The following is a 115,343-nucleotide window of genomic DNA, read 5'->3' as shown; positions in this document are numbered from 1 at the left end:
GCGCGGCTTCGCACCGCATGGCCACTGGCGCACGCTGACCTTCCTTGGCGCACTGCGTTGCGACCAACTCACCGCGCCTTGCGTGTTCGATAGCCAATCAACGGCGACAGCTTCCGTGCCTATGTCGAGCAGCAGCTCGTGCCGGTGCTGAAGCCAGGCGACATCGTCGTCATGGAAAATCTGGGCAGCAATAAATTGGCGGCCGTGCGCCGGCTGATCCGAAACGCCGGCGCCAGGCTGTGGTACTGCCCCGTATTCGCCGGATCTCAATCCGATCGAGCAGGTTTCCGCCAAGATCAAGCACTGGATGCGTGTCGCCCAGAAACGCACCGTCGATGAAACCTGGCGCCACATCGGTCACCTCGTCGGCACCTTCACTCAGCGAATGCAGCAAATACGTTGCCAACGCAGGATATGGTTCCATCAAAACCGTGAAATGCTCTAGCTATCGCACTTCAAACAAGTGCCAACTTACACCATTTGGCTCATCGCAGTTTGGTGATTGATAGAAAGGGCGCTTTGTGACGGCGCTAGGTAACGACCTGGACTTGCTGCAGAGGCATACAGTGAGGGGGGTGCATTGACGCCGACAATTTGCGCTGAGTTCAAGGTTCATTTGTTTCGCGCTCGATATCCTCTGCCGAGGCATATCCGCGTTCCTTCAGAAGCCGAGCAATTCGGTTGAGTTCAGCCAACCGGTCCGCAATTATGCCTTTGGCCCGCTGGAAACATCCGTCCATGATCTTCGCAACCATTTGGCGGAGCAGGGGATCAATTTGCAGTCGCGCCAGCACTTCGTCGGGGCGTCTGGACGAGAGGTAGACGAGGCTCGCCCCCAGTCCGAGTGAGATCTCCATCGTCGCCGCAATCAGCGTTGCTTGGTGGAGATCGGAGTCATCCCCGCCACCGCCTCCATCGGCATGGTCACCGAAAATAACCTCTTCGGCCGCGATGCCCGCAAGCAGGATCGCAATCTGAGCGGAATACGCAGCTTTTCCCAGGTTTCGTCCTGGAATTTGCCGCATGGTCGTCCTGCCACCAGAACCGTCCATTCCCACTTCCCGGAAGACCTGACTTTCGATCAGCCGGTTTCCCGCCTGGCTTCCGAGATAGTGGCCAACGATTGCGTGGCCCGCCTCGTGTACACAGGATTCATAAAAAGCCTCGTCGGATTGCACGATCCGGGCGGGAAGGCCGTGCAGCAGGTCGCTAAAATTCATGGGACGACGTTCCGAGCGGGCCTTTCGCCTCGCGTCCCGTACGACCTGTTCGATCACGGCTCCGGAGGCACCTTCAAGCCGGGAAGCAATGTCAGCCAGGTCGGCAGAGACGATGTCGTCTCCTAAGTGGTGACGCAGAATCCCAACGCGAGCGTCGAGATCAGGCAGGGGGATTCTGACGTGCTTTCCCAATCGGCCCGGCCGAAGAATTGCCTTGTCGATCTTGTCCGGTAAGTTGGTGGCGCCAACGACCACCACGCCTTCTCGGCCCTCTACGCCATCGAGACATTCCAGGAAGGCGTTGATCACCTCCCGCGTATACTGCTCGTTCTTTCCATCGAGAATTTCGCGATCACCGAAGGAGTCGAGCTCGTCGATGAACAGGATACTTGGGGTATCCTGCATGGCGTGGCTAAAGGCTTGCCTCATGGCCTTCAGAAGGTCGTTGAGGTACCCCTTGGCCTGCCATCGTGCGAGCGAATGAATGTGGATCGGAACCTTGCAGGTTTCGGCTAGTGCCTGCGCGAAGGTCGTCTTGCCCGTTCCCGTTGGTCCGCTGACGAGAACGCCTCGATCTACATCGGCCCATGCCAATTGTCCGGCCTGGTATTCATTCAGGTCTTTAGCGAGTTCGCGCCCCCAGATGGCGGCTTCGCCAAACCCGTGGAGATCGTCGAGGCTTGGCATCGTCGTCACGGAGGAAGGCTTGCGACGGCTCCTTCCGAGCTGTTCCGTCTTGACTTGCCTTAAGCTCCGTACGATGTGGCGCGTGCTCCGTCCTGGCTTAATCAGGATGCTCAGCAACGAGAGCGGTTCTCCAACCGCGGTTGCGAGAACTTCGTCAGGGACGCCGCGGATTCCAGCCGCGCGGGACGCAGCCTTAAGTGCCGACAGGTCGGCGAATGGAAGCGGGACGATACCATCGGCTGCGAGGCGGAAAGGCAGCGGAAAAGCATCGGCACTGTAAGCGAAGCCAATGACGTGATCGCTGGATGCCAAGGTCTTGCCGAGTTCCTTATCGCGGGTGCGTCGGACGGTAGCCTCACTATCCCAATGCAGGATTTCGGGTCTGATGACCCGCTTCGATCGAACCTGGTTTCGATGAAGCGTCCGACCTGCCTCGACGAATGATTCGGCATCAGCCGGGTTGTTCAGGATAAATCCGACTGCGCTGGGGCACCCCGACAAGACATGATGAAGGTTGTTGTGCCGCAGGGCTCGAACGAGAAGATGCCGTGCGACCGCCAAGCCAACGTCTGTCGGACGGCGGCTTGTGGTCACGAGCGGTCTCGAAAGGTTTCTCAAATTCATTGATGGCTCCATTCGGAGGCGAACTCTGGCGAGGACTAGCCGCACTCAGTGGAGGCTTGGATCGACGAATGGGGTACCCAGCCTGTAGAGACGAGAGAACGTCCTGGCGTAGCCCAGCTCCGGTGAGATCACCCACAGCGACGAGGTGTAACTATGCTTGTCATCGCTGATGATAGGATGGCCGTTCACAATGCCCGTCAGGCACAAATCGAGACGCTGTGCCATTTCCCAGTTGTTCAGGACCGGAGCTTTGGCAATCCTCGCAGGGCTGGGATGGTCTCCGCGCCTGATACGCTCCAGGTCTTCCGACAGACGACGCAGGCGGTCGATATCCGATCGAAGCTCGGGAACGGGAATGCGGCCAGTGACCATGTACGACATGACGTGCTCCATTGCATCTGGACGCACTGCGTACGCCCGGTGAAAATAGACGGGGAGGGGGAAGGATCAGCCGCGGAAGCGGAAGATTGCGGTGTCGGGCTCGATGCCAGCGTCGTCGAGTTCGATTTCGATGAAGCGTTGCAGGGCCAGCGCAGCGGTGATTGCTATGGCGTCGTGCCCGCTGCTGATGGTTTGCAGGCAGCTTGACAGAGGTGAGGAGCCGCTTTCCTCGAGCAAGGTGATGATGATGCGAACGCGACCCCCTAAGGAAATTCGATAGGCCGCATATTGGAGAAGGTCACGGGCGTGATCGAGCCGGATATCGCCACGCAGATCGGCTTCTTGATACGTCTCGTAGTGGTAGCCGAGCACTTGAGCGGCTTCGCGGACCCATTCCGGAGGCGTCCGTTTCCCCAAGACAGGAACGGCATCAACGAGACGGGTCCCAATTGCCCGGTTTACTGCAAAATCCGGAAAGTGGTGCCGATCGCGTCGGCTCAGGACCATCGGCAAGCAGGTCCCTGAAATCACCGACGGATCGATCTCGAGCAGGCAGCCGACATCGCGCGCCACCTGTATCCGGAACATCGGAAGGCAGACGCAGCGAACGGTGTTCTTCGGCGGGAAGAAGAGGGCGGAGGCCATGTCGCGGATGCTCGCCAGCATCTTCGCGACGGAGTCCTGCTGATCATCGGAACGCTGTGGTTTGGACATGAATACGCTAGTCCCAAAGCGGATTGGGCGGCATCTGCCCGTGGACCGGCGGTCCCATGCTCCAGCGTTGAAACGCTCCGATGCAACCCCGTCCTCCCGGAACAAGGGTGCATTGGCGCAAGCCGACGCGGCAGCGCCCAGCCGATGTTCCGGCAACACTCCGAGGGAGCCCAGGGGAGGAAGCGTGACGATCAGAGGTCATCGGCGTCCTCCGTCAGCATGGTCATGCACCTGTCGGCGCGAACGGCCACCGCTGCTGCAAACGCGCGGCAGCGCTCGATCAGTTGCGGATCCCGCCAGATGGGACGTTCATCCAGGAGGGCGGTCAGAGAGGCTGCGTCAAGAAAGGGGACGTCGACAACGATGTCCGCCGGCTCACCCGGAATGAGATCGCGCTCCGGATCGCAATCGCGCAGCATGCCGCCTAGCAATGCCATCTGGCGGACTCGCTCGCTTTCCGGAGCAATGGTCGCCAGCAGCGTTGCCACCGGGGTGTTCCGGTAACGCTGTGTGTCGCGAATATAGCTGATGCTGCGGACGGCCCAATCGATCTCGGGCACCGACGCCCGAGCCGGCACAAGGATCACCGCGGCATCGCGGATCGCCGCTGCATTCAGGGCGCGCTCGTGGCAGCAAAGGTCCACCACGACGTCCCCATCACTGCCGATCTCCGCCGTCGCTCTCTCCATCAAGGCCATCGTGAATCGAGCGTCAGCGCCGTGAATCGTCGTCACTAGGCCGGCAGTTAGATCAGCCGGAAGTTGATAGGGTGCCGGCAGCATTAAATCGCAGCAAGGCAGTGGCAGTGTCGTCTCGATCGGGTCGATCGTCGAGACAGAGCCCTCGTAGGTCTGCCGCACAAGCATCGTCGGGTGGGCTTGAAGGTGCAGTCCGTAAGCCAGGAGCGCCGCGGTCAAGGTGCGGCCCGAGCCCCCATTGAATCCGCCAACAAGATAAATTCGCAACACCATCAGAGTATCCTCACGCCGCACGACGGTTAGGAACGCTCGCGCGCATCGTCGCTGCGTCGGGGGTGGCGTCATACGCGGCGCGGAGCTTCGTCGTTGCCCGCGAGAGGCGGGAGTACACCGTGCCAAGTTGTACGCCGAGCCGTTCTGCAATTTCCTCCAGGGGCAGTCCCTCGATCCGTGCCAGCCGAATGATTTCCTGGTCCGCCACGGACAAAGTGCGCAGCGCAACCATTACATCCTCAACTTCGAGCGTTAGTTCCTGCGTTGCGGCGACGGGAAACTCGATCATTTCGGCCTCGTCACTGCTCGCCGTCTCCGTTAGCGATCGCGACGTCGGATTGCGGCGCTGGCGTCGACGCGCGTTGCGAATGTGGTTGTGTAGGATCGCAATCAGCCATCCAGAAAGGCCGTAATCTTCGAAGCGGTCCGCATTCTGTAAGGCAGTGACCAGCGTATCCTGGACAAAATCTTCGGGCGATCCGATGTCGGTCCGCTTGCCGATCAGAAGCGCCGCATGCCGCAGCAATTCAGGGCGCATGGCGATGACGCGGTCCACGAATTGGTCGGCGAGCTTGTAAGACATCGATTGTTCCTCTCGTGACGAGGGCAACCTGGCAGGATCCGTCCGGCTTGTCTAGGATCTTTGTCCTATTTTGTGGACTGGAGCTCTGTTCTTCTGAACTGGTCCTCAATCTTGGCCTGTCGCCGTATTCCTTGCTCTTGCTCGCGCTAATAACCCGACCTCGCCAGCGGCTGTTTCACCGACAGGATCGTGAAATTTCCAGGTGCCGGCGTGACGAAGCCTGTACTGCGTTGCTGCCCTTGCGGCTGCAGTGAGTTTGGGCGATTCACGCGTCAACGGCGTTTGAAGATGTAATGGGGGGAATCACGCTCGTTGAGATTGCCCAATGGTGTGCTGCGTCAAGTGCCGTTTGAGCTGAAAGCCCCATCCATCGGCGCAGCGCTCGATGAGCTGATCGATCCGGTGGCGGGTGGCATCGCGATCGAAGCCTTGTTCGACCAGGCCGTTCGTCACCGTCTCGCACCACGCGGCAAGCTTGCGTTCCTGGCCATCCTTCAGCCCCTCGCTGATCAGGAGATACAGCGCCAGGCGCGCGACATCGTCCCGGGTCGGTTTCCGAAGCGCCTTCTGCTGCTCGCGGTAGGCGCGCTGGTAGTCTGCCTGATGAATGCGGCGTGTTCTGGTCGATCTACTCATCTCAACTCCTCACGATTTGCGGTGCCGGTGGTCGTGCCCCTTTCTCCAGACGCACTTCCAGCCTTTCCAGTCTGAACCATGGCGTTGCAAGGGACAAATCTCGCCGGTGAACGCCCCTGCGGCCGAGCACGATCAATGCAATTGCTTTCGGAGGTCAGCGGCGCCTCGCATGATGGAATTCAAACGTGACAAGCTGCTTTTGCAGCAATGCCTCGGCGGTCGATTCATAAAGTCAGCGGTCCTGACTTGCGATCTATCTCTACGAATGGCGCAAGTCCCCGCCAAGGACCCAGGCCTCTGCAAAAGGCGCTTCATCATAGCAAGTCGCGAACACAGCTCATGAATCAAAAACATCGAGATCTGCAACGCGATCTTCGATTCTAGTAACGCCAACTTCGAGTTTTTGAATCGGAAATCTCGAACTTTGAATCGAAAATGCGCAACTGCTTACGCGTTGCCGGGGCCTGCAAACGGTGTCCTTGCAACCGCGTCTAGGTTGTCGACGGCGCATGCTGATGTGCAGAAAGCGGAAGCAGTGCTGAGGCGGCTGCACTGCCGGTTTTCCATTCACTCTCGTCCGTTCGGGTGGTCGAACTTAGCGATCGGTCAACGCCGTTGACAGTTGCAACGCCAGCTTCGGCAATTGAATCGAAAGCCTAGAAGTTCGAATCGTCGTCCATTGAAATTGAATCAGGGATCTCGAGATCTGAATCGGGATACCGCAACTGTTGGCGCGTTGCGGGTAACTGATCTTACGCGGTTCATGCCGGTTGAAGGAGCCGCAGAGTCCAATTCAATTCAGATGTGCAACTCATCCTGATGACGAGTGACGCGTTAGCTCAAGGGATGGTCACCAATGTGGTTAGTATTGGTACCTCTAACGTCGTTTTATGTTGTAACGCCGTTTTCGAACTTTGAATCGGAAATCTTGAAGTTCGAATCGCGTGCATTGAACTTTGCAACGGAAGTCTTGAGATTCGAAACGTTTGTTTCGAGGCTTGAATCGGAATTGCGCAACTGCTTTCGAGTTGCTCACGACGCACAATCTGTAGGAGGCGCGTTATTCGTTGTGTTTGATCGAGCGGCGAGACGCTCTAAAGGCGTGGTCGGGTTCCCTCGTGTGGGCCGAGAGGCTTGGGCTCCTCGGCGTTTTCGAGGAGAGGGAGCCCACCTACGATTGGCAGTGGACCGCGCAGCTCAGGCTCGAATGGCCTTGGAGGCCGTCGAGCAATCCCGTTTGATCGTTCGAGATTGAGGGGCAGGTCTTAAGCGGCATCGTTGAATGACGAGCAGAGCCGGTGCCGACCTTTCGCGGGCTAGAAGACTGTCCTGCACCTCAACGGGGCTAGCAAGGGCGTCCCTCGGGCGCAGAATTCGAAGGGGACTTCTGACGGAAGCGATCGAACAGTCCCAACACCTCGTCCGCGTAGAATAGGCGGTTGCGTTTCACGTCTTGTGGCACCGTCAGCAGACCTTCATCCGCCAATGTTCGTGCCGCGCCATTCGCCGCGGCGAAACTGACACCGAGGTCATTCTGGGCATCGTTGATGGTGAACACGGGCCTGATCATCGCGTACGCAATCATCCGGTGCACGACGCTATCGGAACGGACCCTTGCGAAGCGCGCTCTCCAATCCTTCTCGATCGATTGCAGCCGATCGAGACGGTTTATGTTGGCTGATGCCGTCGTGCGGATGAATGCAAGCATCTGCCTTGAATAGTTAGCCGTCTTGCCGGTGATGCGGGCGTCCTTGAGGACGCCGATGTAGAGGCCCTTGTTCTCGTGAACGGCTTCGCCCAAGAACGTGCAGGCGGTGCTCGTCTGGCCTTTGCGCCTCATCAGGATCGGGACAAGGAGGCGCCCGATGCGCCCGTTGCCGTCGGTCATTGGGTGGATGTGCTCGAACATCCAGTGAGAGAGAACCTGTCGTAGAAGTTCTGGCGTCGCCGGTGCCGTCGCGAGCGTGAAGTCGCGCCATTCACGGAGCGCTGTTTGGATGGAGGCCGGGCTGGTGTAACCGAACATCCCGCCAGGAAAGTCGGGATCACCCGTGTAGTTCGGAAGTGCCTTGAAATGCCCGGCACCGCCGGCAAGCATCCTGTTGCGGTGGTTTTCGAAAAGGCGCCGGTGGAGGAGGAGCACGAGGTCTTCCGGCGTCGTCCAGGCGAGGTCCTCGTTCAAGCCATCGGCACAGGCGGCGACGATGGTGGCGTCATCGACATCCGGCGCCGTTCGCAACGCGCTCTCGTACTCGAGAAGGTCGGTGAAGGTGGTGGTCGATCCCTCCGCCCCAGAGGAATGGACGGCATCGAGCCGCGCGAAAAGCCGACCGACAGCGCTGTGCCGGTCCCATTCCGTGAGACGCCGGTCAAACTCTCTGACCGCGGCATTCGCTGCTTCCAGGACGTCGTGGACGTCCTCCAGAGGCGGGAAGGGAGGCATGGCCGGTCGAAATAGCCGGCGGCCGTGTTCGTCCAGTTCGTAGATCCCCAAATCCATAACGGCAACCGACTTATTTTAGGTTTATAGGCTATCCTATAATAATCGCCATTATCATTATTGGATAGAGGAGGCGGCCTATGATTCCGAGAGCAAGCGGCACGTCGCTGCGGAGTCGGCCTCCGAGCGGGCCGTCTGCAACAAAAAAGTTGTTGCAGCATTGTTGCAGGTTGAAACGCACTTTCGCTTTATGGTTGCAAAAAATGCGTTCGCCCGTCAACAGATTTTGCCAAATACAATCAAAGGTTTGTGGCGGAAGGGGTGGGATTCGAACCCACGGTACCCTTGCGGGCACGCCGGTTTTCAAGACCGGTTCCTTAAACCACTCGGACACCCTTCCATCCAATTGAAATTGTTTAGCTATTGTTGCGAAGCAGAATGGCAAAAATGGCCGTTTGCTACCGCTTTGCTACCCAATGCCTTTGGTTCGCTTGTTTATGGCGTCACGCAGCGCATCGTCAACCCGCACCACAGCGTCGGCCTGCATTCCGGGCAGAACATGGGAATACAGGTCCAGCGTGATTCCCACCTTGGAGTGACCTAGGCGCTCGCTGGCGATCTTCGGATGAACGCCGCTTGCCAGCATATGGGTGGCGTGAGCGTGCCGCAGGTCATGGAACCTGATGCGGGGCAGGGCAGTTTGGCCGAGCAGGCGTACCCATTCATGGGTGATGCTCGTCGGCTTCAACGGGTGGGCGTCCGCTTGTGCAACCACAAAGGAGTCATCGGATAGGCGGACGCCGAGCCTTAAAAGCTCTTGGGCCTGCCGTGCGCGGTGCGCCTTCAATTCATCGATCATTGTTGACGACAGCGCCACAGTGCGCGCCCTGCCGCTCTTGGGTTCCTTGTAGCGGACGCCGTCTTTGGTTTCCTCGGCACTCTCGACAACCGCGATCTGACCGGCTGTGACATCGACGTTGCGCCAACGCAGGGCGGCTATTTCGCCGCGGCGCAGTCCGCATAGCACCGCCAGCAGGGCGGGCACCAACATCCGCGTGTTGCGCAGGGCGTCTATGAGCTCGGCCGTCTGCGGCAAATCAAACGTATGCATCGAGACCCGCTCGACCTTGGGAGGGTCGACGGCATCGCAGGGATTCCGATTGAGCAGTTCCCATTTCACAGCCTGCCCAAGAGCCTGTTTAAGAACCCGGTGCATGTGATGCACGGTGCGAGGCGAAAGACCGCCCTTGCCGTCCCGGCGCCCGCTGGCGAGGGCGGTTGAGTAGGATGCTGCGATCTGCGCAGGCCGCAGTTTGCTCAAGACGATACCACCGAGCAGCGGCGCGATGTTCTTGCGTGCCAGGTCGGCGTAGCGTTCATGGGACCGGGGAGAGACGTGCGCCTTGATGTGGTGGATCCAGCGATCCAGGAACGCCGCAAGCGTCGTCTTGTCCGGCTCTAGGTAGGTGCCGCCCTTCATCGCCGAGATCAGGCGCGCGCACTCGACTTGTGCCTGCCGTTTGGTGCCGGTGAAGCTATGCCATTTGCGGCGACGCTTACCAGACGCTGGATCCGGCGCGTCAAGAATGATGGCCCAATGGCCGGGCGAGCGTTCGCGGATCGAACCTTTCATGACTGCCCCTCCGGCTTACTGACAGCGGCGTGTCGGCGCACCATTTCGTCAAATTCTTCGTCGGTCGGTGGATCTACTTCTCCGTCCGCGGACGCTTTGAAGCCAACTTTCAAACTACCTTTTACATCCCTAGAAATCGTGAGCGTCTGGTTTAGTCCGGAATCGGCAAAGGCTCGGATTGCCGGTGTGACTTCCCGCAGCAAGCCTGCCATCTGTGGACCGTAGGCGAGTGTCAGAACTTCGGTGAGCAGATCCTGCTTTTCGAATGATCGCTCTATGCGGCGGATGATCTCCGCATTCATCGAATCCCCTGACTCGTCAGCCGCCTTTTCCAACCGACGGCGTAGCCGTTCGGAAAATCTCAGTTTCAATTGAACGATGTCTGATGGCTTTTTCATCCTATGTTCCTGTTGGTGGCGTTTCGTCCACACAGGACTAGCAAAAATTGAGTGGGGTCACAAGTGCCCCCATTGACTAAACAGGCCAACACCGTAGATATAAGCCGTGGGGTCTGAGTTGGCCCCACTCAAGGAAAGGCTAGTCTATGGCAGAGACCGCGACTTCCAACGCAGATGATCGTCTTGTTTACGAGGTTCCGGAGGCCGGAGCGTTGCTTGGTCTGAGCCGCAACGGTTCATACGAAGCGGCTAAGAGGGGCGACATCCCCACAATCCGAATTGGAAAGCTGCTTCGGGTGCCGAAGCACGCACTGCACGCTTTGCTTGCTCGGGCCGGCGCGGCCGAGTAGGCGGCCGGGCCGATGAGCATGAACTACGGCATCGTTCGACCATCGTTCTGGACCGGCGCGACAGGGCGCGCCCTGCGGCAGGACGTCGATGCGCAGGTGGTGGCGATGTACCTGATGACGTCGCCGCACGCGAACATCATCGGCGTGTTTCGATGCCCCGTCGAGTTCATCAAGATCGAGACTGGAAGGACCATCGAAGGGGCTTCGAAGGGGCTTACCAAGCTCTGCGAACTCGATTTCTGCACCGTCGACCCGGAGACCGAAACGGTGTGGGTGCATGAAATGGCCCGGTACCAGATCGGGGACGCTCTGAAGGGTGGCGACAAGCGTATCAAGCACGTCGCCAGGTTCTTCAACGAAATCGAAAATCCCCATATTAAGCGGGCGTTTTTTGAAAAGTACGGCTCCGCTTATCACCTGCAGGAACCGCCGATTTCGGAGCCGACAGCAAGCCCCTTCAAAGGGGCATCGAAGGGGGATCGAAGCCCCATCGAAGCCACTGTCACTGTCACTGACACAGTCACTTCCGTTCCTTCGGAACGGGCGCCGGTGGCGCCGCCTGACCCGGAAAAGGAACTGTTCGATCGAGGCAAGCAGGTTCTCGGCAAGAGTGCTGGTGGTCAGATCGTCAAACTGAAAAACGCCAAGGGCGGCAACGTCGCGTTGGCCCGCGCCGCAATCGAGCAGGCGTCGACGAAACAAAATCCCGCCGAATACATCGCGGCGGTGATTCGCGGTGGCGTGGGTCCGCCTGCGTTCGGCGAACGGCAGACCAACGGATTTGTCGCAGTCATGGAAGAACGATCGAGGGAACAGCAGCATGGGCAATCAGGTTTCGGCAGCATCATCGACGTCACTCCAAATCAGCCCAGCGGATCGGGCGGCCCTGGCACTCGCCCGCAACTCCTTGGTCGGGGATGAACTTGCGCAACCGCTTCCTGTCGATCTGCGGCAGCGCTTGAACCTGTTTCTAGTCGCCACCGACGATCGCACTAAGCCGGCCACCGCGCATCAGATTGAGACCGAGATCGCAGTCCTGATGATGGCGTTCTACTCGGCACGGACTACGTCGAAGTCCGAAGCGGCAGCGATGATGCGGGTCTACAGCGAGGTGCTGATTGATCTGCCACTCTGGGCGATTCGGGACGGCTTCGCGAAAATCAAGGCTGGCGAGGTCGAAGGCGCCAGCCTGGATTTTCCACCTGCAGCGCCGCGGCTACGCCAGGTGGTTGTTGAGACGATGCAGTCTCTGCTGATGGACCGTCACAACATCCGCAAGCTGCTGGTGGCTCCCGTGGCACCGCCGGAAAATCCAGAAATGGCTGACCGCGTGAGCCGTGTAATTCGTGAAGGCTACCAGAAGCTGTCGGCCCATCTGCACGAATACAACGATTTGGAGCGGAGACCAGATGTTCCGGCGGGATCGGAGCGCAGAGCACCGACGTTCGATCAGCTTCGGGAGATCTACAAAACCAGAAGCCTGCCCGGTGCTAACCGCGAGGTAACATCAGCATGACGGACGATCATGTCTATCCGGACGCTCCCGGCTTCAAGGCGCTCGGGCCGTCTCAAGACGCCGCGGTGGCGATCGCGCCCCGTGCGCCTCGCATCCGCGCCGTGGTGTTTGAGGAGATCGCGAAGCATCCGGCCGGTGTTACCGCCGACGAGATCGCGGCCGCGCTCGGCATGTCGGTGCTGACCGTTCGCCCCCGGGTTTCAGAATTGCGCCGGCTTGGCGAGATCAGCGCAACCGGCGACCGCCGTTGCAACGCCAGCGGCATGACCGCCAGCACCTGGCGGGTGGCGCCGCCACTTCCCCGCGACCCCGGCCTGAAAGGTGGCGCATGATCAGCGGCAAGTCATGCACCCGCAACGGCCAATTTCGAACGGTGTCCCGCAGATGACGGGCGGCGCGATGAAAGTTTGGTCTGACGCCGATATGTATGCGACCGCGGATGCGATCGCGACGCTGGGCGAGGGCAATCTTCTGCATCTGCTGAAGCCGCCCCTGATTGGGCTGCAAACGCTGCTCGGTCGGGCGAGTCGCAATGCTGACTTGATGCGTCGCATCCGGCTTGCCAAGAGCGTCCGCAAGCAGCGTCTGTCAGAGCAAGCTGATGATCGATACGCCGCGGCGCTTATCGACGTGTTGCCGTTGATCCGCAGCGGCGCGACGGTGGCGGATGCCTGCCGAAATAATCCGCACTCTCCCGATCCCACCGTCATTTTTGGGCTTCTGAAAAAGCGCCCCGAACTGAAGCTGAAGCTCGATCAGGCCGTTGCAGATCGGGAAGCCATGAAAGTCGCAAATCGGCTCCCGCCGCTGAGCGATGACCAGATCGAACGCATCATGGCAGCCGTGAGCAATGGAGCTTTGATCAAGGAAGCGTTCGCTGCCACGTCGAACCGATCAAGTTCTGAGTTGCGCGTCTTCCTGCGATCCCGCCCGGATCTCAAGGCGCGATTGAACACGGCGGTAGCTGAGCGGGAGGCGAGCAATCGGGCGCGCGGCCGGCAGGCGGTTGTCGAAAAGCGCACCTGGTCCGATGCCGATTACGACGCGGCGCTCGATGCTATTCGCAATCACCGGGGCCGCTCCATCCATGACGTCTTGGGCAACAATCTGCCGACCTACAATGGAATCTGGGATCGTTCCCGCCGCAGCGTCGGATTTGCCGAGCGCTTCCGCGATGCGATCGGCGAGCAGATGGCATGGCGTCGAACCACATATGCAAAGCAGCCAAAGCGAATCTACCAACAAGAGACGTTGCGTCGCGGGCTCAATGAAAACGAGCTTTATCGAGAGGCGAGCAAGCTGTTCCACCGCGGGATGGATCCCGACTTGCGCGACGATTTGATCTCGAACGTCGTGACCGCGGTTTTGGCTGGTGAGTTACCTCGCGACGAACTGGCTGTCCGCGGCGCTGCGGTCGGCTGGCATCATCATCGGAAATTGAATGGCCGGCAAATGGATACGCTGGACCGGCCGGCTTACGACAACGCGAAAATATCGCTTCTCGACACAATTACGGGCGATCAGTGGTCATTCGAGGGGGCGATATGAGTTACGTCGGGCAAATGGTCCGCGCGGGCGGCGGCGCGCCGATGAAGGTCGTGGATATTTCCAACGACATCGCCGAGTGCGTGTGGATCGATGGAAACGGCGTGATCCGGCGGCGCTTCCATGAGATCGACCACCTCACGCCGTTCTGGATGTCGCTCGGGCCGAAGAGCCTTTGGCCGGATATGTCGCAAATCGACCTGATCGAAATCGAGAAAGAGGAGCGGGCGGCCGCGGCGCAGAAGAAGGCGCAGCGCGACGCTGCAAAGAAAGCGAAGAAGTCGAACAAGCTCAAGCGCAAGGTGTCGGCATGAACGGGGAAAACGGGTGGGTCAACCCTACGGTTATGGTCACCGACAAGTCGTGGCGCGATCAGAAGCTTTGGGGCGCCAAAGCCATTGCAGATTTTGCCGAGGTCAGCGTTGATACTGTGTATCGGTGGGAGCAGCTGCCAGACTGTCCGGTCAGCAAGCCGGGTGGGCGTTACTTCGCGCTCCGCACGGCCTTGTCGCGGTGGATGTTGAGCAAGGCTGCAAGGTCTTGCGAGAATGTGCCAGATATCTCCCGATCATGCGGGGTAGACCGTTCCGGTGGTTCGGCCGCATAGACTGATAATGCGGTTATGGCCAAGGCGAGCACTTGAGACCAAGGCGTCGCTGGCAAATCCGGATCCCGAGTTGCTCAGCATCTTCGGGGCAGGTTTGCCGGGCGCGATTACGCGCGCTCAGGCCCTCGACGTTCCGGTGGTCAGCACCGCGATCCGGACGCTCAGCGAAGCCGCGGCGACGCTCAGTATCAAGGTTGTCCGGGTCAACGACGATGGCACCGAAACCGACGACGCCAAGCATCCCGTCGCCAAGCTGCTGCAGGATCAGGTCAACGATTGGACCAGCGCCTTCGAACTGGTCCGCGACCTAGTGGTGCAGGCGCTGACCTGCGACGCGGGCGGCATTGCCTGGATCAACCGCGTGGACGGCAGGCCGCACGAAATCATCCTGTACCAGCCGGGCAAGATTTCTGTTTCTTATGCCGACACTGGCGAGCCGAGCTATCGTATCGATAGCCGTCCGCTGGACGCTGCCGACGTCATCCATTTGCGGTCACCGTTCAGCCGATGCCCGCTGACCATGGCGATGCGCGCAATCTCGGTGGCGTGGCATTTGGAAAACCACGCGCTCAACCTCTTCAAAAAGGGCGCCCGGCCGGGCGGTGTCATCAAGTTCAAGAAAACCCTTGGCGACGAGGGGCTGAAGAAGATGAAGGCCGGCTGGCGCGCGGCGTTCTCCGGTTCGGACAATTCCGGCGAGACGGCCGTTCTGTGGGACGATGCAGATTTCCAGCAGCTGACGCTCAACAGCACCGACAGCCAATTTCTCGAAAACAGGAAATTCCAAATCCTGGAGATCTGCCGGGCTTTTCGCATCCCGCCGGGCATGGCCTATGAGCTGGACCGCGTCACCTACAACAATGGGGAGCAACAGGGGCAGGAGTTCCTAAGCTACAGCCTGGAGCCGTGGTTGCACGCGCTGGAAAACTGTTTCCGCCGGGCGCTGTTCTCCACAGACGAACGGGCTTCGTATCGCGTCGTTTTCGACCGTGACGACCTGACCCGCGCCAGCCTGACCGAGCGCGCCGCGGCGATCAACAGCTTGCGGGCGTCGAAGGTGCTCAACGCCAACGAGGGCCGGTCATGGATCGGGCTGCAGCCCTACGATGGCGGCGACGTCTACGAGAACACCAACATCAGCACCGACACCCCGGCGGCGGACGGTTCGAACCAGCGCGCGGACAAGACCCCACCGAAACAGAAACTGCAGGCGGCAGCATGAGCAACGCTCTGGATCGGGCATATTTCACGACCAAGATCATTGCCGACGATGCCGGCGTGGTCTCCTGTCTTGCGTGGCCCTATGGCAAGCCTGACCGTGTCGGCGACGTGATCGAGAAGGGCGCGTTCGGAGACATCGATCTGCCGCTGCCGATGCTGGCCTTCCACGACATGAAAAGCCCGATCGGCGCGTGGAGCCAGGCCACCGACAAGGCGGACGGCCTGCATCTCTCCGGCAAGATCCTCGTCGGAAAGGTCGCCATGGCAACCGAATGCCATGAGCTGGTCATGTCCGGTGGCATCCGCGCCGTCTCTGTCGGCTTCATCACCAAGAAAGCGAAACCCCGCAAGGGCGGTGGCCGCACCATCAGCGAAGCCGAGTTGATCGAGTGCAGCATGGTCCCGGTGGGAATGCATCCCGGCGCGCGCCTTACCAGCGCGAAGTCGGTCATCGAGGCGCTGGCAATCGCCCAGGCCATCAACCGCGCCACGGCGGCGCTCACGGCAGGAACATCGAAATGAAGAACGTTGCTAAGAACACGCTGCTTGGCAGCGTTGCTCTCGATCTCACCATCAAGGAAGGTGATGAATCCGATCCGGCCTCGATCATCACCAAGGCGCTGGGCGACTTTTCGACCGAGTTCGAAAAGAAGTTCGACGATCGGTTCAAGGCGTTGGAAACCAAGGCGCCGGCTACCGATCCGAAGCTGACCGAGCGGCTGGACAAGATCGAGGCCAAGGTCAACCGCCCCGGCGCCACGGACAAGACCAAGGACGAACAGGCCGAATCCGAAAAGAAGGCCTTCCATTCGTATTTGCGCCAGGGCGATCGGGCCGACCCGGTCGAACTCAAGACCCTGATCGTCTCCAGCGATCCGCAGGGCGGCTATCTGGCGCCGACCGAATTGTCGACCGAGTTCATCCGCGACTTGGTCGAATATTCGCCGATCCGCGGCCTCGCCACGGTGCGTAGCACCACGTCGCCGGCTGTGGCGTATCCGAAGCGCATCGGCACCACGAACGGCAAGTGGAAGGGCGAGCTCCAGGCGCAGGAGGGTTCGGAGCCGAGCTTCGGTCAGGTCGAGATCCCGGTTCGCGAGATCAACACCTTCGTCGACATCTCGAACCAGCTGCTCGCGGACAGTGCGGGCGTTGCCGAGGCTGAAGTTCGCATGGCGCTCTCCGAAGACTTCGGACAGAAGGAAGGCTCCGCCTTCGTCAAGGGCTCCGGACCGCTGATGCCCGAGGGCTTGCTGACCAACGGCGACGTCGTTTCTGTCCCGACCGGCAGCGCGGCGACGCTCGGCACCGCCCCCGCCGACCTGCTGATCAACGTGTTCTACTCGCTGCAGGCCGCCTATCGGCAGCGCGGCACCTGGTTGATGGCCGGATCGACGCTCGCCGCGATCCGCAAGCTGAAGGATGGCCAGGGCAACTTCCTGTGGCAGCCATCGCTGCAGCTTGGGCAGCCGGAAAGCATCTTGGGCCGTCCGGTGGTCGAAGTCCCGGACATGGATGCCATCGGCGCCGGGGCAACGCCTATTGCTTTTGGCGATATCGCGACCTCTTACAGGATCATCGATCGCCTGGCGCTCAGCATCCTGGTCAATCCCTACCTGCTCGCCACCAACGGCATCACCCGCATTCACGCCACCCGGCGCGTCGGCGGCGCGGTCATTCGGCCCGCGGCGCTCAAGAAGATCACCTGCGCCGTTAGCTAGAAGGAACAGCACCATGCGCGATCTTGCTTCAAACATCGGCGTCGTCCTGGCGCTGTCTCCCGCGGTGCAGGCCGCGACCATCAAGGGCAACGCGGTCGATCTGCAGGACTATGAAGGCGCGGCCCTGGTTCTCAACAGCGGCGCGATCGTCGGCGCCGGCAGCTTCGCCGCTAAGCTGCAGGCATCCGACACCACCGCGGACGGCGACTTCACCGACGTTCCGGCCGATCTGCTGGTCGGGGTGTTGCCGGCGGCGCTGGCGGCCGATGCCACGGTCAAGCAAAGCTACATCGGACATAAGCGCTATGTCCGGGTGGTGGTGACCAAGAACAGCGGCACGTCCGTCGCGGTCGGCGCGGTGTTCGTGCTGGGCAACGCCCGCAATCGTCCGGTGGCTTGATCCATGGTGAGCAAGCTTTCCGAGTTCTCGACGAACACCAGCAGCTTCGGCGCCAAGGGGTTGGCTATCGCCAAGTCTGACAGCGCGGATATTGCTGGTGGTCCGGTCAAAGCGATCACCGTCACCGCTGCGGGGAGCCTGTCCTTCATCCCGCCCGGCAACGCCGACAACGATCCGATCAGCTATGCCGACGTGCCGGTTGGCTTCATCCCGCCCTACCAAGTTCGTCGGGTGAAGAGCACCGGCACCACCGCCACCGTGCGGACAATCGAGGACTAGCAACCATGCCGATGCGCGCGCCATCCATCCGTGGTTGCTGCGGGCGTCGGCTTCCGTCTGATGTGCTGTGCCCATGTCAGGCCAAGCGCGCAGCCGAGCGCAAGGCCAAGCACGATGCGGTCAGGCCCTCCGCTTCCGCCCGCGGCTATGACGGGAAGTGGCGGACCGAAAGCCGCGCATTCATCGCCGAGCATCCGCGGTGCACGCGCGTTGTGGATGGCAAGCCATGCGGCAAGCCGGCCACGCTGGTGCATCACATCGTTCGGCACGGTGGCGACATGAAACTGTTTTGGTCCCGATCCAATTGGGCGCCACGCTGCACCGAATGCCACAGCAGCGCCGAACAGTCAGGCGAGGCGCGGCAGGCCGGGGGGTGGTCGACGTCTTCGCGGAATCGCCAGGGACCGGCGCATTCTCAGTCCCGCAAGAGATCCCCGAATTGAGGTTTTTTAGATGGCGATCGTCACCCTGGAAGAGGTCAAGGCCCAGCTGAATCAGACGCTGGACGTCGACGACGAACTGATCGAGCGCAAGATCTGCGCCGCGCAGTGCCATATCGAACAGTTGCTCGGCTTCAAGATCTCCGATCAGTACACGCCGACGAAGATTCCGGCGCCGCTGAAGGAATGCGTCTGCCAGCTGGCGGCACATTGGTACGAAAACCGCGAGGCGGTGCTGGTGGGCGTCACTGCGCAGTCGCTGCCGATCGGCGTGTCCGACATTGTGAACGAATACCGAAACTGGAGCTGGGCGGGCTGAGCCATGCGTTCCGGCAACCTCGACAGTGTGATTGAGATCCAGCGTTTCACCGTCACGGGTGATGACGGCATGGGCAATGAAATCCAGGAATGGGTGACACTCGCCACGCTGCGCGCTCAGCTGATCCAGGCCGGCACCGAGGAGTTCATTCGCAACTACGGCACCAGCCAGGACACCGTCATCGTGTTTCGGTCGCGCTACCTGGCGGGCGTCACCAACGTCGATCGCGTGGTCTATGACGGCCTCGTTTACGACATCAAGGAGACCAAGGAGATCGGCCGCGCGCGGGGCCTGGAGATCAGGACGATTTCGCAAGGGCAGGTGGCCTGATGCGCGGCACGAAACCGACGCTGGTGGTCGACAACGGCACGGTGCTGCGGGACATCAAGGCGCCGTCGTGGATGTCGAAGGACGCCAAGGCCGAATGGCGGCGCGTGTTCCCGGTCATCCGCAAGCGTCGCATTTTGACGGTTGCCGATCTTGGTTCGCTCGAGAATTATTGCGTGGCGCTCGGCACCGTCCGGGAGATGGAACGCACGCTGCAAGCCGAAGGCCATGTGTTCTCCGCCGAGTCCGGTCCGAAGCGACACCCGGCTGTTGCTATCCAATCAGACGCTATGACGCGTGCGCTGCGCCTTGCCTCAGAGCTCGGTCTCACACCTGTCAGCCGATCGCGGCCGGCAGTGCGGAAAGATGATGATGACGAAGACGTATCCCCGTTGGATTTTTGACGGCAGCGAAATCGCTGATCCGCTCGGTCACGGTGAAAGAGCCGTGCAGTTCTTGCGCGCGCTACGTCATCCCAAGAGTACGCTGCCGAAGCGAGCCTTTCGGCTGGATGAATGGCAGGAGCGCATCATCCGCCGCATCTATGGACCCCGCAATGAAGACGGCACCCGCGTCGTCAAGACAGTTGTATTGGTAATTGCTCGCGGTAATCGCAAGACGTCATTGGCCGGCGCGCTGTCGCTGCTGCACACCATCGGCCCGGAGCGGGTGCCGGGCGGCGAAAACATCCTCGCGGCATCCGACCGCAAACAGGCCGGCTATGGCTTCCGCGAGGCCGCCGGCATCGTGCGGGAAGACAAGCGCCTGGTCGCGGCGACGCGGATTTACGACGCGCACAATTCGGTGAAAACCATCCACTTCATCCGGGACGGTTCGTTCCTCGAGGCGATCAGCGGCGACGCTGGCACGCAGCACGGCCGAACGCCAGCCTTCGTGTTTGCCGACGAATTGCACATCTGGAAAAACGCCGAACTCTGGAAAGCACTGAAGTCGGCGATGGTGAAGTCGCAGGGCTCGCTGTTGGTGGTGGCGACGACCAGTGGCCGCGGCCAAGAGAATATCGCCTTCGAGATCGTCGATCGCGCGCGCAAAGTCGCAAGCGGCGAGATTATTGACCCGACCATGCTGCCGATCTTGTTCGAAACCCCGGCGGACGCCGACTGGAAGGATGAATCGCTTTGGTACGCGGCGAACCCCGGTTTGTCGCTCGGCTACCAGGACATTGAGGGTCTGCGCCAGCTGGCGCGTGAGGGCGAAACCAGCATCACCGCCCGCGAAACGTTCCGGCAGTACAATCTGAACGTCTGGCTGGATCACAGCACCGACCCGTTCATCGACATGGCGATCTATGACCGGGGCGGCGGCGTGCTGCCGGACGGCCTGGACGGCCTGCCGTGCTGGATCGGCGTCGACATGTCGACCACCACCGACTTAACCGCGGTGGTGGCGTGCATCCGCAAGGATGACGATTTCGTGGTGCTGCCGCATTTCTTCTGCCCCGGCGACAACCTGCGGGCGCGCGCCGATCGTGATGGCGTGCCCTATCCGGCCTGGGCAGAGCAGGGGTTTCTCACGCCGACACCGGGCAACGTGATTGACTACAGCGCCGTTGAGGCCTGCATTCGTGGCCTCAATGAGCGGTTCGACGTGCGGGAGATCGGCTTCGATCCAGCCTATGCGCAGGCGGTGATGGGGCCGCTGACCGATGATGGCCTGCCGACCGCGACAATCCGGCAGGGATGGGTGACGCAATCACCGGCGCTGAACGAGCTGGAGCGCGTCATTCTTGCCGGCAAGCTCCTGCACGGTGGCCACCCGGTGCTGCGGTGGTGCTTCGACAACGTGGCCATCCACACCGACAGTGCGGGAAACAGAACTATGCACAAAGGCAAATCGCGCGATCGCATCGACGGCGCGGTGGCGACATGGATGGTAGTTTCGCGCGCTGCGGCTTCGGAGACGCGGTCGTTCTACGATTCCGATGCCTTCACCGAGGATATGGCGAGCTTCTAGGGGGCGGGTTGCGCGTTCATGTATTGAAGGCGAGAGAAATGCGATTTGCAACGTGGACATTGAAAGGCGTGTAAGACCTTCACTGGGCGTATCTGCACTTCCTCCAGTAAGCAGTTCGGACAGAAGGGTAGCCCGCCGGTTGGCTTGCCCTCTACCGCCTCGTAGCTAAATCCGTGTACCTCTATCATCGGCTTGGCCAGGGCAGTGCGTTTCTTCAGTTCGGCTATCTCACGGTCCTTTTCATGGATTTCCTGCTGGGCATCCGCCAGCGCCATCTTTACCTCGGCGAGGTTGACATAGAGGGACGCGATCTTTGCCCTGAGTTCGCCCTCGCCGAGGCTTCGGTCAACATCGTTCAACTGTTTGACGATGTTCAGAGCGGCAGCCGCCGAAGCCAATGCGCCCGCGATATCCATTCTGTCCTCCTGTGTGCCCGGCTTGAGAAGAGATCGCTGGTCACCGTCGATTAGTAGAGATTAAATTTTTGCGCCTTGAATATGAGAGATCTCTCGAATCGACACGCTAACCAAAGTAATGATCAGAAACCAAACAGCCAAAGTGAAGAGAGCTGCGATTGCCAAGGCAAGCGCGTTCCAGAGTTTGGAACGCTTCGCTCTTTGAGGGAAGGGGTTAACGATCCAATCGTGCGCATAGCTTGCTGCAGAGAAGCACACCGCCCCAAGGCTGATGTTACTGATTAGAGTGACTGCCCAATTGTCCGCACGTTCGGCAAAGATGCCAAGTAGCGCAACAACGCCGATATTGCGGACCAGTTCGAGCCACCATTTGCAGAGCGATCGCATCCGTTGCGATACGGAGCGGTCAGAGGACTCTACGAACCAGTCCTTGAAATAGACTTTGTCCTCTGGTGTTGACATCATCAATATCTGATCGTCACGCTTCCGGGCGCGTCATCCTCACGGTCACGGTAGTGGACCGTGATTGCTGATAGAAGGCCATCGGAAATCACGGACTGTATCGAGTCAACATGAATGCGTGGCTCATAGGTCGAGAGCGCCTTTTTTGCTGCGGCCTCGATGGCGTCGGAGTCGTAGCCACGACGGGGTTTTCCGGATTCTTCCAAAACCTCGAATCCAACGTCTCTCCGCATAACTCTCGTTCCCAGCGGTGTGGTCAAAAGAACTCCGATCGACTGAATAATGTGCTGAGTGCGATCGATGACTTTTCCGGTGTTGCTGTCGATGCCAACCATGTCGGGACTCACTTATCCTTGAAGATGAATTACTATATATGGGCTTGGATATTGTTAACCACTGACCATCGCCATGAAGTCGGTTTCTCCGACGATCCTCATTGCGTGTCCCCTGGTGATCATCTCCTCCGCCTTACGGTGCTTCGAGCTTTTCTCTTGCCCGCGGGTGAAGCGCAGATCCTGATCGCCGACGACGAGAATTGTGACCTTCCTCGATATGCTGTCCACCACGTCGCAACCGGCTGCAGCGGCAGCGCGGGCAGCCTCAGCACGGTGGATCTGCAGCGCGCCCGTGAAAAGGATGGTTTCGCCCGCAAGCGGTCCGGTAGCCGCGCCTGATTGAGCGCACTTCGTCGCATAGCTCGGCTTCGTCCGCCGTAACGGCTTGCTGGTTGCGGTCGATTCATAGCCGAGTTCATCGACCCATTGCTGCAGCGTGACGCCACCGTCGCTCATCGCCCTAAGCAACACGAGGCCTGCGGCCCGGGCATCCTCCGCCGCGTCGTGGTGTTTGAACTGGATGCCGAATGCTCGGGCGAGATTGGCTAAGCCGTAGCCCCCGTCGTCTCGAAACCCGGTCCACGTTCGGCGAGCAACCTGTAGGCTGTCGAGCCAAGTACATGGCAAGCCGCCCGTGCCGTATTTGCCAGCGGCGCGGGTAAGTGCAGTCCGATCGAACGGGCTGTGATGAACAATGGCCGTGTCCTGAAGCGCGGCGCTAATGACGGGAAAGACCCGCGCCATCGTCGGCTTTCCCGCGACGTCTTCAGGGCGGATTCCATGGATGCCGATATTGACCGGATCAAAATCGTCTTCCGGGTCGACCAAAATCGTCAGCGACTTGAAGACCTCGCCAGCTCGGAAATGCACGAGTCCGATAGAGCATATGCTGCCGAAGTCGGCATTCGCCGTCTCGACGTCCAGCGCGATGAAGTCCGTAACTTCGGACATCCGATATCCCCAATGCCATGGCATTGATTCCGCAACCAGAGCGGGCGCGCAAGAGAGAGGGTAATCGACTTTCGGCGCGGTGGTGCCGCCGTGTTCTGCCGCGGCCCATTTTCGGTGCAGACTGCACCGAAATTCCGTCGGTAATCTTGATCCACTCCGCGATCTGTTAGTCACGCTCAAGTTTCGTCACGCCGCCGGCGTCATCTCGATCGGCCGCGGGGCCGCCATGGTGCCGCCAGGCATGGAATCAGAGGCGGTGCATTACCAGCGCGACGCGGCGGTGGTGCTGCTGAGCTTCGACCAAATCGGGTGTTGGCGCAAACTGGCGCAACTTGCTCCACTTTCCGCAGCAAAGGGTGTTCGAGTCTGGAACACCTTGGCGCCGTGAGGTTTCGCGTCAACTTGACGCGAAAGGCGGGCAACTTGCCCACGTTTCTGGCGGCAAGGGCAAGGTGTTGCAACCTGCAACACCTTTGCGAGGTGGTGATTCCCACCGGGTTTCGCCACAAGTTGTGGCAAAACCGATGTCACCGCCATCACGGGTTTCGCGCATTTTTGAGCGAAAGTTCTGGTTGTGGCGTTAAGTCATTGATTTTAAACGGCACGAAATTGAGCCGGCCCAATGGATGGGCGCACACTGCCCACCCTCAAGAGGGGCCGCAGATTACGCGTGCCAAGGTCGGATCGCATCCGACCGTAACGGTCACCGTAACGGTGGACGTAACGTTTCGTCACAGCGTTACGCGCGAGCGGCTAGAGCAGGTTCACGTAGCGCTCGCCGGTCTTTTCCGATTCGCACACCAGCGCGCAACTCGGGTGCTCGGGATTGAATATGCGCTCTTTTACAAGCCAGAACTCGCGCCGCTCCGGATCGCTGAAGTCGGGCTTCTCGTCGCGGTGAAGCAGCGCGATGCCGGGATCTAGGATTCGGTCGCCGACCATGGGCACCGAACCGCCGAAATCGGCAGGCGTGTAGGTCTCCCCCTCGCGCTCGATCTGGCCGCTGCGGTTGATGAAGCAAATTGAGATCAAGAGTTCTTTTTCGGACATGGCCAATGCCTGTGCTGATTCGCGTTTCATCATCAGGATTGCATGTCGGTCGGTGGATGGTGGCCATCCGCGCCGTTGTCCCGGCTATTCACAGGCAACCCGCTGAGGTTGTCGGGGTACGTGCGGTGTGCGTACCCTTTTGGATTTACTTTCGTCGATCGGGGTTATTGCACAAGTTGTGCAGAAACCAACGCGCGCCGAAGCGCCCCGCGAAGGGGTGGATTTTTTTACAGATCGGTGGGAAGGTATTCGCGGAGCCTGAGAACTCCCGAAGCGGTCCCTTGCCGGGGATTGCGCTTCATCCGCGATAGGCGGGCCAAGAGCCTTGCCGGGCTCACAAACCCGCTGAAATCAAGACGCGCCCATTTGCCGTGGGCTGCGACCGGCTAAGTATGCCGGGAGTGCCACGGCTATGCAAGACCCTTCGGGGAAAGGCCATGGCGCACGTTCTCGCGGACGTGTTCTCAGACTCCCGGCGCCAGCCTGTCGCTGGCAACCGGCCCTGAGAAGCCGTCAATCGCGAGTATATCCCAAATGAAACGCACCAAAGCAGCTCGGAAACGGGCCACCGCGCCTCAGCAGGCGCCTCTATACGTTCGAACCGACGTCACCCCGGAAACCCTGTTTCAGGCAATCGGGCGCCTCCGCAGGGAGGCCGAAGACGAGATCGAGCGCCTTCTGACGTTCCTCGATTCGATCGAGCCGGATCCGGACCTGGAGCCAACAATGGGCGTCGTCCGGGACGGCCACGGCGACGAATGCGAGCCGCCCGAGAATGAGCCCGATCTCGGCTGGACGGACGTCGAGTCGCGCTGCGGTCGATATGCCAATGTAGGGACGGCGTGGGACGTCGATCGCGAGGCAGAGCCGGAGCACAACGAGGATGGCGGCGACCTGGAGCCGACGCTAGGCTTCTCCGAGCCGGTGATGACCGGCGACGAATCGCCGGGCTTCACCTGGCCATATCGCTCACGGGACGGCGAACAGCACGAAACGACGTCCGGCAGCGCCGACGACCGGGAAGGCGACGAGAGCGACCTGGAGCCGTCGCTCTGCGGCGTGACGGCGTCGGCAGTGCCGACGCCAGGCGCTGAGGATGCCGAGGAGGACCATGACGACGAGGACGGCGGCGACGCCGAGCCCTCGCTGGGCCGACCGGAGGAGGTCAACCAAGACGTCAACGCCGGTGCCGGCGATGACCGCGAGCAAGCCCGCGAGCCCGACGCCGCGTCCGTCGAGGTCCGGCGCCGTCAGTACCGCCACGCGCGGTTCAGCAACGTTCGGCCGCTCGGGCCGGTGGTGGTGCTGTCATGAAGACGCCCGCAGAACTCCTCAGCGATATCGCAGAGGCGATCGACGCCATGGAAGATGAATACTGCGCGATCTTCCAGCTTTCGTCGTTGCTACTCAACGTCAAGATCGAGGCCGTCTCAGGCGATGCCGTCGATGGCTTCCAGCGTGTTCTGTTCAGCATGGTCGACCACGCCAGGGCGATTAGGACCAGGCACGAGCAAGCGAGCGAGATCGTGCGGAAACTTCGCAACCCATGAGGCAATCGGCCCAGCCTCATCTGGCAACGTTGCCAGATGAGGCTGGGCGACTGAGAGAACAGCCGGCGAACAGATTGCTACCATTTTGCAACCCAACTCGGTAGCAGACGACGACATAGGGCGGGATCAACAGGTCTCGCCCTATACGTTTTTCCTTATGAAATGGGACTTTATGGGAAAGAACGAGACGGGAACGGACGCTCGTTAGCGAATTTCAAGACCGGTGCCTTAAACCGCTCGGCCACCCTTCCCAACCCGTGAGGTCAAGCCGATATCGGACCCCGGCCGGCTTGGCAAGGCGGTTGGACGGCGGCGTCGCTCGCGAACCAGTGTGCGCCGCCGATCAGTCGATCTGGTCGGCGGCCGCTGCGATCACCGCGAAACGGTCCGAGAGTTCGACCAGGGCGACCTTATGAATCGTCGCGGCCGGCACCACGCCGCCTTGGCCGTCCGGCAGATCGCGGCTGGCGCAGGCGTCCGGCACCACGGTGACCCGATAGCCGAGGTCGAGCGCCGCACGCGCCGTGGAGGAGACGCACATATGCGTCATGAACCCGGCCAGCAGCAATTGCTTGCGCCCGGTGGCGGTCACCAGCGCGTGCAGCTCGGTCGCGGCGAAGCCATTCGGCAAGGTCTTCTCGACCACGGTCTCGGCGCCGATCGGCGCCACCGCGTCCACCAGCTGACCGCGCGGCGCGGCGCGGTCGAACAGGCTGCCGGCCTTGCCCTGATGCGCGACGTGAAACACCGGCGTGCCGGCGGCGCGCGCCGCCTGCAACAGCCGCGCGGCTGCGGCGACCGCGGCCTCGGCGCCAGCGACCGCGATCGGACCTTCGAGATATTCGTTCTGGATGTCGATCAGCAGCAGCGCCGCGTCGCGCAGCTTGGCCGGGGTGAGATCGGCGCCGGCGAGTTGCAGCAGGGTCTTGGCGGTGGACATGGCGGGCTCCATCGAAGTTCGAAGGCGGGCGAAGCGGCAAGCGCGGGCGCACAGACCTTGCGCAGAGTTTCGCCGGTTTTTCCAGTCGCGCGGCCGGTGCTGGGAGCGGCTCCGGGCCGCACGGCCGCCGCGCTCGGGCTGCCGGCGCCACGTTGACTCCCCGGCGCTTTCGGCGTGAGCTGCCGACACCCTCTCGTCAACGGAGCGAAGTGATGCTGCGTCAAGCCTGTGTGATGCTGTTGGTGCTGGCGGGCGCCGCCGCGCTGCCGCTCGAGGCGGCCTCGGCGGGCGGTGCGCCACGCAAGGGGGTGCCGCGCGACGGGTTCTACGGCGTCTATGGGCCGTACTACGCGGGCGCCTTCCGCTACAACACCGGCCCGGATTTCAGCGCCGGCGATTGCTACCCGCTGCGGCAGCGCATCATGACGCGGGCCGGCTGGCAGATTCGCCGGATCCAGATCTGCGGTTAGTTCGCGCCGCCGCGGCGGCACGAACTGATCAGCAGGTAGCGACGCGGCCCGTCGTCGCGCCAAGGCGCCACGACGACTGTTTGCTGCAGCCGCGCGCTGTCACCTTGGCGCCAAGCGAATCGCATCTGATGGTTGCGCTCCGCAGCCCGTTCCCGGCGGACTGATCGCGTTCAGTATTTTTGCAGAAAACGCTTTCGAGTCACGCCGGGACTGATACGCTGGCTGTGCGGGCAGGCTTTGGCAACTTGCGAAGGTATGGAGGTAGAGATGCGATCTTCCACGATGATACTTCTTTCAGCAGCGGTTGCAGTGGTGCTGTTTCTGGCGGCCGGCGGCCGCAACGAAGCAGCGCAAGGCGATCGAACTGAGACCTCGCTGACGCCCGCCCCCGCCGTCGTGGTCAGCCCGATCCGTGCGATCACCTCGGAGTCCTGCGCCTCCGACGGCTGTCCGGCCACCTGCGGCTCCAACGAGGCGCTGGTGTCGGCGATTTGCGTCGGCGTCACCGGCGCGAAATTCTCCGAAGCGATCCGGGTCGAGGAGGGCGTGATGACCGCCACCTGCGGCTCGAGCGCGAACAATATCGTGGTGCTTTGTGCGCGCAAATAGCAGCGCGTGTTCTTGAGTACGGTGGCGGCCCGACGGCCGGCCACCGGAGGAAAGGTCAGTCATATGAACTCTTGGATTGCTGCATTCACGGCTGCGGTCGTATTCATCATCGGCTTTGCGGCCGGTCCGCAATGGTCGATCCTGTTCCTGGCGGTGCTCGGCCTGGCGCTGTTTCTGCTCTGGGCCAACGAGCTCGGCTTCAAAGGCGCGCTGGCGCGGCTGGGACTGGATCGCCTGCAGCCGCCGGTGTGGAAGCGGGAGAACTGGGTGCAGTTCGAGACCGCGCTGCTCGACCGCGACAAGCTGGTGAAGGCCTACACCGTGGCGCTCGGGCTGGTGGCGTTGAAGCTGATGCTGCCGGCCAATCAGGGCATCGTGGTGTTGGCGGCGCTGGTGCTGGCGGGCTGGTATGTCTTCAAGATCTATGAAGCCAACCGCTACCGCGACCAGGCCGACACCGCCAAGTTCAACTAGGCTGACCTCATCCGCCACCCGGGTGCGGGCGCGCCAGCTGCGCGTTCGCACGCGGGGAGGCGCGGCGATTGGAACCAAGCGCCGAGCTGCGGCTAGGTAAGGGCGCGGGGCCGATCGGCCGCGCGCTGTCTTGAGCCTGGAGGTCGGTCGTGGATGAGTTGGCGAATTCCGCGGCGCCGAAGCGCCTGGCGGTGCTCGGTGCGCCGGTCGATCTCGGCGCCTCGCAACCCGGCACGCTGATGGGACCGGCGGCGCTGCGCACCGCGGGGCTGGTGCCGATGCTCGCCGCGCTGGGCTTTGCGGTCGAGGACCACGGCGATCTTCTGCCGACGCCGCCGATGGACGACCCGGCCGAGACCTTGCCGGACAATGCAAAACAATATCGCGAGATCCAGGGCTGGGTCCGCGCGCTGAGCGGGCGCGCCTACACGCTGGCGCGGTCCGGCGCGATTCCGATTTTCCTCGGCGGCGACCACACGTTGTCGATGGGCTCGGTCAACGGCGTCGCCCGGCATTGGCAGGAGCAGGGCCGCGAGCTGTTCCTGCTCTGGCTCGACGCCCATGCCGACTACAACACGCCCGAAACCACCATCACCGGCAACATGCACGGCATGTCGGCGGGGTTTCTGTGCGGCGAGGCCGGGCTCGACCGGCTGCTCGGCGACGAGCCGCGCGCCTCGCTCGATCCCAGCCGGCTCGAATTGTTCGGCATCCGCTCGATCGACCGGCTGGAAAAGCAGTTGGTGCGGAGCCGCAAGGTCAACATCGTCGACATGCGGCAGATCGACGAATTCGGCGTCGGCGTGCTGATGCGAAGCTTCATCGAGCGGGTGCAGGCGCGAGGCGGCGTGCTGCACGTCTCGTTCGACGTCGACTTCCTCGATCCGGAGCTGGCGCCCGGCGTCGGCACCACGGTGCCGGGCGGCGCCACCTATCGCGAGGCGCATCTGGTGATGGAGCTGCTGCACGACGCCGGCATCGTGCGCTCGGTCGATATCGTCGAGCTCAATCCGTTTCTCGACGTGCGCGGGCAAACCGCGCGCAGCGCCATCGAACTGATCGGCAGCCTGTTCGGCCAGCAGATCACCGACCGGCCGACGCCGAGCAATGCGGTGCCGCGCGAGTCGTGAACGCGACGGCCCGCGCCAGGACTCAGGTGGAATGGTTGCCGAGCAGGCGGCGGATGATTTCGGCCTGGCTCAACGCTTGGCGCCGGGCCTCGTCGGCGGCCATGCGGTCGCGGGCGTTCTCTTCGATCAGCAGTTCGATCAGCGCGAGCCGGCTCTGTTCGTCATCGGCTTGCGCCAGCAGGGCGCGGTAACGCTCGATGTCGAACTCAGCCTCGTCGTCACCCATCACGCACGCCCGTTACGAATCCAAAGACGGATCGTATCGCCGGAGCGGCCCGCGCGAAAGCGGGAGGCGGGCGACATCCACAGTCGCGGCGGCGCGCCTGCTAATCCGGGCGATGGTCGGGCAGGTCGACGCTGCCGTGACGCCAGGCGAGCTCGCCCGTCTTGCGCCGCGGCCGCGAGGTCGGCGGACGCCGCAGCAGGCGCGCCGCGGTATGGATGACGCGCGGGCGTACCCGGGCGGCGTCGATCAGGTAACGGCTCGCCAGCACCACGCCGACCACGCTGCCGCCGATCGCCGCCGCCAGCAGCAGCGCCCGCAGAGCCATCTGAAATAAGTCCAGGGCCTCGATCATCGTCGTCGCCTTTCGCCAGAAGAAAAGCCAAGCGATGGCCAGGAGAATGGTTCCGAGTGTCGACGCCACCATACAACCTGTTGACCGACTCCGGTCAAAGCGAGCAATTCAGTACACGCACCGCGATGGCGCTCCGCAGCATGGCCGAGCTCGCGATGGCCGTGCTAAGGGCTGTTGAAATGAACAAGATCACCTGGGCCGAGATCGGCCATGTGACCGAACCCGGTCAATATCGCTACCGATTTGGTTTCGTCGTCATCACCGGCAAGGATATCGCGATCTGGCAGCGGTATCCCAATGCAGCGTTTACCGTGATCGAGCCCTCGGTCTATGCGGAGCAGCGCATCTTCAAGCTCGGCGCCGTGGACTTGCGCGACGCGGCCGCGCGCGACGACGACTATTAGCCGGGCTATTGCGGGTCGATCCGCACCATCGCGGTGCCGCTGCTGATCATGTCGAGTTCGCGGGCCGCCGCGGTCGAGACGTCGATGATTCGCCCGCGGCCGAACGGGCCGCGATCGTTGACCCGCACCACCACCGAGCGTCCGTTGCCGATATGGGTGACCAGCACCTTGGTGCCGAACGGCAGCGTGCGATGTGCCGCGGTGAAGCCCTGCGCGTTCGACACTTCGCCGCTGGCGGTGCGGCCGCCGCCATAATACGCCGCCCGGCCGGTCTCAGCCGCGGCAGGCGCCGCCGTCGCGGCGACAAACGCCGCGCCAACAAGGGCCGCAAAGATCGTGTCTGACTGGGGCATCGGAACTTTGCGGTCGTTGGCGGATCAAACCTCGCAGCGTCGCTGCGGGCCATGCGCGTCGGCGGCCTCGTGGCTGCACCAGACCCGCTGAGGCTGGCCAAATTGCGGCGGCCGGGTTGGAATGGCTTGTGCATAACCATTCGGGTGCAGAAGCGTCCGGATGCGCGGGCGTGATGCTGGTCGGACGCGCGGCCGAGCCGGGACCGCGCCGGGATGGGGAGACCGTCATGCAGATGTCGCTGCTGTCATGCGATCGATCGGCCGGGGCGCCGGCGCCGGCGCGCCGCCGCTCCTGGCGGGGCGGCCTTGCGGCATTGCTCGGTCTCGGCCTGGCGGGAGGCCCCGCGCCGTCGCTGGCGCGCGATCTCGGGCAATGGGAGGGCAGCGATCCGCAGCTGCGCGAATGGTATCGCTCGCTGATGCAGCCGGATTTCCCGACCGTGTCGTGTTGTGGCGAGGCCGACGCCTATTGGGCGGATTCCTATGAAATCCAGGACGGCCAATACGTCGCCATCATCACCGATCCGCGGCCTGACGCGCCGCTGCGTCGGCCGCATCTGGAGATCGGCACCCGAATCCTGGTTCCCAACCACAAGCTGAAATGGGACGGCGGCAATCCGACCGGCCACGGCATCATCTTCCTGGGCGGTCCGGGCTTCGTGTTCTGTTATCTGCCGCCCGGCGGGGTGTGACGCGCGACGACGGTTTTGTGTGGTGACGCCGGGCGATCTGGGCTAGGATGGCCGGGTCGAAAGACGATGGCGCTGAAACTCAACGCGGACTGCGGGCAGACCCGGGGGCAGTACCCGGCGCCTCCACCCGAGCAGCTCCGATGCGAGGTCTCATCCGGTGAGATCTCATTCCGTGACACGGACATTTATTCCGTCGACGGATAGTGTCGAGCTGCTCCGGCGGGGGCGAAACAGGATCGATGGCCGCGAAGAAGTGTTGAATTGTTCCCGGCATGATACCGCCGTTATCGGGTCAAAACCTAAATGCAAACGATAACGTTCGCATGAACGAAGTGCGCCTCGCGGCGTAACCGTTCGGGGTAGGTCCACCTAGCAACAGAACGGCCATGGCCGCGTCGTCCTTAACCGGGCGGCGCGGCTTTTTCGTTGCTGCGATGCGGTTACCGCGCTGCAGTTTGCGCTGGATCAATGGCTGTTAGTTGCGATCAGTAAACAGTGCGTGCTGCGAGCGACAAGCAACTGGCGCGACGCAGCAATTGTCACTGCATGTTCACGCCGCGGCAGCAAATCTGATAGCGCCGAAATCCATCCTCCTATAAGAAAAACTTTGACGGTACAGAAGATAATGAAATTCTGGTATTTCACCGATCCAGTCCATATCCATCCGCAGTAACGATGACCAGATCGGTCGACGCTTGCACTGCCGTACCCCGAGGACATGACCATGCAACAAGGCCTGACGCTGTCGCGCCACACGAGCGAGTATGCAGGGACGGACAAGCTGCGACTCGCCGTAGCCGCGGCGATCGACGCCATCGCCGGCGCGTCGATCGAAATCTCCGAACTGATCGGTCGCGGCCCGCTCGCCGGCATCACCGGCGAAGCGCAGGGCTCCTCCAACGCCGACGGCGACGTGCAGAAGGACCTCGACGTCCGCTGCGACGAGATGATCATTGCCGGGCTGAAGAAGATCCCGTTTGCGGCGCTGGCCTCCGAAGAATCCGAGACGCTGGTGCTCGGCGATCCCGACGCGCCGATCTCGGTGGCGTTCGATCCGCTCGACGGCTCCTCCAACATCGACACCAACATGACGGTCGGCACCATCTTCTCGATCGTGCCGAACAAGCCCGGCGAGCCGCCGTTCAGCGCGCCCGGTCACTGCCAGCTCGCCGCCGGCTTCGTGGTGTACGGGCCGCAGACCTCGCTGGTGCTGTCGGTCGGCAACGGCGTCGACATCTTCACGCTGGATCGCCGCGACCGCACCTACAAGTGCATCCGCGAGCAGGTGCAGATCCCCGAACACACCGCCGAATTCGCCATCAACGCCTCCAACCATCGGCACTGGGAGCAGCCGGTGCGCGACTTCGTCGAGGAATGTCTCGCCGGCGCCGACGGCCCGCGCAGCAAGGACTTCAACATGCGCTGGATCGGCTCGTTGGTGGCCGAGGCCTATCGCATCCTGACCCGCGGCGGCGTGTTCCTGTATCCGGGCGACTCCCGGCCGGGCTACGGCGACGGCCGGCTGCGGCTGCTCTACGAATGCCATCCGATGGCGTACATCATCGAGCAGGCCGGCGGCGGCGCTTCGACCGGCCGCGAGCGGGTGCTCGACCTTGCCGCCAAATCGATCCACCAGCGCGCGCCGCTGATCATGGGATCGGTCGACAAGGTGCAGCGCATCGAAGTGCTGCACAACGATCCCGCCGCCGCCAACATCACCGCGCCGCTGTTCGGGCATCGCGGTCTGTTCCGAGTTTGAGAGAGTCGGAGTTCAAAACAACAAAATGTCACGCAAGCATCCGATCATTTCCATCACCGGCTCCTCCGGCGCCGGCACCACCTCGGTCAAGCGTACCTTCGAGCAGATCTTCCGCCGCGAGAACGTCAACGCCGCCTACATCGAGGGCGACGCCTTCCATCGCTACAACCGGGTCGACATGCGCACCCGGATGGCCGAGGAGGCGGCGCTCGGCAACAAGCACTTCAGCCACTTCAGCCCGGACACCAACCTGTTCGAAGAGCTGGAGACCACGTTCCGTGACTACGCCGCAACCGGCACCGGCAAGACCCGCTACTACGTCCACGACGACAAGGAAGCCGCGATCCACGGCGTCGCGCCGGGCAACTTCACCGACTGGCAGACGCTGCCCGAGGGCTCCGACCTGTTGTTCTACGAAGGCCTGCACGGCGCGGTGATGACCGAGAAGGTCAACGTCGCGCAGCACGCCGACCTCAAGATCGGCGTCGTCCCGGTGATCAATCTGGAATGGATCCAGAAACTGCACCGCGACCGCAGCGACCGCGGCTACTCCACCGAGGCGGTGACCGACACCATCCTGCGCCGGATGCCGGACTACGTGCACTACATCGTGCCGCAATTCGGCGAGACCGACATCAACTTCCAGCGCGTGCCGACCGTCGACACCTCGAACCCGTTCATCGCCCGTTGGATTCCGACGCCCGACGAATCCATGGTGGTGATCCGCTTCAAGAGCCCGCGCGGCATCGACTTCGCCTATCTGCTGTCGATGATCCAGGGCAGCTTCATGTCGCGCGCCAATTCGATCGTGATCCACGGCTCCAAGCTCGACCTCGCGATGCAGCTGATCCTGACGCCGTTGATCATGCAGCTGATCGAACGCAAGCGCGGCGCCAAGTAGCCTTACCTCATCCAGTCCGCGGGCGTTCGCGTCCGCATCTTCTCACCAGCTCAGCCACCCCGGAGGCTTTCTTGAATATTGCGACGCATGCCACGCCGATCCACCAAGACGTCTCGCACCGCGAGATGGCGAATGCGATCCGTTTCCTGGCGATCGACGCGGTCGAAAAGGCCAAGTCGGGACATCCCGGCATGCCGATGGGCATGGCGGATGTCGCAACCGTCTTGTTCTCGCGGTTCCTGAAGTTCGACGCCGCCGATCCGGCCTGGCCGGATCGCGACCGCTTCGTGCTGTCGGCCGGCCACGGCTCGATGCTGCTCTACGCGCTGCTCTATCTCACCGGCAACAGCGACGTCACGATCGACGAGATCAAGGCGTTCCGGCAGTGGGGATCGAAGACCCCGGGGCATCCGGAATACGGCCACACCAAGGGTGTCGAGACCACCACCGGGCCGCTCGGGCAGGGCCTCGCCACCGCGGTCGGCATGGCCTTGGCCGAGCGGATGATGAACGCCCGGTTCGGCGACGACGTGGTCGACCACTATACTTACGTGATCGCCGGCGACGGCTGCCTGATGGAAGGCGTCAGCCACGAGGCGATCTCGCTCGCCGGTCACCTCAAGCTCAACAAGCTGATCGTGCTGTTCGACGACAACCAGATCTCGATCGACGGCGCCACCTCGCTGTCGTGCTCGGACGACCAAGTCGCGCGCTTTGCCGCCTCCGGCTGGGCCGCGACCCGCGTCGACGGTCATGACCCGGAGGCCGTTGCGGCTGCGATCGAGCAGGCGAAGTCGAGCGATCGACCGACGCTGATCGCCTGCCGCACCGTGATCGGCTTCGGCTCGCCCGGCCGCGCCGGCTCGGAGAAGGCCCACGGCGCGCCGCTCGGCGCCGAGGAAATCGAAAAGACCCGCGCCGCGCTGGAATGGCCGCACGCGCCGTTCGAGATCCCGGAATCGATCCTGAAATCGTGGCGCGAGATCGGCAAGCGCGGCGAGGCGGCGCACACCGCCTGGAGCGAGCGCTTCGCCGGCCGCGACGCAACGCTGCGGACCGCGTTCGACGACGCGCTGCAGGGCAAGTTGTCCGCCTCTTACGAGGGCGCGATCAAGGCGCTGGTGGAAAAATTCTCCACCGAGCGGCCGAACATTGCGACCCGGCAGGCCTCGCAGCTCACCATCGACACCATCGTGGCGGCGTCGCCGAACATCCTCGGCGGCTCGGCTGATTTGACCCATTCCAATCTCACCCACGCCAAGGGCACCGCGTCGGTGACGCCGGAGGACTTCGCCGGCAGCTACATCCACTACGGCATCCGCGAGCACGGCATGGCGGCGGCGATGAACGGCATCGCGTTGCATGGCGGCTTCATCCCGTTCGGCGGCACATTCCTGTCGTTCGCCGACTACAGCCGCGGCGCGATCCGGCTCGGCGCCTTGATGGGCGTCCGCGTCATCCACGTCATGACCCACGACTCGATCGGGCTCGGCGAAGACGGCCCGACCCACCAGCCGGTGGAACAGGTCGCATCATTGCGCGCGATCCCCAACCTGTTGGTGTTCCGCCCGGCGGATGCGGTGGAAACCGCCGAGGCCTGGGACTGCGCGCTGAAGGAGGCGCACCGGCCCTCGCTGCTGGCGCTGTCGCGCCAGGCGCTGCCGACCGCGCGCTCGGGCCTCAGCGAAACCAACCAGACGGCGCGTGGCGCTTACCTCGTGGTCGATCCCGGCGCCAAGCGTGACGTCACGCTGATCGCTACCGGCTCCGAAGTCGCCATTGCCACCGACGCCGCCAAGCAGCTCGGCGAGGCCGGCATCAAGGCCGCGGTGGTCTCGGCGCCGTGCTTTGAACTGTTCGCCGAACAGCCGGAAGCCTATCGCGACGCCATCCTCGGAACCGCGCCGCGGGTCGGCGTCGAGGCGGCGATCGCCGCGGACTGGTATCGCTGGATCGGCGAGAAGGGTGAATTCGTCGGCATGACCGGGTTCGGCGCTTCTGCACCGGCAAGCGTGCTATACCGTGAGTTCGGCATCACCGCCGATGCGGTGGCCAACGCGGCGCAGCGCGCAATCGCGCGCGTGCAACACTGACATCAAGCGTCCACGGGACCAGGAGGAATTATGGCGCGCATCACTTTGAGGCAATTGCTGGATCACGCGGCCGAGCAGGGCTACGGGGTGCCGGCATTCAACATCAACAATATGGAGCAGGGGCTGGCGATCATGGAGGCGGCCTCGGCGGTCGAGGCGCCGGTGATCATCCAGGCGTCGCGCGGTGCCCGGGCCTATGCCAACGACATCGTGCTGGCCAAGCTGATCGACGGCCTCGCGGAAATGTATCCCGACATCCCGCTGTGCATGCATCAGGACCACGGCAACGACGAAGCCACCTGCGCCACCGCGATCCGCTACGGCTTCACCTCGGTGATGATGGACGGCTCCTTGAAGGCCGACGCCAAGACCGCCGCGGATTATGACTACAACGTCGCCATCACCCGCCGCGTCACCGATTTCGCGCATTGGGTCGGTGCCTCGGTGGAAGGCGAACTCGGCGTGCTGGGCTCCTTGGAGCACGGCGGCGGCGAGCAGGAAGACGGCCACGGCGTCGAGGGCAAGGTCAGCCGCGAGCAGCTTCTGACCGATCCCGACCAGGCGGTCGATTTCGTCCGCGCCACCAAGGTCGACGCTTTGGCGATCGCGATGGGCACCTCGCACGGCGCCTACAAGTTCTCCCGCAAGCCCGACGGCGACGTGCTCGCCATGAAGGTGGTCGAGGAAATCCACCGCCGGCTGCCGAACACGCATCTCGTGATGCACGGCTCCTCCTCGGTGCCGCAGGATCTGCAGGACCTCTTCAACGAATACGGCGGCGCGATGCCGCAGACGTTTGGTGTTCCGGTCGAGGAGATCGTCCGCGGCATCAAGCACGGCGTCCGCAAGGTCAACATCGACACCGACTGCCGTCTCGCCATGACCGGCGTGTTCCGCAAGATCGCGACCCAGAACAAGGCCGAGTTCGATCCGCGCAAGTTCCTCAAGCCCGCGATGGATGCGATGCGCGACGTCTGCAAGCTGCGCTTCGAGCAGTTCGGCACCGCGGGCCAGGCCGGCAAGATCAAGGTGATCCCGCTGTCCGAAATGGCCAAGCGCTACAAGTCGGGCGCGCTCGATCCGCACATCGGCTCGGTCGCCCGCGCCGCCGAGTAAACCCGCCTCACCAGCAAATCATTCCGTCCGGCGCGCTGCGGCGCGCCGGCCCCCCGACATTAGGAGACCATGATGGATCAGTCGAACCGTTACGCCAACCTCAACCTGACCGAGAAGGACCTGATCGCGGGCGGACGGCACGTGCTGTGCGCCTACATCATGAAGCCGAAGGCCGGGTTCGGAAACTTTCTGCAGACCGCGGCGCATTTCGCCGCGGAATCCTCCACCGGCACCAACGTTGAAGTTTCCACCACCGACGACTTCACCCGCGGCGTCGACGCGCTGGTCTATGAGATCGACGAAGCCCAGCAGCTGATGAAGATCGCCTATCCGATCGAATTGTTCGACCGCAACATCATCGACGGCCGCGCCATGATCGCCTCGTTCCTGACGCTGACGATCGGCAACAACCAGGGCATGGGCGACGTCGAATACGCCAAGATGCACGACTTCTACGTGCCGCCGGCCTATCTCAAGCTGTTCGACGGCCCGTCCACCACGATCAAGGATCTGTGGCGGGTGCTGGGACGTCCCGTCGTCGACGGCGGCTTCATCGTCGGCACCATCATCAAGCCGAAGCTCGGGCTGCGGCCGCAGCCGTTCGCCAATGCCTGCTACGATTTCTGGCTCGGCGGCGACTTCATCAAGAACGACGAACCGCAGGGCAACCAGGTGTTCGCGCCGTTCAAGGAGACCGTGCGCCTGGTCAATGACGCGATGCGACGGGCGCAGGACGAAACCGGCCAGGCCAAGCTGTTCTCGTTCAACATCACCGCCGACGATCATCACGAGATGGTCGCGCGCGGCGAATACATTCTGGAGACCTTCGCGGAGAACGCCGACCACATCGCGTTCCTGGTCGACGGCTACGTCGCCGGCCCCGCCGCGATCACCACCGCGCGGCGTACCTTCCCGAAGCAGTATCTGCACTATCATCGCGCCGGCCATGGCGCGGTGACCTCGCCGCAGTCAAAGCGCGGCTACACCGCCTTCGTGCTGTCGAAGATGGCGCGGCTGCAGGGCGCGTCGGGCATCCACACCGGCACCATGGGCTACGGCAAGATGGAAGGCGAAGCCGCCGACCGTGCCATGGCCTATATGATCACCGAGGATTCTGCGTTCGGGCCGTATTTCCGTCAGGAATGGCTCGGCATGAACCCGACCACGCCGATCATCTCCGGCGGCATGAACGCGCTGCGGATGCCGGGCTTCTTCAAGAACCTCGGCCATTCCAACCTGATCATGACCGCGGGCGGCGGCGCCTTCGGCCATCTCGACGGCGGCGCGGCCGGTGCCAAGTCGCTGCGGCAGGCCGAGCAATGCTGGAAGGAGGGCGCCGATCCGGTGGCCTTCGCCAAGGAGCACCGCGAATTCGCCCGCGCCTTCGAAAGCTTCCCGCACGACGCCGACGCGCTGTATCCGAACTGGCGCGGCCAGCTCGGGCTCGCCGCCTGATCGCGTTCGCTTGGTTAGTTAGCCGATGGCCGCGCAGCGATGCGCGGCCATCGTCATGTCATAGCTCTTTCGTCGTGAGGTTCGGCCGATGATGTCCGCGATCATTTTCGACGTCGACGGCACGCTGGCGGAAACCGAGGAGCAGCATCGGCTGGCGTTCAACGCCGCGTTCGAGCAGGCCGGGCTGACGTGGCGCTGGGACGCGGCGCTGTATCGCGACTTGCTGCAGGTCACCGGCGGCAAGGAACGGCTCTTGCATTTCATCGCCACCCGGGCGCCGATGCCGCAGGCCGAGGCGGAAGCGCTGGCGCCCAAGCTGCACGCCGCCAAGACCAGGATCTACACCGAGGCGGTCGCCGCCGGCGCGATCCCGTTGCGCCCCGGCATTGCGCCGTTCGTCGAGGCGGCGGCCGCGGCCGGGCTGACGCTGGCGATCGCCACCACCACCAGCCTGCCCAACATCACCACGCTGCTCGCCAGCGCCTTCGGGGCGCGCTGGGAGCGACTGTTTGCGGTGATCGCCGCCGGCGACATGGTGCCGCACAAGAAGCCGGCGCCGGACGTCTATCAGCTCGCGCTGGAAAAACTCGGCCTGCCGGCGGAGGCTTGCGTCGCGATCGAGGATTCCCGCAATGGCGTGGCGTCGGCGCGCGGCGCCGGGCTCAAGGTGATCGCGGTGCGCAGCCTCTACACCAGCGGCGACGATCTGGCGGGCGCTACCCGGGTGCTGCCTGACTGTCTCGGACTCGACCTGGCGCTGCTGGCAGAAATCGACCGGGCAGGCGGCCCGTCGACCTGAGCTGCAACCGTTTGCGCCTAAAATACCGCCGCAAAATCGCGTAAGCTCGCTGAACGTTGGAGGCCGAATCATCAGGCGGGCCTCGCCGCGCGACCGCCGAAGAACGCGACTGCCGAAGAACATGAATACGCCGAGCAATCCCCCCGAGATTGATCCCGTCCCGGTCCGCCACCGCATGCTGGAGCGCATCGCGCATGTGGCGCTGGAGGTTGGACGCATCCTCAGCCAGAATGGCGCATCGGTGCGCGTCGCCCACGAGGGTGCGCGGATGATCGCGGAGGGGCTGGGCGTCGAGGTGCTCGGCACGCGCTCCGGCTACGCATCGTTCGAGATTACCGTCGGCACCGGCCGCAACACCATCACAAGAATGATCCAGATCGGCCCGCACGGCGTCAACCACCGGCTCGATTTCGCGGTCCGCGACCTGGCGCTGCGGGCTTCTACCGGCGGGATGACGCCCGAACAGATCGAGAGCGAACTGGCCAGGCTGCAGCGCGAGACGCCGCGGCATCCGCCATGGCTGGTGGCGCTGGCGACCGGGGCCGCCTGCGCGGCGTTCGGCCGGCTGCTCGGCGCCGACTGGCCGAGCTTCGTGCCGATGCTCGTCGCCGCCGGCTTGGGGCAGGGGGTGCGCCACCTGCTGATTCAGCGCGGCATCAACGTGTTCGTCATCGCGGCGATCATCGGCTGTATCGCGGCCACCATCGGTGGGCTCGGCGCGCGGCTCTGCGGCAGCGGCACCATTGAACTCGCGATGATGGCGTCGATCCTGCTGTTGGTGCCCGGGGTGCCGTCGACCAATGCCCAGACCGACATCATGGACGGCTATCCGACCATGGGCAGCGCGCGGGCGGTGTGGGTGATCATGATCATGGTGTTCGCGGTGACCGGCTTGTGGATCGCCGAATCGCTCTTGAGGATCCACGCGTGATCGACGCTGCTGTCGCCGCCGTGCTCGCGATGCTGCCTTATCTCGGCCACCAGGCGCTGTTCGGCGCGATCGCCGCGGCGGGATTCGGCGTGCTGTTCAATTTCGGCGGCCGCGCGCTGATCTGGTGCGCGGTGGCCGGCGCGTTGGCGCTTGCGGTGCGGACCTTCGGCCAGCAGTGCGGCGGCAGCCTCGAGGCGGCGAGTTTTCTGGCGGCGGCCGTCACCTCCTGCGCGGCGATTCTGTCGCGGCGCTGGCTCGGCGTCGCCTGCCACGCCATCGCGCTGGCCGGCTGCATCCCGATGGTGCCGGGCGCGTTCTTCGGTCAAGCCTTGCTCGGCTTCATGTGGGTGGCAGGTGCCTCGACCGACCACACCGTGCCGGCGATCGTCGGCTCGGTGCAGGCGTTTGTGCGGGTGATCTCGACGGTCGGCGCGATCGGCGCCGGCCTGACGATTCCGGCCTATCTGCTGCGCAGCCGGCAGTTCTGAACGGCGCAGGCGCGGCTTTAGCGGCGGAGGCGGGCGGGGCTCTTCGGCATTGTGGCTGGGCTGGTCGGAGCGCTGGCCCATCGCGGTGCGTGCGAGGTAGCTGAAGCAATCCAGCAATGGCGGAGACGGAGTCCGCCAAGAAATGAGAGAAATGACCATTTTATCGACATCGAAAACCTGCCGGTCGAGGTGAGCCATCGTTCTGCGTCACGTGCGGCGTGACGTCGAGGGCGCTCTGGCTTTCTGGTGTGTTGCTCAATCTGATCGTGGCATTGTCTTAAAAACGTAATCTCCGACCAATAAGCGTTGCATCGTCACCAGCCAGTGCGACTAGCTTCGATGCAGAGCAAATGGACTGCCAGCAGATAGTTTGCCGGGTGCATCTCGAAGTTGCTTCTGCCTCGGAATGGGCGGGATTGTCGCTTCAGCGATCTGAATTCGCCTTGCAACATGAGAAAACCTGTCGGCATCGACGTTTGGGTGGTGTGATAGCGTGGGTGTTCGGTGCGTTGTTGATGGGAGTTGTTTGCGAGTCCGAAGCCGCGGAACGCGCGGCGGGCGACGCCAGGATCTCGTTTTCCATTCCTGCCCAACCGCTGATCTCGGCCATCAGTCGTTACGGCGACGCGACTGGCAGCGAGGCGCTCTATGATGCGAGCCTCGCGACCGGACGGTTCTCGAACAATGTGCACGGGATGATGACGCCCTCGGAGGGGTTGGAAAGGCTTTTGATCGGCACGGGTCTTTTCGCTCGGTTCGTTTCGGAGCGAAGATTTGTGGTCGCAGCATCTGCAGCCGAACCTGGTCCCGACAACGAACGCAACTTGCCGCCGGCGTTTCTGCGTTACTACGGCCTTGTTCAGCAGGGCTTGCTCGACACACTCTGCCGGACGGCCGGCGCCCGTCCTGGACATTATCGTATCATCATTGCCTTCTGGATTACGCAGACCGGCGACATTGAGCAGATTCGACGGGTCGGCACGGTCGGTTCGGCGGACGCGGACCAACGGATGGATGCGGCCCTGCGCGGCGTCAGGTTGAGTGAGCCCCCACCCGCCGGTTTCATGCAGCCGGTCCGCATCTTGATCTCGCCTGAAGCGTCCCCGGGAGTGTCTGCCTGTGCAAGAGCTGACGCTCGCCTCGGGTCCGGTGGTGCACCGCGATGAACGACAGCCCGCTGGCCGTGATCCGCTCCCTGTTCGTTGAACGTTACGACAACCTGAAAGCCCGCGTCGCAAAGCGTCTTGGCTCGTTCGATCTCGCGGGCGATGCAATGCATGACGCTTGGTTGCGCCTTGCCGGCGCCGACGCTGTTAGCTCTGTCCATAATCCCGACAGCTACCTGTATCGCGTCGTCCTGAATGTCGCGGAAGATCGTCGCCGACGGGAACGGCGTCATCGTCACGCGGTCGAGATCGACGCCGCCATGGATGTGCCGGATGAGACTGCCTCGCCGGAAGAGGTTCTGCTGGCGCAGTCGGACCTCGAGGTGTTCCGCACCATCATCGCGGAGCTTCCGGAACGCCGTCGCACCATCTTTCTCGCCGCCCGGTTCGGCAATATTCCCCGACAGGAAATCGCGGACCGTCTTGGCATCTCGCGGCGCTCCGTCGCCCGGGAGATTATGTTGGCCCATATGCATTGTATGGCCCGGCGTAATGAATTTAGAGAGTGAAGTTGCATTTTCGCTTGCCGAGAAACGTCTTGCTATCGGAAGCGATTGAAATTGCCGGGCGGCGTCCCGGTGATGTCGCCTGGGGCCGCAAATCAAAATGACAAAGGACAATTCTCGCGGAACGGGCCTAGGCCCTATCGAGAGCCAAGCCGTCGGGTGGGCGCAGAAACTCGCTTCCGGAGAAGCTACGGCGGGGGACATCGAGGCCGCAAGACGCTGGCGGGCGCTTGATCCGGCGCATGATGTTGCATTCGTTGCGGCGGAGCGGGTTTGGCGCGACATCGGGGCCGCGCGGACAGTCCTGCATGATCCGAAGGTCGATTACGCGATGGCGCTCGATGCACTCGGACGACGGCGCAGGTCGGTGAGCCGTCGCATCGTATTGGGCGGGGCGGCGGCGACAGTTGCTGCCGTGGCAACATATGGAATGTCCAATCCTCCGCTCGGACTGTGGCCGTCGCTGTCTCAGCTGAACGCCGATTTCCGCACCGCCACGGGCGAGCAACGCAATGTCAGTTTCGCAGGCGATATCGCGATCAATCTGAATACCCAGACGAGCCTTGCGATCCGTCCGGCGATCGCCGCCGAGGAACGGATCGAATTGATCACGGGTGAGGCGGCGTTCGAGACGACGCAGCGCGGCACGCGGATCCTCGCGGTATTGGCGGCAGGCGGGAAAGCGTTTACCGAGGCCGGGCGTTTCGATGTTCGATATGTGACGGATGCGGATCGCTCGCCGGTCACTGTGACGTGTTTCGATGGCCGTGTTGGTGTCGCGCAAGGCAGCGCCACCGCCGAGTTGCGGAGCGGGCAACGCATCCGGTACACGGCAGCCGGGATCAGCGAGATCGCCACGGTCGATCCGATAGCGGAATCGAACTGGCAACGCGGCATCGTCGAGTTCCGGAACACGCCGATCGCCGAGGTCGTCGACGAGATCAATCGGTATCGTCCGGGTCGGATTGTTCTGATGAGCGCTAAGCTGGCCCAGAAGCAGATCAATGGTCGCTTCCGGATCGGGGAAATGGATGAGGTTCTGCTGCAATTGCAGCAGGCCGTCGATGCCAATGTTCGGCATCTTCCGGGAGGGGTGGTCCTGTTGAGCTGACCGGCTCAGCCAAGAAAGATCAAAAAAAACCCTCCGGATCGTGGCTCAACGCGGCCCGAGATTTCGTCCTGCAATTGAAAGGGATCTTCCGACACGGTCGCGACTGCCCGCGGTCGTGTTCGGAGCCCTATCGTTGCCCGAAGGAATTCTCCGATGAATCATCGCGTTGCCGCGGCTTCCTTGGTCTCTGTAAGTCGCTCGGCCCACCGTATGGTGCTGCTGGCGGGCGTCAGCGCTGTGGCTTTGACATCGGCTGCGCCGCAAACCGCTTATGCTCGCCCCCTGACCGGCGGCACCTCCGTAGTATCGGCGCCGAACATCGCCTCGGACGCAGCGGCACAAGCCGCACAGCAGGCCGCGGGTGCGGCGCGGCAGACCAAGGACTCGCTGACGCGCGCCGCGCGCGCGGTGCAGGACATGCAGGCTGTGCAGGCGGCGGCGCGGGCTGCGGCGGCCGCGCGGCAGACCTCGGCGACGGCGCCCGTCAACGTGCCGAACGGGCTTGCGATCGGCGGCCTCGATCCGAATCTGGCGGCGGGCTGGAGCGGCGCCAATGGGCCGACCCAGGGCGTCGATGCGTCGGGCCAGACCCAGGTCGGCATCCGCCAGACCTCGGCGCAGGCGATTCTGAACTGGACCACGTTCAACGTCGGGGCCCGCACCACGCTGACCTTCGACCAGCAGGGCAACGCCAATTGGGTCGCGCTCAACCGCGTCACGGCCGCCACCGCGCCGAGCCAGATCCTCGGCAACATCAAGGCCGACGGCCAGGTCTATGTCATCAACCAGAGCGGCATCATCTTCGGCGGCAACAGCCAGATCAATGTCGGCGCGCTGATCGCCTCGACCGCCAATATCAGCGACAGCGAGTTCAGCACCAACGGGATCTATTCGACGCAAGCCAACAACAGTTACAAGCCGAGCTTCACCGCGGCCGGCGGCAAGGTGGTGGTCGAGGCCGGCGCCTTGATATCGACGTCTGCGCCCGCTTCGGTGACCTCGGGCGGCGGCTACGTCTTGCTGATCGGCAGCGAGGTCAGCAATGCCGGCAGTATCTCCACGCCGAAAGGCCAGACCATGCTGGCGGCGGGTGATAGTTTCATTTTGCGCAAGGGCTACGGCACCGACGCCAACCAGTTCTCGACCACCAATGGCAACGAAATCGCCACGGTGATCGCTGCCGGCAGCGCCGCCGGCCGCGTGACCAATACCGGCATCGTGCTGTCGCAGCAGGGCGACATCACATTGGCTGGCCGGGTTGTGATGCAGGACGGCGTGCTGCTCTCCACGACGTCGGTGAACCAGCGCGGCACCATCCATCTGTTGAACGCGGCCAGCGATGCCGGCGGCAGCGTGACGATGACGGGCAAGAGTCTCAGCTGGATCCTGCCGGAACTGGATTCCAACGATACCGCGCTCAATGCCCAGCGCGATGCGCTGATTGCCGCCTCGGGACTGAACCCGCTGGCCGCGCAGTTCAACAATCTGTCGCCGCTGACGGATCGTCGTGACCAGTCGCGCGTCGAGATCGTCACCGGCGGTCTGGTCAACTTCCAGAACGGTTCGCTCACGGTGGCGCAGGGCGGCCAGGTTGCCGTCAGCGCCGGCACCCGCGTCTTCGCCGAGGCCGGCTCGATGATCGATGTTTCAGGCGTGCAGGGCGCCGTGCGGCCGATGTCGGCGAACCAAGTGCAGGTCAATGTCCAGGGCAGCGAGCTCAGGGACGCGCCTCTCAATCGCGACAACGCCGCCTTGCTCAACAAGAATGTCTGGATCGACGTTCGCGATCTCGTTCTGGTGCCAGCAGGGACCGGCGGCTATGGCTCCGACCGATACTACACCAAGGGCGGATTGCTCGAAGTCGGCGGCTATCTCGCCAATACCGCGCATACGATCGGCGAATGGACGGCGGTGGGCGGCACCATCACGCTGTCGGCGCCGCAAGTCGTCGCGCAGCAGGGCGCTACCTTCGATATCTCCGGCGGTTCGGTCAGCTATCAAGCCGGCTGGATTCTTTCGACCGTGCTGATCGGTAGCGACGGTCGCAGGTATACATTCGACAATGCGCCGGCCGATATGAAGTTCGTTGCGGCCGGCGGCGGCTTTGTGCGCACGCATAATATCCAGGGCCAGGTGGTCGATTCGCTGACCGAAGTGTGGACCAGCGTGCTTAGTCGCGGCACCATCGCGCACTATGAGGCCGGCTACACCGTCGGCCGCGATGCCGGTCGTCTCAATCTATCGACGCCGACGGCCATCTTCGAGGCGGACATCATCGCCGACGTCGTCGTCGGCGAGCGCCAGGGCAGCGCGCGCGCCGCAGGCGTCACCGACGGCTACAAGCAGGTGCAGAACGCCGCGCCGCTGCAAGGCACGCTCGGCCTCGGCCGCTACGACGCGACGGCAAATCAGGTTGCCGCCTACGGCTCGGACGTCCGCTTCGGCGATGTGGCTGATATCAGCGCCGGCCTGTCCGCCACCAACCTGCTGCCGTCGGTCCGCACCAACACCGCCTGGTTCGACGCCGACCGCATCAATGACGCGCAGCTCGGCGGGCTCGATATCGGCACCTCCGGCAGCATCACGATCGATCGCGCGATCACACTCGCCGATGGCGGCAAGATCAACCTCAACGCGGCGGTGGTCGACATCAAGGCCGATGTCACCGCGCGCGGCGGCTCGATCGTGGTCGACAACGTTCTGGCGGGCGCCGCTGCCGGCGGCCGCGGCGCCTATGCGGTGTTGCTGAAGGATGGCCTGTCTTCCATCACCCTGTATGACGGCGCGACGCTCGATCTGCGCGGGCTGTGGGTGAACGCGGCGCAAGATGACGCCGACGAACCGCAGCAGGCCTTCATCAACGGCGGTTCGGTCACGCTGCGCTCGACCCATGACGTGACGTTGCGGGAAGGCAGCGTCATCGACGTCTCGTCGGGCGCGGCGATCCTCACCACCGGCAAGACCAAAGGCAGCCGCGGCGGCGATGTGACGCTGATCGCCGACCAGCAGAATTCCACCGTGACGGCTGACGGCCTGTTGACCCTCGATGGCACGATCCGCGCCTATGGCGTCAGCGGCGGCGGCACGCTGAAGATCGAATCCGGCACGGCGATCGCCATCGGCGGCAAGGTGCTGGCGACCGACGGCGTGCTCGGCGCCGGCGAGACGGCGCCGGCCGATCTGGTGTTGCTGGAGGACTATCAGGTCAAGGCCGGCGAGGTGCTGCCGGCGAGCTATTCCTATCAGGCCACTGTGTTCATGCCCGGCGATACATTGACCGCCGATGCGCGCATCCAATACGTGACGCTGGCGGCGGACTGGACGCCACCGGCGCCAAATCTAACCTTTTACAGTTACACAATCAAAACGGGCGCGGACCAAAAAGGCCCATCTTACAACATCTACAGTGCCAACGCCGTGACTCTCCGGGCGGGGACGATCGTCAGCATCTCTGCAAACAATATGCGCTATTTGGCGGGCTACACCCTGACGGCCGCGTTTGGGGATGGCCTGCCGTCGGCTGCCCCGTTCACCAAGACAGCGGCGGCCGGGACGCCAGCGCCGGCAGACGGCACGATTGCGGCCGGAACGCTGATCGCTGCGGGCTCGGTGCTGCAGCGCGCGGCGGCTGTCAAAGAGATCCTGCAGGTCGATGCGTCGCTCTTCCAGTCGGGGTTCTCCAGTTACGACATCAATGGCCGGCAGGGTGTCGCGGTCGCGGCCGGCGCCCAGCTCGATGTGGCGATGCCGGTCTATCGCTTGACGGACGTCGCGTTCTCGATCGCCACCGGCGAAAACCCCTCGCTCGCCCTGAGCGTTTGGACTCCGCCCGAATGGATCGAAGACGCCCGCAACAGCAGCCTGACCCAGCGCGGCGGCGCCAGCCTGATCCTGCGCTCCAATGTCGGCGAGGGGACCCTGACGACGGCGAGCGGCCCGATCACCATTCAGACCGGCGCGTCGATCCGCGTCGATGCCGGCCAGTCGATCAGCCTGCAAGGTACTAACTTCACCATCGACGGCACGCTGACCGCGCCGGGCGGCACCATCAGCCTGACCCAGGCCTCGCCGAGCCTCAATCAGGGGACCGGCGACAACAAACCCGGCCTCATCTGGATCGGCGAACACGCCGTGCTCGATGTCGCGGCCCGCGCGGTCACGGCGACCAATGCGCGCGGCGAGACCTATGGCGTGGTCGGCAATGGCGGCTCGATCCTGATCGGCGGCGCGGTGGATTGGGAGACGACCGGAGAATCCTCGACGTTGAATGCCTTCGTGGTGATCCGGCCCGGCGCGCTGCTCGATGCCTCCGGCGCCAGCGCGGTGCTCGACATTGCCGGATCCGGGCTGGCGAAGACCAGCACGCCGCTCGAGGTTGCCAGCAATGGCGGTAGCATCGTCATCAAATCCAGCAACGGCATCTATCTCGACGGCACGCTGCGCGCGGCAGCCGGTGGCGCGAACGCCGCCGGCGGGACGCTGGCGCTGGCGCTGGAGGCGCCGAACTATTTGCGCTCATCGACATCCGGCGATGTGCTGCGGCATCGCGAATTCGTCATCGCCGACATCCAGGGCGACAGCGCCATCGCCGATGCCGACACGATGGCGGAGGCCAAGGCCGGTCTGGTCACCGGCACCGCGCGGCTCGGCGTCGATCGCATCGAGGCCGGTGGCTTCGGCACGTTGTCGCTGCTGTCGGATGGCCTGATCTCGTTCGACGGCAGCGTCACGCTCGCCATGAGCCAGAGCCTGAGCCTCTATGCCGGCGCCTTCGCGCTCGGCGCCAATGCCGCCGCGGATTCGCGGGTATCGCTGGCGGGGCCTTATCTGCGGCTGGCCGGCGTGACCCGCATCGCCAAAGATCTGTACACGTTGCCCGCGGTGCGCTGGGACGAGGGCTATGGCACACCGTCGCAACAGTCGAGCAGCGCGGTCTTCTCCGTCGCCGCGGATCTGCTCGATATCCGCGATCGCGTGGTGTTCGGCATCCACCAGTCCATCAACACCCAGGCCGAGACCTACACCCTCGATCGCCGCGGCTTCGCACTGGTCGATCTTCTGAGCCGCGGCGATGTCCGCATGCTCGGTGGAACCGGGACGAAGGGTGCCCAGTTGCAGACGCCGGGCAATATCACCGTGACGGCCGCGCAGATCTATCCGGCGACCAAGACCACCGGGTCGATCACCGCCGGTTACATCGCCGGCAGCGACGCTCTGCTTCTCGCCGGCAGCGTGCTGACTATTCTGCGCTACGGCGACACCGATCCCGACGTGCCGTATTCCGCCTTCGGCCTCCTCACTTTGGCCGCCGATACGATCAACCAGGGCGGCGTGGTGCGCGCGCCATTCGGTCGAATCGTGCTCGGCGGCGTCTCAAGCGGTGGCGATCCGCGATCGGATGCGATCCATCTGCTGGCGGGCAGCATCACCTCGGTCAGTGGCGCCGGGCTGGTGATGCCCTATGGCGGCACGGCCGATGGCACCAGCTACACCTATAATGGCGCGCCGGTCGCGGCGACCAGTCCGACCATAACCCTCAACGGCCTGCATATCGACGCCGATGCCGGTTCGCTGATCGACCTGTCGGGCGGCGGCGAACTGACCGGCGCCGGCTTCGTCTCGGGGCGCGGCGGCTCGGTGAACATCCTGACCACGCCGCTGGTCAATGCCAATCCCGGTTACAGCTACAGCGCGAAGGGCAATCAGGTCTACGCGATCGTGCCGAGCAGCTCCGTCGCCTATGCGCCGGTGGTGCAGGAAGCGGGCTTCGGCCTGCCGGCGGTGGGCAGCCAGATCACCATTCCCGAGGGCGTGCCGGGTCTTGCCGCCGGCACCTATACCTTGATGCCCGCGACCTATGCGCTGCTGTCGGGCGCCTATCGCGTGGAGCTGGGAAGTACCGTCAGTCCCGCCGTCACCGGCGTCGCCACGACCGGCAGCGGCTCGTACATCGTCAGCGCCTATCTCAGCGTCGCCAATACCGCGATCCGCTCATCGCTGCCGAACCGGGTCATCATCACGGCGGCGGATCAGGTCCGGTCGCACTCGTCCTTCAACGAGACCACCTATAACGCCTACGTGCTGGCAAACGCCGCGACCAACAGCGTCGCGCGCGGCTGGATGACGGTCGATGCGGGCGGGCTGAACATGGTGCTCGCCAAGGCGGGCGTCGGCGATGATCGCATGCAATTGCTGTTCGATGGCGCGCTGCGCATCCGGGCCGAGGCCGGCAGCGATGGCTACAGCGGGGCTGTCTCGATCACCGGCATCAACGAAATCCTCGCGACCGGCCAGGGAGCCACCGCCGGCATGGTGGCGGCCTCGGTCTCCGCCGACGAGATCAGCAAGCTCGACGCGCCGCGTCTGATCCTGAACGGAGGCTATTTTGGCGATATCGTGCTGCGCAGCGGCGCCCGTCTGTCGGCGGCCGAGATCGTCTTCAACTCGAGAGGAAGGTCGTGGCGCCAGGAGAGGGGCGCCATCACGATCGAGGAAGGCGCGACGATCAGCACCATCGGTCGCGGATCGACGGGCGCCGACACGAGTGCTCCTTACCTTGTGGACGCCGGCACGCTGATCGTGTCCAATGGCGTGATCACGTTGCTGCGGGACGGAACGGATGCGGCCGACGTCGATATCACCATCGGCGCCTGCGTCACCGCCAACTGCAACCTGACGACGACGATCGCCTCCGAAGGCACCATCGGCGTGATGACGTCGGGCGCCGTCTCCTTCGCCGACAACGTCTCCTACGGCACCCGAAATCTCGTGCTGGGCCTGTCGGCGATCAATCTCGGCTCCGATGCCAGCATTGCCACCGCCGCCGCCGCCGGTCGTCTGCCGACCGGGCTGACCCTCAACCAGGCCGTGTTGGCGCGATTGCTGGCGGGCAACACCGCGATCGGCGCGCCGGCGCTGGAGACGCTGGCGCTCAGTGCGCGTGACGCGGTCAACGTGTTCGGCGACGTCACGCTCGACGCATCGACACTGGACCGTCTGGTGCTTGCGACGCCGGCGATCTACGGCTACGGCGCGGCCGGCGACACCGCCACGATCCGCGCCGGCGAATTCGTCTGGACCGGCTCGTCCCTGGCGCCCGGCGCGGCGATGGCCGATAGGCTCGGCGACAGCGCGCTCAACATCGTGGCGAACCGGGTCGTGTTCGGCTACGGCCTCAACACCCAACCCAGCACCACGACCGTCGATAATCGCATCGCGCTCGGCTTCGCCAATGTCAACATTACGGCCACCGAGTATGTCACCTCGACCAACAAGAGCACGCTCGGTGTCTATGCCCGGCAGGGGGCCTACGACGCGGTGAGCGGCTATCAATACAGCGGCGGCAACCTCACGATCACCGCGCCGCTGGTCACCGGCGCGGCCAGCTCGGTCAACACCATCACCGCCGGCGGCGATATCCGCATCGTCGGGTCGGGTGGCGCAGCGGGGAGCGTCGATGCGCTCGGCGCGACGCTGAAGCTGACCGGCGCCAATGTCTTCGTCGATAGCAGCGTGGTGCTGCCGTCGGGGCGGCTGGAGCTGACCGCGGCGGGCGACATCGTGCTCGGCGACAATTCACGGCTCGATCTGTCGGGCCGCGCGGTAAAATTCTTCGACGTCACCAAATACAGCTGGGGCGGCGATCTGGTCATGACCAGCCGCGCCGGCGACATCCGCCAGGCGGCGGGATCGGTGATCGATCTGTCGGCGCAATACAATAGCGGAGGAACCGCGACGGTCACGGCGCTCGGCGCAAGTGCCGGCCATGTCGCTCTCGCCGGCAGTTTCCGCGGCGGCGCGACCGGCATTTACGATGCTGGCGGAACCTATGTGCCCTACGATGCGGCCGAGCTTGGCGTCTATGCGCAGACGCTGGCCGATTTCGCGGGGTTGAATGCAAGGCTCAATGCCGGCGAACTGTTCGGCGCACGTCGCTTCCAGATCAAGCAGGGCAGCCTCGTGATTGGCGACGAAGTGAAAGCGCGCGAGGTCGAGATCACGCTCGACGGCGGCAGCCTCACCGTCAACGGCACCATCGATGCCAGTGGCTTCCAGGTCGGCACCATCCGGCTGGCGGCGATGGACGACCTGACCATCAACGGCATGCTCGACGCCCACGGCACAGGGATGCGCTTCGACAGCTATGGCGCGATCATCGAATCGCCGAACCGCGCCATCGTCGATCTGACGACGCGGTACGGCACGCTGACGATCGGCGGCAATGCGGAGATCGATCTGCGCGCCGGCACCAATGAGGCGTTCGGCGCAGGCGCCCATCTCAACGACGGCGTGGCGCGCGGCACGCTGACGCTCAACGCGCCGCGCCTCGGCGGCACCGGCGTTGCCGCCGGCACGCGCGGCGTCGACGGCGCCAATGACGTCGCCGTCAATGTCCAGGGCACGCCGCTGATCCGGGGCGCCAAGACCATCGCGGTCAATGCGTTCCGCATCTATGACGATGCGCCGCTGGCCGCCGCGCCCGACGTCACCGGCTACAAGCCGCAGGAGATCACGCAGGACTATCTCAAGGATCTCGACATCGACAGCGTTGCCTTCATCAATGCGGCTCTTGCCAACACGTCCCTGAGCGCCAGGCTCGCAGGTCTCGGCAGCTATCACCTACGGCCCGGCGTCGATATCGTCAGCAAGGTCAGCGCCGACAATCCGAACGGCGACCTGACGGTGGCGGGCGATCTCGACCTGTCGGGCTATCGCTACGGGCCGAATACCGATCGCAACGTGAATTCGGCGACCTACGGTTTCGGCGAGCCCGGCGCCTTCAACATCCGCGCCGTCGGCAATCTCAATATCCACGGCAGCATCAATGACGGCTTTGCGCCGCCGCCGTCGACGCCCGACGACGTCAAGGGCTGGCTGCTCGAGCAGGGCGTGGCGCCCTATGGCGGCGATCTGGTGCTGGCCACCGCGGTCACGCTCGAGACCGGAACGGAGTTCAAGGCCGGCGTCACGCTGAATTACGACCTTCCGGCCTATTTCGGTACCGAGAGGACCGGTCCGACCTCGCTGCCATCCGGCGCGGTGCTGCCGGTGCGCGCGACCCTGGCAAGTTCGCTGGCATTGTCGGCGGGCACCGTGGTGCAGGCGACCATCTATAAAGCGGACGGCTCGGTGGCCTACGCGGCCGGCACGGTGCTGCCGAATGCGGTGACGCTCACCGCCGGCATGCAGCTCGGCGCCGGCACGGTGCTGAAGAGCGCCGCCAGCTTCGCGGCGCTGGTCTGGCCGAAGGGCGTGCCGCTGCCGGTGGACATGACCTCCACGGCGCAGATGACGCTCGCGGCCGGGTCGCTGATCCCGGCCCAGACCAACGTCAAGCTCGTCGGCGGCCAGGCGGTGGATCTGCGCGGGACGACCGGCGGCATCCAGGGCCGCAACTGGGCGCTCGCCTCGATGCTGGCCGCCGGGGCGAGCTCGTCGGACGTCACACTGGTGGCCGGCGCCGATCTCGGCTCGGCCAATGTGCGGGCGCGCAACGCCCTTCGCAAGGGCGACATCATTCTGGCCGACACCCACTACGTCTCGCGGTACGCCTCGGGCGGCGATGTCCTCAATCTGAGTCAATCCGGAGCGGAGGCTCTTTGCGCGGCGGTCGTCTGTGACGACTACGGTTATACCGTGAACGACATGATCGGAAAGTCGGAGGCCGAAGTCCTTGCGCTCTTATACGTTACAACATGGGAGGAACTCGCATACTCCGGGTTGCCGGGCGATTTCTGGGATCCCTCGCTCGGCAATATCGAACTGGGCCTGACCCAGAAGGGACTCGATGCCCTGATGGTCCTCTTTGGCGGTTACCTTCCAGACGGTATCACCGATCCATCCGCGCTGCTCCACAAGACCCGGCTCGAGGTGGCCGCGCTCTACGGCGTCCCCGGTTACAGCTGGGACGATATGATCGGCCAGTATCCGTCCAATTTCGCGGATCCTGCGCAAAACAACCTCGGCCCGATCAGCCTGCCGGCAACCACCACGGTGGTGGCGCCCTCGTTCAGCGTGGTCCGCACCGGCACCGGCGACCTGTCGCTGTTGGCCGCCGGCAGCATCAAGATGCAATCGCTCTATGGCGTCTACACCGCCGGTACAGCAACCACGGTCGATGCGAGCTACACGCTCGCCCGCACGGTCACGACCGATGGCACGGTGCTCGGCAGCGGCAATACCGATTACGAAGCCGCGCTGGCGTCGTATCAGGCGTGGTACCCGGATCACGGCGGCAACGTCCTGATCGCGGCGGGCGGCGATCTCGTTGGCGACATCTACGGTCAGTCCTACCGGGCAAGCCCGTCGAGCGTGCTGACCGGCAACTGGCTGTGGCGCCAGGGCAGCGGCACCGCGGCGGTCGATGAGACGATTGCGACCTCGTGGTGGATCAATTTCGGCACCTACGTGCCGAAACAAACCAACAGCACTAAGTACGACATCCCCGATCTCGTCGGCTTCACCGGCATCGGCGCACTCGGCGGCGGCAATATCACCATCCGCGTCGACGGCAATGCCGGCGCGATCACGCAGCGCAGCACCGCAGGCGGCGTGACCAGCGGCGTCGATCGCAGCCAGGGTCTGGTGGTTGCCGTCGGCAGCACCGGCCGGGTCGGCGCCGACGGATCGCTCACCTTGACGGGCGGCGGCGATATCGACATGCAAATTGCCGGCGCGCTCAATCCGAATCTCGCCATCACCGACAACGTCGCAAGCCAGAAGCAGGCCCTCGGCGGTTCGCTGATCAACCTGCGCGGCACGCTCGCCGTGACCGCGGCGTCGATCGGCGGCATTGATCTGATCTACGGATTGCGGGACAGCTACGATACCCGCGGCGCCGATCCCTATGCGGCGACGTGGTCCGAGGCGACATCCGGGATCACGGTGGTGCCCGGCGATGCCACAGTCTACCTGCAAACCCTGGGCGATCTCGTGCTCGGCGGCGCCGGCGATGCCGGTCGGTCGGTGACGCCGAGCAGTTCCGCCTTCTCGGTCGGCGGCATCGACTACGCCAGCGGCGGCGGAAGCTGGTTCACGCTGTGGACCGATCACACCGCGATCAATCTGGTCTCCGCCGGCGGCAATCTCACGCCCACCACCTCGACGGGCACCGAGGTGGAGCACTATAGTGGCTCTGCCAATCAAAACAGCGACCAGAACAGCACCGACGGATGGTTTACCTATCCATCGATCCTGCGGGCGGCAGCGCTCGGCGGCAGTATCTATTACGGACGCGACGCCTTGCCGTTCGTATACTCCGGCGTCACGGTCACGCTGGCGCCCTCGGCCACCGGCTCGCTGGAGATGCTGGCCTATGATTCGATCTATGCCGGGCACTATGCGTTCAGCCTGTCCGGCACCGGCACGGCATTGCCGACGCCGTTCAATCCGGCCTTCGCAGGCTACCCAACGGGCGGTGCTATCAAAGTCATCGTGACCAACGCGTCGCCAAACGGTATCCGCGATCAAAGCAGCGGCAACCCGATCAATGGGTCGCTGTTCGTGTTCGGCCCGAACGATGCGAAAATCGGACTCGACCGCGCGGACGATGCCGATCCCGTGCGCTTCTACGCCCGCGAAGGCGACATCGTCGGTCTCGTCACCGGCGAGACGGTGACGTTTCTGAGCGGCACGACCTGGCTCAATGCGTCGGCTCCGGTCGTCGTGCGCGCCGGCCGCGACATCGTCGCTGCCGGCCTTGCGCCCGGTGTCACGGCGGAGTTTGGAACCGCCATCAACGGGTATTCGCACGGCAACCTGATCGTACACAGCGATGCCGACGACGTCTCGATCTTGGCCGCCGGGCGCGACATCCTCTACGCCAATATCGACATCGCCGGCCCCGGTGCGCTCGAAATCTCGGCGGGGCGCAACCTCTACCAGGCAGCCAAGGGCGTGATCACCAGTCTCGGAGCGATTGCGGCGGGCGATACACGCCCGGGCGCCAGCATCGCGATGCTCGCCGGCGTCGGCGAGGCGGGACCGGATTACGCAAACCTGGCGGCGCTCTATCTCGATCCGAGCCGGCTGGCGGTCGAAGGCGTGGCGCTGGCCGAGCAGCCCGGCAAGGTCGCCAAGACCTACGAGAAGGAGCTCGCGGCCTGGCTGAAGGATCGCTACGGCTTCACCGGCACCGACGCGGACGCGTTGGCCTATTTCGGCACCCTGGCGCCCGAGCGGCAGCTCATCTTCCTGCGTCAGGTCTACTTCGCCGAGCTCACCGCCGGCGGCCGTGAATACAACGACAGCACCAGCTCCCGCTACGGCAGCTATCTGCGCGGCCGCAACGCGATCGCCGCGCTGTTCCCGGACCAGGATGCGAATGGACAGGCTGTCGTGCGCGCGGGCGACATCACCATGTACGGCGCCTCCGGCGTGCGCACCCAGAAGGGCGGCGATATTCAGACGCTCACCCCGGGCGGGCGCACCATCATCGGCATCGAGGGACAAGTGCCGCCGGCATCGGCCGGGCTCGTGACACAGGGGCAAGGCAACATCCAGCTCTACAGCAAGGGCAGCATTTTGCTCGGCCTGTCGCGCATCATGACAACCTTCGGCGGAAACATCATCGGCTGGTCCGCCGAAGGCGACATCAATGCCGGACGCGGCTCCAAGACCACCGTGGTCTATACCCCGCCGAGGCGCGTCTACGACAGCTACGGCAATGTCAGCCTGTCGCCGCAGGTGCCGTCGTCGGGCGCCGGCATCGCGACGCTCAACCCGATCCCGGAGGTGAAAGCCGGCGACGTCGATCTGATCGCGCCGCTCGGCACCATCGACGCCGGCGAAGCGGGCATCCGCGTCTCCGGCAACGCCAATCTGGCGGCGCTGCAGATCATGAATGCCGCCAACATCCAGGTGCAGGGCAAGTCCACCGGCATTCCGACCGTGCAGGCGCCGAACATCAGCGCCAGCCTGGCGGCATCCAACGCGACCGCCGCCACGCAGCAGACGGCGGTGCCGGCACAAGGCGGCAACGACCGGCCCTCCGTCATCATCGTCGAAGTGCTCGGCTATGGCGGCGGCGATGGGCAACAGCAGACGCCTGACGAGCGACCCAGTCGTAAGCGGGAAGACACTCGAAATTACGATCCCGCAAATTCAGTGAGAATTCTCGGAAATGGTCCGGTGTCGGCGCAGGAGTCGCGCATGTTAACCGAGCAGGAGCGCAAGGAACTCGGTGAGGGGGCGGATGCCCGGAGAATGTGAACGGCGCAATCGTCTCTCACCCAGAACTCGGCGATCCTCGATGGCGCCCCAAGCTACCGATGGGCGACCTGATACCATCGAAAGCCGTGCCGGGATGGCCACCGATACGATTTCCATTCCGTTGCGGCCTGATGTGGCGAACTTCCGGCGCGGTCGCTCCGCAATCCGCACGGCCCGGGAGCCACCATGGTCCACGCTGGGGCGTAATCAGTGATGCGGCGGTGCCGCGTGTCGTCAAACCGTAATGTTAGATCATTAGCATCAACCGCGCGTTGGCTTGGGGTGTGCGCTGACGCGCAATTTCGACCGTCAGCGGGCAGATCGTAGCGCTAGGAAGCTGGAGTTGCTGTCCCGATCTGCCAGGGCGGGGACAGGGGTAATGAGTCAGCCGGCCCAAGCCGAACTGAGACCGGACTATACGAGTTGTGTTGTAGGTGCATCGGCTAACATGTGGCGGTTGTGCTGGGCATCCGCATTGGCCGTGGCAAGTATGGTGGCGGTGTCCGACCTCGTCATGGCTCAAACACGGCCGACCAGCGCGCCGATCGAGTTCAATATCCCCTCGCAATCGCTTAATACTGCACTCAGTCGCTATGGCGATGCGACCGGACGCGAGGCCCTCTTCGATGCGAGCCTGGCAGTCGGGCGAGTGTCCGGTGACGTCCGTGGAACCTTTTCGCCGGATGAAGCGCTCAGCAAGCTTTTGTCTGGCACCGGTCTGGCGGCGGAATTTGTCGAGGAGACCACGTTCGTACTGTTGCCGGGATCGACAGCCAATCAGCACGCCAGCCAGTCGACACGATCGCCGGACCAGCGGCGCTACTACGGGCTGATACAGGCAAGTCTTCTCAATACATTGTGCCGATCGCGCGGTGTTCGGCCAGGCCGCTACCGCTTCGCTGCTGTGTTCTGGATCGCACCAGACGGGGCTGTCCAGAAGACCCAGCGTCTCGGGTCTACCGGCGCGTATGATTCCGACCAAAAGATTGATGTTGCTCTGCGCAGCGTGCGGGTGAGTGAGTCGCCCCCGGCCGGTTTCGTGTCGCCGGTACTGATGTTGATTGTGCCGCAAGAGTCTCAAATGACGGCCTGCGATAATATAGATCCCACCCTCGGACCGGGCGGGATCGGGCGATGACCGATCATGGATTGTCCAATCTCCGTCGTCTATTCCTCGAACGGTACGACGATCTCAAGGCGCGTCTGACCCAACGCCTCGGCTCGGCCGATCTCGCAGGCGATGCCATGCAGGATACGTGGCTGCGCCTGGCGCGCACGGAATCGATCGGCGTCGTCCAAAGTCCGCGCAGTTATCTGTTCCGCATCGCGTTGAACGTGGCGGGGGATCAGCGCCGGATGCAGCAGCGCCGCCCCATATCGGCTGTGGATACCGAAAGCCTGCTTGAAGTCGCCGACGATATGCCGACGCCGGAACAAACTGTACTCGCACGGTCGGACCTGGAGGCGTTCAGAGCAATTGTGGAGGAGCTTCCACCCAGGAGACGAATGATCTTTCTGGCGGCACGGTTCGGCAATGCGTCCCGTCAGGAAATCGCCGACCGGATGGGTATTTCGCTGCGTCTCGTTGCGAAAGAGCTTCAGCTGGCCCTCGAACATTGGGTTGCGCGCTACAAAGAATTGGAAGATTGAGCGTGCACATGCGGTCGTCGGGAAACGTCTTAGAAGTAAGAGTGTCTGCAATCGCGGCCGGTTTGCTCAAGGACGCGGTGGCGAAGGGCGCAAAGATGAGATGAGCAAGGCACATTCTGATCTGGACCAAGTGCAACGGGAGGCGGTCACCTGGGTACGAAAGCTAATATCCAAGGACATGGCGCCGGAGGACGCCGCGGCGCTGAAGCTCTGGTGCGCGCGCAGTCCCCAGCATGAAGCCGCTTTTGTCGAGACAAAGCACGTATGGAGTAAGGTCGGTGCCGCCGGCCGCGCCACGTTCGAGCCGGATGAGGATTTTTTAAGCGATCTCGATGCCTTCGGACAACGGCGTAGGACGATGAGCCGCCGCATGGTCTTGAGTGGCGGCGCTACGGTTCTTGCAGGCGCGTCAGTCTACGGCGTACTCAATCCGCCGTTTGGACTTTGGCCATCCTTGTCGGAGCTGAATGCGGATTACCGCACCTCTACTGGCGAACAACGCAATGTCACGTTTGCCGGCGACGTGGCGATTGGTCTGAACACACAAACGAGCCTGGCTGTCCGTCCCGCGGAAGTTGGGGTGGATCGCATTGAACTGATTGCCGGCGAAGCGTCGTTTGCGACATCCGCGCGTGCGGCGCGATCGCTCGTGGTCCTGGCGGCAAACGGTAGGACCATCGCCGAATCCGGCAGGTTTGATGTTCGCTACACGGCAAGTGGCGAGCATTCTCCGGTCAGTGTGACCTGCTTCGAGGGCGTGGTGCAAATCGAGCGTGGAGCCGAGGTGGCCGAGTTGCGGGCCGGACAGCGCGTGCGTTATGATCTCGCCGGCTTGACCCAGATTGCCGCAATCGACCCACATCTCGCCTCGGAATGGCAGCGTGGCATCGTCGAATTCCGCGACACCCCGATCGTTGAGGCCATTGAAGAAATCAACCGATATCGGCCCGGCCGCATCATTTTAATGAATGCAGCCCTGAGCCAAAAGCAGCTCAGCGGCCGCTTTCGCATCGACCAGATGAATCAGGTCCTTCTACAATTGGAGCGCGCGTTCAGTGCGAAACTCCAGCGTTTGCCCGGTGGAATCGTAATCCTGAGCTGATTTTCCTTCCGGCGCCAAACAAATTTCTTAAAAAAATCCTTCCAGAGCGTGCACGCCGCCCCTTCGAGATTCACTCTTAGCAGTGAGACCTCTCGTAACCCCGAGGCGGCGGCGACATCTCGCTGCTGCATCGGAGGCCTATTGTTGACTGAAGGAGCCGCCCGATGACCGTCAATGTTGCCACGTCCTCTGCCGGCTCCGCCTATCGCAATGCTCGCCGCGCCGCGCTCCTCGTCGGCGTGAGCACGCTGGCTTTGTTCATGGCCTCGCCGGAAGCTCATGCCAGATCGCTCGGCGGCTGGACACCGGCACCGTCGGCAGCGGCGGCCGCGGCAGCACAGTCGGACTCGCAGGAGGCCGCGCGGGCGGCGCGCAATGCGCAGAACGCGTTGAAGCGCGCGACGCAGGCTATGCAGGCAACGCAGCAGGCGGCGCGTGACGCAGCGCGAGCAGCACCGGGCAACAGCGGCATCCCGAATGGTCTGGGGGTCGGCGGCTTGCAGGTGGCTCCGCAGAATGTCCCCGCAAATCTCTGGCGGGGCGCGAACCTGCCGACCCAGTTCACGACCGGTGATCGCACCAAGGTCGAGATTCAGCAGACCGAGCAAAGAGCGATCTTGACCTGGGACACGTTTCACGTCGGCGGCATGACCGATGTGAACTTCAAACAGGACGCCAGCAATTGGGTGGCGCTGAACCGCGTGCTCGGCACCGACGGACGGCCCAGCCAGATCCTCGGCAGCATCGATGCCAAGGGGCAGGTCTACATCATCAACCAGAACGGCATCATCTTCGGTGGATCGTCGCAGATCAATGTCGGGGCACTGATCGCCTCGACCGCGAAGATTTCCAACGACCAATTTATGAAGGGTATTTATTCGACGCTGGCCGGATCGACCTGGACGCCGAGCTTCACCGATGCGGCCGAGCTGCTGGGCCTGCGCGAAGGGGCCGGTAAGGTCGAGGTCAAAGCTGGCGCGGTGATCGCGACGCATGCTCCGGCGTCCGTTACCAATGGCGGCGGCTTCGTGCTGCTGATGGGAGGCGAGGTCGTCAATGCCGGCTCGATTTCGACGCCGCTCGGTCAGACGCAGCTTGCCGCGGGCGACGACTTCATCCTACGCCGCGGTGTTGGTACGGACGCCAACACGTTCTCGACCACGCGCGGCAACGAGATCGCGCCGATCATGCGCGCGGCAAGCCATGCCGGCAATGCAACCAACAATGGCCTGATCTTCAGCCAGCAGGGCGACATCACGATCGCGGGCCAAGCGATAGCGCAGAACGGGATTCTCATCTCGACCACCTCGGTCAATAACCGCGGCACCATTCATCTTCTGAACTCGGCGACCGATACGGCAGGCAGCGTCACTCTCAGCGCCGGCAGCGTTTCGACGATCATCCCCGAACTCGACAGCACCGAGACCGCTCTCAACTCGCAGCGCGACGCGCTGATCACGGCGTCCACCACGCAGAACGACGCGCGGTCGGGTGCGGCCTTCGGGGCGTTCGACAATCTGTCGAAGCTCGCCGACCGCATGGATCAGTCGCGGATCGAGATCGTTACCGGCGGCAATGCGATCTTCAAGAGCGGCTCGCTGACGATTGCGCAAGGCGGTCAGGTGGCAGTCTCGGCCGGCAAGCGCATCTTCGTCGAGGACGGCGCCACCCTCGACGTCTCCGGGGTGCGCGACGTGACGCTGGCAATGCCGGCCAATAACCTCAAGGTCAATATCCAGGGAAATGAACTGCGGGACTCGCCGCTGAACCGCGATTCCAACGTGCTCAGGAACAACGATGTCTGGATCGACATCCGCAACCTGATCTTGGTGCCGAAGGGTGCCGGCGGCTATGACAGCGACCGTTACTATACGCCGGGCGGGCTGCTCGAGGTCGGCGGTTATCTCACCAACACCGCGCACAGAATAGGCGAATGGAGCGCGGTCGGCGGCACCATCACGCTGTCCGCTCCCGAAGTGATCGCACAGCGGGCCGCCACCTTCGACATCTCCGGCGGCTCGCTGAATTATGCCGCCGGCTGGATCCGCTCCACCAATCTGATCGGCAGCGACGGGCGGCGCTACAGCGTCGAAAATGCACCGGCCAATCTCGACTTCAGAAATTTCACCGGCGGTTTCACCCGTACCCATAACATCCAGGGCAAGGTCGACGATCGACTCACCGAAATCTGGACGAACCCGCTCGGCCGCGGCCGCGAGAGCGTGCGCTGGGAGGATGGCTACACCGTCGGCCGCGATGCCGGCAACCTCGTCCTCTCGACACCCACATCGATCTTTGAGGCGGACATCATCGCCGATGTCGTCAAGGGCGCGCGCCAGACCAGTGCGCGCGCCGCGGGCCTCTCCGACGGCTACAAGCAGGTGCAGAACGCCGTGCCGCTGCAGGGCACGCTCGGGCTGGGCCGCTATGACGCGACGTCAAGCCAGATTGCCGCCTACGGCTCGGATGTCCGCTTCAGCAATGTCGCGGCCATCAGCGCCGGCCTGTCCGCCACCGACCTCCTGCCGTCGGTCCGCACCAACACCGCCTGGTTCGATGCGGGCCATCTCAGCGAACAGGGTCTCGGCGGCCTCACGATCGCCACCAGGGGCTCCATCGCGGTCGATGCGACGCTGACGCTGGCCAATGGCGGACAGGTCAAGCTGCTCGCGCCGACCGTCGACATCAATGCCGGCATCGTCGCCCGCAGCGGCAGCGTCACCGTCCAGACAGATATCCTGGGCATGGTCGCAATCCTGCCCACGATGCCGGGCGTGACGCTGCGCGCCGGCGCGATCATCGACGTGCGCGGACTCTGGACCAACGGCCTGGCCGATCCGAACGAACTCTCCGGTCTCGCCTATGTCGATGGCGGCAGCGTCACCTTCGATTCCACCCGGAGCGTCACGCTCGCGAGCGGCAGCACCATCGACGTCTCGTCCGGCGCCGCCATCCTGTCGACCGGGAAAATGCGCGGCGGCAAGGGCGGCGACGTTACGCTCTTGGCCGATCAAGGGAATGTTCGATCTGGCGGCCGGCTGACCCTTGACGGCGAGATCGCCGGGTTCGGTGTCACAGGCGGCGGCAAGCTCAGGATCGAATCCGGCCGGGTGATCGCGATCGGAAGCAAGGCTCAGCAAAGCGACGGCGATGCGAGCCTCGTGCTGAATCTCGATGCGTCGCTGTTCCGTAGCGGCTTTGCGAACTACAGCGTCAATGGTCATAAGGGACTTGCCGTTGCCGATGATGCGACGATCGACGTCACCATGCCGGTCTATCGTTACATCGCGGACGCTTTAGCCGTGGCCACGGGAAGCGATCCGTCTGCGGGCCTCGAGCTCTGGACGCCGCCGCTGTATCTGGAGGATTCCGCCAAAGGCCGGCTGACCCAGCGCGGCGGGGCCAGCCTGTCGCTCTCCGCTGGCGTCCTATCGTCGGATGCGGCGGCGGTCGGTCTGGTCGTCGGCAAGGGCGCGGTGCTCACCGTCGATCCCGGGCAGTCGATCGATATCTCCGGCGTCGGGCAGGTGACCGTCAACGGCACGCTGAACGCCTGGGGCGGTTCGATCCGCATCGGCGGCGGTGGCGGCATTTCTGACAGCAATTCGATCTGGATCGGCCAGACCGCCGTGCTCGATGTCGCAGGCCGCGCCTTCAGCGCCGTTGATTTGCAGGGCCGACGCTATGGCACGGTGCTGGACGGCGGCAACATCACCATCGGCGGAACGATCAATCTGTCGTCGGGTCAGCCGGGCGGTCCCCTGGCGTTCGTCGTCGTGCGCGACGGAGCGCTGCTCGACGCATCCGGCGCCGCGACGACGTTGGATCTGTTGAACGGCGGTTCGACCGAGGTGGCCAGCCGTGGCGGCGCGATCTCCTTCGCATCTTCGGACGGCTTGGATCTCCGCGGAACCTGGCGGGCCAAAGCCGGCGGCGCGGGAGCTGCCGGCGGCACGTTGACGGTCAGTCTGGGCACTCCGGAATATCGGGATGTGAACGCCAGTGGGTACCGCTCGCGCGATCTCATCGTGACCCAGACGGCGCCAGGCAGCGCGCTGGCGGCCGACGCCACGCCGGCTTCGGCCAACGGCAGCCTGGTTTTTGGAAAGGCCGCGATCGGCGTCGACCAGATCGAGGCCGGCGGCTTCGGCAATCTCAATTTGCTCAGCTACGGCATCATCGCCTTCGATGGCGACGTGTCGCTGGCGATGAGCCAGAGCCTGCAGTTGTTCTCGACGTCGCTGGCGCTGGCGGAAACCTCAAAGGCCGACGCCCGCGTGACCCTCTCCGCGCCCTATATGCACCTCTCGGGCGTGCCTGATATCCGGTCGGACGGCAGCGGCCATCTACCGGTCAGCAATACCTCCAATGGCAGCGCCCCATCGGCACGGCAGAGCGCCGCGCGGTTCAGCGCGACGGCGGGATTGCTGGATGTCCAGCGCTCCGTCGGGTTCGGCATCCGCGGCGCGGGAACGAGTTTCACGGTCGATCGGCGCGGGTTCGCGGATGTCACGTTGCAGAGCAGCGGGGATATCCGCTTCCTGCACAGCGGCAGCCTGAATAGGACCTTTCTCCAGACCCGTGGCGATCTCGTCCTTGCCGCGCAGCAAATCTATCCCGCGACCGGCGCAAGCGCCGAAGTCCGGGCCGGTTGGCTGAAAGGCTTCGACGAAAATCGTGCTTATGATCCCGCCTACAGCCTCACCATTCGCGGCACCGGCCAGGCGCCGGTGGCCCAGCCGTTTTCGGCGTTCGGACTTCTCTCGCTGGGGGCTTACACGATCAACCAGGGCGGCGTGGTTCGCGCGCCGCTCGGGACGATCGGCCTGGGCAATGAATCCGGAGCAAACACGATCAATCTCCTGCCCGGCAGCATCACCTCGACCAGCTCGAAGGGGCTGATCATGCCCTATGGAGGCACGGTCGATGGCATCGATTGGTACTATGCGGACAAGAAGATCGCGCTGGAAGGCGCTGTGTCCGCGACGCGCGGCGTTTCGCTCTTCGGCGTCAAGGTCGATGTCCAGAGTGGCGCGCTGATCGACTTGTCGGGCGGCGGCGATCTGACCGGGGCGGGCTTCGTCAGCGGCCGTGGCGGCTCGATCGATGTGCTGCGCAATCCGCTGATCAAGGCCAATCCGGTCTATGGGTTCAGCGCGTCCGGCAACACCGTCTATGCCATCGTGCCGAACCAGGCGTCCGGCTATGCGCCGGTCGGTCCGGACGCCGGCGCCGGCAATCCGTTGGTCGGCCAGCAGATCACGCTCGACGGCAGCGTGCCCGGCCTGCCGGCCGGTAGCTACACGCTGATGCCATCGACCTATGCACTGTTGCCGGGCGCCTTCCGGGTCGAGATCGCGGCGACGCCAGATTCGCGCGGTCTCATCGGCCAGGCGGCGATGGCCGATGGCTCTTACCTCGCCGCCGCGCGGCTCGGCGTCGCCAACACCAACATCCGCGACAGTCTTGCGCGGCAGGTGATCCTGACTCCGGCCAAGGTGACGCGAACCTATTCGCTCTACAACGAGACGAACTACGCCGGGTTTGCGCTGGCGGATGCGGCGCGTCTCGGCGTGCCACGCGCGATGTTGCCGCTCGACGGCCTGAATCTCCATCTCAACCTCGTATCCGGCGCGGGCGCGAACGCCTTCCGGTTCCACGGCGCGGTGGATTTCAGCGCCGGACAAGGCGGCTATGCGGGTTCGGCAAGCCTGCTCGATAACGCTACCGGCGGTGAAATCGAGATCCTGGCGGCGGGCGCTGCGGCAACCGAGGGCTTCACGGGCATCTCGGTCTATGCCGACGACCTCAACGCCCTGTCCGCGCGCCGGCTGACCATCGGTGCCAAGCCGACCATCACCTATGGCCAGACGGGCAACTACGTCGAGTTCGCGGGCACCGACCAGTCATTCAGCATCACGCTGCGTGAGGGCGCGGTGCTGCGGGCGGCGGAGGTTTTCCTGATCACGGGCTGGAAGCGCACAACCGGCACCGGCGCGATCACGATCGAGGCCGGCGCCGGCATCAACACGCTGGGGATGGGGGCAGTCTCATTCGATTCGACGGACGGGTTCATCTACACACCAACGTCCTCCGGCCAAGGTGGCTCGATGCTCGCCGTATCCAACGGCCGGTTGGACATATTGCCGGCGAATTCCTCCCTCTCCAGCAGGCAAGGCGCGATCCTGATCGGCGCCTGCGGCGCGAGCGGCAATTGCACTGCGCCGACCACGCTCTACTCCGAAGGCACGATCGGGTTCGCCACGACCAACCGCTTTGAGCTGGGCGACAATGTGCGGTTCGGCACCCGCAACCTCGCGCTCGGTGTCGGCGCGGTCAATGTCGGGACGCGCGAGGCGCTCGCCGCTGCTGCCGCGACGAACGTGCTGCCCTCGGGGCTCACGCTCAACCAGACGGTGCTCGACCAGTTGCTCAAGGGCGACACCTCGACCGGCGCTCCGGCGCTCGAAAGCCTGATCCTGACCGCGCGTGACGCGGTCAACTTCTTCGGTACGGTGAAGCTCGACACCTATGACGCTTCGGGCAAGTCCCGCATCACCAATCTGGTGTTCGGCACGCCCGCCATCTACGGGGCAGGTGGCTCCGGCGACGTCGCGACGATCCGCACCGAAAATCTGGTCTGGAGCGGCACCACCGGCGGTCCGGGCGCGGTCATCACCGGCGGCGCCGGAACCGGCAGCGGCTCGCTCGTCATCGACGCCGAACGGATCACCTTCGGCTACGGCCCCAAGACTCAGGTCAGCGGCGTGGACGATGCGGGACGGCTGGCGCTCGGCTTCGCCAGCGTCAATCTCAACGCCAGCGATCGGATCACCGCCAATCACGAGGGAAGTCTCGCGGTCTATCAGAGCCAGGGCGCCTATGTGACCGGTGCAGGGTACAGCTACAGCGGCGGCGCTCTCAACATCTCGACCCCGCTGCTGACCGGCGAGGCCGGCTCGGTCAACCGCATCACCGCGGGCGGCGCGATCTCCGTCACCGCGCCATCCGGCGCGATGGCCGGGACCGTGCTCGGAGCGGAGGCGTTGGGCGCCGAACTCGCACTCGACGGCGCGAGCGTGTCGATTGCCACGGCGGTGACGCTGCCGAGCGGACGGCTGACGGTGAGCGCCACCGGCGACATCATGCTGTCCGACGCGGCGCGGATCGACATGGCGGGCCGCGAGATCACGTTCTCCGACGTCAAGAAATACAGCTGGGGCGGCGAGGTCATTCTCGAGAGCCGCAACGGCGACATCCGCCAGGCGGCAGGTTCGACCATCGACCTTTCGGCCAGGAACAATCACGCCGGCCGGCTGACGGCGTCGGCGCTCGGCGCGGGCGCCGGGACGGTGGATCTGCAGGGTGCGATCCTCGGCGCGACCAGCGGCCAATACGCTGCCGGCGGCACGATCGTGCCTTATCGCGGTGGCTTCATCGACGTGCGCGCACAGCGGCTCGGCGGCAGCGGCACGCTCAGCGACCAATTCGCCGCGCTCAACGCGCGGCTCAATGCGGGCGAGGTGTTCGGCGGGCGCAGCTTCCAGCTCAAGCAAGGCGATCTCGTGATCGGCGACGGCCTGCGCGCGGGTGACGTCAACCTCTCGCTCGACGGCGGCCACCTCACCGTCACCGGGACGATCGACGCCAGCGGCGCGGAGGTCGGATCGATCCGGCTCGCGGCCAATGGCGGCCTGACGCTGACCGGCAGCGCGGTGCTCGATGCCCATGGCGAGCGGCTGCGCGTCGATAGTTATGGCAAGATCATCGACAGCCCGAACCGGGCCATCGTCCAACTCAGCTCCGGGAGTGGAGTGTTGACGCTGGCATCGGGCGTGCGGATCGATCTGCGGCACGGCACCAAGGCCACCGTCGGCACCGCACCCGGTCAGTATGACGGCGTCCTGCGCGGTACGCTGGAATTGAACGCGCCGCGTCTCGGCGCCGACGACATCGCCATCGACGCTTCCGGTGCGCTGACCATTCAGGGCGCGCGCTCGATCGCGGTCAATGCGGTGCGGGTCTATTCCGGCGCCGAGGTGCCGGTCGGCACGGAGACCACGGCGAGCGGCCGGCCTTATCAATTCATCGATCAGGACTGGCTGAATCACCGCCACACCGAAAGCAGCGACTTCATCAACGCGGCGCTCGGCAATGCGACTTTGATGAACGGCAAGCTGGCGGGACTGAACAACTCCGCCTATCGCGACGCCTTCCACCTGCGGCCGCTGGTCGAGGTGCGGACCGAGGGCGATCTGGTGGTCAAGGGCGACCTCGACCTGTCGGGCCATCGTTATGACGGGGTCAATCCGCACTTCCCGCACACGTCGGTCTATGGATCGGGCGAGGTCGGCGTGCTCAATCTGCGCGCCGGCGGCAATCTCGACATCTATGGCAGCATCAACGACGGCTTCGCGCCGCCGCCCGCCACGCCGGACGACGACGGCTGGATCCTGCGGCCCGGTCTGGTGTCGTTCGGCGGCGATGTGATCGTGCCCAACGGCAGTGTGACGCTCGCCGACGGCACCACCTTTACACCCGGCCGCACGCTCAATTACGATCTGCCGGTCAAGGCGCTGACCGTGCCGACGGGCACGCGACTGCCGGCCGCGGCGGTGCTGAACGGTGCCGTCCTCCTGCCGGCCAACACCATTCTGGCGGGCGACGTCCGCGCAGCGGACGGCAGCCTGCTCTACGCCGCGGGCACACGTCTCGCGCAGGCCGTCACGCTCCCGGCTGGTACACGGCTCGGTGCGGGTTTCGTCGCGCCTGCCGACCTGTCGCTGAAGGCGATGGTCTGGCCCAAGGGTGTCGCACTGCCATACTACGTGACGCTCGACGGCGACCTGAGGCTGCCGATGGGCGGCCTGATCCCGTCGCAGACCGTAGTCAAGCTGCCCAACGGCGCACTTTCCGTGCGATTGCGGCCGGCCGACGCGAACGGCCGTCAGGGCGCCAACTGGGCGGTGGCCAGCATGCTGCCGGCCGGCTCGCAAAGCTGGTCGATGCGGCTGGTGGCCGGTGCGGATCTCGGCGCCGCCGATAGCCGCATGCTGCGGCCGCGCGACGCAGCCGGCAATCTGACGCTGGCCGATAGCCACTATTCGGTGTTCGACTACTATCAGAAGACCATCATTCCGGGCACGCCGGCGCGGCCGGGCGGCAAATGGTATTGGAGCGACCAGGGAGCGGCTGATTTTGGAGCGGCACCGGGAACACCAGTTGAGGATGACTGGGGCCCTGACTTTCTTTGCGCCGACGTTCCCAGCTACTGCATCCGCTACAATTATACCGTCACGGCGCTGGCCGTCGCAGATTTGGGTCTCGATACTGACTGGGCGTCATGGGGGCTCTCAGCTCCGCTGAAAGCGGGCGATCCTGTGCCCGCCTTTTTTGAATCTACCCTCCTCGACTCTCCAGGTTACCTCGTCTCGCTCGGCGAACCGATCCCCGCCACCCCGGAAACAGTCATCGTCGGCGATTTCCTTGGCTATATTCCGCTCAATCCGATCTTCAGCGTGGTTCGCACCGGCACCGGCGATCTCGACCTCGTTGCCGGCGGCAATCTGGCCCAGCGTTCGCCCTATGGCGTCTATACCGCGGGCACACAGTCGCAGGGCGTTGGCGCGGCGTTCGATCAGCCACGGGCACCGATCCGCGATGGCAAGGTGCTGGGCAAGGAGGGCGCGGACTACGAAAGCCTCGTCAGTGGCGACGGCCGGCTCTCGCATGCCTGGTATCCGACGGGAGGCGGCAATCTGCTTTTGCGTGCCAGCGGCAATCTCACCGGCGATCTCTGGAAACAAAGTGGCTATTCGGAGGAAATGCGCATCTATCAGAAGCCGAGCGCGGATCCCGTCAACTGGCTGTGGCGCCAGGGCCATGCGCCGGGCAGCGACGCGGGCGCGGCCTGGTGGATCAACTTCGGCAGCTATGTCAGAAGCGATGACGCTAGAATTAGTAGCTTTGAATACGATCCGCTTCCCTATCTGGTGGGGTTCACCGGCTTTGGCACGCTCGGCGGCGGCGATCTGAGAGTCGATGTCGGCGGCAACGCTGGCGCCATCGACAAGATGAGCGGACGCAGCCAGGGACTGGTGCTCGCGGTCGGATCGACGGGCCGGGTCAACGCCCAGGGCGATCTGGTGTTGACGGGGGGCGGCGATCTCGACGTGCGTATCGGCGGCAGCCTCAATCCCAACCTGCTGGCGACCGCCATCGACGGCGGGAACTCTGGATCGGCACAGTTTCTGGATGGCGTGATCGCCAATTTGCGGGGCAATAGCTCTGTCAGCGCAGCGAGCATCGGGAATATCCGTTTGGATTACGGAGTCAGCGCAACCAGAGAGGTGCGCCCCTACGATCCCTTCACGGTGACGCAGGCCGTCATGTTCGGCGGGCCGACCCTGCTGCCGGGCGATGCGACCTTTGCCCTGACCACGCGCGCCGACCTGGTGGTCGGCGGCGTCATCGATGCCACCCGCCGCGAGACCATCGATCGGGATCCGAACACGCCTGCCCCGGCCTGGTTCAGCCTGTGGAGCGATCGGACCGCGATCGATCTGTTCGCCGCCGGCGGCAATCTGACGCCGGGCAATGCAAAGATGCCGCTCACCAGATTCGGTATCGATGTGTCTTACCCGTCGATCCTGCGCGCCGTCGCGCCGTCCGGCAGCATCTTTGCGGCCCCGTATGAGGCCGGGACGCTGCTCCTCGCGCCGTCGCCGCACGGTGAGCTCGAATGGCTGGCGGGCCAGTCGATCTATGGCGGCGTCGTGTCCCGATCCAGCGCCGACCCGGCAATACTCACGACGCCGTTCCGGCCCGCGACGCTGGCGAGCCTCGATCCGCAGGCGTTTGCGGACGAGTATAATCTGTTCGCCTTCGGGCCGAATACCGCCTCGGGCCTATATTCTCTCGATCCCGCGCGCTTCTATGCGCTGGGCGGCGACATCGTCGGCCTGATGACCGGCGAGTTGCAGACCGGTTTCTTTTCGGCCGGCGGCAACGGCGGGAAGACTCTCTACAGCGCGGGCGGCGCCGTCTGGATGAAGGCCGGGCGCGACATCGTCAACAGCGGCCACAATCTCGGCGAGTCGGGAGTCGCTGCCACTCGTAGTAGCGACAAGGGCCAGACGAAGAGCAACCTCATCGTCCATAGCTCCGAGACGGATGTATCGATCATCTCGGCCGGCCGCGACATCATCTATTCCAGCTTCAGCATCGCAGGTCCCGGCACGCTGGAGATCAGCGCCGGGCGCAACATCCGGATGGAGGACCGCGCCAGCGTCACCTCGCTCGGCGCCTACAGTCCCGGCGACAGCCGCCCCGGCGCCAGCATCCTCGTGCAGGCCGGCGTCGGCGCGTCGGGGCCGGACTATGCGAAGCTCGCGGCGCTCTATCTCGATCCCGCCAATCTCGCGGTGACCGGCGTGCCGCTCGCCGAGCAGAACGGCAAGGTCGCCAGAACCTACGAGAAGGAGTTGGCGGGCTGGCTGAAGGAACGTCACGGTTTTGCCGGCACGGTCGAGCAGGCTCTGGCCTATTTCAACGCCCTGAAGCCGGAGCAGCGCGGCATCTTCCTGCGAACGGTCTATTTCGCAGAGCTGCGGGAAGGCGGCCGCGAGTACAACGACCCGAGCAGTGCGCGCTTCAACTCCTATCTGCGCGGCCGCGCCGTGATCGCCACGCTGTTCCCGGGCAACGACTACGACGGCGACATCATTATGTTCGGCGGCGCCGGCGTGCGCACGCTGTTCGGTGGAAGCATTCAGATGCTGACGCCCGGTGGCAGTCAGGTGATCGGCGTCGAAGGGCAGGTGCCGCCGGCATCGGCGGGTCTGGTCACGCAAGGATCCGGCGACATCCAGCTCTACAGCAAAGGCAGCATTCTGCTCGGCCTGTCGCGCATCATGACGACGTTCGGCGGTGACATCCTCGCCTGGTCGGCGGAAGGCGATATCAATGCCGGACGCGGCGCCAAGACCACCATTGTCTATACGCCGCCGAAGCGCGTCTACGACGACTACGGCAACGTCACGCTGTCGCCGCAGGTGCCGACGTCCGGCGCCGGCATCGCGACCTTGAACCCGATCCCCGAGGTGAAGGCCGGCGACATCGACCTGATCGCGCCGCTCGGCAAGGTGGATGCGGGCGAGGCCGGCATCCGCGTCTCCGGCGACATCAACATCGCCGCAATGCAGATCCTCAACGCCGCCAACATCCAGGTGCAGGGCAGGTCCACGGGCATTCCAACCGTGCAGGCGCCGAACATCAGCGCCGGCCTGGCGGCGTCGAACGCGACCGCGGCGACGCAGCAGACGGCGCTGCCGAGCCAGGGCAGCGGCAACGACCGGCCTTCCGTCATCATCGTTGAAGTGCTGGGCTACGGGGGTGGGACTGGAGAAGAGCAGCCTGACAGCGAACAGCGGCGCAGCCGCGGCAGACAAAGCAGCAATAACTACGACTCGAACAACGTGGTCCGTCTTCTTGGTAACGGCACCTTCACCGCTGAGGACACCAAGCCATTGACGACAGCGGAGCGCGACACGCTCGCCAATCAGATCGTCAATCCTGGCCGCGGTGAGGCTGCTCCATGAATGGACCCGTTTGGGAGCAGCGTGTCATGGCGTGTCATTGAGGCTGCCGTCGCGCCCTCAATGGATGCACGACTGGGACGCATCTCCGTCGAGGACCTCGCGTTAGCTAACTGGCCTTGCGGTCGGGGCGCTAGCCGCGCGATGGCGTGACCGCCGTCGCGGCGATATTTGGTGTCTCCGCGCCGGCCGCCATCGGTAATGTCCGATCCTGCGGCGTTTCCTGCGAGATGGTGGACGCATCTGTCGCCCGTTCCAAAGCGAATGCCTCCATTCCCTTCGCGGCCCAGAGCCTCCGTGCATATTCACGCTGATCACTTCGAAGCTTGTCGGCCATCCAAAGCAGCGCGCCGAGGATGATGGCGCGATCATCGCCGGTCAGCTCCACGACGCCGGCCTTGACGACGAGACCGCCGAGTTCGACAGATGCCGCGTCCGCTTGCGCCGCTCGACTTGCCACGTGGGCATGTCATGTCGCGCCCTTGCGGCCTTATACCGGTTGCGCGCCGCCCGGTTGCGCAGGAGCGCCGTCCATGTCGCGCTCAGCTGCCGGTGCAGTTCGCCGAGCCCGGCTTTGAAAGAACGCGGCCCCGCGCTTCGCCCAGGCCTCCCTCTTTCCGGCATCCTTCGTCTCGGCCAGCACGATTAGCCCGCCGGCCAATTCATCGGCGCTGAGCTCGTCGGCGCCGGTTGCAATCACCAGCTCACCGAGTTGCTGTACCTTGCGAGTTTTCAGTTCTCGCGCCTTGTCCTGAAGCGCTTTCAGTTCCCCGTCGAAATCCCGTGGCTTGCGCATCATGTCCTCCAGCAATGTTGATGGAGCGATGATTCATCTACACGGCGAAGCGCACGTCGGAACGACGTATAAGCGCGCCCTCCCTCGAAAAAATCTCGGACGGGACCACGCCGTATCAAACCGTCCCGGCGAGCTTACAGCATTGTGCAAGTCGCTCAACGCGGGCAAGCTGCGCATCCTTGCGGATCTCAAACGCCTCGACATCGTTCCAGAGTCGCTCGCGATCGCTCCATGCCTGCGGTGCATTTTCCGGCAGCATCACCTCCGAATGAACGACGCCGCGCTTAGCGGAAAAGTCGTGGCTGCGGTCCAGGCGTTCGTCGCGCAACCGCGAGCCCGAGCGGTAGGCGGCCGACGCCACCGCGCTGGAGCCGGATTTGCGGCCAATGACTTTGACGTGAAGATGATAGATCGCCATCGCGAAGGTCGAGTTCGCCATTCTGCGCGAGATGACGCAAGCGCAAGGCATCGAACTGGCCCGCGACTTCGCGCAGTCGGAATTCGTGGACCAAGGCATGATTGCCGACGTCAATGTGCATTGGGATATGGGCGAGGAGGCATGCCCAAGCCTCATGCTCATGTCATGCTGACGATGCGGCAAATCAACGTCAACGGGGACGAGAATGGCTTCGGCCCGAAAGTGCGGGACCGGAACCGCACGGAGATGGTCGAGCGCTCGCGCGAACGTTGGGCCGAGCTTGCCAATGAGCGCCTTGCCGAACTCGACGTCGATGCGCGTATCAACCATCGCAGCTTTGAGGCGCAAGGCTCGCGAAGCTTGCGCATGAAGTCGGGCAATTGCCTGTAAGGCAGCGCCGGATGATTGCGGACCTTGCGAACCTTCGACGTGGCCGGGAGCAGGTTATCGAGATGCCCCTTCCAGCGTGCCGGGTTTTCGCCATTGAACTCGCCCTTCGCCTTGGCGGCGTCGATCACCTGCTCGATGCGACTGCGAATACGGGTGGCCGTTTCGGTTTTGCTCGCCCAGATCGGCTCGATGACCCGCAGGACCAGCGTCGTATCAATCGCGCCGATGGGAAGATCACGGATCGTCTTGCAGTAGTCGTTCTTGCTCGGCTTGCCCTTCTGGTCGATGCCGAGCAACGTCATCACCCATTGGTCGGCGTGCTTGGCATTCTTCCAGCCGGCCCGATTGGCTTTGATGAACCGCTTCGCCGCCTCGCCGAACGTGATCGCCTTGGCCGATTCGATGCGGGCGGCGGCTTCCGCTTGGCGCTTTGCCTGGATGGGGTCGCCGCCATTGCGGCGGACCTTGCGCGCTCCGGTCGCCTTCTCTCGCGCCTCTTCGAGGCCCACGTCACGCAGCGAACCCAAGCCATGCCAATGGGTGCGGCCGTGGAGCTTGTATCGAAACAGCCAGCTCTTTGAGCCGCCCTCGGCAATCTGCAGATAAAGCCCGCCGCCGTCAGCGTGCATACCTCGCCGAGACAAATGCTCGACCGTCTTGACGCTCAGTTTTCCAAATCCCCGCGCCATAATCCGGCACCTTGGAGCTACATACACCTTTACATACACTTAGGCGTGAGATCTGGCGAGACACGCTGGAGCGGAGTGGCACGCCAACTCTTGGGAAACGGCTGTCATTACAGCGGTTTATATCAGAATTTGGGATTAAATGGAGTATGCTGAAATAGTGTTTTGGCGGAGACGGAGGGATTCGAACCCTCGATAGGGCTTTACAACCCTATAACGGTTTAGCAAACCGCCGCCTTCAGCCACTCGGCCACATCTCCGTGCGGTCGATATGCCTGACGCGGTGGCGGGCCGCAAGCGGCCAATTGCGCATTTTTTACTTCTTCGCCGCGCGTTTGACGCCAATGGGCGGTTTTCGCACAGCTCCCGCGGCCGCCGCTCCGGCACGGGCTGCCCGCGACCCGTTCTTTTGGCGCGTCGGCTGCCGCCAGCGCGGTCGATCCCCCCGCTGCGACGCCGCCAGATGTTGCCGATTCGACGATTTCTTGACAGCGGCTGCGACGTTGCGGCGCGTCACCGGCAAAGCACAGTTGCGGAACCGGTCGCGGGCCGTTTGAAAAAGTCTAGTTAAACCAATGGCGTAGTGATGATTGCGTGGGCGATCTGCGTGTTATTTGTGCAACACATGATCAAAAACAAACAGAGTTGTTCCGTTCTGAGCCGGTCCATTGTTGCGCGCAGAGCAGTGTTGAGCAATTGTCGTAGCTGCGACGGAGGGGGGCATCCCGAGGTCGTCCCGTTAGGTGGTTCGCTTTAGTCCCTCGCGTTGAGCGGGTGTGTCCGAAGACGCGAACGGCTGGGCGGTGTGTCATGGGATCAGGAACCAACCTTCGGGTGCTTCGCACCAGCGGATCAGGAACCTTCCCCAATAGAGCAACTTGGAGGTTTACATGAAGATGGTTAAGAGCCTTGTTCTCGGCTCGGCGGCGGCCCTGGTCGCGATGAGTGGCGCCCAGGCCGCTGATCTTCCGTTGAAGGCCAAGGCGGTCGAATACGTGAAGGTCTGCTCGCTGTACGGCGCGGGCTTCTACTACATCCCCGGCACCGACACCTGCATCAAGATCGGCGGCTATCTGCGCGCCGACGTCTCGATCAACACCTCGGGCGCCTATGACCGTCCGAACTGGGACGGCAACGCCGGTCAGGGCAACCGCCTGAAGAACGACTACGTCTTCCGCTCCCGCCAGGATCTCAACATCGACACCCGCACCGCGACCGAATACGGCGTGGTCCGCACCTACTTCGACGCCGTGTTCAACTGGACCACCGGCACCGGCCAAGTCGCCGGCACCGATCCGGTCGGCGGTCTCGGCGTGTACTACGCCTTCGTGCAGTTCGCCGGCTTCACCTTCGGTAAGGCGGTCTCGCAGTTCGACGCGCCGTGGTCGGGCTATCCGGGCAACAACACCTCCTACCTGCTCGGCGGCTACGACGACGTCACCGGCATCAACCAGATTGCCTACACCGCACAGTTCGGCAACGGCATCTCGGCCGCGATCTCGTTGGAAGACCCCTACGGCTACCTGCAGCCCGGCCTTTACAACACCTCCGGCACCGGCTTCACCGGCGCAACCCCTGCGGCTATCGGCGGGGCAGCGGCTGTGGCGTTGGTTCAGGGCGTTCCCGGCACCAACTCCTACGCCGGCACGCAGATCCCCGACATCGTCGGTCAGCTGCGCGTCGACCAGGCCTGGGGCCTGTTCCAATTGTCGGCCGCGGCGCACCAGGTTCGCGCCAGCTACTACAACCCGGCCAACGAAACCACCGGCCATCCGAGCGATACCTGGGGCTATGCGGTGCAGGTTGCCTTGTCGCTCAAGAACATTCCGACCGGCCCCGGCGACAGCATCAACGTGTCGGCCGGCTACTCCAACGGCGCCGCCCGTTACGTGCTCGGCGGCGTGTCCGGAAACAGCTTCGCTGCTTACGGCAACAGCGGGATCCCCGGCGCCTACCAGAGCCTCTTCTTCGGGTCGTCCTCGGACGGCGTCTTTGCGAACGGCACCAGCATCGAGAAGACCTCGCTGTGGGGCGTCCGTGGTGCGTTCAACCACAACTGGAGCCCGTACTGGTCGTCGTCGCTGTTCGGGGCCTACACCTCGATCGACTACAACGGCACCGCCTCGAACCTGATCTGTACCGGGCTCGGCGCGTCTGCCTTGGGCGCCGCGAGCGCGCTGGCTGGTCTTGCCCCCGCGGTCTGCAATCCGGACTTCAACATCGCGCAGGTCGGTGTCGTCACCCGCTGGACTCCGGTCAAGAACCTGACCCTGTCGGGCGAAGTGATGTACACCTATCTCGACCAGAAGAACTCCGGCGTCGTCGCGGTTCCGGCTGCGGTCGGCACCAAGCCGATCGGCATCTACGAGCTGAAGGACCAGGACACCTGGAGCGGCAACATCCGCATTCAGCGCAACTTCTGATCGGATCGTTCGCAAGGACGCATCGGATTTGATCTAATCGGATTTGATCTCGAACCCCCGGCGGACACCGCCGGGGGTTTTTCCTTGCGTAAGGTGCTGATTTTCCGGGCCGCACGCTGCGCCGGCATAACGCCGGCCTGCATCGGCTCCGCGAGCCGGGCAATTCGTGGGCTTTCAGGCAGGGTGACGGTGCCGCCGGGGCACCATCCGCGGCGGCCGCGCGGCGCGGCTTCGCCGGCCGGGCGGGAAAAACCCTATTCGACGCTGGCGCTGGCGCCGCGATGCAGGTCGGCCTCGATCTGCAGCCGCGAGCCGCCGCCGAACCGGGCGCGGTAGACCTGCAGGTTCTCCATGATCCGCTGCACGTAGTTGCGGGTCTCGGCGAACGGGATCTGCTCGACCCAGTCGACCGCATCGACCTGCGGATCGCGCGGATCGCCGTAGCGCTCGATCCATTTCCGCACGCTGCCGCGCCCGGCATTATAGCCGGCAAAAGTCATGATGTAGGAGCCGCGATAGTCGTCGAGCAGGCCGCCGAGTTCGGCGGCGCCGAGCGCGGCGTTATAAACCGAATCGTTTTTCAGCCGGGCGAGATCGAAGCTCGCGCCGTACTTCTTGCAGACATATCTGGCGGCGTCCGGCGTCACCTGCATCAGGCCGTAGGCGTTGGCCGGCGACACCACCGCGGGGTTGAACGCGCTTTCCTGGCGGGCGATCGCATAGACCACGGCGCGGTCGACCTCCGGCCCGATCGATTTGAACGGCGGGATGCCGTTGACCGGGTAGGCGTAGTGCTCGAACGGCAGGCCGCGATTCAGCGCCGCCTTGCCGAGCAGCAACATGCCGCGGGCGTCGCCGCTGCGCGACGCCAGTTCGGCAAGGCCGACCAGCGCGTCGGGATCACCGTTTTCGCCGATGTCACCGAAGATCGGGATCGCGATGTCGCGCTCGTCGAGCGCATAGAGCAAGGCCACCGCGCGAACAATTTCCAGCCGCTCGACGCCGCGGGTGCGGCTGGCCGGCGCGCCGTTCAGCTCGATCTGCGGCAGCCCGAGCTTGGCGCGCGCCAATTGGCCGTAATAGCTGGTGGATTGCTCGGCCGCCGCGGCGTAGGCGGCGCGCGCCTCCTGGCTGCGGCCGGCGGCTTCGGCGGCGCGGCCCTGCCAATAGCCGGCGCGGGCCAGCGCGGTCGGGTTGACGCTGCCGACGCCGATCCGGGCGAAGTGCTGCGAGGCGGTGGCCGGGTCCTTGAGAAACCGCAGCGCGATCCAGCCGGCGGTGAATTCCTGCTCGGTCTTGTAGATGTCGCGCGACGGCAGCGCGGCGTCGCGGGCGATCAGATAGGCGGTGCGGTGCTCGCCGACGTCGAGCATCTTGCGCGTCAGCAGCCGGCGCTCCACCCACCATTCGTTGAGATTGTACAGCCGGCCGGGATCGCGCGGCGCGGCCAGCATCAGCTGCGCCGCCTCGGCGAAGCGTTCCTCGCGGCGCAGATACTGGATCTTGGCGAACAGGTAGCCGGGGTCGCTGTGCAGTTCGTCCGGCACCGCGTCGAGCAGCGCCTTGCTGTTCGACGCCTTGCGGTTGACGCCGAGCCGGGCCTTGGCCAGCGCGAGATGCGCGGCGCCGAGCCGCTTGGCGGCGCGCAGCGCCGCGTCGCTGTCACTGCCGTACAGCAGATAGTCCATCCGCGCCTTGTGATCGCCGCCGCTGAGCAGCGGGCCGAACTGATCGAGCACCGCGGCCTCGGTGTCGGCGGTCATCGAATCGCCGCGCCAGGCTTCGCGCACCAGCCGCTCGGCCTCGCGGCGGTCGCCGCGCGCCAGCAGCGCCCGCGCCAGCGACAGCCGGCCTTTCGCCGAGAGCGGCGTCTCGTTCTGGAAGTAGCCGAGCACGGTCGAGTCGTCGCGGCGGTCGTCCCACAGCGCGGCTTCGGCGCGGCGGCGCAGGAAGGTCTGTGACGGCCAGCTCGGATTGGCGTCGAGAAAGGCGCGGTAGCGCTCGACGGTAGCGCCGTTGTCGTCGCTGCGCAGGATCAGCCATTCGGCGAGTTTTCGCGCGACCTGATCGGAAATCCCCGCGGCCAGTTCCGTGGCGTCGCCCGGCTTGCGGTTGCGGATCAGTTCGATGACGTTCTCGACCGCCGCGATATCGCCCTGCGGCGTGCTCGACGTCGCGGCCATCGCGGCCGGCGCCATCGGTTTGCGCTCAGGCTTGGTCGGCAGCGTCGCGTGCTGGCGGGTCGCTGCGTCGAGCGCCCGCTTTGGCGCGGCCGCAACCGGCCGCGAGCCTCGGACCGGGGCGTGCGACAGCGAGGGCGGTGCGGCTTTCGGCGCCACGCCGCGGGCGATCGGCCGCGGCTTGGGCACCGGAACCTCGGCCGCAGCGAAGCCGTCGAGCGGCGCGCCGAGTCCAATCAGCAGCGCCAGCGCCGCGGTGGAACTTCGCAACGTGAGCGACGAGGTGGCCAGTCGCCCGGCCGTGCGTGAGGCAAGATCATGCAATCGGAGCGGTCCTGAATCGATTCGTCGGCTGTTATCCACCGAGAATACGCCCAAATTGTTGAACCGAAGGTTTTTCTGCCGCAGGTGCGGCAATGCGCCCAGGCGGTTCCGTGTTGTTATTTGCCGAAATCGCTGTCGAGCCCGCAGCTTCAAGTTCCTGATCAACAACAAAAGAGCGGCGCAAGTGATTGCGCCGCTCCTGCTAATCGTCTTGGGCGATGCGGTTACGGGCAGGGATGCCGCAAGCCGTCATAGCCAAGATAGGTTCCCGACGCGGGATCGTAGGAGCGATAGCGCTGCGTGCAATAGGCGACGCTGTCACCGCCAACATCGGGCACGATCTCCACGGTCGGTTCCTCGTCATAGTAGTACGGGTCCGCGCCGTAGGCGTAGGGCGCCGCGATCGCGCCACCGATCAAGGCTCCGGCCGCGAGGCCCGGATAGAATCCGCCGCCGCCCCAGCCGCGGTGTCCACGATGATAACCGTAGCCGCCGCCGTAGCGCGGGCCGCCACCACCGAAGCGCGGGCCGGGGCCGCCACCGCCGCCGAAGCGCGGACCGCCACCACCCGCACCGAAGCGCGGGCCGCCGCCACCGCCGCCGCCAAAACGGGGACCGCCACCGCCACCGCCCATGCGGGGGCCGCCACCGCCGCCGCCGAACGCCGGCCCACCGCCGCCGCGTGCTCCGCCGCCGCCACCGCCTCCAGGGCCCATCGCCGGTCCCTGGGCGTAACCTTCCGTCGCCCCGATCACCGGCAGCGAGATCGCCAGCATGGCCGCGAAGGCGGCAGAACTCAAAATCTTCAAACTACTCATGGTCGGCTCCTGAATACGGGAACGTTCAACCCCCATGGGCGCGGTACGTTCCTGGCGTTTTTCGTGCCTACGGCAATGTGCGCTCACGTAAGTGTACGCGGCATGAATGAGACGCTGGATTTGCCATCCGGTCGCGGCCGGCGCAGATTGCGCGGCGGACTGGACATTGCTGCCAACCGGTGGCATCAGGGTGTTTCGGCGGTCACACGGAAGCGCGCTATGAAACTGTTTCTGCTTCGGTTTTTTACCTGGTGGTCGGGCTACACGTTCGGCACGCAGCTGTGGACCTGGCGGTTCGGCGAGCTGGTCGGCACCGATGAGGGCGGCAATCGCTATTTCCGCACCAAGAACGGCGCGATCGACGCCTCGCTGGGCTTCGAGCGGCGCTGGGTGCTTTATAACGGCTACGCCGACCCCACCACGGTGCCGGCGGCCTGGCACGGCTGGCTGCATCACACCGTCGACGTTCCGCCGACCGCCGAGACCTACACGGCGCGGGAATGGCAGAAGCCGCATCAGCCGAACCTGACCGGCACCCCCGCCGCGTATCGGCCGTCGGGCTCGACACTGGCCAGCGGTCGCCGCCCCAAGGCGACCGGCGATTACCAGCCCTGGACTCCTCAGGCCTGAGCGGACGCTGCGGCCTCGAGCCGCGCCGCGGCGCGGCTGACCGCATCGGCGCGGCGTTGCCGCGCGGCCACCAGGCGCTGATCCAACATCGCCACCACCGCGGGCGGCGCAGAGGCCGGCGAGCCGGCGTCGAACGGCGGCGCCGGATTGTATTCCAATATCAGCTGGATCGCTTCCGCCGTGGTGCGATCGGCCAGGATCGACGCCAAGGTGAGTGCGAAATCGATTCCCGCGGTGACCCCGCCGCCGGTGATGCGATCGCGATCGATGCACACCCGCGTCTCGGTCGGGATCGCGCCCAACGCCGCGAGATGCTTGATCGCCGACCAATGCGACGTCGCCCGATAGCCGCGCAAGAGTCCCGCCGCGCCGAGCACCAGCGAGCCGGTACACACCGAGGTGACGAAGCGCGCGCCGGCCGCCTGGCCGCGCAAGAATTCCAGCGTCTCGTCGTCGCCGAGCAATTCGTCGGTTCCGGCGCCGCCGGGCACGCAGATCACGTCGAGCTGCGGGCATTGCGCAAAGGTTGTGGTCGGCAGCAGCGCCAGCACGGTGTCGCTCGGCACCGGCGCAAGCGTTTTGGCGACCAGATGCACCGTCGCGCCAGGGATCCGCGAAAACACCTGCAGCGGGCCGGTGAGGTCGAGCTGGGTGAGGTTCGGAAACAGCAACAGACCGATCTGCAAGGCTTCGGCTGGCATGGTGTGGACTCCTCGGCGAACGATATCGGGGCGGTCGGACTGCAATCAGGCGGCGCTCGTTAGACTGACACTGCTGCGTCGGCATTTCCAGCCCCGCGGAGAACCGCCGTGGCGCAACGACTGGGCGGCGCGACGGCGCTCTGCTATGAGGGACGAAGCAAGAAACTCACTAAGCCGATGATGGATGGAAGCGCCGTTTGACGTCACCGCACATTCTCGACGAGATTTTCCCCGGCGACAGCAAACTCAGCCAGTTGATGCGCAGCCACGACTGGTCCGCGACGCCGCTCGGCCCGCCGCAGACATGGCCGCAGGGCCTCAAGATCCCGCTGCGCATGATGCTGGCCTCGCGGTTCGAGATGTGGCTGGGCTGGGGTCCGGATCTCGCGTTCTTTTACAACGACGCCTATGTGCCGACGCTCGGCATCAAGCATCCGGCGGCGCTGGGCCGGCCGATGCGCGAGGTCTGGCGCGAGGTGTTCGACGCCGTCAAGGACCGCATCCGCTCGGTGATGGTGGACGGCGTCGCGACCTGGGACAAGGCGCTAATGCTGCTGCTGGAGCGCAACGGCTACCCGGAAGAGACCTACCACACCTTCTCGTACAGTCCGCTGCGCGGCGACAGCGGCCTCACCGAGGGGCTGATGTGCGTGGTCACCGAAGAGACCGAGCGGGTGATCAGCGAGCGTCGGCTCAACACCTTGCGGGCGTTGGCCGACGGCCTGCTCGGCATCCGCTCCGCCGACCAGGTGGTGGCCGAACTCCACGCGGCGCTGACGCTCAATCGCAAGGATTTTCCGTTCGGCCTGATCTATCTGCGCGACCACGTCGGCGGCTGGCGCGGTCAGCCGTGCAGCGGCGACGCCGCGCCGCTGCTGGCGGTGGATTGGCCGCTGCGCGGGTTCGAAGGCGGCGCCAGCGCCCGGCGGGTGTCGCTGGCGGCGTTGGATGTGGCGCTGCCGTTCGGCGCCTGGGACCGGCCGCCTTGCGACGCGCTGGTGCTGCCGATCGCGCAAGGCTCCCGGGATTTCGGCGCGCTGGTTCTCGGTCTCAACCCGTACCGCCCGCACGATTCGGATATCGTCGGCTTCGCGCAGCTGTTGGCCGGGCAGATTTCCGGCGCGCTGTCCAACGTCGAGGCCTTGACGTCGGAGCGCCGCCGCGCCGACCGGATCTGGGTCAATTCGCGCGACCTCTTGGTGGTGGTGGACTCCGACGGCTGCTTCCAGTCGGTCAGCCCGTCCTGGACCCGGATTCTCGGATATGCCGCCGACGAGGTGGTCGGCCGCAGCTTCCGGCATTTCATCCACCCCGATGACTTGCCGGCCGCGGAGGCCGGCCTGGAGACGGTCAATCAGGCGGTCGACCTGACAGCGTTCGAAATTCGCTACCTCAGCAAGGCCGGCGAGGTGGTGTGGATCTCCTGGAACACCAGCCTGGAGGACCATCTGATCTATGCCTACGGCCGCGACATCACCGCCGAGAAGGCGCAGGCCGCCGCCCTGCTGGCCACCGAAGCGCAGCTGCGGCAGTCCCAGAAGATGGAGGCGATCGGCCAGCTCACCGGCGGAATTGCGCATGATTTCAACAATATGCTGGCGGTTGTTATCGGTTCGCTGGAGTTGCTGGATCGCAAGATCAACGACCCCAACCCGGCGGTGCGGCGCTACATCGACGCCGCGATGGACGGCGCCAAGCGCTCCGCGGCGCTGACCCAGCGGCTGTTGGCGTTCTCGCGGCAGCAGCCGCTGAAGCCGGAAACGCTGGATGCCAACCGGCTGGTCGCCGAAACCTCGGAGCTGTTGCGGCATTCGATCGGCGGCGATGTGCGGCTTGAGACCGTGCTGGCTGGCGGGCTGTGGCGGGTGCACGCCGATCCCAACCAGCTGGTCAGCGCGCTGCTCAACCTTGCCGTCAACGCCCGCGACGCCATGGACGGCGGTGGCCGGCTGACCATCGAGACCCAGAACGCGCATCTCGACGACGCCTATGCGCTGGCGAATTTCGGCGTCTGCGCCGGCCAGTACGTGATGATCGCCATCACCGACACCGGCCGCGGCATGGCGCCGGAGGTGATGGCGCGGGCGTTCGATCCGTTCTTCACCACCAAGGAGGTCGGCCGCGGCACCGGGCTCGGCCTCAGCCAAGTCTACGGCTTCATCAAGCAGTCCAGCGGTCACGTCAAAATCTATTCCGAGCCCGGGCAGGGCACCACGGTGAAGATCTATCTGCCGCGGATGTTCAATGGCGGCGACGATCCGCCGTCGCGCGCGGTGGCGGACGCCGGCGCGGCAGGGACGTTCGGTGAGTTGATCCTGGTGGTCGAAGACGAGCCGGCGATGCGGCAGTTCAGCCTCGAGGCGCTGGGCACGCTGGGCTATCGGGTGATCGAGGCCGACGGCGCGCAGGCGGCGCTGGCGCTGCTCGACGCCCACCCCGACATCGCGCTGCTGTTCACCGACATCATCATGCCCGACCGCAACGGCCGGCAACTCGCCGACGAGGCCTGTCGTCGACGGCCGGAACTGAAGGTGCTGTACACCACCGGCTACACCCGCAACGCCGTGGTGCATAACGGCGTGGTCGATCCGGGCGTGCAACTGATCGGCAAGCCGTTCACGCTCGATCAGCTCGCGGAGAAGATCCGCGAGGTGCTGGAGAAGTGACGCGCAAGGCTGCGCGGCGATCTGCCGCAAAAAATTAAACTCTCGTCATCTGGCGGAACGCCGGCCGCTCGTGCCGGTTGGAGACCCAGTTACCGCACCGATGAGAGGAGCTTTTGATGCAATATTCCAAATGGTTGGCCGCAGCGATGGTGGTTGGCGCGACGTCGTTCGCGAGTGTAGCGCCGGCCTCGGCGGCGCCGATGGTGCCCAATCAGCTGAGCGGCGCCGCCGCCTCTGATGTGCAGAGCGTGCAGTACCGCGGCGGCTATCACCGCGGCGGTGGTTGGCGCGGCGGCCCGCGTTACGGCTATGGCCACCGCGGCTACGGTTACGGCCACCGCGGCTATGGCTACGGCGCCGGCGCCGCCCTCGGCGGCCTTGCGGCCGGCGCGATCATCGGCGGCGCGATCGCCAGCAGCCAGGCGCAGGCCGTTGACGGCAACGCCGAGGCGTACTGCTCGCAGCGCTTCAAGTCGTATGATCCGGGGTCCGGCACCTATCTGGGTTATGACGGACAGCGCCACTCCTGCCCGTAAGGCCATATCGTCCAGCACCTCTCCCCATCGGGGAGAGGTGAATTCTCGGGCTCGGCCGACGCGCGCAGCGCGGCTCGCCCTTTCCCCGCCGTATTCGCCGTGTTAACCGAAAGCCCCGCGAGCGGCCCTTCGGTACACGTCCTTGGCTGTACAATGTCGCGAGCCCGATTCGTCGATTAGAGCCGCGCGAAAATGTTTCGAACCTTTGGCATGGCTGGTCTTGCAGCGTTGTTGGTCGCCCCGCTGATCGCGGTGGCGCCGCCGGCGCAGGCGCAGATCGGCACCATCTTCTCCGATCCGCCGCCGCGGCCGCCCGGCAATGTGCCGCGTGGCGGGCCTTACGACGAAGAGGAAGAGGTTCCCGACCTGCCGCAGCAGGGCCGGCTGTTGCCGACGCCGAACCGGCCGCTGCCGGGGCAGGGCGCGCCGCCGCCCGGTGCGGTGCAGTCGCAGCCGTTGCCGCCGCCGCCCGGCACCACCATCATTCCGCAGAACCCGAGCGGCACCGCCGCCGTGCCGCCTGCCGCGCCGCAGCCGGGTGTCGCCGCGGCGCCGCCGGCCGCCAATCCGCTGCCAGGTCAACGCCCCGCGCCGAAGACCGCGCCGCCGTCGCCGGCGACGCTGCAGCCCGGCGACGAGGTGGTCACCGAGCCGCCGGCGCAGAAGATCGTCAACAAGAAGGCGAGCTTCTCCGGGCTCGACAAGATCACCGGCCGGATCATCAATTTCGACGCCGACATCGGCGAGACCGTGCAGTTCGGCGCGCTGCGGGTGAAGACCGACGCCTGCTACACCAGGCCGGCCACCGAGGCCGCCAACACCGACGCCTTCGTCGAGGTCGACGAGATCACGCTGCAGGGGGAGGTGAAGCGGATCTTCTCCGGCTGGATGTTCGCGGCGAGCCCCGGCCTGCACGGCGTCGAGCACCCGATCTACGATATCTGGCTGCACGACTGCAAAGGCCCGGAGACGACGGTGGTGGCGGCGCAGCCCGAGGCCAAGCCGGCGCCCGCCCAGCCGGCGCAAAAACGCGCCGCGCCGCGTCCGCGGCCGGTGCAGCAGCCGCAGGTGTTTCCCTACAACCCGCTGCCGGCGTACCGGCAGTAGACCAAGGGTCAGTAGCCCAAGGGTCGATAGCACTCTGAGTCGTCATCCTGAGCCGTCTTCGGCGAGCCTCGAAGGATGCGGCCACAGGCCTCGCAGCCCATCCTTCGAGACGCCCGGCTTCGCGCGACGCGCTTCGCCGGGCTCATCAGGATGACGCCGAACGAGTTTGAGCGTTGGGAAAACCCATCCTCACCCGCGCGCCAGGCCGTCGCGCCGCGCGATGATCGCCAGCGCCTCGGCACCCGCAACCGGCTGCGCCGTCGGCAGCCGGGCGAAATCCGCCTCGCCGGTGATCGCCACGTCGAGCATCGCCCGGTAGCGCCGGCGCGGCACTTCGGTGGCGCCGAACGAGCGCAGATGCTCGGTGACGAACTGGGTATCCAGCAGCACGAAGCCGCCTTCGATCAGCCGCGCCACCAGATGCACCAGCGCCACCTTGGAGGCGTCGCGGGCGCGGTGGAACATGCTCTCGCCGAAGAACGCGCGGCCGAGATTGACGCCGTACAGCCCGCCGACCAGCTCGCGATCCTGCCAGACCTCGACGCTGTGGCAATGGCCGAGCTGGTGCAGTCCGATATAGAGCTCGCGGATCCGCCGGTTGATCCAGGTGTCCTCGCGGCCGGGCTGCGGCGCGGCGCAGCCGTCGATCACCTCGGCGAAGGCGCGGTCGACGCTGACGGTGAAGGTGTCCGAGCGCACCGTGCGCGCCAGCCTTGACGCCACCTTGAAGCCGTCGAGCGGAATGATGCCGCGGCGCTCCGGCTCGACCCAGAACAGCGTCGGGTCGTCGATGCTCTCGGCCATCGGAAAGATGCCGCAGGCGTAGGCGCGCAGCAGCACTTCGGGGGTGATGTCGGACGAGGCAGAGTCGCGGCCGGTCATGCGCGATCATAGCAGGGCGCGGCGGCTGCGGCGATGATTTCGCACATCAGACGCGTGCGCTGCAGCAGCTACGCGTTCTAACTCCCGCGCACTGCGATCCAGATCAGGTGTCGCGCGCCGCCGCGCTTGCCCATCGCCCGCACCGGAACTTGGTCGACCGCAAATCCGGCCTGCCGCAGCCGGCGGGTGAACGCCGCATCCGGTCCCGACGACCACACCGCCAGCACGCCGCCTTGGCGCAACGCCTGACACGCGGCGCGCAGCCCGACCGCGTCGTACAAGGCGTCGTTGGCGGTGCGCGACAGCCCGTCGGGGCCGTTGTCGACATCGAGCAGGATGGCGTCGTAGCGCGCCTTGCCGGCGCGGATCGCTTCGCCGACGTCGCCTGCGATGATAGTGAGCCGGTTGTCCGCCATGCTGTCGCCGAACACCGGCGCCATCTCGGTGCGTGCCCAGGCGACCACTGCCGGCACCAGCTCGGCGACCTCGATCGCGGCGTCGGGGCCGAGTGCGGCGAGGGCTGCGCGCAGCGTGAACCCCATGCCGAGCCCGCCGATCAGAATCCGCGGTCCGCTGGTCGGTGCCGTCGCGCGATCCGTCAGGCGGGCGAAGGCCAGCGTCGCCAACGCTTCCTCGGAGCCGCCGAGCCGGCTGTTCATCAGCTCGTTGCCGCCGAGCCGGATCGAGAATTCGTCGCCGCGCCGCAGCAACCGCAATTCGCCGCCGCCGGGGATCAACGTGGTATCGAGCAAGGACCAGGGAATCACGGGGCTGCGCCGACCCTAACGCGCGGAGGCGGCGAGGCTGGCCGCCGGGGCGCTGATGCGGCGGAAGCGCAGCACGATGCGGGTGCCGCTGTGCTTCGGGTCGCGTTCGACCGCGGCCTCCAACTTGGTGGCCATGGCGTTGACGATGCGCTGGCCCATCCCGGTCGACTCCGGGTTGACCTTGACGTTGAGCCCGACGCCGTCGTCGGCGATCGACAGTTCGACGTCGTCGCCGGCGGCGTGCAGCTCGACGTGAATCGGGCCGGCGGCGTCCGGATAGGCGTATTTCACCGCGTTCATCACCAGCTCGTTGACGATGATGCCGATCGCCACCGCGCGGTCGGGGTCGATCTCGACCGCTTCGGATTTCAGCGTCAGCCGCGACATCCGGTTGCCTTCGGCGGAGCGCCGCAGATCTTCCAGCAGCGCTTCGAGATACTGATTCAGCAGCACGCTTTTCAGATCGTGTGAAGTGTAGAGACGGCGGTGCACCTGCGCCACCGCGGCGACCCGGCCCATTGCATTGGTCAGCGCCGCCTTGACGTCGGCCTGCTTGCTCGACGAGGCCTGCAGATGCAGCAGCGAGGCGATGATCTGCAGCGAGTTGCCGACCCGGTGGTTGACCTCGCGCAGCAGCATTTCGCGCTCGGCGGCGAGCGCGGCGTAGCGGTCGCGCGAGGCGTGCACTTCGGCGACCGCGTCGTCGCGCGCCTTGCGAATCCGCGCCTGCTGCAGCGCCTGCTCGGTGGCGACGTGCAGCAGCGGCACGAAATCGCCGTGGGTGTCCTTCATCAGGTAGTCGGCGGCGCCGGCCTTCAGCGCGGTCACCGCGATCGAGGAATCCTGCGACGCGGTGACGAACACCACCGGCGGCGGATTGGGAATGTTCTGGATCTGCTCCAGCGTCTCCAACCCGTCGAGGCCGGGCATGTACTGGTCGAGCGCCACCACATCAATGCCGCCCTGGCGCAGCCGGGCGAGGCCGGCTTCGCCGCTGGAGGCATGCACCACGCAATAGCCCTGGCGCTGCAGGCCGCGGGTCACCAGCCGCCCGAGCGCCTCGTCATCGTCGATATAGAGCAGCGTGGGGGCGGGGGTGGTCATGCGATGGTTTCAGGCACCTGGATCACGGAGAAGAACAGCCCGAGCTGGCGGATGGCGTTGGCGAAGCTCTCATAATTGACCGGCTTGGTGATGTAGACATTACACCCAAGCTCGTAGCAACGCTTGATTTCGTGGGCGTCGTCGGTGGTGGTCAGCACCACGACGGGGGTGCATTTGAGATGATCGTTTTCCTTGACCCGGCGCAGGATGTCGATGCCGGAGGTGTCGGGCAGGTTGAGGTCGAGCAGGATCAACAGCGCCTGGCCCTTGTGCTCGATGCCGCTGCCGTCCGGCCCGAACAGGTAATCGAGCGCGGCTGTACCGTTGGTGAACGGAATGATCTCGTTGTTGACGCCGGAGCGGCGGATATTGCGCTCGATCAGACGGGCGTGGCCCTCGTCGTCCTCGATCATGATGATGGTGACAGGCTTGCTCATGCTTGCGAATCCCGATTTGCAGCCGACCATTTGGCCGGAAGGGTGATCGTAAAGGTGCTGCCGGTGCCGAGTTCGGACGACACCGTCATGGTGCCGCCGAGCCGCCGGACCAGGGCGCGGACGTGGGCCAGGCCGATTCCCTGTCCGGGACGATCCTGTGTACCCGCACGGCGGAAAAGGTCAAAAATCCGCTGGTGATCCTTGGGGTCGATGCCGCGGCCATTGTCGGCGACTTCGAAGATTGCAAAACCGAGCTTCTGGCGGCCGCGCACGCGGATCTCGCCGGGAACGCCGTTTTTGAGATATTTCAACGCGTTGTCGATCAGATTGGAGAAGATCTGCTCGATCGCCAGGCGGTCGCTGACGATCTGCGGCAACGGCTCGATGTGGATCTCGGCCTCCGCCTCGGCGGCCTGATGCGCCACCGTGGAGACGATGCCCTCGATCAGTTCGCGGGTGTCGATCAGCACCGGCTTGAATTCGCGGCGGCCCTCGCGGGTCAGGTTGAGGATGGCGCTGATCAGCCGGTCCATCTTGGCGATCGAGGACTTGATGAAGCCGAGCGCCTCGGTGAAGTCCTGCGACAGCTGCTTGTCGGCTCCGCTAAGTTTGGGCTCGGCGTCGTTGTCGGCGTTTTCCGGCATTGGATTCGGCGATGCCGCACGTTCCAGCGTGGCGATGCGGCGGAAGATGTCGCCGCGCAGCTCCTCGAGTTCGCTGGTGAAGCCCATGATGTTGACCAGCGGCGAGCGCAGGTCGTGGCTGACGATGTAGGCGAATCGCTGGATTTCGTCGTTGGCCTCGCGCAGGTCGGCGGTGCGCTCCAGCACGGTGGATTCCAGGTTGAGATTGCTGTCGCGCAGCCGCGTCTCGGCCTCGTCGCGGGCGGCTGCGGAGCGGCGCACCAGAAAGATCGAGATCGCCGCCAGCAGCAGCACCAGCCCGGAGCCCGAGGTGGTGACGATGGCGGCCAACGCCTGGCTGCGGTCGGCGGTGGTGGTGCGCGCGCGGAACAGCCGCTGCTCCTCGGCGCTCATCTCCAGCGACAGCGTCCGGATCCGGTTCATGGTGTCGCGGCCGGCATTGACGCGGATCATCTCGGTGGCGGCGTCGAGCTTGTTGTCGCGGCCCAATTCCAGCACCCGGCGGAATTGCGCCAGCCGGGCTTCGGCCAGCGCCATGATCTCGATCACCGCGCGCTGCTGCTCTGGATTGTCGCGGGTCTGCTCCTGCAAGGTGCGCAGCAGCGGCGGAATGCCTCCGGCCGCCGCCTCGTAGTCGTCGAGGAAGCCCTGTTCCTGGGTCAGCAGATAGCCGCGCTCGGCGCTTTCGGCGCGGCGGATCTGCAGCAGCGACAGCGAAATCTGGTTCTCGACTTCCAGCGTGTGCGCCACCCAGGCGGCATCCTCGCGCGCCCGCTGCAGCCAGTACACCGAGGCGATGCTGATCACCACCAGCACCGCGAATGCGATGCCGAGCAGCGCAATTTGCAGCATCGAACGCTGCCGGGCGCGGGCCTGTGTCACCACGCGGCACCCAAACCGTCAAAACTGAAGTTCAATCCATCCCCCGGCGGAACCCGCACAAAATCGAGCTACAACGTTCCAGCCCGCGAAAGGTTCCGTAACCGGGCTCAGGGCTTCTTGCTGTCGCCCGCGGCCAGATAATGCTCCAGCCAATGGATATGGTAGTCGCCGTCGATGATGCCGGGCTCGCGGACCAGCGCCCGGAACAGCGGCAGCGTGGTCTCGATGCCGTCGACCACCATCTCGTCGAGCGCCCGGCGCAGCCGCATCAGGCATTCCGCCCGGGTCTTGCCGTGCACGATCAGCTTGCCGACCATGGAGTCGTAATAGGGCGGGATCACATAGCCCTGATACACCGCCGAATCGATCCGCACCCCGAGCCCGCCGGGCGGATGGTAGCGCGCGATCTTGCCGGGCGATGGCCGGAAGGTCACCGGGTTCTCGGCGTTGACCCGGCATTCGATGGCATGGCCGTTGAGCACGATCTCGTCCTGGGTGCAGGGCAGGTCGCCGCCGGCGGCGACGCGGATCTGCTCCAGCACGAGGTCGATGCCGGTGATCATCTCGGTGACCGGATGCTCGACCTGGATTCGGGTGTTCATCTCGATGAAGTAGAACTCGCCGTCCTCGTAGAGGAATTCGATGGTGCCGACGCCGAGATACTGCATGTCCTGCATCGCCTTGGCGCAGGTCGCGCCGATCCTGGCGCGGGCCTCGGCGCTGAGCACCGGCGAGGGGCCTTCTTCCCAGACCTTCTGGTGGCGGCGCTGCAGCGAGCAGTCGCGCTCGCCGAGATGGATGGCGCCGCCGCGGCCGTCGCCGAGCACCTGGATCTCGATGTGGCGCGGCTTCTGCAGATATTTCTCGAGATAAACCGAGGCGTCGCCGAATGCCGACTTGGCCTCGTTGCCGGCGGTCGACAGCGCCAGCATCAGGTCGGCTTCGGTCTGCGCCACCTTCATGCCGCGGCCGCCGCCGCCGGAGGCGGCCTTGACCAGCACCGGAAAGCCGATCGCCTTGGCGATCGCCATGGCGTCGTCCTCGGGGCCGACCGCGCCCTCGGAGCCCGGCACCACCGGAATGCCGAGCCGCTTGGCGGTCTTTTTGGCCTCGATCTTGTCGCCCATCAGCCGGATGTGCTCGGATTTCGGGCCGATGAAATGCAGATTGTGCTCGGCCAGGATCTCGGCGAAGCGGGCGTTCTCGGACAGAAAGCCGTAGCCGGGATGCACCGCGTCGGCGCCGGTGATCTCGCAGGCGGCGAGCAACGCCGGGATGTTGAGGTAGCTGTCCTTGGACGGCGGCGGCCCGATGCAGACGCTCTCGTCGGCGAGCCGGACATGCATGGCGTCGGCGTCGGCGGTGGAGTGCACCGCGACGGTGGCGATGCCGAGCTCCTTGCAGGCCCGCAACACGCGCAGCGCGATCTCGCCGCGATTGGCTATCAGGATTTTGTCGAACATGGCTGTACCGAGCTGTGAGGGCGAAAGACGCGAATAGCGAGTGGCGAATAGCGAATGGAAAGCGCAGGGGGGCGTCGCCGGCTTGGTCGGTGTCGTCCCTATTCGCTATTCGCTACTCCCCATTCGCCCTTACTCTATGACGACCAACGGCTCGCCGAATTCGACCGGCTGGCCGTCTTCGACCAGGATCTGGGTCACGGTGCCGGCGCGTGGCGACGGAATCTGGTTCATCGTCTTCATCGCCTCGATGATGAACAGCGTCTCGCCGGCGCGGACCTTGCTGCCGACCTCGACGAACGGCTTGGCGCCGGGCTCCGAGGCCCAATACACCGTGCCGACCATCGGCGAGGGCACCATGCCGGGGTGCTTGGCGACGTCGGCGACCGGGGCGGGGCCGGCAGCCGCCGCCGGGGCGGCGGCCGCATGGCCGGTCGGCACCGCGGCGGAAATCGTCACGGTGCGGGCGACCCGCACCCGCAGGCCGGCGCGCTCGATCTCGATCTCGGTCAGATTGGTCTCGTCGAGCAGCAGCGCGAGTTCGCGGATCAGCGCGTTGTCGTCAGCCGCCTTGGGGGTCGCGGCGGCTTTGTCTTCAGGCGGGCGGGCCATATTCTCGATCCAAGCTTTCGTGGTGATGGGGTGCGTCAGGCTTGCGCGCTGGCGCCGATTTTTGCGGCGAGGCCGCTGATGGCAAGGCGGTAGCCGTCGATGCCGAAGCCGCACAGGCTGGCGAAGGCGGCTTTCGCCGTAAAGGAATGGTGGCGGAAGCTCTCGCGGGCGTGGATGTTGCTGACGTGGACCTCGACGGTCGGGATCCGCACCGCGACCAGCGCGTCGTGCAGCGCGATCGAGGTGTGGGAATAGCCGCCGGCGTTGAGGATGATGCCGACTGCCTTGGTGGCGTGGGCGTCGTGGATGAAGTCGATCAACTCGCCCTCGCGGTTGGACTGCCGGCAATCCGCCAGCAAACCGAACCGCGCCGCGGTCTCGGCGCACAGCCGTTCCACATCCGCCAGCGTGGCGTGCCCGTAGATCTCAGGCTCGCGCAAGCCGAGCAGATTGAGGTTCGGACCGTTGAGGACATAGACTGTCTTGGGCATCACAATCCTGGTTTCGTCTGCGACCGTCGCACGCACCGATCAACCGAGCTCCGACAGGCGCGCCTGCGGCGCAGCTCTCTGACGGACCTCTCTTTCGATGGGGCAACGAGAAATCAGATGTCTTTGCGGCTTTCCGAGGTCCGCTGCTCACCGCGAGGCCACGCGATCCGAGCGACGCACCGGTTTTCTTGGCGGTTTATAAGTAACCTTACGGAGAAGGGAAAGCCTCCAGAGCCGAGAAAGCCCCGGTTCGGCACTCATTCGTTTTGCCAGCAGTGCTCGACAAGTCGCGGAAACGACTGATTAACCATCGGCGTGGAGGCAGTGGGCGTGGCCGCGGTGGCGCGAACCTGTCTTTCGTATAATTACGCAAAAGGGGCGGCCCGGCGGCCGCCCCCTGGTTCGTTGCGATGGTGTCGGTCAGCCGGCTCAGGCGTCGAGCACCGCGACGATCTCGAAGCTGCGCGGGTCGACCACCACGATCTGGTCGCGGACCAGGAAGAACTCGTAGCCGCGCCAATCCGGGTAGACCGAGATGATTTCGGTCGGAAGCGGGTGGAAGTGCACCTCGCGCGGCACCCGCGTGCCGACCGAGATCGCGAAGTTGACGTTGGTGACCGGCTGGATGCGCTGCTGCTTGATCACCGTGGTGATCTTGGTGCGCTGCTCGCCGGACAGCTTGGCGCCGGCGCCGGCCTGGCCGGTGGTGGTCGAGGAGCGGTTGTTGTCGGCGGCGTTGCGGTTGCCGTCCTTGGCGTCCTTCGCACCCTCGGCCTTCATGTCCTTGCCGGCCTTATCGCCCTTGTCGGCGCTCATCCCGGACTTCTGGCCCGGGGTCGAATCCTGCGCGCGCTGGTTCGGCTGGGCACCCGGCGCCATCTTCTCGTTCGACTGCGTCGACTTCATGCCGCCTTCGGCCGAACCCCGGCCGGACTCCGCACCCTGCGAGCTCGGTTGATTGCTGGAGCCGGCGGCGGACGGCGCCGCGGCGCCGCTCGAAGACCCGGCGCTGCCGGGGCTGCCGCCCGGGCTCTGTGCGCTTACCGCGCTGGTGCCGATGATCAATGCGGCGGTGGCAACGGATACTAGGAAACGTTTGCTCATCTTAAGTTTCTCCTCGCGTTTGCGTCTGCCCGCGCAATAACCGGAGGGTTGGCGTCATGTTCCTGGGCGTGACCGCGCGCAGCAGCTTTGTTTTGTGAATGCGAGATGAAGATGGAACGCGCCGGCCTGCGGTCTAAAGCGCGAAGGGCGACATCGCGTCGCCTGCTGACATCTGACGCGACGATCGAAAAATCCAGCGAACGTTGCGCTTGGTCGTGAAACGACGCCGCCGCGCGATCGGGGATCACGCGGCGGCGGTTTCGCTTCGTTAGTTGAACCTACTTCTTGCCCATGTCGGACTTGTCGCTGCTCATGCCGCTCGGCGCCGCGGCACCGGGCGCCATGCCCTGCGTCGTCTTCTTGCTGTCGCTGGCACCGCGGGCGGACTCGGTGCCCTGAGAACTCGGCTGGTTGCTCGACGTGGTGTTGGGCGAGGCAGCGGTGCTCGACGAGCCGGCGCTGCCGGGCGTGCCGCCCGAGGTCTGCGCGCTCGCGGCGCTGCTACCAGCGATCAATGCGGCGGCGGCGATCGACATCATAAGGCGCTTGTTCATTCGTGTTCCTCCTCATTGTTGCAATCTGCCATCGACAACTGGAGGAGTGGCATCATGTTCCGGCGAACGTCCGGTTCCCAGTGGGTTTTGTTTTGTCATATCCTGATAAGCGACGGGGAACATTATGTTTCGTGCTGCGGCGAACTAACTTCGAATCGACGCGCCTCTTCTGCGGCGCAACAAACGACGAAAGATTCATTGACCGGGGTCAAAATCGCTCTTCGTCTTTGGTCCGATCTGAGGCATGATCGCGCAGCTTCACCAATGGGGGCGACATTGGGAGGTCTCATGGCTCTTTATAGGGTGCAATTCTTCAAGGACATTCTTGGAGACAACGGCCATCACGCCGAAGTCTGCCAGCACTTGCTTGAGGTCGAAGCTGCCAACAGCTGCGACGCCGGCGAGCTTGCCAAGCTGAAGTTCTGCGAGACCGAACATCTGACTGACTGGTCGCTGCGCGCCGATCGCCTGCGAGTGTCGGAGAGCGAGTGCCCCGCGACTCGCCATACCGCGCATTAGCCGCAAAGCCGGCGAGGGCGCATCGCCGCGCTGTTCACGGGACTATTGTCGCCCGCCTTTGCCGTAGCACTTACCTCAATTTCTGCGATCGTCCCTGCTGATCAATCGACCGCGGTCACGACCGGACCACGGGCGGTTCGATGAGCTTGTCGGGAAACGCCGTGGCGCTCAGCAGGTCGCCTTGCCGCAGCGGGCGATGCCGATCTTTTCCTTCAGCGCCTCGAGACCGACCGCGCCGACCACCACCTGCTTGCCGATCACATAGCTCGGGGTGCCGTTCATGCCCATCGCCTCGGCGAGCTTGAAGTTCTCCTCGATGGTGGCGCGCACTTCGGGGCTGGCGAGGTCCTTTTCCAAGCGCGCCATATCGAGGCCGGCGTCCTTGGCGGCGGCGATCGAGCGCGCCTTGTCGGCCTGGCCGCGGCCGTTCAACAGCTTCTGGTGGAAGTCGAGATACTTCTTGCCGGTGGGGTCCTGCATCCGCACCGCGACGGCAACCTGGGCGGCTTCCACCGAGCCCGGCCCGAGCACCGGGAATTCCTTCAGCACCACCTTGAGCTTGGGATCGTCCTTCATCAGCTCCAGCATGTCGGTCATGGCGCGCTTGCAGTAGCCGCAATTGTAATCGAAGAACTCGACGAAGGAGACGTCGCCGTCCTTGTTGCCGAGCGTGACGCCGCGCGGCGAATTGAAGATGGTCTGGGCGTTCTGCGCGATCGCGGCCTGATGCTTCTCGGCCTCGGCAATCGCCTGCCGCTTGTTCAGTTCGGCGGAGACTTCCTCCAGCACTTCCGGATGCGCCAACAGATAGCTGCGCACGATGGTCTCGATCTGACCGCGCTGGTCGTCGGAGAACGCCTGCGCCGATGCGAGGCTCGGCATCGCGGCGAGGGCGAGCCCGAACAGGGCGGAGGCGAACAGGCGAAGCGGCGGCATGGGCAAATCCTTTTGAGAATGCTGGTTCTTAAATGCTCAAAGCCGATTCTGCGACCGGATTGAGCTGAATTTGTGAAGCGAGGCCGGGGCGCGGCGTCACTTCGTCGGCTTGGTGGCGACGATGTCGTCGGCCTTGACCCAGCCCGGCGAGCCGACCGCGAACCTCGTCTTGGCGCGGGAGGCGAGTTCGCGCGCGGTCTTGGCGTCGCCGCGCAGGAACGCGGCCTGCGCCGCGGCGAGATCGGCCTGGGCGTAGTCGCCCTTGCGGCCATAGGCCATCGCCAGCTGCGAATAGCCGAGCGGCGCCTCGGTCTCGCGCGCCAGCGCCGCGCGCAGGATGCCGATCGCCTCGTCGGTGGTGGCCTTGTTGTCGGAGGCGACCAGCGCTTGTCCCAGCAGCATCGAGATCAACGGCGCGCCGCCCGTCATCGCCACCGCCTTGCGCAGCGGCGCCACCGCTTCCGCGGGGCGGCCGCCTTCCAGCAGCGCCTGGCCGCGCAGCTCATAGAAATACGGATTGTTCGGCTGCTGCTGGAGCAAGCCGTCGATCTGGCTCAGCGCCGAGCGCAGGTCGCCGTGCAGATAGGTGCTGATGGCGCGGGCATAGCGCGCCGGCAGGGTGTCGTTGGACAGCGGATAGCGCCGGTTGACGGTGTCGGGCTTCTCCATGAAGCCGGAGGTCTTGGCGCGCATCATGTCGTGGCGCAGCTGCAGCGCGGCGTCGTCCTTCTTGTCCCAATACGGGCTGGAGCGCGCCAGCTCTTCGAGCGCGCGGACGCGCTCGGCCGGCATCGGATGCGACTGCGAATAGGGATCGGCCCCGCGCGCCGCGAACAGGCTGTCGTCGGTGAAGCGCTTGAAGGTCTCGTACATGCCCTTCGGCGATTGCCCGGTGGCGGTGAGGAACTTGACCCCGGCGCGGTCGGCGTTCTCCTCCTGCTGGCGCTGATACGACAGCAGGTTGCGGCGGATCATCTCCTGCGGCGCGCTCAACGCCGCCATGCCGATGTTGCTGGCGGCGCCTTCGCTGCCGCTCTTGGCGCCGGCCACCATGGCGCCGACGCCGAGCATCATCGCCACGATCATCTGGGTCTGCGCCTGCGCCAATTGTTCGCGCAGCTTCGACAGATGGCCGCCGGCGAGATGGCCGGTCTCGTGCGCCAGGACGCCGATCAGTTGATTCGGGGTCTGCGACTGCATCAGCGCGCCGTAATTGACGAAGATCCGCCGGCCGTCGGCGACGAAGGCGTTGAAGGTCGGGTCGTTGATGATCGCGACCTGGATGTTCTGCTTCTCCAGCCCCGCGGTGCGCAGGATCGGCCTGGTGTAGTCGCGCAGCAATTGCTCGATCTCGGTGTCGCGCAACAGCCGCGGGCCGTTGCCGCCCTGTTGCGCCGCTGCCGGAAATGGCGCCAGCGCCAGCGCTGCGGCGACCAGCAGCGCGGTCAGCCGGACACCGAGACGATGAAGGGCCACGCGGGCCGCGAATTGCTGTGGTTTAATCATTGGCCATGGTTCGATTGCGGGATATGCCCTAGCAACCCCCGGAATGGGGCGGCAGCGCGGCGCCGTCGGCGTAACCCTCGATTGTAAAACCAGCCGGAGATAGCAGATTCCGATGCACGATGCGACAGGGCCGGACCGCGCCAAGCGGCTGATCGAACGGGTGCTGACGCCGTCCGGGCGCAGCGACGTGCCGCCGTTCATGGTGATGGACGTGATGGCGGCGGCGGAGCGGATCGAAGCCTCAGGCGGCCATGTGATTCATCTCGAGGTCGGCCAGCCCGCGGCCGCAGCGCCGCGCAGCGCGATCGACGCCGCGCATGCCGCGCTGGAGCAGGGTCGCATCGACTACACCTCGGCGCTCGGCATTCCCTTGTTGCGCGAGCGAATCGCGCGGCACTATCGCGAGGCCTATGGCTGCACCGTCGACCCCGGCCGCATCGTGGTCACCACCGGCTCCTCCGGCGCCTTTATTCTCGCGTTCCTGGCGATGTTCGAGCCCGGCGACCGCGTCGCGGTGACGGTGCCGGGCTATCCGCCGTATCGCCATATCCTCACCGCGCTCGGCTGCGAGCCGGTGCTGATCGAGACTCATAGCGTGACCCGCCACGCCTTGACCGGCGAGGCGCTGCTTGCGGCGCACCGCAAGGCGCCGCTGAAGGGCGTGCTGGTGGCGAGCCCCGGCAATCCGACCGGCACGATGATGACCCGCGAGGCGTTGACCGAGCTGATGGGCGTCGCGGCGCGCGAGGGCATCGGCTTCATCTCCGACGAGATCTATCACGGGCTCGACTATGCCTTCCCGGCGGTGACCGCCGCGGAACTGTCGCCGAACGCGGTGGTGATCAACTCGTTCTCGAAATATTTCTGCATGACCGGCTGGCGGGTCGGCTGGATGGTGGTGCCGGAGGCCTTGGTGCGGCCGATCGAGCGGCTGCAGCAAAATCTCGCGATCTCGGTGCCGACGCTGTCGCAGATCGCCGCCGCCGCGGCGTTCGAGGGCCGCGCCGAGATGGAAGCGGTGAAGCGCGGCTACGAGGAGAACCGCAAAATCCTGATCACAGGTTTGCCACAAGCCGGTTTGACCGAGTTCCTGCCGGCGGACGGCGCGTTCTATCTCTATGCCGACGTCTCGAAATTCACCGACGACAGTTTCGCGTTCGCCCAGCGAATGCTGCAGGAAGCCCATGTCGCGGCGACACCCGGCGTCGACTTCGATCCGGTGCGCGGCCGCAGCTTCGTGCGGTTCTCCTACGCCCGTTCGGCAACCGACATGCACGAGGCGGTGGCGCGGATCAGCAAATGGCTTGCGCAACAACGGCCGATATAAGCCTTAGGATACTTGCGCCGCGTCCCGCTTGCCCGCTATAGCGGGATCGATAATTTCCTTTCCGGAGAATTCTCGTGCCAATCGTTTCAGCCGCGTCCTATGGCGCGAACAGAAACAACGCTGCGCTTGAAGCGTGCACCTGGCCGACCGGAATGCCTTAAGGCGCGATCGCTACTTCTGACGTGCTCTGCCGGTCGGACTTGCCTGGGGTCGACGGGGTGCAAGCGTATAACAATGACAGGCATATCCTTGGATCCGGAGAAAATGCCATGTCGGCGGTGACTGAGAGTTTTGGGCCCATGCCATCGGCCAAGTCAAAACCGCCAGCGGCCAGGAAACCCTGGTACAAGCTGCTCTATCTGCAAGTGCTGGTTGCGATCGTACTCGGCGTGCTACTCGGCTGGCTGTCGCCGCAGATCGCCACCAACGAGTGGGTCAAGGCGCTCGGCGACGGTTTCGTCAAGCTGATCAAGATGGTGATCGCGCCGATCATCTTCTGCACCGTGGTTTCGGGCATCGCCCATATTCAGGACGCCCGCAAGGTCGGCCGGGTCGGCGTCAAGGCGCTGCTCTATTTCGAGGTGGTCTCGTCGTTCGCGCTGCTGATCGGGCTCGTGGTCGGCAACGTGGTGCAGATCGGCCATGGGCTCGGGGCCACCGGCGACGCCGCCGCGGTTTCCAAATACGTCAAGCAGGCCGAGGCGCAGCATTCGGTCGACTTCGTGTTGAACATCATCCCGGACAGCGTGGTCGGCGCGTTCGCCAAGGGCGACATCCTGCAGGTGCTGTTGTTCGCGATTCTGTTCGGCTTCGCGCTGATGACGCTGGGCGAGCGCGGCCATCGGCTGCGCGACGTCATCGACGACGCCTCGCACGCGGTGTTCGGCGTGATCGCCATCGTGATGAAGGCGGCGCCGGTCGGCGCGTTCGGCGCGATGGCGTTCACCATCGGCAAGTTCGGCCCGGCGGCGCTCGGCAATCTGATCGGCCTGATCGCGGTGTTCTACATCACCGCGGCGCTGTTCGTGGTGCTGGTGCTCGGCCTGATCGCCAAGATCGTCGGCTTCAACATCTTCAAGTTCCTGAAGTACATCAAGGACGAATTGCTGATCGTGCTCGGCACCTCCTCGTCGGAAAGCGCGCTGCCGCAGTTGATGGAAAAGCTGGAGCGGCTCGGCTGTTCGAAGTCGGTGGTCGGCCTCGTGGTCCCGACCGGCTATTCGTTCAACCTCGACGGCACCAACATCTACATGACGCTGGCGACGCTGTTCATCGCGCAGGCGCTCGGCGTCGACCTGACCTGGACCGAACAGCTCACCATCCTGTTGGTGGCGATGCTGACCTCGAAGGGCGCCAGCGGCGTCTCCGGGGCCGGCTTCATCACGCTCGCCGCGACGCTGTCGGTGGTCAACCCGGCGCTGGTGCCCGGCATGGCGATCGTGTTCTCGGTCGACAAGTTCATGAGCGAGGTGCGTGCGCTCACCAACATCACCGGCAACGGTGTCGCCACGGTGTTCGTGTCGTGGTGGGAAAACGAGCTCGATCACGATAAGCTAGCCGCGGCGTTGAACCAAACCATCGATCCCTCGGACATCGAGACCGCGGTGACCACGGGATAATCGTGCCGCCGCCAGCGCGACGCGTCGCATTGCTGATAACCGCCCGGAGAAATCCGGGCGGTTTTTTCATGCGTGACGGCGAGCAAATGCCGCCATCGACGGCAGCAGAGCAGCTCATTCTGGTGACCGCCTAGCGGCCGCGTGGCGCGCTTAGATGCGCTGGCAAGCCGCGAGCCGAGCTGCAGCAGCCGACGAGCAGCGGCGGCACGCGCGATGGCGCAAACAAAAACCGCCCGGGTGACCGGGCGGTTCGTTGTTCTTGACCTGTGAGCAGGACGCTATTCGCCGCCACCGAAGCGGCGCGACCACCAGCCGGCACGGCGCGGCTGCGCCGCAGCCTCGGGCGCCGGGGCGGCAACGGGCGCAGCTTGCTCGGCCGGTGCCGCTTCCGCGGTCTCGGTCGGAGCCGTCTCAATCGGAGCGGTCTCAATCGGAGCGGTCTCAACGGCTGCCGTCATCGCTTGCGGCTCGACCGGGGAGCTAACCTGAGGTGCCGCGACCACGGCGGCCTCGCCACCGAAGTGCACCTTTTCACGGACCGTGGAGCGGCGGCGCGCCGATCGCTCGGTTTCGGCCGGGGCTTCCGCAACCGGCTCGGGGCGCGGCGCCTCGACCGGGGCGGGGGCCTCGCTCACCGCGACCGGCTGCTCCGGTTCGGCTTGCGGTTCCGGCGCGGAATAGTCAGCGGGCTCTTGCGGCTGTTCCTCGCCGACCGGCTCCAGCGCCGGACCGTCGAGATCGCCGACCGCCAGCGCCGCTTCCGAAGCCGCCGGGTAGTCCAGGTCGTCGGCAATCGAACCGGCTTGGCCGTCCTCAGGACCGCCGCGCCGACGTCGACCGCCGCGCCGACCGCGTCGCCGCGGCCGCCGTTCGCCATCGGCACCTTGCTCGAGACGGGCCTCGCCGTCGGCGTCAGCGCTCTCGTCGGCTTCATCGGTTTCGGCCAGCTCGGCGCCTTCGAACTTCTCGCCGGCATCAGCGGGCGCTGCCGTTGCATCGGCATCGTCGCGCAGCGGCGCGCCTTCGCGCGCCTCGCCGGCGCGGCCGCGCCGCCGCCGCCGCCGCTTGCGTTTGCGCACCTCGGCTTCGGCTTCGGTTTCGCCGGGCTCGGCGCCCTGCTGATCGTCGGCGAGCCCAACGGTCTCGTCGGTTTCGATCTCGGCTTCGAACTCGAACTCGTCGTCTTCATACGGTTCTTCGACCGCCGGCGGGAACGCCGCGACCTGCGCCGCCAGCAACGCCTTGGCGGCTTCCAGCGTATGCACCTGCTCGCCGCGGTCGATCACGAAGGACTGCTGGCCGGTGACGGTCGGATCGGCGATCACCGTCAGCGACACCCGGAAACTGTCTTCCAGATCGCGCAGATGGCCGCGCTTGTGGTTCAGCACGTAGAGCGCGACATCGCTGCGGGTGCGCACGATCAGATTGTGCGTCGCGCCCTTCATCAGAATTTCTTCCAGGCCGCGCAGTAATTGCAGCGCAACCGACGCCACCGAGCGGACGTGGCCGGAACCGCCGCAATGCGGGCAGGGCTCGGTCGAGCTCTCCAGCACGCTGGCGCGAATCCGCTGCCGCGACATTTCCAACAGGCCGAAATGCGAGATCCGGCCGATCTGGATCCGCGCGCGGTCCTGCCGCAGGCAATCGCTGATCTTGCGTTCGACCGCGCGGTTGTTGCGCTTCTCCTCCATGTCGATGAAGTCGATCACGATCAGCCCGGCGAGATCGCGCAAGCGCAGCTGCCGTGCGACTTCCTCGGCGGCCTCGATGTTGGTCTTCAGCGCGGTGTCTTCGATATGGTGCTCGCGGGTCGAGCGGCCGGAGTTGACGTCGATCGAGACCAGCGCTTCGGTCTGGTTGATGACGATGTAGCCGCCCGAGCGCAGTTGCACGGTCGGCGAGAACATCGCATCGAGCTGGCTCTCGACGCCCATCCGCGAGAACAGCGGCTGGCCGTCGCGATATTGCTTCACCGCCCGGACGTTGGACGGCATCAGCATCTGCATGAAATCCCGGGCTTCTTGATAGCCGGCTTCGCCGGCGACCTGGATCTCGTCGATCTCCTTATTATAGAGGTCGCGCAGCGAGCGCTTGATCAGCGAGCCTTCCTCGTAGACCAGGGTCGGCGCCTGCGACTTCAACGTCATGTCGCGGACGGTTTCCCACATCCGGATCAGATATTCGAAGTCGCGCTTGATCTCCGGCTTGGTGCGCGAGGCGCCGGCGGTGCGCAGGATGATCCCCATGCCTTCCGGCACGTCGAGATCCTGCACCACTTCCTTCAGCCGGGAGCGGTCCTGCGCCGAGGTGATCTTGCGGCTGATGCCGCCGCCGCGGGCGGTGTTCGGCATCAACACGGCGTAGCGGCCGGCCAGCGACAGATAGGTGGTGAGCGCCGCGCCCTTGTTGCCGCGTTCTTCCTTGACCACCTGCACCAGCATCACCTGGCGGCGCTTGATGACCTCTTGAATCTTGTACTGCCGGCGCGGCCGGAAGGCGCGTTCCGGCACTTCTTCCAGCACGTCGTCGCCGCCGACCGACTCGACGATGTCTTCTTCGGCTTCTTCGCCGTCGTCTTCGTCATCCTCGTCGGCGTCGTCGTGGTGCTCTTCGGCCTGCGCCGGCAGCGCGACGTCGAGGTCGGCGATCAAGTCATTGTCGCCGTCGACCTGCACCGCCTGCGGCGGCTCGATCGGAAACGGCGCGTCCTCGACATAGCCGTCGTCTTCGGCATCGGCATTGGGCACCACCGGCGCGATCGCCGTGGCGGGATCGAATTCGGCGGCAGGCGCATCGGCGGCGAAGTCGTGCGCGGCGGTCTCGACAGCGTGCGGCTGATCATCGCCGCCCACGTTGTCCGACGTGTCGTGCTCGTCCTGCTCGTGCGACGGCTGTTCGGCGTGATCCTCGCCGTGCTGCGCCTCGAATCCGGCCTCGACCGGCTGCGGCTGGTCGGGATGGCCGTGCTCGTGCTCATCGGGCTGCGGGCCGTCGATTGCAGCGGCGTCAACCACGTCGCTCTGCACCCGCTCGCCATTGCCGCGGCGGCGCGAATTGCGATGCCGCGGGCGGCGACGGTTGGAGCGGTTCTCGCTCTCTTCCTCGGCTTCGCGATGGGCGCGTTCGTCGGCCTCGATCAGCGCCAGCCGGTCGGCGACCGGGATCTGATAATAGTCTGGATGAATTTCGCTGAACGCCAGGAAGCCGTGGCGATTGCCGCCATATTCGATGAACGCCGCCTGCAGCGACGGTTCGACCCGGGTGACCTTGGCGAGATAGATGTTGCCGCGCAGCTGCTTGCGCTGCGCTGTTTCGAAATCAAATTCTTCGACGCGATTGCCGCGGATCACGACCACCCGGGTTTCTTCCGGGTGGGTGGCGTCGATCAACATTTTGTTGGGCATTTCTGAACTCTTGACGGCGACCTGCGCGCATGACGACTCGCGCGCGAGGCGCGGTCGGGTAGCGGGATGGTCCACCTGATTCGGGGGTGAGGGGAAGGCCGAAACGCAACCCGCGGCGCCGCGCCGACGCTGAACCCGGGGCGTTGCAGCGCGCGAAGCTATTGCTTCGCAGCAGCGCAGCCTTTGCGTGGGTTCTTGTCGGCAACACAGTCTGGCGCATCAAGCGTCGGCCCGTCTGATCAGATTGGCGGCAAGGGCGCCGCCTGGTTTCGCTGAAGGACCAGCGCGCGCCGAAGCGCTCGCCAGCTAGGGATATCGCGGCCTTGCGGCCGAAAGCCGGTCGTGAAGTGTCTGGTACCGCCCCTGGAGCGAATGGACCTGGGATCGGAAGCCGCCCGGCAGAAAACCGCCGCTCTTGTTCAGCCGCGCGCTGCGCTGGCTTGGGAGGGCGGAAGACGCCAAATCCTCTTGAGACTTTCCGAGAGGATACGGCGTTGCACCGGGAGGCTGACGCGACACAACCGCGAGTTATACCGTCAGCCCTTTTTACATACGTCGAATGGACGACGCTGGCAAGCGACGCGTCGCGGGCCGGCAACACCGCACCGGAATCGCGGCCGGCGCCTTAAGGTCTCGTTAACTGTGCGGTTCTAATGCGGTAAACACCAAGCAGGGAGACCGGATTCGTTGGCGGGCGGCGCAAATCATAAATTTGTGTTGGGAGCGCTGGTTGCGTGCGCTGCGGCATCGCTGTGTCTGGTTACCATGAGCCTCAGTCCGGCGCGCGCCGAGTCGCCCGGCCTGGCCGCCGCCAACCTGTTTCCGGTTGTATCCGACGCCCGGCTGGCCGGCGACGACAAGCAAACCCGCTTCGTGATCGACCTCGACAGCAAGGTGCAGCACCGCATCTTCACGCTCGCCGACCCGTATCGCGTGGTGGTGGATCTCCCGCAGGTGAATTTTCGTCTGCCGGCCGGATCCGGGACCACCGAGCGCGGCCTGGTCAAGGCGTTTCGCTACGGCCTGGTGATGCCGGGCGGCTCGCGGATCGTGCTCGAGCTCAACGGCCCGGCGAAGATCGAAAGCGCCTATCAGCTCGATGCCGCCAACGGCCAGCCGCCGCGGCTGGTGATCGAATTGGCGGCGGTCGACCGCACCACCTTCGTGCAATTGCTCGGTGCCGAGAGCCGCCCCGAATTGCGGCCGGCGGTCGACGGCGACGCCGTCGCCTCGGTCACCCCCACGCCGCACGCGGCTGCGGAGCCGCTCGATGCGCGGCCGGTGGTGGTGCTCGATCCCGGCCATGGCGGCATCGACAATGGCACCCAGGCCGCCAGCGGCGAGGCGGAAAAGACCCTGGTGCTGGATTTCGCGCTGGCGCTGCGCGATCGCATCGAAAAGGCCGGCAAATATCGCGTGGTGATGACCCGCACCGACGACACCTTCATTCCGCTGGCCGAACGGGTGCGAATCGCCCGGGCGCAGTCCGCCGCGCTGTTCGTCTCGATCCACGCCGACGCACTTCCGCGCGGCGAGGGCGACGCCCAGGGCGCCACCATCTACACGCTGTCGGACCGCGCCTCCGACGCCGAGGCGGAACGGCTGGCCGAAGCGGAGAACAAGGCCGACGCCATCGGCGGTGTCAATCTGACCGAAGAGCCGACCGACGTCGCCGACATCCTGATCGATCTCGCGCAGCGCGAGACCAAGAGCTTCTCCAACCGATTCGCCCGCATCCTGATGTCCGAAATGAAGAGCGCGGCGCGGATGCACAAACATCCGCTGAAGTCGGCCGGCTTCAAGGTGTTGAAGGCGCCCGACGTGCCGTCGGTGCTGCTGGAATTGGGTTATGTCTCCAACAAGGGCGACCTGAAGCAGCTGGTGTCGGAGAACTGGCGGGCGCGCACGGTCGGCTCGGTGGCGCAGGCGGTGGATGCGTTCTTTGGGAAACGGGTGGTTTCGGTTAGCCCGACCAACTGAAAAGCGCGCCGAAGCCCTAGTTTAGACACAGCCTGTCCTATAAAAAGTCCGCGTGTGATTTGACAAATCGTCGGAAATTGCCCGCCGCTTCGCGTAAGAACGGCTGACGGCACTGGGCCGCTGTGGCGGCTGCAGGATTGAACGGACATCGTCTGATGCGGCTGCTGTTTCGGTTTATGGGCTTCCTGTTTGCGGCCGGAACCATCGTGTTCCTGGTCGGCGTGGCCGCCGCGGCCGGTTTGATCTGGCATTACTCCAAGGACTTGCCCGACTATTCGCAGCTGCAGGATTACGAGCCGCCGGTGATGACCAGGGTGCACGCCGCGGACGGCGCGCTGCTCGGCGAATATTCCAAGGAGCGCCGGCTGTATCTGCCGATCCAGGCGGTGCCGAAGCTGGTGATCAACGCCTTCCTCGCCGCCGAAGACAAGAACTTCTACGAGCACGGCGGCATCGACTATTCCGGCATGGCGCGCGCGGCATTGCTCTACGCGCAGAATTTCGGCTCCAACCGGAGGCCGCAGGGCGCCTCCACCATCACCCAGCAGGTCGCCAAGAACTTCCTTCTGACCAACGAGGTGTCGTTCACCCGCAAGATCAAGGAAGCCTTGCTGGCGATGCGAATCGAGCGCGCCTATTCCAAGGACAAGATCCTCGAACTGTATCTCAACGAGATCTATCTCGGGCTCGGCGCCTACGGCATCGCGGCCGCCTCGCTGGTGTATTTCGACAAGTCGGTCAACGAACTGACCGTAGCCGAGGCGGCGTATCTGGCGGCGTTGCCGAAGGCGCCGGCGGCGCTGCATCCGATCCGCAACCGCGACCGCGCCATTGAGCGGCGCAATTACGTGGTCGATCGGCTGCTGGAGAACGGCTGGATCAAGCAGGCCGACGCCGACAAGGCGCGCAAGGATCCGATGGCGGTGACCAACCGCACCAACGCCGCGCACATCTTCGCCGGCGAATATTTCGCCGAGGAAGTGCGCCGCGACGTGTTCGAGCGCTACGGCGAGAAGAAGCTCTATGAAGGCGGGCTGTCGGTCCGCACTACGCTCGATCCGAAGCTGCAGGTAATCGCGCGCAAGACCATGAGTGCCGGCCTGGTCAATTTCGACGAAGCGCAGGGCTGGCGCGGCGCCACCGCCAAGCTCGACATCTCGGGCGATTGGGGCGTCAAGCTCGCCGACGTCAAATCGCTGTCCGACATTTCGCCGTGGCGGATGGCGGTGGTGCTGGAGACTTCGGATCAGTCGGCCCGGATCGGCTTCCAGCCCGGCCGCGAACTCGGCGGCGCGGTGCTGAAGGATCGCCATATCGGCATCATTACGCTCGACGGCGTGAGATGGGCGCGGCCGGCCGCAGGGCCGCAGCGCGGCAAGACTCCGACCTCGGTGTCGCAGGTGCTGTCGCCGGGCGACATCATCTATGCCGACCCGTTGATCGCCAAGGACGGCAGCCTGGTCGAGGGCCAGTTCCGGCTGCGGCAATTGCCCGAAGTGTCGGGCGCGATGGTGGCGATGGATCCGTGGACCGGCCGCGTCTTGGCGATGGTCGGCGGCTTCTCGTTCGACCAGAGCCAGTTCAATCGCGCGACGCAAGCCTATCGGCAGCCCGGCTCGTCGTTCAAGCCGCTGGTGTATTCGGCGGCGATGGACAACGGCTATACGCCGTCGACCGTGGTGGTCGACGCGCCGATCGAAATCGACCAGGGGCAGGGCGCCGGGGTGTGGCGTCCGGAGAACTATTCCACCGGCAAATATTACGGCCCCACCACGCTGCGCAACGCGCTCAAGCACTCGCTCAATACCGTGACGGTGCGGCTGGCGCAGGACGTCGGCATGCCGCTGATCGGCGAATATGCCAAGCGGTTCGGGGTCTATGACGAACTGCCGAACTATCTGTCCTATGCGCTCGGCGCCGGCGAGACCACGGTGATGCGGATGGTCACCGCCTATTCGATGTTCGCCAATGGCGGCCGAAGGGTGAAATCAACGCTGATCGACCGCATCCAGGACCGCTACGGCCGCACCATCTTCAAGCACGACGCCCGCGAATGCCGCGGTTGCGACGCGCCCGAGGGATGGAAGAACCAGGCCGAGCCGCAACTGGTCGATCGCCGCGAGCAGGTGCTCGACGCCATGACCGCCTACCAGATCACCTCGATGATGGAGGGGGTGGTGCAGGCCGGCACCGCGGCCTCGGCATTCTCGGGATTCGGCAAGCCGATCGCCGGCAAGACCGGCACCACCAACGACGAGAAGGACGCCTGGTTCATCGGCTTCTCGCCGGACGTCGTGGTCGGGATCTATGTCGGCTACGACAAGCCGCGCAATCTCGGAAGAGGTGGCACCGGCGGCCATCTGTCGGCGCCGATTGCCAGGGACTTTTTGAAGCTCGCATTGGCCGACAAGCCGGCGATTCCGTTCCGCATTCCGGCCGGAATCAAATTGATCCGGGTCGACTCCAAGACCGGCACCCGCGCCGGCCCAGGCGACGGCGGTCGCACCATCCTCGAAGCCTTCAAGCCCGGCACCGCGCCGCCGGACAATTACTCGGTGATCGGCGTCGCCGATGCCGAGGGCCGCGCGCTCACCGTCTCACCGGACGCCGACCGCTCGATCCTGCGCCCCGGCACCGGCGGGCTGTATTAGCGGGCCCATATTAGCGCTTCCGGCGATTGCGCTTTGCCGCGGTCGCCGCTACACCCCGTTTCGCAATTTCCAACTGCGGACTCGCCGCACATCAGGGCTTCCATGCGCGCTGAAATCGAACGACTCGTTGAAGAGATCAAGCAGTCAGTCGGGCTGCTGAGGAGGCATCTTTGACGTCGATGCTTCAACGGCCCGACTCGCAGAGCTGAACAAGCTCGCCGAAGACCCCAATCTCTGGAACGACCCTCAGAAAGCCCAGAAACTGATGCAGGAGCGGACCTCGCTGGAGGATTCGCTCGGCGGCATCGGCAAGGTCGAACGTGAGCTCACCGACAACGTCGACATGATCGAGCTCGGCGAAGCCGAGAACGACGAAGGCGTGGTCGCCGAAGCCGAAGCCGCGTTGAAGGCGCTGAAGAAAGAGGTCGCGCGCCGCGAGCTCGAAGCGCTGTTGTCCGGCGAAGCCGACCGTTTCGATTCCTATCTCGAGGTTCACGCCGGCGCCGGCGGCACCGAGAGCCAGGACTGGGCCTCGATGCTGCTGCGGATGTACACCCGCTGGGCGGAGAAGCACGGCTTCAAGATCGAATATCTGGAAGAGACCCAGGGCGAAGAAGCCGGGATCAAATCCGCGACCATTCAGATCTCCGGCCATAACGCCTATGGCTGGCTGAAGACCGAGGCCGGCGTGCATCGCCTCGTCCGAATCTCGCCGTTCGATTCCAACGCCCGGCGCCACACCTCGTTTTCCAGCGTGGCGATCTTCCCGGTGGTCGACAACACCATCAAGATCGACATCGCCGAAAGCGACGTCCGCGTCGACACCATGCGTTCGGGCGGCGCCGGCGGCCAGCACGTCAACAAGACCGAATCCGCGGTGCGGCTGACGCACGTGCCGACCGGCGTCGCGGTGGTCTGTCAGGCCGGTCGCTCGCAGCACAAGAACAAGGCGCAGGCTTGGGACATGCTGCGCGCGCGACTCTACGAAATCGAGCTGAAGAAGCGCGAGGAGCAGGCCGCCGCCGATCAGGCCGCCAAGACCGATATCGGCTGGGGCCATCAGATCCGCTCCTACGTGCTGCAGCCCTATCAGATGGTGAAAGACCTGCGCACCGGGGTGCAGACCTCCGACACCGCCGGCGTGCTCGACGGCGACCTCGACGAGTTCATGGGCGCGACGCTGGCGCAACGCGCCTTCGGCACCCCGCCGCCGTCGATCGAGGACGTGGATTAATGGCGCAGGCCGCCCACGTCGCCTTCATCGGTCTCGGACGGATGGGGCAGGGCATGGCGGGCCGCTATCTCGACGCCGGCTGCAGCGTCGCGCTGTGGAATCGCAGCAAGGCCAAGGCCGAGCAGCTGATCGCGCGCGGTGCGCGCTTTGCAGCGTCGCCGGCAGATGCTGCGGAAGGTGCCGACGCCATCGTGACCATGGTGGCCGACGACGAGGCATCGACGGCGGTCTGGCTCGGCGAGCATGGCGCGGCGACCACGGCCAAACCGGGCGCGATTGCGATCGAGTGTTCGACCGTGTCCTATCAGCACGCGCTCGATCTCGCCGCAGCACTACGCGCGCGCGGCCTCGTGGCGATAGATAGCCCCGTCACCGGATTGCCGGATGCCGCCGCGCGCGGAAAACTGACCTTGCTGGTCGGGGCCGAGCCGGCCGATCTCGATCTGGCGCGGCCCTATCTCGCGCCGCTGGGTTCGACGATCCGGCATTTCGGGCCGGTCGGCGCCGGCACCGTCTACAAGCTGATCAACAATCTGATGGGCGCGATCCAGATCGCCGGTCTCGCCGAAGGGCTCGCGATTGCCGAACAGGCCGGGCTCGACATGAATCTGGTGCTGGAATCGATCGCAAGCGGCGTCACCGCCAGCCCGCAGGTGATCAAGCATGCGCCGCGCATGGTCGCGCGGGATTTTGCCAATCCGACGTTTACGGCAGCGCTTCGCCACAAGGACGCCGCCTATGCGCTGGCGCTCGCGGAAAGCCTGTTGCCGGAGATGCCGGTGTCTCGCGCGACCGTGGACGCTTATGGCAAGGCCAAAGCCCACGCACCCGATGATGATGAAGGCCGGATCATCGAGGTGGTGTCGCGGCCGAAATTATCCGAGGCCTGATTGCCCGGCGCTGCTAACCCGCCCCCGCCAGCCGCACCCCGGCCCGCAAAAACTTCTGCGGGTCGACCGCTTCGCCGTCGATCCGGGTTTCGTAGTGCAGATGCGGGCCGGTGGAGCGGCCGGTCGAGCCGACCTCGCCGATCACTTGCCCGATCTTGATCGCATCGCCGACCTTCACCGAAATCTCCGACAGATGGCCGTAGCGGGTGGCGAGGCCGTTGCCGTGGTCGACTTCGATCATGCGGCCATAGCCGCCGGCCCAGCCGGCCGAGGTCACCTTGCCGTTGGCGGTGGCGCGCACCGGATCGCCCATCGCGGCACGGAAATCCAAGCCGGTATGCATCGCCGGGCGGCCGAGGAACGGATCGGAGCGCACCCCGAAGCCCGAGGTGAATTCGACTTCGCCGACCACCGGCTTGCGATACGGCACCAGCGACAGCGTGCGGTTCAGCCGTTCGACCTGGGCGCGGCTGATGTTGATGCGATAGAGCTGGCGCTCAAACGCGCCGGAGTTCGCCGCCGGCGGTTTCAGCGGAACGAACGGGCCGCCCATGCCGCCGCGAGGCGCTGCGGCCTCCATCTGCGCGACGTCGAGTCCGAGATCGCTCAGCACGCCGCGCATCCGACGGGCGCGCTGTTCGAAGCTCTCCTCGACGAAGCCGAGCACCGCGATCTGCTTGGACTCCACCTGGTCGAGCGATCGCTGCAGCTTGCCGATCACGGTGTCGACGCCCTGGTTCTTGGCATATTGGTTGGTCTGCGGCGCGGCGATCTGCGGGGTGCGGGATTCCAGCCGGGCCTCGCGGTCCGGCGGCGCCACGAAGATCACGGTGTTGCTGATCGGCGAGGGCTTCGGAATCGCCGAGGCGCCGAAGTCGGTGGCGGAGGCGCCGCGCTGCGGCTTGATCGAGCCGGTGACGGCGACGTCGGGCAGGCCGTTCAGCGCGTTGGCGCGGGATTCCAGCTGGCTCTGCCGCCGCATCACCTGGTCGAGCTTCTGGTCGAACTGTTCCTGGTCGAGCAATTGCCGGCTGGTGGTGCGGTCGACCTTGGCGCGCAGCTCGGCGATGCGGTCCTCATAGGCGTATTGCATTTCGGCTTGGCGGGCGATCAGCCGGGTCAGCACGTCGTCGCGGAACGCGAAATAGGTCGCCGTCGCCGCGGTCCAGGCGCCCAGCGCCACCACGCTGCCGACCACGATCCAGAACACCACCGGCCCGAACCGCACCTGCCGGCCGGCATGCACCAGCGCGTAGCCGTTCTTGGCCGGCTGCGGACGGGCGGCCTGCGGCTGAGCGGGGCGCCGCGGTTGGGCTCGGCCGTGATCGTGGGCGTGGTGCTGCAGGGACTCGGAATAGGGACCAGTACGGTAGGACATTGGGGCTCCCGCGCCGGCTGGAAACAGTCTCCATCGGCTCAACTCGCGGGCGGATTTGACCCCCTCATGGTTAATATTTGGAGAATGCGATCACTCCAATTCGCGCGCCGCCGCCAGCACCGCATCGGCGTGGCCGTCGACCTTGACGTTGCGCCAGATCTTGGCGACGCGGCCGTCCGCGCCGATCAGCACCGTGGTCCGAAGAACGCCCTGAAAGACCTTGCCGTACATCGATTTTTCGCCCCACACGCCATAGGCTTCGAGGACCTGATGGGGCTCGTCCGACAACAGCGGCGTGGTGAGTTGGTACTTGTCGCGGAACGAGTCCTGGGCCTTCGGACTATCCGCCGAGATGCCGAGCACGCCAGTGCCCGCGGCCGCGAAGTCGTCAACCAGCCGGGTGAACTCGATCGCCTCCTTGGTGCAGCCCGGGGTGCTGGCGCGGGGATAGAAGAAGATCACCAGCTTGCGGCCGGCAAAGCTCTGCAGCGACACCGTGCCGCCGCCGTCGCGCGGCAACTCGAAGGCCGGCGCTTTGCTGCCCTCCGCCAGCGCGCCCTTGCGCGGCGCCTCAGCCGGCGGGGCGGTCGGCTTCGCGGCGATGGGCTTGGCTGCCACGGGCTTGGCCGCGGCTTCCTTGGCCACGGCCGGCTTGGCGGTGACGGGATTGGCAGTGACGGGATTGGCAGTGACGGGCTTGGCGGTGACCGTAGGTCGGGTCGCGGCCACGGCTACCTTGGGGGCACGCTTGGAAGCGACGGGGGCGGGCGCTTTGGTCGCAGCGGCTTTGGCGCGCGATGGCTTTACAGTTTTTGCCGGAGCGGGCCGCGACGGTTCGGCGGCGGGCTTTCGGGTGGTGACGCGGGCCGGCGCGACGGCTTTGGATTTCGCGGTGGCAGCGCTCGCCGACTTCGCAGCCGGCTTTTTCGCCGGCTTGGTGGCTGCCGCGGATTTTGCGCTCGGCTTCTTCGCGGCGACCAATGTGGAGGATTTCTTACGCGTTTGCTTGGACATGCGCCTTCCTTTCGTCGCTTTCGGCAGGTCAATAAACGTGGGATTGCGGATGTCGTGGCAAGGCTGCCGCTGCTGGGCAAGTCCGCCGACGTCGGGGTATGGTTACAAGGGATTCGAGACGCCAGCCATCCCCGTGCGTTGATATGGTCCGTAAGGGCCGACTGAGGAATTTGGTTTTCAACAAGGATTGGCAGCAATGCCGCCACAGGAGCGCAACCTGCTCACCGGCGAGCGATCGCGCCCCGGCGAACAGGCCTGCAATCCGCGCTCCCACCGAGAGGCAATGGCCAAGAAACACCCGACCCACGCTCCGGAGGCGCGCGCTGCTCACCCGCTGCCGCATTGTGATGATGACCATTGGCATCATGACCATGACGAGGCTGGCTGGCAGCGCGCGCGCGCCTTGCTGTCGGGGTCGCGGCTCGGGTTTCACTATGTCGGCGACCGCCTCGGCGTGATGGCGCATTGGATCGTTGGCGAACGCTGGATCGGCCGCGTGCTGGTCACCGTGCTGGTGCTCGGCGTGATCTTCACCGCCTGCTTCGGCGGGCTGTGGCTGCGGCTTGGCGCCGGACCGATCAATCTGGACATGGCGACGCCGTGGCTCGCCGCGGCGATCGAGGACAATATCGGCAACGGCAACACCGTCGAGGTCGGCGGCACCCAGATCGAGCGCGCCGGCCGGATCCGGGTCGCGGTGCGGCTGCGCAACATCGTGGTGCGCGACCGCGACCACGTCATCGTCGCCACCGCGCCGAAGGCCGAGGTGCGGCTGTCTGGCTCAGCGCTTCTGACCGGGCGGCTGCGCGCGGAAAGTCTCAATCTGGTGGACGCCGAACTCGCGGTGCGCATTACCCCGGACGGCGAAGTCACGGTGTCGACCGGCGACACCAACCGGCCGCTGGCGACCGGGGTCGCGTCGCCGCGGCGGATCGGCCCGCCGGACGCCGACGCTGCTCCCTCCGCCGCCGGATCGCCGACGCCGCAGCCGGCGACGCCGGCCGACAGCCAGGAGGCGTTCTCCGGGCTGCTCGCCGGTCTCGACTGGCTCGACAGCCTCAGCCTGACCGGGCTCGACGGCCAGAACCTCAACGAGATCGGGTTGAAGAACGGCAACCTGGTGGTCGACGATCAGCAGCGCGGCAACCGCTGGAACTTCGAGAACATCACGCTCAGCCTGCGCCGGCCGAGCAAAGGCGGCGTCGCCATGAGCGTCGGCGAAGAAGCGGTCGCCGGCGAGGACAGCCCGCGCGCATGGTCGCTTCGGGTGGCGGTCGGGCCGCCGTCCAACGGCGTGCGATCGGTCGAAATCCGCGCCAACAACGTCTCGTCGAAGAACATCCTGTTGGCGCTGCGGCTGAAGGACGTCACCTACAGCGCCGACCTGCCGCTCAGCGGCGAACTGAGCGGCGAGCTCGGCCGCGACGGCCTGCCGACCTATTTCCGCGGCAAGATCACCGCGGGCGCCGGCCAAATCACCGACAGCGATACGCCGGACTATCCGATGGCGATCGACCAGGGCGAGGTCAATCTGGAATGGGATTCCAACCGCCGGGTCCTGGTGGCGCCGTTCAAGGTGATCTCCGGCGCCAACCGCGTCACCCTGCTGGCGCATCTCGAAGCGCCGAACGACAACATCCCGGATTGGCGGCTCGGCTTCAGCGGCGGAACCATCGTGCTGCCCGGCGTCGAGGGCGAGGCGCCGCTGATCTTCAACCGCATCGCCATCGGCTTGCGCTTCGACACCGACAACCGCCGCATCGTTCTGACCCAGGCGGATATCAGCAACGGCGAGATCGGCGTCGCCGGCACCGGGAGCGTCGACTATTCGGGCGAGCCGCGGCTGAAACTCGGCTTTGCCGGCACCCCGATGTCGCTGTCGGCGCTGAAACGGATGTGGCCGGTCCTGATCGTTCCCGAATTGCGCGAATGGGTGATCGAGCGGATCGACAAGGGCTCGATCCAGCGCATCGACATCGGCGTCAACTCGC

General features: G+C 64.8%; 91 protein-coding genes, 2 tRNA genes, 1 other RNA gene and 5 pseudogenes (2 of these 99 cut by a window edge). 57 read left to right on the top strand and 42 right to left on the bottom strand.

From position 1 onward, the window contains the following. Window positions 1-431: pseudogene (locus tag HNR60_RS03455) on the top strand (IS630 family transposase); its annotated part reaches 195 nt to the left of the window's first position; the annotation flags it as partial. 174 nt (window positions 432-605) lie between these two features. Here HNR60_RS03455 and HNR60_RS03450 read toward each other — a convergent pair. From HNR60_RS03450 to HNR60_RS03405, 10 genes are all read right to left on the bottom strand, one after another. Then, window positions 606-2,531 (bottom strand): AAA family ATPase, encoded by a 1,926-nt coding sequence (locus tag HNR60_RS03450; protein ID WP_184254284.1) that lies wholly within the window; start codon window positions 2,529-2,531, stop codon window positions 606-608. A 45-nt stretch (window positions 2,532-2,576) separates the two neighbouring features. Further along, the gene (locus HNR60_RS03445; RefSeq protein WP_246432790.1) at window positions 2,577-2,912 is read right to left on the bottom strand and encodes a DUF6634 family protein; all 336 of its coding nucleotides are present in this window, start codon (window positions 2,910-2,912) and stop codon (window positions 2,577-2,579) included. A gap of 66 nt (window positions 2,913-2,978) precedes the next feature. After that, on the bottom strand, window positions 2,979-3,626 hold the full coding sequence (locus HNR60_RS03440; RefSeq protein WP_184254280.1) for a hypothetical protein: 648 nt from the start codon (window positions 3,624-3,626) through the stop codon (window positions 2,979-2,981). A gap of 191 nt (window positions 3,627-3,817) precedes the next feature. Then, window positions 3,818-4,597, bottom strand: a complete 780-nt coding sequence (locus HNR60_RS03435) for a hypothetical protein (protein ID WP_184254278.1) — start codon at window positions 4,595-4,597, stop codon at window positions 3,818-3,820. Between the two features lie 10 nt (window positions 4,598-4,607). Further along, window positions 4,608-5,180 carry an RNA polymerase sigma factor gene (locus HNR60_RS03430; protein WP_184254276.1) on the bottom strand — a complete coding sequence of 191 codons (573 nt, stop codon included), beginning with the start codon at window positions 5,178-5,180 and terminating at the stop codon, window positions 4,608-4,610. 303 nt (window positions 5,181-5,483) lie between these two features. Further along, window positions 5,484-5,816: a hypothetical protein gene (locus HNR60_RS03425; RefSeq protein ID WP_184254274.1), complete on the bottom strand. Its 333-nt coding sequence runs from the start codon at window positions 5,814-5,816 to the stop codon at window positions 5,484-5,486. Window positions 5,817-7,161: 1,345 nt separating this feature from the next. After that, the gene (locus HNR60_RS03420; RefSeq protein ID WP_184254272.1) at window positions 7,162-8,316 is read right to left on the bottom strand and encodes a Fic family protein; all 1,155 of its coding nucleotides are present in this window, start codon (window positions 8,314-8,316) and stop codon (window positions 7,162-7,164) included. Between the two features lie 250 nt (window positions 8,317-8,566). Continuing rightward, window positions 8,567-8,656, bottom strand: a tRNA-Ser gene (locus HNR60_RS03415). 69 nt (window positions 8,657-8,725) lie between these two features. Continuing rightward, window positions 8,726-9,889: a site-specific integrase gene (locus HNR60_RS03410; RefSeq protein WP_184254270.1), complete on the bottom strand. Its 1,164-nt coding sequence runs from the start codon at window positions 9,887-9,889 to the stop codon at window positions 8,726-8,728. Next, window positions 9,886-10,287: an Arc family DNA-binding protein gene (locus tag HNR60_RS03405; RefSeq protein ID WP_184254268.1), complete on the bottom strand. Its 402-nt coding sequence runs from the start codon at window positions 10,285-10,287 to the stop codon at window positions 9,886-9,888. The genes HNR60_RS03410 and HNR60_RS03405 overlap by 4 nt, the downstream gene beginning before the upstream one ends. Before the next feature lie 146 nt (window positions 10,288-10,433). On the opposite strand from HNR60_RS03405, the gene HNR60_RS03400 reads away from it, so the two are divergent. From HNR60_RS03400 to HNR60_RS03330, 15 genes are all read left to right on the top strand, one after another. Continuing rightward, the gene (locus tag HNR60_RS03400) at window positions 10,434-10,637 is read left to right on the top strand and encodes a helix-turn-helix domain-containing protein (protein WP_184254266.1); all 204 of its coding nucleotides are present in this window, start codon (window positions 10,434-10,436) and stop codon (window positions 10,635-10,637) included. A 12-nt stretch (window positions 10,638-10,649) separates the two neighbouring features. Then, window positions 10,650-11,558: a hypothetical protein gene (locus tag HNR60_RS03395; protein WP_184254264.1), complete on the top strand. Its 909-nt coding sequence runs from the start codon at window positions 10,650-10,652 to the stop codon at window positions 11,556-11,558. After that, window positions 11,458-12,153, top strand: coding sequence for a hypothetical protein (locus HNR60_RS03390; RefSeq protein ID WP_184254262.1), 696 nt, complete (start codon window positions 11,458-11,460; stop codon window positions 12,151-12,153). The genes HNR60_RS03395 and HNR60_RS03390 overlap by 101 nt, the downstream gene beginning before the upstream one ends. Then, window positions 12,150-12,485 (top strand): HTH domain-containing protein, encoded by a 336-nt coding sequence (locus HNR60_RS03385; protein WP_184254260.1) that lies wholly within the window; start codon window positions 12,150-12,152, stop codon window positions 12,483-12,485. Before HNR60_RS03390 ends, HNR60_RS03385 begins: the two co-directional genes overlap by 4 nt. A 52-nt stretch (window positions 12,486-12,537) precedes the next feature. Next, the gene (locus tag HNR60_RS03380) at window positions 12,538-13,701 is read left to right on the top strand and encodes a hypothetical protein (RefSeq protein ID WP_184254258.1); all 1,164 of its coding nucleotides are present in this window, start codon (window positions 12,538-12,540) and stop codon (window positions 13,699-13,701) included. Beyond that, window positions 13,698-14,012, top strand: a complete 315-nt coding sequence (locus tag HNR60_RS03375) for a hypothetical protein (protein ID WP_184254256.1) — start codon at window positions 13,698-13,700, stop codon at window positions 14,010-14,012. Before HNR60_RS03380 ends, HNR60_RS03375 begins: the two co-directional genes overlap by 4 nt. Before the next feature lie 363 nt (window positions 14,013-14,375). Continuing rightward, window positions 14,376-15,527 (top strand): phage portal protein, encoded by a 1,152-nt coding sequence (locus HNR60_RS03370; RefSeq protein ID WP_246432789.1) that lies wholly within the window; start codon window positions 14,376-14,378, stop codon window positions 15,525-15,527. Beyond that, window positions 15,524-16,048 (top strand): HK97 family phage prohead protease, encoded by a 525-nt coding sequence (locus HNR60_RS03365; RefSeq protein ID WP_210313196.1) that lies wholly within the window; start codon window positions 15,524-15,526, stop codon window positions 16,046-16,048. The genes HNR60_RS03370 and HNR60_RS03365 overlap by 4 nt, the downstream gene beginning before the upstream one ends. Then, window positions 16,045-17,247 (top strand): phage major capsid protein, encoded by a 1,203-nt coding sequence (locus tag HNR60_RS03360; RefSeq protein ID WP_184254252.1) that lies wholly within the window; start codon window positions 16,045-16,047, stop codon window positions 17,245-17,247. Before HNR60_RS03365 ends, HNR60_RS03360 begins: the two co-directional genes overlap by 4 nt. A gap of 13 nt (window positions 17,248-17,260) precedes the next feature. Continuing rightward, on the top strand, window positions 17,261-17,647 hold the full coding sequence (locus HNR60_RS03355) for a hypothetical protein (protein WP_184254250.1): 387 nt from the start codon (window positions 17,261-17,263) through the stop codon (window positions 17,645-17,647). Window positions 17,648-17,650: 3 nt separating this feature from the next. Further along, a complete protein-coding gene (locus HNR60_RS03350) occupies window positions 17,651-17,926 on the top strand; it encodes a spike base protein, RCAP_Rcc01079 family (protein WP_184254248.1) in 276 nt (91 codons plus the stop codon). Between the two features lie 453 nt (window positions 17,927-18,379). Further along, a complete protein-coding gene (locus HNR60_RS03345; protein WP_184254246.1) occupies window positions 18,380-18,685 on the top strand; it encodes a head-tail connector protein in 306 nt (101 codons plus the stop codon). A 3-nt stretch (window positions 18,686-18,688) separates the two neighbouring features. After that, window positions 18,689-19,015, top strand: a complete 327-nt coding sequence (locus HNR60_RS03340) for a phage head closure protein (protein ID WP_184254244.1) — start codon at window positions 18,689-18,691, stop codon at window positions 19,013-19,015. Then, a complete protein-coding gene (locus tag HNR60_RS03335; protein WP_184254242.1) occupies window positions 19,015-19,416 on the top strand; it encodes a phage terminase small subunit P27 family in 402 nt (133 codons plus the stop codon). The genes HNR60_RS03340 and HNR60_RS03335 overlap by 1 nt, the downstream gene beginning before the upstream one ends. Continuing rightward, the gene (locus HNR60_RS03330) at window positions 19,382-20,986 is read left to right on the top strand and encodes a terminase large subunit (protein WP_184254240.1); all 1,605 of its coding nucleotides are present in this window, start codon (window positions 19,382-19,384) and stop codon (window positions 20,984-20,986) included. Before HNR60_RS03335 ends, HNR60_RS03330 begins: the two co-directional genes overlap by 35 nt. Here HNR60_RS03330 and HNR60_RS03325 read toward each other — a convergent pair. From HNR60_RS03325 to HNR60_RS03310, 4 genes are read right to left on the bottom strand one after another with little or no spacing between them, the layout of a single operon-like run. Then, window positions 20,983-21,402 (bottom strand): hypothetical protein, encoded by a 420-nt coding sequence (locus tag HNR60_RS03325; protein WP_184254238.1) that lies wholly within the window; start codon window positions 21,400-21,402, stop codon window positions 20,983-20,985. The genes HNR60_RS03330 and HNR60_RS03325 overlap by 4 nt on opposite strands. 60 nt (window positions 21,403-21,462) lie before the next feature. Then, complete coding sequence (locus HNR60_RS03320) at window positions 21,463-21,870, bottom strand: hypothetical protein (protein ID WP_210313194.1); 408 nt, start codon at window positions 21,868-21,870, stop codon at window positions 21,463-21,465. Then, window positions 21,867-22,199 carry a GPW/gp25 family protein gene (locus tag HNR60_RS03315; RefSeq protein ID WP_184254235.1) on the bottom strand — a complete coding sequence of 111 codons (333 nt, stop codon included), beginning with the start codon at window positions 22,197-22,199 and terminating at the stop codon, window positions 21,867-21,869. Before HNR60_RS03315 ends, HNR60_RS03320 begins: the two co-directional genes overlap by 4 nt. A 54-nt stretch (window positions 22,200-22,253) precedes the next feature. Further along, window positions 22,254-23,150, bottom strand: coding sequence for an exonuclease domain-containing protein (locus tag HNR60_RS03310; RefSeq protein WP_184254233.1), 897 nt, complete (start codon window positions 23,148-23,150; stop codon window positions 22,254-22,256). A gap of 241 nt (window positions 23,151-23,391) precedes the next feature. On the opposite strand from HNR60_RS03310, the gene HNR60_RS03305 reads away from it, so the two are divergent. Then, window positions 23,392-23,538 (top strand): hypothetical protein, encoded by a 147-nt coding sequence (locus tag HNR60_RS03305; RefSeq protein ID WP_184254231.1) that lies wholly within the window; start codon window positions 23,392-23,394, stop codon window positions 23,536-23,538. Between the two features lie 365 nt (window positions 23,539-23,903). On the opposite strand, the gene HNR60_RS03300 is transcribed toward HNR60_RS03305, so the two are convergent. Next, window positions 23,904-24,233 (bottom strand): hypothetical protein, encoded by a 330-nt coding sequence (locus tag HNR60_RS03300; RefSeq protein ID WP_184254229.1) that lies wholly within the window; start codon window positions 24,231-24,233, stop codon window positions 23,904-23,906. A 501-nt stretch (window positions 24,234-24,734) separates the two neighbouring features. On the opposite strand from HNR60_RS03300, the gene HNR60_RS03295 reads away from it, so the two are divergent. Beyond that, complete coding sequence (locus tag HNR60_RS03295) at window positions 24,735-25,514, top strand: hypothetical protein (RefSeq protein WP_184254227.1); 780 nt, start codon at window positions 24,735-24,737, stop codon at window positions 25,512-25,514. Then, a complete protein-coding gene (locus HNR60_RS03290; protein ID WP_184254225.1) occupies window positions 25,511-25,750 on the top strand; it encodes a hypothetical protein in 240 nt (79 codons plus the stop codon). The genes HNR60_RS03295 and HNR60_RS03290 overlap by 4 nt, the downstream gene beginning before the upstream one ends. Before the next feature lie 343 nt (window positions 25,751-26,093). On the opposite strand, the gene HNR60_RS03285 is transcribed toward HNR60_RS03290, so the two are convergent. After that, window positions 26,094-26,690, bottom strand: coding sequence for a cysteine hydrolase family protein (locus HNR60_RS03285; protein WP_184254223.1), 597 nt, complete (start codon window positions 26,688-26,690; stop codon window positions 26,094-26,096). 212 nt (window positions 26,691-26,902) lie between these two features. Between HNR60_RS03285 and HNR60_RS03280 the strand changes: the two genes are divergently transcribed. The 4 genes from HNR60_RS03280 (at window position 26,903) to rocF (ending at window position 29,373) form a co-directional block, all read left to right on the top strand. Then, a complete protein-coding gene (locus HNR60_RS03280) occupies window positions 26,903-27,160 on the top strand; it encodes a hypothetical protein (protein WP_184254221.1) in 258 nt (85 codons plus the stop codon). 267 nt (window positions 27,161-27,427) lie between these two features. Then, window positions 27,428-27,769, top strand: a complete 342-nt coding sequence (locus tag HNR60_RS03275; protein WP_184254219.1) for a hypothetical protein — start codon at window positions 27,428-27,430, stop codon at window positions 27,767-27,769. A 63-nt stretch (window positions 27,770-27,832) separates the two neighbouring features. Further along, a complete protein-coding gene (locus tag HNR60_RS03270; RefSeq protein WP_184254217.1) occupies window positions 27,833-28,243 on the top strand; it encodes a hypothetical protein in 411 nt (136 codons plus the stop codon). A 158-nt stretch (window positions 28,244-28,401) separates the two neighbouring features. Continuing rightward, the gene (gene rocF, locus HNR60_RS03265; RefSeq protein ID WP_184254371.1) at window positions 28,402-29,373 is read left to right on the top strand and encodes an arginase; all 972 of its coding nucleotides are present in this window, start codon (window positions 28,402-28,404) and stop codon (window positions 29,371-29,373) included. A 22-nt stretch (window positions 29,374-29,395) separates the two neighbouring features. Here the strand turns inward: rocF and HNR60_RS03260 are convergent, their stop codons facing one another. Both HNR60_RS03260 and HNR60_RS03255 read right to left on the bottom strand, forming a co-directional pair. Beyond that, entirely contained in the window at window positions 29,396-29,599 is a 204-nt protein-coding gene (locus tag HNR60_RS03260) for a hypothetical protein (RefSeq protein ID WP_184254375.1), read from the bottom strand. A gap of 100 nt (window positions 29,600-29,699) precedes the next feature. Next, on the bottom strand, window positions 29,700-29,951 hold the full coding sequence (locus HNR60_RS03255; RefSeq protein WP_184254215.1) for a hypothetical protein: 252 nt from the start codon (window positions 29,949-29,951) through the stop codon (window positions 29,700-29,702). A 56-nt stretch (window positions 29,952-30,007) separates the two neighbouring features. On the opposite strand from HNR60_RS03255, the gene HNR60_RS24045 reads away from it, so the two are divergent. After that, entirely contained in the window at window positions 30,008-30,355 is a 348-nt protein-coding gene (locus HNR60_RS24045; RefSeq protein WP_246432788.1) for a hypothetical protein, read from the top strand. Window positions 30,356-30,360: 5 nt separating this feature from the next. Here the strand turns inward: HNR60_RS24045 and HNR60_RS03245 are convergent, their stop codons facing one another. Then, entirely contained in the window at window positions 30,361-30,708 is a 348-nt protein-coding gene (locus HNR60_RS03245; RefSeq protein ID WP_184254213.1) for a septal ring lytic transglycosylase RlpA family protein, read from the bottom strand. 227 nt (window positions 30,709-30,935) lie between these two features. On the opposite strand from HNR60_RS03245, the gene HNR60_RS03240 reads away from it, so the two are divergent. From HNR60_RS03240 to HNR60_RS03155, 18 genes are all read left to right on the top strand, one after another. Further along, window positions 30,936-31,400, top strand: coding sequence for a hypothetical protein (locus HNR60_RS03240; RefSeq protein ID WP_246432787.1), 465 nt, complete (start codon window positions 30,936-30,938; stop codon window positions 31,398-31,400). Between the two features lie 16 nt (window positions 31,401-31,416). Then, window positions 31,417-31,792, top strand: a transfer-messenger RNA (tmRNA) gene (gene ssrA / locus HNR60_RS03235). Between the two features lie 332 nt (window positions 31,793-32,124). Then, window positions 32,125-33,159, top strand: a complete 1,035-nt coding sequence (locus tag HNR60_RS03230) for a class 1 fructose-bisphosphatase (protein ID WP_184254211.1) — start codon at window positions 32,125-32,127, stop codon at window positions 33,157-33,159. A 25-nt stretch (window positions 33,160-33,184) separates the two neighbouring features. Further along, a complete protein-coding gene (locus HNR60_RS03225; protein WP_184254209.1) occupies window positions 33,185-34,060 on the top strand; it encodes a phosphoribulokinase in 876 nt (291 codons plus the stop codon). Between the two features lie 125 nt (window positions 34,061-34,185). Then, complete coding sequence (gene tkt, locus HNR60_RS03220; protein WP_246432797.1) at window positions 34,186-36,153, top strand: transketolase; 1,968 nt, start codon at window positions 34,186-34,188, stop codon at window positions 36,151-36,153. 30 nt (window positions 36,154-36,183) lie between these two features. Further along, a complete protein-coding gene (fba, locus tag HNR60_RS03215; RefSeq protein ID WP_184254205.1) occupies window positions 36,184-37,269 on the top strand; it encodes a class II fructose-bisphosphate aldolase in 1,086 nt (361 codons plus the stop codon). Window positions 37,270-37,341: 72 nt separating this feature from the next. Beyond that, on the top strand, window positions 37,342-38,724 hold the full coding sequence (locus tag HNR60_RS03210) for a ribulose-bisphosphate carboxylase (RefSeq protein ID WP_184254203.1): 1,383 nt from the start codon (window positions 37,342-37,344) through the stop codon (window positions 38,722-38,724). A gap of 88 nt (window positions 38,725-38,812) precedes the next feature. Beyond that, window positions 38,813-39,523 carry an HAD-IA family hydrolase gene (locus HNR60_RS03205; protein ID WP_184254201.1) on the top strand — a complete coding sequence of 237 codons (711 nt, stop codon included), beginning with the start codon at window positions 38,813-38,815 and terminating at the stop codon, window positions 39,521-39,523. A 121-nt stretch (window positions 39,524-39,644) separates the two neighbouring features. Next, window positions 39,645-40,454 (top strand): threonine/serine exporter family protein, encoded by an 810-nt coding sequence (locus tag HNR60_RS03200; RefSeq protein ID WP_184254199.1) that lies wholly within the window; start codon window positions 39,645-39,647, stop codon window positions 40,452-40,454. A 29-nt stretch (window positions 40,455-40,483) separates the two neighbouring features. Beyond that, window positions 40,484-40,942, top strand: a complete 459-nt coding sequence (locus tag HNR60_RS03195; RefSeq protein ID WP_184254365.1) for a threonine/serine exporter family protein — start codon at window positions 40,484-40,486, stop codon at window positions 40,940-40,942. 350 nt (window positions 40,943-41,292) lie between these two features. After that, window positions 41,293-42,108 carry an STN domain-containing protein gene (locus tag HNR60_RS03190; RefSeq protein WP_184254197.1) on the top strand — a complete coding sequence of 272 codons (816 nt, stop codon included), beginning with the start codon at window positions 41,293-41,295 and terminating at the stop codon, window positions 42,106-42,108. Then, window positions 42,105-42,617 carry an RNA polymerase sigma factor gene (locus HNR60_RS03185; RefSeq protein ID WP_184254195.1) on the top strand — a complete coding sequence of 171 codons (513 nt, stop codon included), beginning with the start codon at window positions 42,105-42,107 and terminating at the stop codon, window positions 42,615-42,617. The genes HNR60_RS03190 and HNR60_RS03185 overlap by 4 nt, the downstream gene beginning before the upstream one ends. Before the next feature lie 97 nt (window positions 42,618-42,714). Then, on the top strand, window positions 42,715-43,725 hold the full coding sequence (locus HNR60_RS03180; protein ID WP_184254193.1) for a FecR family protein: 1,011 nt from the start codon (window positions 42,715-42,717) through the stop codon (window positions 43,723-43,725). A 153-nt stretch (window positions 43,726-43,878) separates the two neighbouring features. Then, window positions 43,879-56,934, top strand: a complete 13,056-nt coding sequence (locus HNR60_RS03175) for a filamentous hemagglutinin family protein (protein ID WP_246432785.1) — start codon at window positions 43,879-43,881, stop codon at window positions 56,932-56,934. 499 nt (window positions 56,935-57,433) lie between these two features. Further along, window positions 57,434-58,072, top strand: coding sequence for an STN domain-containing protein (locus tag HNR60_RS03170; protein WP_184254191.1), 639 nt, complete (start codon window positions 57,434-57,436; stop codon window positions 58,070-58,072). After that, window positions 58,069-58,584 (top strand): RNA polymerase sigma factor, encoded by a 516-nt coding sequence (locus HNR60_RS03165; protein ID WP_184254190.1) that lies wholly within the window; start codon window positions 58,069-58,071, stop codon window positions 58,582-58,584. The genes HNR60_RS03170 and HNR60_RS03165 overlap by 4 nt, the downstream gene beginning before the upstream one ends. 100 nt (window positions 58,585-58,684) lie before the next feature. Continuing rightward, the gene (locus HNR60_RS03160; protein ID WP_184254188.1) at window positions 58,685-59,686 is read left to right on the top strand and encodes a FecR family protein; all 1,002 of its coding nucleotides are present in this window, start codon (window positions 58,685-58,687) and stop codon (window positions 59,684-59,686) included. A gap of 164 nt (window positions 59,687-59,850) precedes the next feature. Continuing rightward, window positions 59,851-72,285, top strand: coding sequence for a filamentous hemagglutinin family protein (locus HNR60_RS03155; protein WP_184254186.1), 12,435 nt, complete (start codon window positions 59,851-59,853; stop codon window positions 72,283-72,285). Window positions 72,286-72,415: 130 nt separating this feature from the next. Here the strand turns inward: HNR60_RS03155 and HNR60_RS03150 are convergent. The 3 genes and pseudogenes from HNR60_RS03150 to HNR60_RS03140 form a co-directional block, all read right to left on the bottom strand. Next, window positions 72,416-72,750: pseudogene (locus HNR60_RS03150) on the bottom strand (conjugal transfer protein TraD). Between the two features lie 22 nt (window positions 72,751-72,772). Beyond that, the gene (locus HNR60_RS03145) at window positions 72,773-73,078 is read right to left on the bottom strand and encodes a conjugal transfer protein TraD (RefSeq protein ID WP_184254184.1); all 306 of its coding nucleotides are present in this window, start codon (window positions 73,076-73,078) and stop codon (window positions 72,773-72,775) included. A 160-nt stretch (window positions 73,079-73,238) separates the two neighbouring features. Continuing rightward, a pseudogene (locus tag HNR60_RS03140) lies at window positions 73,239-73,496 on the bottom strand (MobA/MobL family protein); the annotation flags it as partial. Window positions 73,497-73,500: 4 nt separating this feature from the next. Here HNR60_RS03140 and HNR60_RS03135 point away from each other — a divergent pair. After that, window positions 73,501-73,847 (top strand): annotated as a pseudogene (locus tag HNR60_RS03135) (MobA/MobL family protein); the annotation flags it as partial. 113 nt (window positions 73,848-73,960) lie between these two features. On the opposite strand, the pseudogene HNR60_RS24440 reads toward HNR60_RS03135, so the two are convergent. Beyond that, a pseudogene (locus HNR60_RS24440) lies at window positions 73,961-74,515 on the bottom strand (tyrosine-type recombinase/integrase); the annotation flags it as partial. 223 nt (window positions 74,516-74,738) lie between these two features. Then, a tRNA-Ser gene (locus tag HNR60_RS03125) sits at window positions 74,739-74,832 on the bottom strand. A 630-nt stretch (window positions 74,833-75,462) separates the two neighbouring features. Here HNR60_RS03125 and HNR60_RS03120 point away from each other — a divergent pair. Continuing rightward, the gene (locus HNR60_RS03120) at window positions 75,463-76,995 is read left to right on the top strand and encodes a porin (protein ID WP_184254182.1); all 1,533 of its coding nucleotides are present in this window, start codon (window positions 75,463-75,465) and stop codon (window positions 76,993-76,995) included. A 254-nt stretch (window positions 76,996-77,249) separates the two neighbouring features. Here the strand turns inward: HNR60_RS03120 and HNR60_RS03115 are convergent, their stop codons facing one another. Next, window positions 77,250-79,499, bottom strand: coding sequence for a lytic transglycosylase domain-containing protein (locus HNR60_RS03115; protein ID WP_184254180.1), 2,250 nt, complete (start codon window positions 79,497-79,499; stop codon window positions 77,250-77,252). A gap of 224 nt (window positions 79,500-79,723) precedes the next feature. Then, window positions 79,724-80,317 (bottom strand): BA14K family protein, encoded by a 594-nt coding sequence (locus HNR60_RS03110; RefSeq protein ID WP_184254178.1) that lies wholly within the window; start codon window positions 80,315-80,317, stop codon window positions 79,724-79,726. A 219-nt stretch (window positions 80,318-80,536) separates the two neighbouring features. Between HNR60_RS03110 and HNR60_RS03105 the strand changes: the two genes are divergently transcribed. Beyond that, complete coding sequence (locus tag HNR60_RS03105) at window positions 80,537-80,947, top strand: NADH:ubiquinone oxidoreductase subunit NDUFA12 (RefSeq protein WP_184254176.1); 411 nt, start codon at window positions 80,537-80,539, stop codon at window positions 80,945-80,947. Here the strand turns inward: HNR60_RS03105 and HNR60_RS03100 are convergent. After that, window positions 80,938-81,648 (bottom strand): DJ-1/PfpI family protein, encoded by a 711-nt coding sequence (locus tag HNR60_RS03100; protein ID WP_184254174.1) that lies wholly within the window; start codon window positions 81,646-81,648, stop codon window positions 80,938-80,940. The two genes, HNR60_RS03105 and HNR60_RS03100, sit on opposite strands and share 10 nt — an antisense overlap. 197 nt (window positions 81,649-81,845) lie before the next feature. Between HNR60_RS03100 and HNR60_RS03095 the strand changes: the two genes are divergently transcribed. From HNR60_RS03095 to HNR60_RS03085, 3 genes are all read left to right on the top strand, one after another. Further along, window positions 81,846-84,314: a GAF domain-containing hybrid sensor histidine kinase/response regulator gene (locus HNR60_RS03095; RefSeq protein ID WP_347339295.1), complete on the top strand. Its 2,469-nt coding sequence runs from the start codon at window positions 81,846-81,848 to the stop codon at window positions 84,312-84,314. Window positions 84,315-84,430: 116 nt separating this feature from the next. Next, window positions 84,431-84,850, top strand: a complete 420-nt coding sequence (locus HNR60_RS03090; protein ID WP_184254172.1) for a BA14K family protein — start codon at window positions 84,431-84,433, stop codon at window positions 84,848-84,850. Window positions 84,851-85,042: 192 nt separating this feature from the next. Further along, a complete protein-coding gene (locus tag HNR60_RS03085) occupies window positions 85,043-85,957 on the top strand; it encodes a DUF2155 domain-containing protein (protein WP_184254170.1) in 915 nt (304 codons plus the stop codon). A 189-nt stretch (window positions 85,958-86,146) separates the two neighbouring features. Here HNR60_RS03085 and aat read toward each other — a convergent pair whose 3' ends face one another. The 10 genes from aat to HNR60_RS03035 form a co-directional block, all read right to left on the bottom strand. After that, the gene (aat, locus tag HNR60_RS03080; RefSeq protein ID WP_184254168.1) at window positions 86,147-86,839 is read right to left on the bottom strand and encodes a leucyl/phenylalanyl-tRNA--protein transferase; all 693 of its coding nucleotides are present in this window, start codon (window positions 86,837-86,839) and stop codon (window positions 86,147-86,149) included. A gap of 77 nt (window positions 86,840-86,916) precedes the next feature. Continuing rightward, on the bottom strand, window positions 86,917-87,606 hold the full coding sequence (locus HNR60_RS03075; RefSeq protein WP_184254166.1) for an MnmC family methyltransferase: 690 nt from the start codon (window positions 87,604-87,606) through the stop codon (window positions 86,917-86,919). Between the two features lie 15 nt (window positions 87,607-87,621). Next, entirely contained in the window at window positions 87,622-88,710 is a 1,089-nt protein-coding gene (locus HNR60_RS03070) for a response regulator (protein WP_184254163.1), read from the bottom strand. Continuing rightward, a complete protein-coding gene (locus HNR60_RS03065) occupies window positions 88,707-89,147 on the bottom strand; it encodes a response regulator (RefSeq protein ID WP_184254161.1) in 441 nt (146 codons plus the stop codon). The genes HNR60_RS03070 and HNR60_RS03065 overlap by 4 nt, the downstream gene beginning before the upstream one ends. Next, a complete protein-coding gene (locus HNR60_RS03060) occupies window positions 89,144-90,643 on the bottom strand; it encodes a sensor histidine kinase (protein ID WP_210313193.1) in 1,500 nt (499 codons plus the stop codon). The genes HNR60_RS03065 and HNR60_RS03060 overlap by 4 nt, the downstream gene beginning before the upstream one ends. A gap of 137 nt (window positions 90,644-90,780) precedes the next feature. Further along, window positions 90,781-92,136: an acetyl-CoA carboxylase biotin carboxylase subunit gene (gene accC / locus HNR60_RS03055; RefSeq protein WP_184254157.1), complete on the bottom strand. Its 1,356-nt coding sequence runs from the start codon at window positions 92,134-92,136 to the stop codon at window positions 90,781-90,783. Between the two features lie 129 nt (window positions 92,137-92,265). Next, on the bottom strand, window positions 92,266-92,745 hold the full coding sequence (accB, locus tag HNR60_RS03050) for an acetyl-CoA carboxylase biotin carboxyl carrier protein (protein ID WP_184254154.1): 480 nt from the start codon (window positions 92,743-92,745) through the stop codon (window positions 92,266-92,268). A 35-nt stretch (window positions 92,746-92,780) separates the two neighbouring features. Then, the gene (aroQ, locus tag HNR60_RS03045) at window positions 92,781-93,236 is read right to left on the bottom strand and encodes a type II 3-dehydroquinate dehydratase (protein WP_184254152.1); all 456 of its coding nucleotides are present in this window, start codon (window positions 93,234-93,236) and stop codon (window positions 92,781-92,783) included. A 429-nt stretch (window positions 93,237-93,665) separates the two neighbouring features. Further along, window positions 93,666-94,340 carry a DUF1236 domain-containing protein gene (locus HNR60_RS03040; RefSeq protein WP_184254150.1) on the bottom strand — a complete coding sequence of 225 codons (675 nt, stop codon included), beginning with the start codon at window positions 94,338-94,340 and terminating at the stop codon, window positions 93,666-93,668. A gap of 278 nt (window positions 94,341-94,618) precedes the next feature. Beyond that, window positions 94,619-94,894 (bottom strand): hypothetical protein, encoded by a 276-nt coding sequence (locus HNR60_RS03035; RefSeq protein WP_184254148.1) that lies wholly within the window; start codon window positions 94,892-94,894, stop codon window positions 94,619-94,621. Between the two features lie 288 nt (window positions 94,895-95,182). Here HNR60_RS03035 and HNR60_RS03030 point away from each other — a divergent pair, with 288 nt between their 5' ends. Then, window positions 95,183-95,413 (top strand): hypothetical protein, encoded by a 231-nt coding sequence (locus tag HNR60_RS03030; protein ID WP_184254146.1) that lies wholly within the window; start codon window positions 95,183-95,185, stop codon window positions 95,411-95,413. Window positions 95,414-95,581: 168 nt separating this feature from the next. Here the strand turns inward: HNR60_RS03030 and HNR60_RS03025 are convergent, their stop codons facing one another. Both HNR60_RS03025 and HNR60_RS03020 read right to left on the bottom strand, forming a co-directional pair. Next, a complete protein-coding gene (locus HNR60_RS03025; RefSeq protein ID WP_184254144.1) occupies window positions 95,582-96,349 on the bottom strand; it encodes a DsbA family protein in 768 nt (255 codons plus the stop codon). 96 nt (window positions 96,350-96,445) lie between these two features. Next, the gene (locus HNR60_RS03020) at window positions 96,446-97,855 is read right to left on the bottom strand and encodes a M48 family metalloprotease (protein WP_184254142.1); all 1,410 of its coding nucleotides are present in this window, start codon (window positions 97,853-97,855) and stop codon (window positions 96,446-96,448) included. A gap of 112 nt (window positions 97,856-97,967) precedes the next feature. Here HNR60_RS03020 and HNR60_RS03015 point away from each other — a divergent pair, with 112 nt between their 5' ends. Together HNR60_RS03015 and HNR60_RS03010 are read left to right on the top strand one after the other, a co-directional pair. Next, window positions 97,968-99,182 carry a pyridoxal phosphate-dependent aminotransferase gene (locus HNR60_RS03015; protein WP_184254140.1) on the top strand — a complete coding sequence of 405 codons (1,215 nt, stop codon included), beginning with the start codon at window positions 97,968-97,970 and terminating at the stop codon, window positions 99,180-99,182. A gap of 299 nt (window positions 99,183-99,481) precedes the next feature. Next, complete coding sequence (locus HNR60_RS03010) at window positions 99,482-100,801, top strand: dicarboxylate/amino acid:cation symporter (protein WP_184254138.1); 1,320 nt, start codon at window positions 99,482-99,484, stop codon at window positions 100,799-100,801. Between the two features lie 278 nt (window positions 100,802-101,079). Here the strand turns inward: HNR60_RS03010 and HNR60_RS03005 are convergent, their stop codons facing one another. After that, entirely contained in the window at window positions 101,080-104,205 is a 3,126-nt protein-coding gene (locus HNR60_RS03005) for an Rne/Rng family ribonuclease (RefSeq protein ID WP_184254136.1), read from the bottom strand. A 687-nt stretch (window positions 104,206-104,892) separates the two neighbouring features. Between HNR60_RS03005 and HNR60_RS03000 the strand changes: the two genes are divergently transcribed. The 4 genes from HNR60_RS03000 to HNR60_RS02985 all read left to right on the top strand — a co-directional run bounded on the left by HNR60_RS03000 (window position 104,893) and on the right by HNR60_RS02985 (window position 110,960). Further along, window positions 104,893-106,185, top strand: a complete 1,293-nt coding sequence (locus HNR60_RS03000) for an N-acetylmuramoyl-L-alanine amidase (RefSeq protein WP_184254134.1) — start codon at window positions 104,893-104,895, stop codon at window positions 106,183-106,185. Between the two features lie 155 nt (window positions 106,186-106,340). Next, window positions 106,341-108,836, top strand: coding sequence for a penicillin-binding protein 1A (locus tag HNR60_RS02995; RefSeq protein WP_184254132.1), 2,496 nt, complete (start codon window positions 106,341-106,343; stop codon window positions 108,834-108,836). Window positions 108,837-108,938: 102 nt separating this feature from the next. After that, window positions 108,939-110,070, top strand: a protein-coding gene (gene prfB / locus HNR60_RS02990) for a peptide chain release factor 2 (RefSeq protein WP_184254130.1) whose coding sequence is annotated in 2 segments (ribosomal slippage) — window positions 108,939-109,007 and window positions 109,009-110,070 — 1,131 coding nt in all. Because the reading frame shifts where the segments join, the coding sequence is not laid out codon by codon here. Next, window positions 110,070-110,960, top strand: a complete 891-nt coding sequence (locus HNR60_RS02985) for an NAD(P)-dependent oxidoreductase (RefSeq protein ID WP_184254127.1) — start codon at window positions 110,070-110,072, stop codon at window positions 110,958-110,960. Before prfB ends, HNR60_RS02985 begins: the two co-directional genes overlap by 1 nt. Before the next feature lie 13 nt (window positions 110,961-110,973). Here the strand turns inward: HNR60_RS02985 and HNR60_RS02980 are convergent, their stop codons facing one another. Next, window positions 110,974-112,338, bottom strand: coding sequence for a M23 family metallopeptidase (locus HNR60_RS02980; RefSeq protein ID WP_184254125.1), 1,365 nt, complete (start codon window positions 112,336-112,338; stop codon window positions 110,974-110,976). Window positions 112,339-112,428: 90 nt separating this feature from the next. After that, entirely contained in the window at window positions 112,429-113,067 is a 639-nt protein-coding gene (bcp, locus tag HNR60_RS24035) for a thioredoxin-dependent thiol peroxidase (protein WP_347339294.1), read from the bottom strand. A 19-nt stretch (window positions 113,068-113,086) separates the two neighbouring features. On the opposite strand from bcp, the gene HNR60_RS24030 reads away from it, so the two are divergent. Next, on the top strand, window positions 113,087-113,494 hold the full coding sequence (locus HNR60_RS24030; protein ID WP_246432784.1) for a hypothetical protein: 408 nt from the start codon (window positions 113,087-113,089) through the stop codon (window positions 113,492-113,494). Between the two features lie 54 nt (window positions 113,495-113,548). Further along, window positions 113,549-115,343 carry the beginning of a YhdP family protein gene (locus HNR60_RS02970; RefSeq protein WP_184254121.1) on the top strand. 1,910 nt of this gene lie beyond the right edge of the window, so only the first 1,795 of its 3,705 coding nucleotides appear in the window; the start codon lies at window positions 113,549-113,551; its stop codon lies off the right edge, out of view.

The organism is Rhodopseudomonas rhenobacensis (assembly GCF_014203125.1).
Lineage (GTDB): Bacteria > Pseudomonadota > Alphaproteobacteria > Rhizobiales > Xanthobacteraceae > Rhodopseudomonas_A > Rhodopseudomonas_A rhenobacensis.
Note: the sequence above shows the minus strand (reverse complement) of the source record. Positions and strands in the feature narration are given on the sequence as shown.

Bases quoted from the DNA above. Each gene is read 5' to 3' on its own strand.
- HNR60_RS03450 (WP_184254284.1), bottom strand. From the start codon at position 2,531: ATGAATTTGAGAAACCTTTCGAGACCGCTCGTGACCACAAGCCGCCGT.
- HNR60_RS03445 (WP_246432790.1), bottom strand. From the start codon at position 2,912: ATGTCGTACATGGTCACTGGCCGCATTCCCGTTCCCGAGCTTCGATCG.
- HNR60_RS03440 (WP_184254280.1), bottom strand. From the start codon at position 3,626: ATGTCCAAACCACAGCGTTCCGATGATCAGCAGGACTCCGTCGCGAAG.
- HNR60_RS03435 (WP_184254278.1), bottom strand. From the start codon at position 4,597: ATGGTGTTGCGAATTTATCTTGTTGGCGGATTCAATGGGGGCTCGGGC.
- HNR60_RS03430 (WP_184254276.1), bottom strand. From the start codon at position 5,180: ATGTCTTACAAGCTCGCCGACCAATTCGTGGACCGCGTCATCGCCATG.
- HNR60_RS03425 (WP_184254274.1), bottom strand. From the start codon at position 5,816: ATGAGTAGATCGACCAGAACACGCCGCATTCATCAGGCAGACTACCAG.
- HNR60_RS03420 (WP_184254272.1), bottom strand. From the start codon at position 8,316: ATGGATTTGGGGATCTACGAACTGGACGAACACGGCCGCCGGCTATTT.
- HNR60_RS03410 (WP_184254270.1), bottom strand. From the start codon at position 9,889: ATGAAAGGTTCGATCCGCGAACGCTCGCCCGGCCATTGGGCCATCATT.
- HNR60_RS03405 (WP_184254268.1), bottom strand. From the start codon at position 10,287: ATGAAAAAGCCATCAGACATCGTTCAATTGAAACTGAGATTTTCCGAA.
- HNR60_RS03400 (WP_184254266.1), top strand. From the start codon at position 10,434: ATGGCAGAGACCGCGACTTCCAACGCAGATGATCGTCTTGTTTACGAG.
- HNR60_RS03395 (WP_184254264.1), top strand. From the start codon at position 10,650: ATGAGCATGAACTACGGCATCGTTCGACCATCGTTCTGGACCGGCGCG.
- HNR60_RS03390 (WP_184254262.1), top strand. From the start codon at position 11,458: ATGGGCAATCAGGTTTCGGCAGCATCATCGACGTCACTCCAAATCAGC.
- HNR60_RS03385 (WP_184254260.1), top strand. From the start codon at position 12,150: ATGACGGACGATCATGTCTATCCGGACGCTCCCGGCTTCAAGGCGCTC.
- HNR60_RS03380 (WP_184254258.1), top strand. From the start codon at position 12,538: ATGACGGGCGGCGCGATGAAAGTTTGGTCTGACGCCGATATGTATGCG.
- HNR60_RS03375 (WP_184254256.1), top strand. From the start codon at position 13,698: ATGAGTTACGTCGGGCAAATGGTCCGCGCGGGCGGCGGCGCGCCGATG.
- HNR60_RS03365 (WP_210313196.1), top strand. From the start codon at position 15,524: ATGAGCAACGCTCTGGATCGGGCATATTTCACGACCAAGATCATTGCC.
- HNR60_RS03360 (WP_184254252.1), top strand. From the start codon at position 16,045: ATGAAGAACGTTGCTAAGAACACGCTGCTTGGCAGCGTTGCTCTCGAT.
- HNR60_RS03355 (WP_184254250.1), top strand. From the start codon at position 17,261: ATGCGCGATCTTGCTTCAAACATCGGCGTCGTCCTGGCGCTGTCTCCC.
- HNR60_RS03350 (WP_184254248.1), top strand. From the start codon at position 17,651: ATGGTGAGCAAGCTTTCCGAGTTCTCGACGAACACCAGCAGCTTCGGC.
- HNR60_RS03345 (WP_184254246.1), top strand. From the start codon at position 18,380: ATGGCGATCGTCACCCTGGAAGAGGTCAAGGCCCAGCTGAATCAGACG.
- HNR60_RS03340 (WP_184254244.1), top strand. From the start codon at position 18,689: ATGCGTTCCGGCAACCTCGACAGTGTGATTGAGATCCAGCGTTTCACC.
- HNR60_RS03335 (WP_184254242.1), top strand. From the start codon at position 19,015: ATGCGCGGCACGAAACCGACGCTGGTGGTCGACAACGGCACGGTGCTG.
- HNR60_RS03330 (WP_184254240.1), top strand. From the start codon at position 19,382: ATGATGACGAAGACGTATCCCCGTTGGATTTTTGACGGCAGCGAAATC.
- HNR60_RS03325 (WP_184254238.1), bottom strand. From the start codon at position 21,402: ATGGATATCGCGGGCGCATTGGCTTCGGCGGCTGCCGCTCTGAACATC.
- HNR60_RS03315 (WP_184254235.1), bottom strand. From the start codon at position 22,199: ATGGTTGGCATCGACAGCAACACCGGAAAAGTCATCGATCGCACTCAG.
- HNR60_RS03310 (WP_184254233.1), bottom strand. From the start codon at position 23,150: ATGTCCGAAGTTACGGACTTCATCGCGCTGGACGTCGAGACGGCGAAT.
- HNR60_RS03305 (WP_184254231.1), top strand. From the start codon at position 23,392: ATGGAATCAGAGGCGGTGCATTACCAGCGCGACGCGGCGGTGGTGCTG.
- HNR60_RS03300 (WP_184254229.1), bottom strand. From the start codon at position 24,233: ATGATGAAACGCGAATCAGCACAGGCATTGGCCATGTCCGAAAAAGAA.
- HNR60_RS03295 (WP_184254227.1), top strand. From the start codon at position 24,735: ATGAAACGCACCAAAGCAGCTCGGAAACGGGCCACCGCGCCTCAGCAG.
- HNR60_RS03290 (WP_184254225.1), top strand. From the start codon at position 25,511: ATGAAGACGCCCGCAGAACTCCTCAGCGATATCGCAGAGGCGATCGAC.
- HNR60_RS03285 (WP_184254223.1), bottom strand. From the start codon at position 26,690: ATGTCCACCGCCAAGACCCTGCTGCAACTCGCCGGCGCCGATCTCACC.
- HNR60_RS03280 (WP_184254221.1), top strand. From the start codon at position 26,903: ATGCTGCGTCAAGCCTGTGTGATGCTGTTGGTGCTGGCGGGCGCCGCC.
- HNR60_RS03275 (WP_184254219.1), top strand. From the start codon at position 27,428: ATGCGATCTTCCACGATGATACTTCTTTCAGCAGCGGTTGCAGTGGTG.
- HNR60_RS03270 (WP_184254217.1), top strand. From the start codon at position 27,833: ATGAACTCTTGGATTGCTGCATTCACGGCTGCGGTCGTATTCATCATC.
- HNR60_RS03260 (WP_184254375.1), bottom strand. From the start codon at position 29,599: ATGGGTGACGACGAGGCTGAGTTCGACATCGAGCGTTACCGCGCCCTG.
- HNR60_RS03255 (WP_184254215.1), bottom strand. From the start codon at position 29,951: ATGATCGAGGCCCTGGACTTATTTCAGATGGCTCTGCGGGCGCTGCTG.
- HNR60_RS03245 (WP_184254213.1), bottom strand. From the start codon at position 30,708: ATGCCCCAGTCAGACACGATCTTTGCGGCCCTTGTTGGCGCGGCGTTT.
- HNR60_RS03240 (WP_246432787.1), top strand. From the start codon at position 30,936: ATGCAGATGTCGCTGCTGTCATGCGATCGATCGGCCGGGGCGCCGGCG.
- HNR60_RS03230 (WP_184254211.1), top strand. From the start codon at position 32,125: ATGCAACAAGGCCTGACGCTGTCGCGCCACACGAGCGAGTATGCAGGG.
- HNR60_RS03225 (WP_184254209.1), top strand. From the start codon at position 33,185: ATGTCACGCAAGCATCCGATCATTTCCATCACCGGCTCCTCCGGCGCC.
- tkt (WP_246432797.1), top strand. From the start codon at position 34,186: ATGGCGAATGCGATCCGTTTCCTGGCGATCGACGCGGTCGAAAAGGCC.
- fba (WP_184254205.1), top strand. From the start codon at position 36,184: ATGGCGCGCATCACTTTGAGGCAATTGCTGGATCACGCGGCCGAGCAG.
- HNR60_RS03210 (WP_184254203.1), top strand. From the start codon at position 37,342: ATGGATCAGTCGAACCGTTACGCCAACCTCAACCTGACCGAGAAGGAC.
- HNR60_RS03205 (WP_184254201.1), top strand. From the start codon at position 38,813: ATGATGTCCGCGATCATTTTCGACGTCGACGGCACGCTGGCGGAAACC.
- HNR60_RS03200 (WP_184254199.1), top strand. From the start codon at position 39,645: ATGAATACGCCGAGCAATCCCCCCGAGATTGATCCCGTCCCGGTCCGC.
- HNR60_RS03195 (WP_184254365.1), top strand. From the start codon at position 40,484: ATGCTGCCTTATCTCGGCCACCAGGCGCTGTTCGGCGCGATCGCCGCG.
- HNR60_RS03190 (WP_184254197.1), top strand. From the start codon at position 41,293: ATGGACTGCCAGCAGATAGTTTGCCGGGTGCATCTCGAAGTTGCTTCT.
- HNR60_RS03185 (WP_184254195.1), top strand. From the start codon at position 42,105: ATGAACGACAGCCCGCTGGCCGTGATCCGCTCCCTGTTCGTTGAACGT.
- HNR60_RS03180 (WP_184254193.1), top strand. From the start codon at position 42,715: ATGACAAAGGACAATTCTCGCGGAACGGGCCTAGGCCCTATCGAGAGC.
- HNR60_RS03175 (WP_246432785.1), top strand. From the start codon at position 43,879: ATGAATCATCGCGTTGCCGCGGCTTCCTTGGTCTCTGTAAGTCGCTCG.
- HNR60_RS03165 (WP_184254190.1), top strand. From the start codon at position 58,069: ATGACCGATCATGGATTGTCCAATCTCCGTCGTCTATTCCTCGAACGG.
- HNR60_RS03160 (WP_184254188.1), top strand. From the start codon at position 58,685: ATGAGCAAGGCACATTCTGATCTGGACCAAGTGCAACGGGAGGCGGTC.
- HNR60_RS03155 (WP_184254186.1), top strand. From the start codon at position 59,851: ATGACCGTCAATGTTGCCACGTCCTCTGCCGGCTCCGCCTATCGCAAT.
- HNR60_RS03145 (WP_184254184.1), bottom strand. From the start codon at position 73,078: ATGCGCAAGCCACGGGATTTCGACGGGGAACTGAAAGCGCTTCAGGAC.
- HNR60_RS03120 (WP_184254182.1), top strand. From the start codon at position 75,463: ATGAAGATGGTTAAGAGCCTTGTTCTCGGCTCGGCGGCGGCCCTGGTC.
- HNR60_RS03110 (WP_184254178.1), bottom strand. From the start codon at position 80,317: ATGAGTAGTTTGAAGATTTTGAGTTCTGCCGCCTTCGCGGCCATGCTG.
- HNR60_RS03105 (WP_184254176.1), top strand. From the start codon at position 80,537: ATGAAACTGTTTCTGCTTCGGTTTTTTACCTGGTGGTCGGGCTACACG.
- HNR60_RS03100 (WP_184254174.1), bottom strand. From the start codon at position 81,648: ATGCCAGCCGAAGCCTTGCAGATCGGTCTGTTGCTGTTTCCGAACCTC.
- HNR60_RS03090 (WP_184254172.1), top strand. From the start codon at position 84,431: ATGCAATATTCCAAATGGTTGGCCGCAGCGATGGTGGTTGGCGCGACG.
- HNR60_RS03085 (WP_184254170.1), top strand. From the start codon at position 85,043: ATGTTTCGAACCTTTGGCATGGCTGGTCTTGCAGCGTTGTTGGTCGCC.
- aat (WP_184254168.1), bottom strand. From the start codon at position 86,839: ATGACCGGCCGCGACTCTGCCTCGTCCGACATCACCCCCGAAGTGCTG.
- HNR60_RS03070 (WP_184254163.1), bottom strand. From the start codon at position 88,710: ATGACCACCCCCGCCCCCACGCTGCTCTATATCGACGATGACGAGGCG.
- HNR60_RS03065 (WP_184254161.1), bottom strand. From the start codon at position 89,147: ATGAGCAAGCCTGTCACCATCATCATGATCGAGGACGACGAGGGCCAC.
- HNR60_RS03060 (WP_210313193.1), bottom strand. From the start codon at position 90,643: ATGCTGCAAATTGCGCTGCTCGGCATCGCATTCGCGGTGCTGGTGGTG.
- accC (WP_184254157.1), bottom strand. From the start codon at position 92,136: ATGTTCGACAAAATCCTGATAGCCAATCGCGGCGAGATCGCGCTGCGC.
- accB (WP_184254154.1), bottom strand. From the start codon at position 92,745: ATGGCCCGCCCGCCTGAAGACAAAGCCGCCGCGACCCCCAAGGCGGCT.
- aroQ (WP_184254152.1), bottom strand. From the start codon at position 93,236: ATGCCCAAGACAGTCTATGTCCTCAACGGTCCGAACCTCAATCTGCTC.
- HNR60_RS03040 (WP_184254150.1), bottom strand. From the start codon at position 94,340: ATGAGCAAACGTTTCCTAGTATCCGTTGCCACCGCCGCATTGATCATC.
- HNR60_RS03035 (WP_184254148.1), bottom strand. From the start codon at position 94,894: ATGAACAAGCGCCTTATGATGTCGATCGCCGCCGCCGCATTGATCGCT.
- HNR60_RS03030 (WP_184254146.1), top strand. From the start codon at position 95,183: ATGGCTCTTTATAGGGTGCAATTCTTCAAGGACATTCTTGGAGACAAC.
- HNR60_RS03025 (WP_184254144.1), bottom strand. From the start codon at position 96,349: ATGCCGCCGCTTCGCCTGTTCGCCTCCGCCCTGTTCGGGCTCGCCCTC.
- HNR60_RS03020 (WP_184254142.1), bottom strand. From the start codon at position 97,855: ATGATTAAACCACAGCAATTCGCGGCCCGCGTGGCCCTTCATCGTCTC.
- HNR60_RS03015 (WP_184254140.1), top strand. From the start codon at position 97,968: ATGCACGATGCGACAGGGCCGGACCGCGCCAAGCGGCTGATCGAACGG.
- HNR60_RS03010 (WP_184254138.1), top strand. From the start codon at position 99,482: ATGCCATCGGCCAAGTCAAAACCGCCAGCGGCCAGGAAACCCTGGTAC.
- HNR60_RS03005 (WP_184254136.1), bottom strand. From the start codon at position 104,205: ATGCCCAACAAAATGTTGATCGACGCCACCCACCCGGAAGAAACCCGG.
- HNR60_RS02995 (WP_184254132.1), top strand. From the start codon at position 106,341: ATGCGGCTGCTGTTTCGGTTTATGGGCTTCCTGTTTGCGGCCGGAACC.
- HNR60_RS02985 (WP_184254127.1), top strand. From the start codon at position 110,070: ATGGCGCAGGCCGCCCACGTCGCCTTCATCGGTCTCGGACGGATGGGG.
- HNR60_RS02980 (WP_184254125.1), bottom strand. From the start codon at position 112,338: ATGTCCTACCGTACTGGTCCCTATTCCGAGTCCCTGCAGCACCACGCC.